The following is a 109,354-nucleotide window of genomic DNA, read 5'->3' as shown; positions in this document are numbered from 1 at the left end:
GATACCCTTCAAGGGCCGCACACTGTGCGGCCCTTGTCGTTTCTGCGGTGCCATTTCTATTTCGCCTGCGCGCGGCCTGCATGACATTCCCGCACCGGTACCTGCCCCCTCGCTTCCCCAGTCTCCCGTCGCAGTGTCTGTCGTCCTATTCCTACAGCCGATTCAGTTTCAGCCGATAGTGCACGCGCGATGCGACAACTAAGCTGTACCCATACCGCCGCGCGCTACATGGCTACGCGTGAAATACGTGAAACGCGGCTGACACTCGCTACAGGAGACACATCATGAAGACGGCGAAGTCGATTCTGGTTCTGGCCACCGCGCTCATCATGGGCGCGTCCATCGTCGGTTGCACACTCGGCGGCGCCGCAGCCGGTGGCGTCATCGGCCACGAAGCTACTGGCGGCAGCACCGCAGGCACGATTGGCGGCGCCGTGGTCGGCGGCGTGATCGGTCACGAGTTGGGCAAGTAACCGGTTGGCGGCCGTCAATGCGCCTCGATTACGCACGCCAATCGGGAGACATTAGCGGCGCGCCCTTCCATCTGGGTTCCCCGCCCACGATGTACAGCGGGCCGTTGGACGCGTACGCGTACATCACCATCGCATCGCCCGTCAGTGCCTCCACCGCTGCGCGGGCCGCATCGACGCTATCGAAGCGCTTGGCCTGCGACGTGCATACGGCGTAGTGCCGGCCGCCGCCGGGCAGGTGCCCGTCCTGCCGCCCGACAAAGGCCGCCTGCCGGCCAAGCCACACGAAGTGGCCCTCGCATTTCGCCAGTGCCGGCGGTCGCTTGACCGTCGAATCCTCCGTCTGCGACGGCTCGCCCGCCCGGTGCAAACGCAATTGCCGCCGGATCGCCGCGTCCGACCAACGTCCCATTCCAATATCTCGTGCTTTGCTCTTCGCCATCGCTCATTCCCCCGGTGTTGGCCTGCGGCACTGCGCTCGCGGGCACTCCGATAATGGTGAACAATAAAGCGGTGAATGGGGTTGGGGAGTGTCCGATATACGATGCCGCGCCCCGGGATCACGCTTCACACGCCCCGAAACTCACGGGTCGTTAACCAAAGGGTGCATCGCGTCGATCGCGATTCTCGACACCTCGATTCAGCTCGCAGCGTTTGCAGTCAGCCCGGAGCGGGCGTTATTCCCCGCCCGCTACAACGCAGCCATCACGCAACAGCGCTGCAACGCGCACTACGGGGCCACGCACCGTTGTCTACACTGAGACATGGCAACCGTCACGTTTGCACCCGCAATTCAACGTCACGTCTCCGTCGATGAACAGCAGGTCGACGGTGCCACCGTGCAATCCGCGCTCGCCACATGCACGACGCGGGCGCCCGGCTTGCGCGGTTATCTCTTCAACGATCAGGGCCGTTTGCGCGCGCATGTCGCGGTCTTTGTCGACGGCCATCTGATCAAGGATCGCAGTCATCTGAGCGATGCCCTCGACGCAGAGAGCCGCGTGTACGTTGCACAAGCGCTGTCTGGCGGGTGAGTGGACGAATCTCTCAGCTGAAAAAAGGTTGATGCGGCGATATGCGCGAGTCGGTCTGCGCGGCCAACCGAACGGGTGAGCAAACCGCAGACTGCCGAGGAGGAGGATCGTGGAAAGCGACACCAGACCCGCACTGCGGGTCGCCACCCGCAAGGGCTTGTTCACCTGGCATCGCGACGCGTCAGGCTGGCAGTTGGTCTCCAGTACCCCTGAGTTTCCTGGTGAGCCCGTGAGCGCGGTGCTGCACGACGCGCGTGATGGCAGCGACTATGCAGCCCTCAATCTCGGGCACTTCGGCGTGAAGCTCTGGCGCAAAGCGGCCGGCGCCCGTGAATGGACCGAACTGGCGCCACCCGCCTACCCGCAAGCCGACGGCGCAGGCACAGGCGCCGGGACCGGCAACGCAAGCAGCGCCAACGACGTGGGACTTGCGACTTCCTCAGTGCCCCCAACATCCTCCGAGCCGCAAGCCCCGAGCGTCGAACTTCTCTGGACACTAGAAGCCGCCGGTCCCGACGCGCCCGGCGTGCTGTGGGCCGGCACGATCCCGGGCGGCTTGTTCCGCTCGCCCGATCACGGTGAGCACTGGCATCTCGTGCAAAGCCTGTGGGACCGCCCGGAGCGAGCCGAATGGATGGGTGGCGGCTACGACCACCCCGGGCTGCACTCCATCTGCATCGACCCGCACGACAGCCGTCATGTCATCGTGGCAATCTCGACCGGCGGCGTCTGGCGCACGCGCGACGACGGCCAGACGTGGGCGCTCGCCGCCACCGGCATGGAGGCGGATTACATGCCGCCGGAACGTCGTCTCGATCCGAACGCGCAGGACGTCCACCGTCTGGTGCAATGCCGTACCGCGCCCAACGCGTTATGGGCTCAGCACCATAACGGCATTTTCCGCAGCCTCGATTTCGGCACCCAATGGCGCCGCATTCATGCCCTGCCGTCGAGCTTCGGCTTTGCCGCAGCGGTCGATCCGCATGACCCCGATACCGCCTGGTTCGTGCCTGCACAACGCGACGCCTGCCGGATTCCCGTCGACGCCCGCCTCGTCGTCACCCGCACCCGCGACGGCGGCGAGACCTTCACCACCCTCGCCCACGGGCTGCCCGAAACACCGTCGTACGACCTGATCTACCGGCACGGCCTCGATGTCGACGCCAGCGGGCGCACGCTCGCCATGGGTTCGACCACCGGCGCCCTGTGGATCAGCGAGGACGCGGGCGAGCGCTGGCAGTGCATGAGCACACATCTGCCGCCCATTTACGCCGTCAGGTTTGTATAGGATTCATGTCGGCGTTTACCCCGTTCGTCTGTAAGACACCTTCAGAGAGTCGTATTTCAAGTCGTATACGAAGGTAGACGGACTGGCTTCCCTCGAATCCCCCCGTCACGCGTCGCCGGACATGTCACACGTGTCGAACCCGGCGCGTGAGCCAACGTCGCGTCGTACCGTATCCCTTGTATTGACGCGTGCCGCGGCAGCCCGGCGACCACTCCTCGCAACGTCGCAAACGTCACGTCACCCGTGACGCTGCGACATCACATCCCTAAAACGGAGTCATTCCCTATGCGAATCGCCGACCTTAAAATCCGGACCCGGCTGGCCATCGGCTTCGGCACCCTCCTGGTGCTGTTGCTCGCCATGCTCACCATCGCGCTGGTACGTTTCGTGGCGATCGAACGCGCCAACGAGATGCTGCTGACCAGCGCCTGGTCCAAGGCCGATGCGGCCCACACCATCGACGCCATGGTGCGCGGCAACGGACGCCGTCTGCTCGAAGTCTTCACCACGAACGACCCCGCGCTACGCAAGACGTACAACGAGCGCATCGACGTGAACCTCGCGCGTATCGCCCAAGCCCAGCAGGTGCTGGACAAATACGTCACGTCCGACGACGGCCGCGCGCTGCTGGCCAGCATTCGTCAGCATAACGAGACATTCCAGAAGGCCCGCACCGCCGTGAACACCCAACTCGCCGCCGACCAGCGCGACGCGGCCCTCGGCGTGGTGGAACGCGAGGCCTTGCCCGCGCTCGATGCCATGCAGGCCGAGGCCGTGGATCTCGTCAAACTCCAGCAGAAGATCGTCGACGAGACCGGTGCGGCCACCAGCGCCGACATTGTCTTCGCCAAGTGGTTGCTTGCTGCCATCGGGGCGGCCGCAGCCATCGTGGGGATTGGGGCGGCATGGTCGGTCACGCGCAGCGTCACGCGCCCGATCGCGCGCGCCGTGCAGATTGCCGAGCGCGTGGCGCAAGGCGATCTGACAAGCCGCATCGAGGTCACGAGCCGCGACGAGACTGGCCAGTTGATGGCGGCTCTCAAACACATGAATGAAAGCCTTGATCAGATTGTGCGGCGCGTGCGCACCGGCACGGCGGCGATTGCCTCGGCATCCGGTGAATTGCTCGCCGGCAATACCGATCTTTCGGCACGTACCGAAGAGCAGGCGGCATCGCTCGAAGAGACCGCATCGTCGATGGAACAGTTGACGGCCACCGTCAAACAGAACGCCGACAATGCGCGTCAGGCCAGCCAGTTGGCCGCGAATGCGTCGGAGATTGCGGGCGAAGGCGGTCGCGTGGTGGAGCGTGCCGTCTCGTCGATGCAGGAAATCGCAGCCAGCTCGACGAAAATCAACGACATCATCGGCGTGATCGACGGCATCGCCTTCCAGACGAATATTCTGGCGCTCAACGCCGCCGTCGAAGCGGCGCGCGCAGGCGAACAGGGCCGTGGCTTCGCTGTCGTGGCCGGTGAGGTGCGTACGCTGGCGCAACGCAGCGCCGCTGCCGCCAAGGAAATCAAGGGGCTCATCGAGACGTCGGTCGGCAAGGTCGAAGACGGCTCGTCGCAAGTGCGCGAGGCCGGCCGCACCATGACCGATATCGTGCAGGCCGTGCAGCGCGTGACCGACATCATGGGTGAGATTTCCGCAGCATCGGCGGAGCAGTCTGGCGGTATCGAGCAGGTCAACACCGCCGTGATGCAGATGGATCAGGTCACACAGCAGAATGCCGCCCTCGTCGAAGAAGCCACGGCCGCCGCCGGCTCGCTCGAAGATCAGGCGCGCAACCTGCGCGAAGCCGTCGCCGTGTTCCAGTTGCCCGGCGGGCAGGCCCTGAACCCGATGCATGACGGTGACGACCTGGCACCCGCGGCCAACACCCCGCGCGGTGCCGTACTCGCCTTCTCCCGCGAGCGCCACATCGCCTGATGCAGCAGGCCGGCGCAGGCGGCTTGCCCGCCTGCGCCAGTCGGTCGCAAAGCCCCGTGGCTGCTGGTCTTCGGGGCGAATTGCCTGCCAGCGCGGTAACGCGACATTGGAGTATGATGGCTGCTCCTATGCTTTTCCCACGCCTGGCAAAAGAGGTGCATCGTGCCCCGAGAAACTCCCATCGAGCGCTATCGCAACATTGGCATTAGCGCTCACATCGACGCTGGCAAGACAACGACGACCGAGCGGATCCTGTTCTACACGGGCGTCAATCACAAGCTCGGCGAAGTTCACGAAGGCGCAGCCACGATGGACTGGATGGAGCAGGAACAGGAGCGTGGCATCACGATTACGTCGGCTGCCACCACCTGCTTCTGGGCCGGTATGGCCGGCAACTATCCGCGCCACCGCATCAACATCATCGACACCCCCGGACACGTCGACTTCACGATTGAAGTCGAGCGCTCCATGCGCGTGCTCGATGGCGCCTGCATGGTCTACGACTCGGTCGGCGGCGTGCAGCCGCAGTCGGAAACGGTCTGGCGTCAGGCCAACAAGTACAAGGTGCCGCGCATCGCGTTCGTCAACAAAATGGACCGCGTCGGTGCCGATTTTTTCCGCGTGTACAAACAGATTCACGAGCGTCTGCGCGGCAACGCCGTGCCGATTCAGATTCCGATCGGCGCCGAAGACAACTTCCAGGGCGTGGTCGACCTGGTGAAGATGAAGGGCATCGTCTGGGACGAAGCGTCGAAAGGCGTGAAGTTCGACTACATCGACATTCCCGACAATCTGAAAGCAAGCGCGCAGGAATGGCACGACAAGCTGATCGAAGCGGCGGCCGAGGCTGACGAGGCGCTGCTCGAGAAATACCTCGGCGGCGAAGCCCTCACGGAAGACGAGATCAAGGCCGGCTTGCGCAAACGCACGGTCGCCGGCGAGATCGTGCCGATGCTGTGCGGTACGGCCTTCAAGAACAAGGGCGTGCAGGCCATGCTCGATGCGGTGATCGACTACCTGCCCTCACCGGTCGACGTGCCTGCCATTGCCGGTCACGACGAAGACGACAAGGTGATCGAGCGTCACCCGGCCGATGACGAGAAGTTCTCGGCCCTCGCGTTCAAGATCATGACTGACCCGTTCGTCGGCCAATTGATCTTCTTCCGCGTGTACTCGGGCGTGATCGAATCGGGCGCGACGGTCTATAACCCGACCAAGAGCAAGAAAGAGCGCATGGGGCGCATTCTTCAGATGCACGCCAACCAGCGCATCGAGTTGAAGGAAGTGCGCGCGGGCGATATCGCGGCTGCCGTCGGCCTGAAGGAAGCGACCACGGGCGACACGCTGTGCGACCCGGACGCGATCATCATCCTCGAGAAGATGGAATTCCCGGAGCCGGTGATTTCGCAGGCAGTCGAGCCGAAGACGAAGGTCGATCAGGAGAAGATGGGCCTGGCGCTCAATCGTCTCGCGCAGGAAGACCCGTCGTTCCGTGTGCAGACCGACGAAGAGTCTGGCCAGACCATCATCTCGGGCATGGGCGAGCTACACCTTGAAATTCTGGTCGATCGCATGCGCCGAGAGTTTGGCGTGGAGGCGACCGTCGGCAAGCCGCAGGTGGCCTATCGCGAGACCGTCCGCAAGAAAATCGAGGACGTGCAGGGCAAGTTCGTCAAGCAGTCGGGCGGACGCGGTCAGTACGGCGACGTGGTGATCACGCTCGAACCGGACAAGGAAAAGCTGTACGAATTCGTCGACGCCATCAAGGGCGGCGTGGTGCCGCGCGAGTACATCCCGGCGGTGGACAAGGGCATTCGCGAGACGCTGCCGAACGGTGTGGTCGCCGGGTACCCGGTGGTCAACGTGAAGGTCACGCTCACGTTCGGCTCGTACCACGACGTGGACTCGAACGAAAACGCGTTCCGCATGGCCGGTTCGATGGCGTTCAAGGAAGCGATGCGCCGCGCCGAACCGGTGCTGCTCGAACCGATGATGGCGGTGGAAGTCGAGACGCCCGAAGAGTTCATGGGCAACGTAATGGGCGATCTGTCGAGCCGTCGCGGCATGTTGCAGGGCATGGACGACATCGCGGGCGGCGGCGGCAAGCTGGTGCGCGCCGAAGTGCCGCTGTCTGAAATGTTCGGCTACTCGACATCGCTGCGCTCGCTCACGCAAGGCCGCGCAACGTACACGATGGAGTTCAAGCAATACGCGGAAGCCCCGAAGAACGTGGCCGAAGCGATCATTTCGTCGAAGAAGTAAGCTCGCCCCTTACGGGAGCCAGCCACGCCCGCTGCCGGGCCGTCATGAAAGATGACGGCGATCCGGCAGCGGGCGTTTTCATTTACCCCGAGCGCGCCAGCACGCCCAGCGCGAGATCCATGGCGATGTCTCGCCGGTCATCGGCAGAATCTACGGCGGCCATCTGCTTGTCGAACGCGAAGTAGTAGTCCATCAACGCCGCGTATTCCGGACGGGCATTCCCGCCTATCTCGATGCCATCCTCGTTGGCCTTCATCATGTCGACCATCGTGCGGATGCCCGGCACCCAGTCATACAGCACATGGGTCACGAGGTGCGGGCCGCATAGATCACTCAACGTACGTGTGAGCCACGCATCCGGTGCTTGCGTCGGCGCGCACAACCACTCGCGATAGCACGGCGGCGCGCCGTCGCCAGTCATCTCCTGCCACTTGCGCCACATGTTGTCGTTGATGGCTTCGATGGCCGGATTGCCCGGCAACGACGCCATGATTCCCACATGCAACGGACTGTATTGGCAAGCATGAGGCGGCACGATGAACCCGCTCACCGCCACGTCGGCCAGCGCCAACGCCTCAGGCAGCGTCAGCGGGCCAAATCGGAACTTGTCGCGCGGATCGAACAAGATGCCACCGAGTGCGTGCAACACCCGGTAGCGCACGGCGTCGTGTGGCGCGCTCCAGTATTTCGCTGCCGTCAGCTCACGGAACATGGCAAACGACGGCGAAGCCGCGAAGTCGCGAAAAAACGGCTCGTCGGTGAGGACTTTGACTGTGACGTTCGGCAAACCATCGAGTTGCTGGTGCAACGCAGGTGCCTGCGCACGCGACTTCATGACGTGAAGTTGCACGGCAAATGACGGCGACGCCTTCTCGAAACTACGGCCCAGACGCGCGATGTTGGCAAATATCCATGTCGACATCCTGCCACCGAGCCATACCGTATGCGCCACACGCGGCAGCGGTTTGCGCACAGCCTCCGGCGGCAAAGATACGGCGTGCGCGGCAAAGCGATACCCCATGCGCTTGAGCCGGTATCGCTGCTGTACGGCACTCGTCACAGCGTCAGTGTCCGGCGTCGGCGCAGCGCGCTTGAACCACTTGTCGACCACCCCCTCGTTGCCGAAGTACTGTCGCGTGCCATCGAGACGTCTGGCGTACCAGAGGTCATAGGCCAGATCTCTGTGCACCGGCACTTCGCCGCCTTCGAAGCGAATGGCGAAGGCGAGCGTCTCGGGCTTCAGCACGGCCTCGGTGCAATCGAGTTCGTCGGCAAATCGCCGGGCGATGACGCTGCGCCTGGGCGTTGTGATGGCGTCTGGCGTCGCGGCAGACGTGGCGGCAACAGAAGCGTGTGGCCGTGTGGATGAGGTGGACGAAAGCATGAGCCGGAATGGGGATGTGTGAACGGAATGAACACCGTATCCGGCTGCGCCGCGCCTGCTTTTGCAGTCCGCCCGCCGCCCTTGGCATTGCATCCCGGTAATGCGCGGTGCTACGCTGACCGTCTGTCGCTTTTGGCATGACGCGTTTTGCGTTACCTATGGCTCTGCCTTCCCGCCTCGTCACCATGAAAAACATTCTCAGCATCCAGTCGCATGTGGTCTTCGGACATGCCGGCAACAGCGCCGCCGAGTTTCCGATGCGCCGTCTTGGCGTGAACGTCTGGCCGATCAACACGGTGCAATTCTCGAATCACACGCAATACGGCAAATGGACCGGACAGGCGCTGCCGAGCGAAGAAATTCTGCGGCTGGTCGATGGCATCGCCGATATCGGCGAACTGGCCAATTGCGATGCGGTGCTCTCCGGTTATCTCGGCGCGCCCGAGCAGGCCGGCTTCGTGGTCGAGGCCGTGCGACGCGTGAAGCAGGCGAATCCGGCGGCGATCTATCTGTGCGACCCGGTGATGGGGCATCCGGAGAAAGGGTGTCAGGTCAAACCGGGCATCGAGCAGTATCTGGTCGAGCACATGCCGGACGTGGCCGACATCATGACGCCCAATCATCTCGAACTGGAAAAGCTGTCACAGCATCCGATCGATACGTTCGACGATGCGCTCGCCGCCTGTCGTGCGCTGCTCGCACGAGGGCCGAAGATGGTGCTGGTCAAGCATCTGGAATACACGGGCAAACCCGCCGGCCGCTTCGACATGCTCGTGGTCACGGCCGACGAAGCCTGGCATGGCTCGCGCCCGCTCTACCCGTTCTCGCGCCACCCGGTGGGCGTGGGCGACCTGACCTCGGGCATCTTTCTCGCACGTCTGCTGAAGGGCGATACGGTGCGGGCCGCGTTCGAACACACGCTGGCCGCCGTCGATGCCGTGCTGTCGGTCACGCATCTCGCCGGGCGCTACGAGTTGGAAATCGTTCGCGCACAGGACGAGATTGTGAACCCGCCGCGCCGTTACGAAGCGCGGGCGGTGTAAGGCGACTGCGCGGCGCTATCGCGGATAACGGCAGGCGGCATCCGCCGGGGCCAACGCCTCGACAGATGCACTCCGCCGTTCACTGACCGGCCGGCTCAATACGCGCGCAAGTGCTCGGCGTGGTGCGTCAGGTGGTCGGCCATGAAGGTCTGGATGAAGTAGTAACCGTGGTCGTAACCGTTGTGCCGGCGCAAGTTCAGCGGCTGGCCGGCGTCGCGACAGGCACGCTCGAAGATGTCCGGATGCAGTTGCGCTTCGAGAAACTGGTCGTTCAACCCCTGATCGATCAGAATGCCGCCCGGGAATACCGCTTTCCCCGCCTTCGCCACCAGCTCGCTCGCGTCGTACTGACGCCACGTCTCGCGATCGCTGCCCAGATACCCCGTGAAGGCCTTCTCGCCCCACGGGCAGTGCATCGGTGCGGCGATAGGCGCGAACGCGGACACCGAGTGGAATTTATCCGGGTTACGCAATGCGATCGTCAGGGCCCCGTGACCGCCCATCGAGTGGCCGAAGATACCGACACGGCTCGCGTCGATCGGCAGCGTCTGCGTCACCAGCCCATACAACTCATCGACGACATAGCTGTACATGCGGTAATTCGTCGACCACGGTGCCTGCGTCGCATCCAGATAGAAACCTGCACCGGCGCCAAAGTCCCACGCATCCGTCTCGCCGGGCACACCCGCGCCGCGCGGGCTCGTATCCGGCGTGATCAGCGCGACGCCGTGCTCAGCGGCCAGCCACTGCGCGCCGCCCTTGATCATGAACGTCTCTTCGGTACACGTCAGACCGGCCAGATAAAACAACGCCGGCACGGCGCGGCCATCGCGTGCTTGCGGCGGAATGAACACCGAAAAGCGCATCGGCAGACCGATGGCCGTCGAGGCATGGCGGTAAAAGCGCTGCGCGCCGCCGAAACAACGGTGTTCGGCAATGAGTTCGAGCATGACGAGATCCGGGAGTCTTCAAATAGTCTGAAAAACCTGCAACGTCTTGGATGCAGCGTCGCCGCATAGGGCGAGACGAGTATCTTACCGCGCGGCGCCTGCGCGTGACGGTGTGCAGACCCTGTGAAAACGATGTGAAAGATCACCAAGGCACGCAGGGCACGTGGCCCGCGCACCTATGCCGCGCTTGCGGCCTTGTGACAGGCGATGACGCGTCGCTACGGTGAGCCTCCCTTTCTCGTCACAAGGAGCGCTCCATGCCGATGTCATCGTTCGACCTCGACGACGTCACCAATCTCGTGCAGCGTCAGGGCATCGCCGCCCGGCTCTCCGAACAGGAAAAGCGTCTGCTGGTGCTGCTGGCCACCCACGCCGGTACCTCGCTCGACAAGCGCGTGCTCATGGAAGCGCTGTGGGGACGCCGCGCGCAGTGGATGGAGGAGGCCGCGATCGTGCAACTGGTCTCGCGCCTGCGCCGCTCACTGGCTCCGCTCGGTCTGCAACGCGCCATCGTGACGGTGGCACGCGTCGGCTATCGGTTCGACCCGCCAGCGGGGGCAATACACACCGCGCAAACCGGGCAGACCACGAGCGCTTCGCCTGCGCTCGACGCGCTGCCACGGCACTGCGTCGCCCGTGAAGGACACGGCGAGGTGTCGCGCAACGGCATCGTCGTCCGGATTCCGCAGATCGAGTACCGCCTGTTGCGCGCCCTGCTCTCGCCACCACACGTCGTGCATGACAAACGTACGCTGATCGCGCGTCTTTGGCCTGACCGTCCGGATCAGGACGACACCAACCTCATGCAAGTGGTTTCCCGCCTGCGCCGCAAGCTCATTCCCCTCGATCTGCATCGCCAGATCGTGACCGTGCCACGCATGGGCTATCGCTTCGCGCCAAGCGCACCTACGCCGGCAACAGCGATCGATCAGCGCGGCGGCGCGCGTGCTTGCGATGGCGGGCATTGGCATACCCTGCGCCAGCGTCTGCGCCCGTGCCTTCATCAATGTCTCAGCCGCGTAAAGCGCTCGCTCACGTGGCTGACACGGCATTTGCGCTGGTACGGGCGGTGAGCGTGCCCGAGTCTGAATACGCCACAGCCGGCGCGGCAAGCGCCGCCCGGCGAAGGCCACTGTCCTTTCATTCTCAGGAGCCACACCATGTCTGACACCACTCGCAAGCCCCTTGCCCCGATGGCCACCGCTGCACCGGCGGCCCCGCTGACCGATACCGCTGCCGTCACCACCTCTCCCCTCGTCTATCCGGCTGACCCGTCGGGCGGCGCCACCGAAACCACCTACGCGCAAAACGGTTTCGACCCCGGCACCAGCACAACCCAACTGTCGTACACGTCGGCACGCGTCGCGCGCCCCGTCTACAACCGTTACGCCAAGAGCACGTTGCAGGTGTCGGGCTACTACACCGACTGGTCGCAATACGATGGCCGCCTTGACGGCGACTTCAGCAACGACGCGGCAGGACGCGGTGTCGACCTGATGCAGCTCGACCCGTTCGCCTACGACCGGTTGATCATCGGCTTCGCCGGCATCGTCGGCGATCAGGGAGAAAAGGCGCAGACGATCACCCGCGCCGCGACGGACTTTCAGCGCAACGCCGATCAGGCGACCTTCGTCGACAGTTGGGGCGACGTGCTCTCGTACCGCAATTGCGGCTTCGACGGCTGGGTGAGCAACGACGTGATGCCGATGTTCCTGCAAGCGCGTGCGCAAGGCGTGCTAGGTGGTCTGCGCCTGCTGCATGCCAAAAACCCGGCGCTCAAGCTGGCCATCGCCATCGGCGGATGGACGATGAGTCAGGCGTTCCACGGCATGGCCACCAGTGCGCCGCGACGCAAGACGTTTTGTGCGAGCGTGGTCGATCTGCTCAAGCGGTTTCCGATGTTCAGCGAGATCAACCTCGACTGGGAATATCCGGGCTCACCGGCCGATGACGGCAATACCTACGACGACACCGACGGGCCGAACTATGCCGCCCTCGTCGGCGATCTCAAGAAGGCGTTGGTGGCAGCGGGACGCAAGGACGTGGAGATTTCGATCGCGGCCTCGGCCAACGTCGCCGACATGGCGAAAGCCAATCTGCCCGGGCTCGTTGCGGCCGGCGTCACGCGCATCAATCTGATGACCTATGACTTCTTCGGCACCCCGTGGGCACCGGCGCTTGCGCATCACACCAACCTGCACGACACGGACCCAAGCGCCAGCGGTGCGTTCTCCATCGACCGCGCGGTGAACTGGCTGCGTCAGGCCAAGGTGCCGCTGGCGATGGTGCATATCGGCTACGCGGGGTACAGCCGCAACGCCTGTCAGGCACAGATCGGCAGCGTGGCACCGCTCTCGGGCACTTACACGCCGGGCAGCGACATCACCACCGGGACGTTCGAATCGGGCACGACCGAGTACTTCGACATGCTGTTCAACTATCTCGATCTCGAAAACGGCGGCGCGCGCAACGGCTTCTCGCTGTACACCGATACGGTGGCGGACGCCGACTTCCTGTTCAACCCGTCGAGCGGCTTGTTCCTGTCGCTCGACACCCCGCGCACGGTGAAGGCCAAGGGCGACTATGTCCGTCGTAATGGGCTGGGCGGCCTGTTCACCTGGACCATCGACCAGGACAACGGCGTGCTGGCCAACGCGGCGCACGAGGGGCTGGGCCAGAAGGTGGTGCTCTCGACGCTCGATATGCAGCCGTTCTATTTCAGCGGCAAAACGGTGCTCGACGAGACGGGAGGCTGACCATGGGTTTTCTCATTGCACGGCTGCTCGAACCGTCGACGTGGGCGGGCCTGACCGGACTGGCCGTCTCGCTCGGCACGTCGCCCGACGTGATGCACGAGATCGCGCAGGCGGGCGCGGCATTGGCGTCGCTCGCCGCTGTGGCGTTGCCGGAGCGCGCCCGGCGCGGCGTCCCGCAGAGGGCGCAGATGTCGCAGGATGAGGCGTCGCGGCAGCCCTAAGTCTCTGCGTGCACCGCGCTTTCGGGCGGGTTCGCGCGGATTCGGGCCGGCGATACCCCCTTTTTGGGGGCCGCCGGCCCGTGACGCTAAAAAGTTGTCACCATTTCTAAACTTTTGGCGGCAGGCGTCGCTATACGCTAAAGGGCTCCGTGTTCGTTGTTATGCCGCAGCAACGAACGATAAAAGCGATAAGTGCTTTCTTATCCGGCAGGAATGTTGTCATAATCGGCCGCTAAGATGCGCCTCGCATCGCGAATTGCAGGACATGCACCGAGCCCCCCGGCCAGAAAAGCAGTCAGGACCGTCAGTGGCAACAGAAGCCGTCTCGCCGTAAGCCGTGCCAGATCCAGAGATTGCAAGAAGATCGCAAGTGCGTTGCCGGCATATGCCGCGCGCCATAGACGATCCGAGCGATCGATAACACCGACCAGATGCAATTCATGTTTCACCCGGGGGCCTTATGAAGCTAATCCTGCTGGCGCTTGCCGCCTCGCTATTTACGCTCGTGATGATGGTTCAGGCGCGCAGCGAACCCGGCGACGCACCGATATCCGCCGTGCGTTCGCGCCCGGTCGGCATCAACGTCAACGAACGTGCCCCCACCCGCAAGGACATGGCGCTCTGGAGCGCCCGCCGCAAGATGCACGCGGTGCGTCAGGACGACTGAGCGCCACCTTCGCGCAAGCCAGTCTCGTCGCAGCAACATGCTGCGACGCACCAAATTTGGGCATCCTCGCCAGCCGTCCTATAGTGGAATGGCTTTCAGGCGAGGAGACAAGAACGATGCCCGTATTCCACTTCAATCTTTACGACCTGACGCTGTTCCTGCCCATGGCGGTTGCCGGTGCCCTGCTTGTCGGCGGCATCCCGGTCACCACCCGAGCGACGCGCTACAGTCTGCGCGCCGTGGGTGCCGTGGTCGGCGCCCTCGTCGGGCTGCTTGTCGTGCAGGCGCTGCCGGTACTCGTGTAGCCACACACGGCTTGGCGATCTTGGCCGACTTGGCCGACTTGGCGATAGCGGCCGGTAACGCCTGACGTTACCGGGTGTGGTGCCGTCGCCTTCGAATCTGGATAGTCATCCGGTCGTGATGACCGCAGCGGTCATCGCTTTGTCATTCCCGGCAACTACGCTGTGTCTGGCAACTCCGGTTGCGCTGTCACCCCTCTCTGTTGCGCCGCCGACCCGCTCGGCGGCATTTTTTTGCCGGCTTTTTGCCGCGCATTCTTGACGCTTGTCCAGCGGTGCAAATACCGGCGGCTCGCCCGGCGCTTTGCCCCGACAGGGACACACACATCGCCTACAATCACCGGAAGCACAACGTTGTGTGCGTGCTTTTGCGTGGACGACCGGCAACGCTTGCCGAATGTCGCGCACGGGCTCCGAAGGAGGCTCTCGCATGTCTGACGCGTTCTCCCACGCCTTTGCTGTCGTCATCAATCAGTACCGTTCACCGCGTCAGTACACCGTCTCGGTGGAACGGGCGAGCGAGATGATCGCGAAGAATATCGGCCTGTTTTCCGATGGCTTCGCCGGCGAAGCCCATCTGATCGTCGGCCTGTTCGAGCGCGAGGCCGACGCCTGGGCGCTCGCCCGCCGCCTGCAACGCACCCGTACGACCGTGCAGGCATTGCTGCAAACGCCATCGCACGCGGCCTCCATCGCCCCGCCCGAGCTCGATCCGAGCAAGTAATCCGCGCCTTCACGCACCGCCGTCATCTGCACGGTTTCAGGGTCAACCTTCCAAATTTTCATCTGCGTAGCGATTCACGTGACTCAAGATCCGCTCATCGGCGTAGAATTCGGAATTCCAGATATCACGAAAACGCCGACACCTTGTCGGCACTGGATTTCCTCATGTCGAACGCCCCGTCACCTGCCGACCCGCAAACTGCCCTCGCCCCGCTGGCGAGCAGCCCGGTCCTGATCGATCAGGTGTATTCGCGCCTGCGCGATGCCATCGCCGATCTCACGCTGCCGCCCGGTGAGCGTATCCGTCAGGCGGAACTGGCCGATTCGCTCGGGGTGTCGCGTCAGCCCGTGAGCCATGCATTGCAATTGCTCAAGCGCGACGGACTGGTCTGTGACAGCGGGCGTCAGGGGCTGGAAGTTGCCCCCATCGACGCCGCCCATCTGCGCCAGCTTTATCAGGTGCGTACGGCACTGGACGGTCTGGCGGCACGGCTGGCGGCCGGGCGCATGGCGGAAGGCACCTTAGGTGAGGACGAATTGCGCCGGTTGCACGATGCCGTGGCAGCCGGCATGGCCCTGACACATGGCACACCGGTCGCCCGGCAGGTACGCGTGGAAGTGGCATTCCATACCGCGCTGCATGACGCCTCGGGTAATCCGCTGATCGCGCAGACGGTTGCGCCGCAATGGCCGCACATCATGCGCGCGATGGCGGCGACGCTCGGCACGCTGCCTAAGCAGGAAGTCGTCTGGCACGAGCACGGTGAAATCGTCGCGCGCATCGCCGCAGGCGACCCGGCCGGTGCCGAGGCAGCCGCCCGCGAGCACACCGAAGCCGATGGCGGCAACGCCCGGCGCGAGTGGCTGATTCGACTCGCGGCGGAGCACTGATCATGCAAGCCGTCATCTCCGCGGCACTGCCCGTCTTCGGGTTGATTTTCGTGGGCTTTCTGTGTGCCCGCCGCGCGTGGCTCGGGCCATCGGCGCTCGACGCGCTGAATCGCTTCGTCGTCTACCTTGCGTTGCCTGCCGTGCTGTTCCAGTCGATGGCGCAGATCACGTGGGGCGAGCTGATCAATCCGGGGTTTCTGGGCGCATTTGGCGGAGGCATGGCAGCAACGTTCGCGTTGTCGTTTCTGCTCGATCGCACGGTCCGTGGACGGCTGACCGACGCCAGCATCGAAGGCATGGGTGCCGCCTATCCGAACGCCGGGTTCATGGGTCTGCCGTTGTGTCTGGTCGCGTTCGGCCCGGCCAGCGTACCGGCGGTGGTGGTCGCCATGTTGCTGACCGCGACCGTGCTGTTTGCGATCTCGATTGCGATTATCGAAACCGATCTGCAAACCACGCCTTCGTGGCGCCGCACGAGCGCTTTCGTCGCCCGCGCGTTGATTCGTAATCCGCTGGTGGTGTCGCCGTTTGTCGGCATGGCGTTTGCCGCGGCAGGTATCGCCCTGCCCGCGCCAGTGCTTCACTTCACGACGCTGCTCGGCGGCGCGGCGAGCCCTTGTGCGTTGGTGGCCATCGGCATGTTCCTCGCCCAGAATTCGGGCGGCGCCCGCGAGCCGCGCACGGCGCGCGCCGTTGGACGTCTGGTCGGGCTCAAGCTGATCTTTCAACCGGCCATTACGGCATTTCTCGCATTCCGGGTGTTCGATCTGCCGGCCATCTGGGCGCACAGTGCCCTGCTGCTCTCAGCCCTGCCGATCGGCACCGGGCCGTTCATGCTGGCGCAACTCTACGGACGCGAAGCCGCCGTGGCATCGCGCGCCATTCTGATCTCTACGGTGCTGTCGGTCGTGACGGTGTCGTTGCTGATCGGCTGGTTCAGCGTGCGCTGAGCGTCGTTCGCCCGGCACTCAGCGCAGCGTTGCCGGCGCCGCGACCATGACGCGGTCACGCCCCGCGCGCTTGGCAGCATAAAGTGCCGCATCGGCAGCACCGAGCAGGCGCATCGGCAAGGCCTCCGGATCGGCGCTGTCGCGCGGATCGATACTCGCCAGCCCGATCGAAATGGTGAGCGGCACCAGCGTACCGTCGTCGTCGGGCACTTCGAGACGCGCCACCGCGCGGCGAACGCGCTCTGCCACCGTACCCGCCCAGTTCTGCTCGGTCTGCACCAGCAGCGCGGCAAACTCTTCGCCACCGTAGCGCGCCAACGTATCCGTCACGCGCAGTTGTGCACGCATGCACGCGCTGGCGGCGCGCAACGCGCGGTCACCGGTCGCATGGCCGTGGCTGTCGTTCACGCGCTTGAAGTGATCGATGTCGATCAGCAGACACGCCAGCGGTGCGCCGTAACGCACGCCGCGAATCACCTCTTCGCGCAGGCGCTGATCGAAGTAGCGGCGATTCGACAAGCCGGTCAACGGATCGGTGAGCCCGATGCGCTTGAGCCGCTCGCGATTCCACATGTTCTCGAGACAGACCGCCACGACCGCGCCGAAACGCTCAAGGAAATCGGTGGCCATGTCGGGGGCGAAGCGCTTTGCATCGCGGCTGCCCAGCGCGATCACGCCGATGTAGCGGCCGTTGCGCGACAACGGGATGACCACCGCGCTGGCGGGTGCACGCGCCCCGAAGAGTGGCACGTGGCGCTCGCGCGGTGCGCCGATCCAGAGGCGTCCATCGCCGCAAATCGCCGCAAACGTGCCGGCATCCTGCGCGATACACAACCCGGAATCGAGGGCACGGACACCTTCGGCGGTGTCGATGAGATCGCGCAAGGTGTCGTCGATCTCGGCGAGCATCACGTGGACCCCCGAGAGATCGAAGTCGTGACGCAACCGGTTGAGCACCACCTCCAGAAACTGCCCGAAGTCGGGGGCGCCCATCAGGGCCAGTTCGATGTCCTGAAAACGTTTTAGCGAACGCTCATTGCGCTGCACAGTCGCCAGCAGCGCTTGCAAAGCATCGGGCGTTGGTGCCTGGTTGGTTGCCACTTGTGGTCTCGAAAGACGCGCGGCACTTCGCGGCCGCGTAGCGTGATTGCCCGGATTTGATATCGGCATTGTGCCGGGCATTGAGCCCTATAACGGCACTCACCTGTGAAATTTGAGGGTGTCAGGTATGAATTTTGACGCCCGCAAATTAAGTCGTGGCGCGGTTTTCCACACCCCTAGGGAAAATACCTACCCCGCGAGTCCCTCATGTGGCACCGCACAAAATTCTTGCGAGAGACGCGACACGGTGCCTTCGCGTCACGACGGACGGCCGACCGGCCATCTCGACAACGCTTTTTAGCGGCACTACAATCGCGCCCGCTCGTGTGCGGCGACGGTCACAAACACCGCCGGAATCCGGTCCTCGGCCGGCGCACAACAGACCGGCGTCACTTCACGTCACCGTGAACCACAGCCGGCAGAGCGGTCACGTCTTAACTTTCGATATCCCCACGGAGACACAGTTGTTTACGTCCTACCTGCGCGCTTCGCGCAAGGCGCTCGCCGCCATCACGTTCGCCGTCTTTGCGGCGTTCATCGCCACCACCCCGGCACACGCTGCCGACGCCGCCATCCGGCATCACACGCACAAGGCGAGCCAGCCGGCCAAGCACGCCAAATCGGCAAAATCAGCGAAACCGGCAAAAGCGAAGAAAACTGCCAAAGCCGCCAAAGCCAAGTCGGTGAAAACGGCGCGCGCGAAACCTTCCAAGATGAAGGCAATGCATGCGACAACCACGCAGGCGAAGTCGCATCGCAAAAACCAAGGCAAGGCGGCCGCCAGACAAGCCTCAGCCAAATCGCACACCGCCGCCGGCAAACGTGCCAGCGCCAAGTCCCGCACGCCGATGAAGACGGCCAGCCTGCGCAAACACAAAGTCGCCGCGTTATAGTCATCAGGCGGTGACGCCACGGACCCCGGACGCCACCCTCTCATTTTCGTGAGGTTGCATAGGGTGGTGACATGTCCATGACATTTCGGCGTACGCCGGCGCGCGTTGCGCCGGCGCGACAACCGATTTATTTCACTTCGTTTTTTTGGTGCGAAGCTAATTCTTGTTTTGCCCGATCCGACTCTCGGCATACGGGAAACATGGCATGACGGCGCCACGTATTTTGTGCGCCACGCCATCGGATGTGGAAGCGATTGCGGCACTTCACGCGCATAGCTGGCAGGCCACTTATGCACACGCCCTCCCCGCGGGTCCGCTACTCGCCCATCTGGCGCGCGAACATGCGTCGCTCTGGCGCGAGCGGCTGACGCGCGTCGACGACCCCGCGCTGCGCATCTGGAAAGCCTGCCCCGATCTGGACGACGGCCCGCTCGCGGGCTTCATCTGCGCCTTGTCGGGTGCCGACGGCATTCTGGTCGACAATCTCCACGTGGCCGCGCCGTGGCAGGGGCAAGGCATCGGGCAAGCGCTTTTCAGGCGCGTCAGAGCCTGGTCGAACGCGCTCGATCCCAGTGCGCCGCTTTATCTCTGGGTGTTGGCGCAGAACACGCGGGCGCGCCGGTTTTACGAACAACTTGGCGGTGCCGCCGGCCCGGTTCACCCCATCGCTGTCTCACCCGGCATTGAAGTTCCTGCATTGCGCTATATGTGGAAGTCGGGATAACGGGCGCAAACCATCCCGAAATGGAATACCTGGACGGACCGGTCGTCCGGTTGCTCCACGCACATGTCGCACTGCAACGAAAAATGGCTCGAGACTGGCGTAGATCAACAATCTAAAAGTTTCCCCGCTTGACACCTTCCCACCTTTCCCGTAAAAAAACGGGTGCATGAACGTTGTATGGCGAGTCTTGTGTTCATCTAATGTCGCCCTATGCGTCAACTCGGTTGTACCTGATCAGCTTTAATGTCATGCGCTCACTGAGCTTCTCGCTCGCTCATTTGAAAATTTTAAGGATTTAAGAAATGGCAACTGGTACCGTCAAGTGGTTTAACGACGCCAAGGGTTTCGGATTCATTACGCCGGACGAAGGTGGTGAAGATCTCTTCGCGCACTTCTCGGAAATCCAAGCAAAGGGCTTCAAGTCCCTGCAAGAAAACCAAAAGGTCACCTTCGAAGTGAAGATGGGACCGAAGGGCCGTCAAGCCAGCAACATCAATCCGGTCTAAGTGATTGATGTTCGGCTAAGCGATCGCTAACCCGATCGACGCGCCTCGGGCAGAACTTAACCGTCTGCCCGAACTGAAAACCCCGCTCTGGCGGGGTTTTTTCGTTGCGTGGCGGGTCACGCGGCTATGCTGACAACTCTCCCCACGCTGGAGGTATGAAATGGGCCTGCTGGTAGACGGCAAGTGGCACACCGACTGGTATGACACGCGCGCCACGGGCGGGCGCTTCGAGCGCCGCCCCACAACCTTTCGCCACTGGATCACCACCGATGGCGCACCGGCGCCGGATAGCGAAGGTACGTCCGGCTTTGCGGCCGCGCCGCAGCGCTATGTGCTGTATGTGAGCTATGCGTGCCCGTGGGCGCATCGCACGCTCATCATGCGCGCGCTGAAGGGGCTGGAAGCCATGATTCCCGTCGCCGTGGTGAACTGGCTGATGCTGGACGACGGCTGGACCTTCGCGCCGGGCCCCGGGGTCACAAGCGATCCGGTCAACCACGCCGCATTCCTGCGCGACGTGTATCTCGCGGCAGACGATCGCTTCTCCGGGCGCGTGACCGTCCCCTTGTTGTGGGACACCCTCACCCGCACCATCGTGAACAATGAGTCGTCGGAAATCCTGCGCATGTTCAACGGCGCTTTCGACGGGCTGGGCGCCATAGCAGGTGACTACTATCCGGAAGCGTTACGCAAGGAAATCGACACGCTCAATGCGCGTATCTACGACACGGTGAACAACGGCGTCTACAAGGCGGGGTTTGCGACGACGCAGGCGGCCTACGAGGAGGCTGTCACGCCGCTGTTCGAGACACTCGACATGCTGGAGCAGCGCCTCGCCAGCCGCCGCTTTCTGACGGGTGCGCGCATGACCGAAGCCGACATCAGGTTATTCACCACGCTCATCCGCTTTGATGCCGTCTACGTGGGGCACTTCAAGTGCAACGTGCGCCGCATCGCGGACTACCCGAATCTGTCGGCCTATACGCGCGACATCTACCAACAGCCCGGCGTTGCGGCGACCGTCAACTTCGATCACATCAAGCGTCACTACTACGAGAGCCATCGGACGATCAATCCGACGGGCATCGTACCGGTCGGACCGTTGCAGGATTTCGATGCGCCTCACGGCCGGGCGCAGATGGCCTGGATGGCCTGACAGGTGAGATGGCAGTGAGATCGTTGTCAGCCGCCCTCTGCGGCGGCCGACAACGGGATACAACTCGGGCCGGAGGCCCTCAGACGGCGCGCGGCTTCACGCGGCTGGCCGCTTCCAGCGCGTTGCGACGTGCGACGTCGAGGTCGTCGTCGTAAGCCAGCGCGACGCCCATACGGCGCTTCACGAAGCTCTCGGGTTTGCCGAACAGACGAATGTCGGTCTGCGGCACTTGCAGTGCCTGATCCACACCGTCGAACACGACACCCGTCGCGTCCACGCCGCCGTAGATCACTGCGCTCGCTCCCGGTGTCTTCAGCGTGGTGTTGACCGGCAGGCCGAGAATCGCGCGCGCATGCAGTTCGAATTCGTTCTGCCATTGCGTGATCATCGTCACCATGCCCGTGTCGTGCGGACGCGGGCTCACTTCGCTGAACCACACCTCGTCGCCCTTCACGAACAGCTCGACCCCGAAGAGTCCCTGCCCGCCCAGATTCTGGGTCACTTCGCGCGCGATCAGGCGAGCACGCTCCAGCGCGTTCACCGGCATCGGGTGCGGCTGCCAGCTCTCGACGTAATCGCCGCTCACCTGCTTGTGGCCGATCGGCGCACAGAAGTGGGTTTCGACCTGTCCGTCGGCGCCACGTGCACGCACGGTGAGCAACGTGATCTCGTAATCGAAGTCGATGAAACCTTCGACGATGATGCGGCCGTGGCTCACGCGGCCACCGGCCATGGCGTAGTCCCACGCGGCTTTCACATCATCGGGACCGTCGATCTTGCTTTGCCCCTTGCCCGAGCTGCTCATCACCGGCTTGACCACGCACGGATAGCCGATGCCGCCGTCGATCGCGGCCTGCAACTGTTCGAGCGAATCGCAGAACTGATAGGGGCTGGTCGGCAGGCCGAGCGTCTCGGCGGCCAGACGGCGAATGCCTTCGCGGTCCATCGTCAAACGGGCAGCGCGCGCCGTGGGCACGACATGGACGATGCCGTCGGCTTCGAGCGCTTCGAGCATCGGCGTGGCGATGGCTTCGATTTCCGGCACGACGAGGTCGGGCTTTTCGGCGAGGATGAGCGCCTTGAGCTGTTCCGGGTCGGTCATCGCAATCGTGCGCGCATGATGCGCGACCTGCTGCCCCGGCGCGTTTTCATAACGGTCGACGGCAATCGTCTCGACGCCGAGACGCTGCAACGCGATCAGGACTTCGCGGCCGAGTTCGCCAGCGCCCAACAACATGACCTTCGTCGCGCTCGGCGACAGCGGGGTTCCGATAGTGGTCATTTGCGACCCTTGATGAGTGAGGAAAAGGGATGCGTTGTCGCGCGCGAGCGCGCCAAACGCGAAAGACGTATTGTAGCGAGCGCCGCCATACCGAAGCTAGAAGCAGCGAGTAGGCGGCGGGAGGTCCGACGCGACGGGCGGGAAGCCGGACGTCCGTCGCCATCGCAGACCTGACACCTAGGCCAGCGCTCCGCGCAACACGCGGCGGCAACACGCGACCATGCGGGCCTCCGTGTCTTGATATCCGGTCAGCACCCATGCCGTCCCGGCGTTGGTCATGGCGCCAACGAGTGCCAGCCCGACAATGCGGGCGTCGGCCGCCGCGTCTTCACTGACCGGCGGCGGTGCGTCGGCCATGCCGATGATCAAGCGGGCAAATTCGAAGAGATAGCGCTGGTAAGTCGCGTCGGTTTCGGGGCTCACGCCCATCACCTCCAGCAGCAGCACGCGCGCGGCGTGAGCATCGCGCAAGAACGTGAAAAACGCGTGCAAGCCGGCGTCGAGTCGCGCGTCGAGTGTCGGCGCGCTGGTGGCTACGGCCGCCTGCAACTGACCGAGGAGTGACTGCGCGTGATGGGCATACGTCGCGCGCAGCAGATGCTCCATGCTCTCGAAGGCGGCATAGAAGTAACGGTCGTTGAGCTTCGCCAGACCGCACACCGAGCGCACCGTCGCACGCCGGAACCCCACCGTACCGAAAACCGCCGTGCCGGCGCCGATGAGCGCCATGCGCCGTGCCGCTTCCCGCTGGGCCTGCCCCACCCCGCCATAACGGCGGCCGGACGGCGCACGCGACGGTGCGGCGTCCTTGTTGTCCGATTCGAGTCCTTGTTCCATTTCGCTATTTGACATCACGAACGCTGAAAACTAAAGTGGTGACACGCATCACCAAATTATACGCAACGCGATGCGAGTGACAAATGACGAAATTTGGCGTCGTTTTGAAGTCACCGGACACGATCCGAATCCATAGATAGGAGACATTGGCATGAAGACGTTCACCGACAAGGTGGCGGCCATCACCGGTGCAGGCTCCGGCATGGGTCGCTCGCTCGCCCTGGAACTGGCGCGCCGAGGGGCGCATCTCGCGCTATCCGACATCGATGACGCCAGCGTCGCCTACACCGCTGCGGCCTGCCGCGATTTTGGCGTGCACGTGACCGCCCGGCGACTGGATGTGTCCGATCGCGAAGCCGTGTTCGCGTGGGCCAGCGACACGGCCGAGATGCACGGCAAGGTCAATTTCATTTTCAACAACGCCGGCGTCTCGCTGTCGGTGCCCGTCGCGACGGCGCGCCTCGAAGACGTCGAGTGGCTGATGAACATCAACTTCTGGGGTGTCGTGCACGGCACGCAGGCGTTCCTGCCTTACCTCGCCGCCTCGGGCGAAGGTCACGTCGTAAACACGTCGAGCCTGTTCGGCATCGTCGCCATGCCGACGCAGTCGGCCTATAACGCCAGCAAGTTTGCCGTGCGTGGCTTCACCGAAGCGTTGCGCATGGAGCTCGATCTCGCCGGGTCTCCCGTAAGCGCGACATGCGTTCACCCGGGGGGGGTGGCAACGAATATCGTGCACACCTCGCGCATCGACGACAGCATCACGACGCTGACCGGCATGGACGCCCAGACGCACCGCCGTCGCGCCAACAAGCTGATTGACGTGACGAGTGCCGATGCGGCTGCCCGGCAGATTCTCGCAGGGGTCTCTCACAACGCCAGACGCGTACTCGTGGGTGCCGATGCCCGCCGCGTCGACAAGCTGGCACGTCTGCTGGGCGGGAGCTATCAGGCGCTGGTCGTGTGGTTTTACCGACGCACGGCCGTCGCGCGCAAGCCCGCGGCTTCAACGGCTTCTGCATCGACCCCTACATCTTCGACGGCCTCGAACGCCGACGCGGCGCGCGGCACTTCGGCAGGCGCCTCCGACTAAGGCCACGGGCAGCAGACGCCGCCCGATACGAATGATCGAAGCTACAGAACAGCACCCGACGGACTCCGCCATGACCGCTACCCGCACCGCTTCCGCATCGAACACATCGAACACGCCGACCGATATCGCCAGCGTGGCCACCGATCTCGACGTCGTCGTCATCGGTGCAGGCATCTCGGGTATCTCTGCGGCGCACTACCTCCGCGAGCGCTGCCCCGGCACGCGCTTCGCGATGCTTGAAGCCCGGCAGTCGCTGGGCGGCACGTGGGACCTGTTCCGCTATCCCGGCGTGCGCTCCGACTCCGACATGTTCACGCTCGGCTTCAGCTTCCGGCCGTGGAACAGCAATCAGGCCATCGCCGACGGCGGCAAGATTCTCGACTATCTCAAAGACACCGCGCACGCCGAAGGACTCGACGGCCTGATTCGCTACGGTCACAAGTTGCGTGAGGCGCGATGGGATTCGGGCATCGCGCGCTGGACGCTCGACATCGAGCGCACCTACCCCGACGGCCGCCAAGAGACGCAGCCACTGACCTGCCGCTTTCTCTTCATGTGCAGCGGGTACTACGCGTACGACGCCGGTCACTCGCCCACATGGCCCGGCATGGATGACTTCACCGGCAAACTGGTTCACCCACAACACTGGCCGGCGAATCTCGATTACCGCGACAAGCGCGTGGTCATCATCGGCAGCGGTGCCACTGCCGTGACGCTGCTGCCGAACATGGCAACGAGTGCCGCCCACGTCACGATGCTGCAACGCTCACCCAGCTACATCCTGTCGATGCCGTCACGCGACGGCGTGGCCGAACGGTTGCGTGCGCTGCTGCCTGCGGGACTGGCCCATCGCATCGTTCGCATGAAAAACGTGCTGGTGACGCTCGGCTTCTACAACGCCGCGCGCCGATGGCCGAACGCGATACGGCGCGTATTGATCAAGCGCGCGGCGCGTCAGGCGCTGGGGCACGTGGATGTCGCGCGCGATCTCTCGCCGCGTTACAACCCGTGGGATCAACGGCTCTGTCTCGCGCCCGGCGGCGACATTTTCAAAGCGCTGCGCAGCGGCCGTGCCGCCATCGTGACCGATGAAATCGCATCGTTCACGCCGACAGGGCTTGCCCTCAAGAGCGGCCAAACGCTCGATGCGGACATTGTGGTGACGGCGACCGGACTGCGCGTGCAACTGATGGGCGGTGCGAAATTGTTCGTCGACGGCGAGCCGATCGCGCTGGCCGACACCGTCTCGTACAAGGGCATGATGTACAGCGGCGTGCCCAATCTGGCATCGATTTTCGGTTACACGAATGCGTCGTGGACGTTGAAAGCGGAGTTGATCGCGCAGTACGTCTGCCGTCTCGTCAATCACATGAACAAGCATGGCTACGACACGTGCGTGCCCCGGCTACGCCCGCACGAGCATGCCGAATTGCCGGCGATCGGGCTCACTTCCGGCTACATTCAGCGAGCCGCCGGTGAATTGCCGAAGCAAGGGGGCCGCAAGCCGTGGGTGTTCTATCAGAGCTACTTCCGTGACGTGCGCCTGATGCGCTGGGGCCGCGTCGACGACGGGGCCATGCGCTTCGAGCGACGCGCCACACGTGAGGTCGATACCCCGCAAGTTGCTGACTTGCCGAGTGGCATGAAAGCGGCGTCGCGTTAGACGCACGGCATCGTTGACATCCATCGACGGCATGTTCGACATCGACACCATCGACATGCGTGAACTTCCCCTCCACGGCACGGCCTCATGACCGCATTCAACTCACTGCCCGACATCATGCTCATTGCCTACTTGCTCGGTTGTCTCGTGATCGCCTTCGCCGTGATCGTGCTGGTGCTCGTGCGCTTCACCCAGCGCGTGGCCAAACGCGCCGAGGCCGCTGTGCCGCCGGACGGTCAGTTTCTGGACATGGATGGCGAACGTCTGCACTACGTCGATTTCGGCAGCGGGCCGGCGGTCGTGTTCGTGCATGGCCTGTGTGGTCAGCTACGTAACTTCGCGTACCTGCCCCTCGCCGAGATGTCACGGACGCATCGGGTGATCCTGATCGACCGGCCGGGCTCTGGTTACTCGACACGGTCACCGGACAGCGACGGCAACATCGCGGCGCAGGCGGCGGTCGTCGCGAGACTCATCACGACACTGGGGCTTGAGCGCCCGCTCGTCGTCGGTCACTCGCTCGGCGGTGCCGTCGCACTGACGCTGGCCCTCAACCACGGCGAGCAAGTCGGTGCGCTGGCGTTGATCGCACCGCTCACGCAACCGGTGTCCCAGCCGCCCAAGGCGTTTCGTGCGCTGGCGGTACGCAGCGCATGGTGGCGCCGCTGGATCGGCCGTACGCTGGCCGTGCCGGTCGGCATGATGACCGGCCGCACGACACTCACTTACGTGTTCGGTCCTGAAGATGCGCCGAAAGACTTCCTGATCCGTGGCGGCGGCGCACTGGGTTTCCGCCCGGGCAATTTCTACGCGGCCTCGGTCGACATGCTCGCTGCCGAGCGCGATATGCCCGGTATCAGCGCACGCTACGGCTCGCTGAGCGTGCCCGTCGACGTGCTGTACGGCCGCAGTGACCGGATTCTCGACTACCGCGTGCACGGCGAAGGCTTGCCGCGCGGCTACGCGGCGGCGCGACTGACGTTGATCGATGGCGGGCACATGCTCCCCGTCACACAACCCGAGACCACGATGCAGTGGCTGCAAGCAGTCGCGGCGCGTGCACACGGCGCAGCGAGCGCGGCGTCATCCGCACCGGCAACGGTGTCCACGCACGCTGCGAACGACGCGGCGTGACGTTGCGCAGCGGCTGTCGAATGGTTGTCGAATAGTCACGGATTGCCCACGAAGTCAGACAAACGAGACGCACCGGGTCAGGTGCGTCGACGCTTCCGATGGCACACTAGGGGCTTCGCGACTCCGCTTGGCCTATGCGCCGGCAGCGCCATGTCCGTCATCACCGATTCGCGCCCGTCTGCCCCGTCCCTGCGTCAAGCAGCGAGTCTCGTCGTGCTGCGCGCGCGACCGAGTGGCATGGAAGTCCTGCTGCTGCGCCGTGCCGTGCGCGCCAACGATTTCAGTTCCGACGCCTATGTTTTCCCCGGCGGGGTCGTGGATGCTGCCGACCGGCACGCGCATGCCGCGTGCTACGGGCTCGACGATGCGGCGGCGAGTGATCGCCTGCATCTGCCCGAAGGTGGACTCGACTACTACATCGCCGCGATTCGCGAATGCTTTGAAGAGACCGGTGTTTTGTTTGCGGATGTTGTGAGCGGTGATGTCGGAAGCCTCGCGGACGACGCGGTCGCTGACGACAGTGCGAATAACCGTGCCGGCGCACCGATCGACAGCGCCCGCTTGACGGCCATTCGCGCGCATCGCGAAGCGCTTCATGACGCGGCAATCGATCTGACGTCCCTCTGCCGAACGTTCGACATACGACTGGCACCGGCCCGGTTGCATTATCTGAGCCACTGGGTGACGCCGCTTGCGTTACCGAAGCGTTTCGACACCCGCTTCTTTCTCGCGGTGTTGCCGGACGGGCAACAGGCCGAAGTCGATCAAGTGGAGACGGCAGCGCACCGCTGGATGCGCCCCGCCTATGCGTTTGCCCACGCCGAGCAACTGCGCTTGTTGCCGCCGACGCGCAAGCTTCTGCAATGGCTCGACGGCATGGGCGATGTCGACACCGCCGTCGCCGCGGCGCAGGCGCTGACCGAGGTGCCGCGCATTCAGCCGCGGCTGGCCGAAGGCAAGCGGGGCCGCTGGCCCGTGACACCCGACGAACCCGCGTGGGCCGAGTTGTCGCTGACCGATCCGCAGGAACAAGGCACGGGCAGCTACGACATCGTGCCGGGACGCGTGATCGGGCTCATGCCCGGCGTCCTGCGGGTGAGCGCCCCGAATCCGGGGATGATGACGGGCCCCGGCACGAACACGTACCTCATCGGAGGCGGCGCAGCCAACACGTGGGCCGTCATCGATCCGGGTCCTGACGATCCGTCGCATATCGACGCGATTTTGCGGGCGGCGCCGGGTGACATCCGGCAGATTTTCGTCACGCATACCCATCGCGATCATTCGCCGGCTGCCCGTACGCTCGCGGCGCGCACGGGGGCAACGACATACGGGATGCCTGCGCAGCATGAGGAAGGTCAGGATCTGACGTTTGTGCCGGACGTCATGCTGGCGGACGGCGATGCGGTGGTGTTACCCGATGGGCGCACGCTGCGTGCCATTCATACCCCGGGACACGCGGCCAACCATCTCTGCTATGCGCTCGACGAGGCAAAGCTCGTTTTCACCGGCGATCACGTCATGCAGGGCTCGACGGTTGTCATCAATCCGCCTGACGGGCATATGGCGACGTATCTGCGGTCGCTGGAAAAGCTGGCGGCGCTCGCGCCCGCGTGGCTGGCACCGGGGCATGGCTTCGTCATGGATCAACCGGCACGGCGCATTGCGCGGCTGGTCGCCCATCGGCTTCAGCGCGAAGCACGCGTGCTCGACGCGCTTCGCAAGCACGGACCGGCGACGATCGAGGCGCTGACCCCGATCGTGTACGACGATGTGCCGGCCGTGCGCCATGCCGTGGCGCGGCGTTCGCTGCGCGCGCATCTGGAGAAACTCGCGGAAGACTGCCTCGCGGTGCGTCAAGACGAGGGGCTTTGGGCGGCTACCGACGCCTGAAAACGCCCGGCAATTTCGGCTCAGTCGTCACCGTCGCCGAGCAACTCGTCGACGATGCGCTCCCCGGCTTTGCGACCGGCCATTTCAGCGTCGACACGATTGTCCCGATGGCCATCGGGCGAGCGCACTTCCGGCCCCTCCGGCTTCCCGTGCCGTGAGACTTGCACCAGATAGTCCCAAGGACCGGCGTACTCGTTCTGAAACGCCTTGACGCGAATGGCATAGCCGGCGCGATATTCGTACATCTGCTCGTGGGAGGCATAGCTCATGACGGACTCCGGTGCTTGACGTCGAATGACGTCGTGTGACGTCGTGGCGGGATGCGTGCCGATCAGCCAGTGGCGCGCAGGATGACGGGTTCGGATTGAGCGCCGCCGGAAATTTCGGCAACGGCCAGCGCGACGATGGCATCTTCGTGCTCGACGAATTGATCGAAGAGCGCCTCCCCGGCCGCGTCACTACCCGCGAGCTGATTCAGTGCGGCGCGCTCGATCAGGCAGGTCCAGACCCTGCCGTCCACATTGAGGTAAAAGCGCACCGACCGGTCATCATCGACAAGTCCAATGCCGCCGTGCAACGTCGCGCCCATCGCACTTCTCCCATTCGCGGATACTGCTCAATCGTCAAATTCTGACAAAAAATGCTATCACTTTCGGATTGCGTTCGTATTTTTTCCCTATCAAAACTGGCAGCATAAAAAAACCCGCCTGAGAGAGGCGGGCTGAGAAAACCGGAACGCACGGGGCACCATGACTATCCCGGGAAGACAGGGTCATGAAAACATGACGAATTCATTATGCGTCGCGTCGCGGTCGTCGAGAGCGGTGTGCGAGCAGGGAATTAGATCTGGATCAAGTACGACGTCGAGTTCTGCGAAGTATTTCGCGCTTCGAAACAAATATTCGAATGCGACGACAACGACAAAACTATCGGATGGATTCCCCGGATGGGGGTAATAGCAGGGATCTAAAACGATGAACTACAAGGGGATTTTGGGGTGACCGATGGGACTCGAACCCACGACGACTGGAATCACAATCCAATCACCAAACCCTAATTTTTCCTTTATTTTCATATAGTTGAGCATCCCGATTTGTCAATTCCAGCAACCACGACGGCAACGGTGCGACAAGGCTTTCCGGGCGGTCGTTGACAAAAATCGGGCTCCATTTTCGGTGTTCCCCACCTCCCCTCATGCGGTGATCTTCGGGCGAGGTTCCGCAGATTTTGAGCACACTCTCGTTGCGGGGCCCCGGCGACAGAATCTCGGCGGATCTGACCCGATTGCTAGATCTTCGAGACATTCGTTTCGCCGGCACAACAGCATTTGATATTGAAGCGCTAACCGCTTAAGGTCTATCCACGGGATTTCTTCTATATCCGGGAACACCGTCTTGGGAGCGCTCCAATGAATGCCGCAACGCATGTGAGCCGGACTTGCCCTGTTCCCCTAAAGCCAATCTTTGTCGCCCTCTCCCTGTGTGCCGTTAGCCACGCGCAAGCTGCTTGTGACAACCTGAATCCGGCAAGCAACACCACCGTCACCTGCACAGGATCTGGCGGCGCGGTCCTTGCGCAAAGCGGCGGCACCAACGTTACTGTCAACGTCACCCCCGGGAGCACAGTCTCTCTCGTTCGCGGCACACCCGGCTTAGCGATCATCTCCGTCGACACCTCCAGCACGATTTCCAATTCGGGTACGGTCAGCCTCTCCGGTTCGTCATCAACCGGCCGCGGCGCGGCGCTCCTTGGCCAGAACGACCGCAACGCACTGATCAATACCTCTTCGGGGACCATCACCACAAGCGGTGCAAACAACGACGGCATGGCCTTGAATGGAAACAACGGTTCGATCACGAATAACGGGACGATTTCGCTATCGGGCCCCAACTCGTATGGCATGACCGCTTCGTGGGGCCTAGCGACGGCTCTCGGACAGTTCACGACGTTTGTAAACACCGGAACGATTACGGCCACTGGGTCTAGCAGCCGCGCGATTAGCGCCACTGGGGGACAGAGCACCATCACCAATACCGGGACGCTGCTTACGACCGGAGGCACCGCATCGGGCCGATCGTTTACGGTGTACATGCAGGGCAACAACATCACCTTCACAAACAGCGGTTACGTCGAAGCCCGAGGCATTAACAGCGATGCCGTAGTGTCAAATACAGGGGGGGGATTCACCGGAACGATCGTTAACCAAGCTGGCGGACAGATCATCAGCCAACAGGGATTTGGCGTGCGCACCGTCAACGGAACGATCTCTATCACCAATGCCGGGCTGATTCAAAGCAACGCCGGAACGGCAATTGCGATGAACCCGGCGGCTCGGTCCAACACCCTCACCTTACAGACGGGCTCTCAGATCATTGGCACTGCGGACGGTGGGTCGAGCGCAGTCAGTACATTGATTCTTCAGGGCACCGGCACCGCTAGCAACGCGTTCGTGAACTTCGGCACCCTGCTCGCTCAAGGCGACAACTGGACATGGAGTGGCAGCGGCAACTTCAACAACGCCCAGTTGCAGACCGGCACGTTCAACCTCACCGGCACGCTCGGCGGCGCGACGACGACGGTGGCCTCTGGCGCAACCCTTATTGGCACTGGGACGCTCACGGGCAACGTCACAAACCAGGGCACCGTTCACCCAGGGGACGGCAGTGGCAATGGCACGGTGACTATTGTCGGCAACTACACCGGGCAGAACGGCACCCTGAAAGTTGACTCTGTACTTGGCAACGACAGTTCGCGTGTCGCCCCTCTCACTGTGAGCGGCGGCACGATCAACGGCAACACATCGGTTGCCGTCAATAATCTTAGCGGGCTCGGCAACCTGACCACGGGCAACGGAATTCCGGTGGTGCAGGCCGTCAGCGGCGCGACATCGACTGCGTCAGCCTTCGCGCTCGGCTCCTCGGTGAGTGCCGGCGCCTACACCTATTACTTGTATAAGGGTGGCACGACGGCCGACAGCACGAACAGTTGGTATCTCCGCTCGACGGTTGCTGCCCCCGTTGAGGTGACCGTCACAGATCCGGTCACCGGAGAGCCGGAAGTCGAAATCCTGACGCCCACGCCAGGTATCGGAACACCGCCAACCGCGACGCTCCAGCCCGGCGACGACCCGCTCCCCATCTATCGGATCGAGGTGCCCGTCTACTCGATGATGCCGGAGCTAGGCAGAACCGCAGGCTTCGCCCAATTGGCCACATTCCACGAACGGCAGGGCCAGCAGGGATTGCTTGATGAGCGTGGCTGGCTGACCGATGGCTGGGCTCGCGTGTGGGGGCAGACTGAGCAATTGCGTACGAAAGGCGATGTCACCCCTCAGTTTGACGGCAACATTGGCGGCATTCAGATCGGGCACGACGTCTTTGCGAGTCGCAGCGATTCGGGCCACGGCGACCATGTGGGGATTCTCGGCGGGTGGACACGTGCTTCGGGTGATGTTCAGGGTCTCGCACTCGGTATGCCTGATACGCACGCCGGATCTCTCGGGCTGGACATGTACAGCGCTGGTCTCTACTGGACTCACGTCATGCCCGGTGGTGCTTACACGGACGCTATCTTCTTGGCATCGTCGATGCAATATCAGGCAAAGCCATTGAGCGGCCTCAACCGGAACGTCAACGGCAAGGGCTTGGCCGCGTCGCTGGAGACGGGGTGGCCGATTCACCTATCGGAGACGTTAGCGCTCGAGCCACAGGCGCAGATCATCTGGCAAAGACAGAGCATTGACGATTTCAACGATGGAATTTCCACCGTAGCGTTCAACAACGTCAACAGCCTGATGGCGCGTATTGGCGCGAGACTGGAAGCTAACTACGACGGCGCGCGCGGGCTGCTCCGCCCTTACCTGCTCTTCAATCTCATCCACAGCTTCGGTAACGATGGTCGCGTTCTGTTTGGAGGCAACACACCGGTGGTGAGCAACTCCAACAGCACAGCCGCCCAGTTCGGCATCGGCGTCGCCGGCCGCTTCAACAAAGCAGCGAGCGTGTATGCCACGCTCGCCTACTTGACCCAGCTTGACGCAACGCGACAGCAGTCGGTGTCTGCCACGCTTGGTCTGCGATGGACGTGGTGATCTGACGTACGATATCCCACAGTCAAAGAGGTAGGCATTGCTTCTACCAGCACCGAAATTGGATACGCACGTACACGGACTCGACGCCAGAAATGTCGAAAGAAGCCTAGGAAATTAGGAAAGCGCCAACAGTCCGCTCAAGCGAGCTATCTCCTTTGGTCGGGAAGACGAGACTCGCCCCTGTCAATGCTTATACGTCGCGGTTTCGGCTGATACATTGGCACAATCCGGGAATTCAGGCGAGTTGTGGCAAGGGAACGGCCAATGACGACTCTTGACCAGAATGTGACTTGAGCCCGACGGTGGCGTATAGCTGAAACTAGACACATCCCGGGCATGTCCCCGCTCGATGACACGTAGCCCTCTCTATGGCAAAGCAGCTAGAATGCGTCTGCAAAACACACGGAGATATAAAAAATGCTTGAGTTTTTAGTGAGACTTTTTAGCATGGTGAAGCGGCTTTGGAATAATCTTCCAGAGTCTGCCCAAGAAGCAATTATCAAGGCAGTGGTAGATAGCTTCGAGGCAACGTTCCGCGCTTTCTTCCAGGCAAATAAGGTAGAAAAATCCAATGCTTAACGCCAAATCAAATCAACCTACCATTGAAAACTCTACCGCCGAAGACAGCAAGAATAAGAGTTTCAAGGAGTTCTTGAACTCTCAACAAGGAACGGCTGCCTTTCAGGGTACGGCACTCGCACTAAAAAGCAACATGACCACCGCCGTCGCGAGAATCAACGATGCCACTTCAATTTTCATTGGGAATGAAGCGGAGCAAAACTTTGCTCAGGCCGTAAACGAGATCGTGCAAAGTGATGCATTCACAGACGAACTAAGCCAATCGATTGGCATCCCGTTGCCCGAGGAAACAGAAGACCAATTCGTTGCTCGAGCCAAGGCGAAGATGACCGACTTTCTGAGAAAAAAGCTTTCGAAGTAGCGAAGAAAGCACCACCCAACGGACGGCCATCCCCCCTACCTTAGTCGATCAAACAGATCGTGACTAGTCAAGAGCAACTTCTCTCGTAACGAACAAACCTCTTGGCTATGACGGCTATCTCCACACAGACACGCCTCTCCGTCTTTCGACAAAACTTCCCTTAGTACGAGACTAATAGCATGGAAATTAGTATAGGAGATGCCGCAACGTGGGCTGCGACTCTCATTGCGGCTCTTTCCGCATACTCAGCAAGAGTCGCCGCAAAAGCCGCGGATAAATACCAGGCTGAGGCGGCTCATTACGCCAAAAAGAGCGCAGAGCTTCATGAAAAGAACTTTCAGTTAAGCCAGCGATCTTGGACCGATCAGCATTTCAATGCGGTGCGAGAATGGGCTGATCAAGTTTGTTCCACAATTGCTGATGCAACTCACCTTTTAGAACAGCCCCAAACATTCGATGATAAGAAAAACGCTGTCCTCGTGCGTCTTAGTGCATTGATAGATACTGGGCGCTGGTTTTTTCCAAACCAGTGGAGTGATGACTACGGGACGCACAAAGAATCCGCGTATCGAGGTATTCGGCAACCAGTTCTTGATTGCGCCGTAGATGCGTATGAAGTTTTGCGGGATGCGGAAGTTGGAAGCGACGCCAAGGCTCGAATTGTTACCGCTCAGCGCGAGTTTGTTAGCCATATCCAAACCGTGTTAAATCCGCGTGCGCGAGAGCGGGAAATCAAGAAACTTCTCCAGGAATTTGATGTTTCAGAGCGCCTCCGAAACGCCCCCGGCTCAGTTCTTGACAAATGATCGTCTCGCCGGGCACGCTGGGGGCCGCAGCGAGGCCAGTCTTATCGGAGGGCCAGTCCTTTTCGGGTTGAAAGTAATCGATGGACCGAGCAGAGATCCGGCGCGCCAGCCTCCGAAGTACTGTACCTATATGGGGTGCAGGTGGTCGGAGGTTCAGATCCTCTCGCCCCGACCAGAATTGAACCCGCACAGTCATTGGCTGTGCGTTTTTTCGTTTGCGTCAATCTGTTGATTCGTAGAGCGTAATATTAGGTGATTGCCTAACATTCGATGACGTCACGCGGGTCAGGAAGCTGACTTCGGTTGCGGCTCCGCGCGCATGGAAGCGGCGTCGGGCAACGTTACGAACGACCTCGCCTCGTCCATCGATCAAGCACCCAGCCAGTCGTCGTAATCGTCCGGCTTAATGATCACCACCGAACGCTTCTCACTCCCAGGCTTGTGGAAGCGCTTCATCAGCGGGTGATTATCCGCGTTGGACGTCAGCATCGTGAACGACAGCCGTGTATAGTTCTTTCCGGCCCCCGGCCCCCTTACATTGGTCGCGTGAGGTCAGCCAAATGCTATGGTTATCGATGCGCCGGCAGTTCCGGACCCGGCCAATGCTCCGCATTGACGTCGCTATCTGAGTGATACGACACTTGCTTAAGCAATTCACCAATGCGCCGATCAACTACTTCAACGATTTCAGGCGGCAGAGGCTCACCTGGTGAATACACGAACTGTCCCTTAGTCAACACCACGACATCGGCATGGCCATAGAACTGCTCGCGCGAGTCGTCCACGGCGCACTGCGAGTTGCGAATATCCCCGGCGAAAACATGCGCAAGACCAACATATTGCTTGTTATCGCTGCTCAGTTTTTTGGCTCTACCCTTGCATTCGCTTTCGGTCAATATCGCACGCCGGTAAACAGAAACGCCCTCCGTCGGATTTTTCTGCCTGAAAGCGCCCTTCTTGAGTTTTTTCCCGTGCCTATCTAAATGGTACGGAGTGCAAATCCCTCGGATCACTGACTCGTTATCCGGAATGTTCTCATCGACATTCTCGACCATGCGATTAATTATTAGAGTTCGATCGTAGTAATAGCTTTTGCTCCGCTGGGCTCATAAAGCGCACGAAGTAGGCCATAAACACCCGCAGCGCCTTCCGACGCACCGTTATGGTACACGGTGGGAAGCCCTCGTCGTCTCATGTAGAAGCTGTACTTGCTACGCCCAATTTCAAGTTGTGCCTCACCTTCACTAGACTGCCATTCCATTGAAATGGTGCCTGACGGATTGGGGCAAAGATCGGGAGACTCAAAGCTATGCGGGAGGGACGTCAAAAATGTTCTCGCTGCTTCGCACGCCCTTGAGCTAATCGGGTCAGCATCGTAGCCATCCCAATCTTGTTTTAGCCCACGATATGCTTCCAGCAGTTGAAGATCCCGATTCGCCTGCGCATGGTAAATGATGGCGGGCGAAGGAGAATTCGCATTTGCTGGTAGCGGCGAATACCAAGATGCCCCCTCTGCGCCTGACCTCCCTCCAGGATCCGATGTCGAGAGTATAGAATTTACAGCACTCGCAAAGATATCGTTACTCATCGACCAAGGATATCTAGTCATGAACAACCTCCATCTCGTCGTGTAGCGGTTTGGTCATCGACATGAAGAGATCGTTTGTGACCTTGTGGGATTCGCCGAAACATTTCACAACCGCTTCATGTGTTAACGGAATCTCACCATTTCGCGTGACGGTGCTATCAAAAATATGCCCACGTCGGCCACCCACGACCCCGTCACCAAATGTGAGCAGAATGTGCCCATCTTCGGTGGGAATCTGAAAATTGAGGTGAGGCTTCACCGCCCCATGCCCCACCAATTTGTCAACAACTTCGGGAAGTTGTATGCGCAATCCCATGACATTGCCCAAGAAATCGAGCGGCGCCATGTCCTTCACGCGCTCACTATTAAAAAGGTCAATGTACCGAAGGTGAGTTTGTGAAAAGCACTTCGGTGCCTCTCCGGGGAAACTCTCGAAGGATGCGATCAGTCCTTTAACCCCTTCTTCGACCGTCGGCAGGAAGGTGTCCCAAGATTCATAGGTAGGGGGTGCGCCATTTACGGTAAAGACCCCCATACCAAGCTGAAGATACAAGTTCTCGATCTCGGGTTTTTTCCAACGCCAGACAGTCTGGTAGGGCACAACGACCGCGTTCGGTGGAAGGACACGCTCTTGAATGGTGAATCCAAGCCGATGGGCCTCTACTGCGAAGCGCATGAAAAACGATTCGTACGACGCGACAAAAGCGAATTGCATTGGCTGTCCGTCAGCCCCCTGCACGATCGCCTGTCCGCCGCCGGATCCCAGCCCCATCAGCGGAGGCCCGAACCGCACCTCGGCAATCAGTTCTACCAACGGCGGGTGCTTAAAAACAGTGGTCACGGAGGTCTACTCGCGGAAATTTGTCAATTCTGTAAATGAAAACCCATCTATCAACTGAAGGTTACTTAAATATGCAACTGTGGGCAACCATCAACCCACATAAGCGCAAGAAGCAAAAGCATGGACACACTCAAATACTGTGTTTTTGTACAGTACCCGTGACAGCTTACCATCCCCGAAGCCACTCGAGGTAGGCCACGATGCGAACCCCATACACAATCAGATTCATTGTCGTTCCGTTCCGTAAGGGTGCTGGCGGCGATCCGCTGCCCATCGAGGTGCGACCTGCAAGCACGAGCTTCGGGGCCGTGCGCGTGGCCCACTCGATGCGCGAGCGTCACGCCGGCGTTGCCGCGTACGAAGTGCAGATGGATCCTGAGACCGGCACAATGGATTCGCCCAAGGTGCTGTTTCAGCACGGCCGAATTCCGGCGATCGACGAGCATGCGGCAGCGTAGCTGAGCCCGTTATACCTCTCAATCCCCGTCCGTCAGAGCTGACCATCGATCAGCTGCGCAGCTTGTGGCTCACCAACAAGGATCCAGACGTCCGACGGGCGCTCGAAGAGGTCGCGTTCCGCCGGCGCGAAGCTCAGCGAAAAGACAAGGTACTGCGGGAAGTGGAGACGCTTTACGTGGTGATCCACCAAGCGTGGCGGGAGGAAGTTGGGAGCACCCTGATCGCACTCGAATGCCTCAAGGCGTTACTCGGGCAGCACCGCGATGCCAAAGGTGAGTCACCACGAATTCCCGGCGTTCCTCCTCGCTAGACACCCGCATTGCTGGCGAGAAGACGTGATATGCTTGCTGCCGTTCGATTTCATCGGACAACCCTATTTGATAGCCGCTCCCTGAGCGGCTTTTTTTCGCCTGTGTTCGTCATCCTTTCGACTGGCGAGGCAGGGATATGGGTACCGATATCTCCCCTCAACGTCGGAAGTGCGCGCCCGGCTACTAAAGTGCCAGCGACCACAACATGATCAGTCCAAGCGAAAAAATCAACAACGTGCTGTAAGTCATGACATCCTCCCTGAGGGACGCCTGCAACCGCTGTTGTTCTTTGTCAAAGTACGTCGCCGCGTTGCTTGAGATGCTTGTGGCCGCGCGGCGTGGGCTCTTTTCCTCCTTGGCCACGCTCCTCAGTATTTCCAGATTCGCTCACGTCCTTTTCGTCAGCGTCATCCGTTGTTCGCTTTTCGGGCCGTTTCGTTCGATGTATTTGTGGGCGCGCGTCAATCTCATCAGCCTTATCAGGCCACTTACTCGACTTGTTCATGCCACTCTCCAAGAGTCAGCGCCAACGAAGTGCAGGTGCCGATGACGCAAGGTTGACGCCAAGGAAGGGGGCTGTCGGTACGGCAGCGCGCCAAAGTCGATAATCCCCGAAAGGCTGCACGATGACGGAATCACAGACAACGGGGGCCGCCGGCGATTGGTGGGAAAGCCGAAGGGCAAGCGATAAGCGCTCGTGTGTGAGCACTCAAGCCACTTTACGCATACCGAGTGAGCGGTAGCGCAGAGCGCGCCGCCGCAAGAATGATAGCTAATAGCCGCATTCGTGACGCGAGAATTTATTGAGAAGACTTACGCGTGCGTCGCGCGCCTCAATGTCGCTTTCCAGCCAGAAAGCAATCAGTCTCAAATCCATGCCAATTGCTAACAATCTTCACGCGCCTACGGTCAGGTTTCTACCGAAATCACTCTCCGTCCCAGTAGCCCGTGTTTGTCGAGTTCAAGCCAAGTGCACGAAATCCGTCAGGACCATCAGCCATTGCCGAGTATTTGCCTGAATCCGGATATTCGCAAATCTCCGGCGATTGTTGCGTGCTGACCGCAAGGTATCGCAGCTCCTCGTTGCTTGAATTTACAACTTGGTGCGCGGTCGAGGAATTCCCGGCCGGGCACGCAATCACATCTCCTGTACGGATCGGATGACATGCATCACCGATTCGCACTTCTCCCCGCCCACTCAATACCAAGAACATTTCTTCATTCACTCGATGACTGTGAAAAGGGAATGCCCGCATACCTGGTGCCAATGCGATGACGTTGTACCCGAGCTTGAGTGCACCCAACTGCCGCCCCACCATGCCGATGCGTGGCGCGAAACGGGTCGCAGCGTCGCCGGTCGGGGCGTGTTCGGACGGAAGCGGATGCAACTCTACTGCGTCAAGATTGACAATGCGATGACTCATACGGGACCTCGGACGGGTAATGGGTTGATGTGATAGCAACTGCTGACCCGTCGAATTATAGGGGTACCGTATAAAAGCGAAATCGCCCCTCAAAGAGATACACTGTCAAATCTTATTTGACAGTGACAAAGCGCATTTCATGGTCAATTTCAATCGTTTTGCGAGTTTTGTCGCACTCATCGATGCCGGATCTTTCACTCGCGCGGCCCAGATTCTTGGTGTAACGAAAGCGATGGTCAGCGCGGACCTGAAGCGTCTCGAAGCCGAACTCGGGGTTTCATTAGTTACCAGAACAACACGTCGCCTCGCCTTGACCGAAGTGGGTGAGCGGTTTCATCGTGACTGCGTTCGTCTGATCGGCGAAGCCGAACTGGCGGTTCAGCAAGCCCGAGACGGGCAGGAAACTCTGAAGGGAACCCTACGGGTTACTTCGACGGCAGAGTACGGCTTGAATTATGTGCTTGTCGCAATTGCCGAGTTCAGCGCGATACATCCCGAGCTGAGAATCGAATATTCAACGCTACAGCATCAAGCAGATCTCATCGCTCAGAGATTCGATGTTGCTGTCCGTCTGGGCACGCTGCGAGATTCAACCTTGCGTGCCACGCCCCTACAGAAGTTCTCTACGGTACCAGTGGCCACGCGCGCGTACCTTGTCGGCAAGCCCGAGATCACAACGCCAGACGATCTGGCACGACTTGAGTGGATCGAGCATGCGCGATTCACGTCGGCGCTCACGTGGACCGAGCTTCGAACTGGCAAGACGATGCAAACGCCTCATTTCAAAGGTGCCCTAGAAGTGGATACGGCGAATGCCGCGCTAACACTGGTGCTCGCAGGATGCGGTGCCGCAATCCTTCCCGACTGGCTTCTGGAAAACGATTTGCGTGATGAACTCCTGATTCGACTTGTGCCGAATTATTCACTCCCGTACCAAGGGGCGTACGCTGTCTTTCCGAACACGGCACATGTCCCCGCGAAAGTCCGCAAGTTCATTGACTTCATGCGCGACTTCCTCCGTCGGACTATGTGACAACCTCGCTGCGCTGGGCAAGCAAGCGCAGAATGTTCGCCGACGGTGCATCGCGATGCTCAATGGACCAACCAGTGGTTGGGAGGATTGGCACTCGCTCGAATGACCGGTCTTCGAACGCTGAATCATCTCGGCAATTGATTGGATTGCCGGGTAAGCGTGTGCATGGGTACGACTCTGAAAAGTGGTGGGAAGAGCATTCCACTCCGAAGGCCGATGACGATCGGTCAACGCCAAAGCCGCTCGCGCCCAACTCGCGAATTAACTTCCTTCATTTGATGGATATCCGGCTCGCCGGGGTCCCTCTATGCTGATGGCAACGCCCCTCATCGAAAGCAGAAACAACATGAACTCACCGTCGACAAAAGCGCTGTGCGCGGCTCTGCTCCTCTTCGCTGCATTTTCAGTGCATGCGCAAGGAAAAGCCTGCATACCAACCGATGAACGGGGTGTCGCGTGTATCTCGCTCGTCGAGAACACCTCCAAGCCAGTTAGCTATGGTGTTAGATACGTGCTCACGTTTAGAAACTCCTGTAATCGGGCGATCACCGTTCACGCTCAGCGAACAATGCATTTGAGTCGTGGAGACGACGGCGTCTCAGGCACCAACGTACAGCCGGGGGGGACATCCGATATCTCCTGTAGCGATAACAACGGCGGTGACAAATGCGCCGGCTTCAGCAATTGGTGGGCTAAGTGCTCCCGATAACATCGCTCAGGAACCCGGCATACAAGTTTGCGCTAGCTAAGCCAGTGGCAAGAGAGCGGAAGATTTCCGGCGTTGTGACAAGCCGATCCGAACTTAGTCGCCCCAAGAACACGGGACAGATATGAACTCGATACTAACGAAAAACCAATCACATCGGATCGCAGTCGCTATCGTATTCGCATCGAGCGTCCTGTACCCAATGCTTAGCGTCGCGCAGTCATGCAAGTTCGAAGATATCGTTACGGGGCCCCTCTCCATCGGTCAAATTGTGAAAGCCGGGGACCTTCGAATCAAGTTCCTCCAGCTAGATGATAGGCAGATTGATCGGCGAAATAATGTCTGGTACGCGACAGTTGATATGAAGGCTCCCAAGCTTGAGCTTCATGGAGTCCTATTAGATTCCGAAAAGCCTAAGACCTTCAATATTTGTGGGCAGGAAGTTACCGTCACATTCCGCTCGGAACCCTACGGAATGGGAGCCTTCATAGTTTCGACATTTTGAGACGCCATTGCGTTGGAAGCGCCGTTGTTTCGATCCGGCCTTAACGCATCGTAGCTGCGCTCGCAGGCAAGGCCTGCGATGTGGGCAGCGTCAGCGAATTGCGCCAGTTTCCCCGCTCGTTCATCAGCGCGGCTGAGCACGTCGGCAAGCACTCCGATGGGGTCGCCGGCTGGCGCGCTTGCGCAGACAGCGGTGGAATGTCGGACGCTGGCGGTGTAGTTCGCAAGTTGCCTTCGCAGCCCAGCAGCGTCAGAAGCATTGGCAGCAGCATCAGCCGTTGCCCTGTCAGCAGCTTTTTTCGCATCGTCAATTACTCCAGATTGGGTTTCCACCCGCTGACGGTATTCGTCTCGTTCGTCGGTCAGGTCTTTGATCTGCTTGGCTTGACTGGCGACGGTGGCCGACTGGTGGGCGTCATGGTGGCCTTTCCAGTAACCCCCGGCCACGCCTACGACGATGGCCAGAAGAAGCGCGCCCCATAGGCGTGGGTCGATCCAACTCACAGGGCACCTCCTGCCTTCACGTATTGCTGAATCAGTGGCTCAATCGCGTGCTCAACTTGCCCGTATCCGGCCCCGGGTAGGCTGGCCCAGATGTTGCGGCACTTTGAGATCGCCGATTCGATTTGCCCAGCCTTGATGTCAGGCAATGCACCCCGCTCGCGAATCTGCTGGATAGCGATTTTGTCCTGGCTGACCGGAGAGAAGTCGGGCAAGCTCAGTTGCTTCTTGTACACGTCGAAGTACCGCGATAGCAGTTGGTACCGGCCCGCGGCCGTCGACCAGACATTGAAACGCTTGATCCACACTGATTTGCGCGGATGGTCGGCGTAGCTTGGGAATATGCCGCCGCCAACCAAAACGTTGTACCCGTCATCCGAGCCTGCAATGCGTGACGTGAATTCCGACCACGCGAGCATGTCGAGGAAAGCGCAGACGTTTTGGCCGCCTGCCGTTGTTGGGTCAATGCGTGCCATCCTGCCCTCCTTTGCTCTGCCAGTAGGCTTTGCGAACCATCATCCAGATCCCTACAACAGCCATTCCGACCAACATCAGGATCTCGGGCCCGTCGATGGCCTCCCGCGCCCATATCGGCTTGAACAAGTTGATGGCCGCCGACAGACCGATCAGCGCAAAGCCTGTTGTGCCCCAAAGACCGGTCGACATTTCATCGCTCAACGCCACCCAGATGCAGGCAGCGAGCACGACGACGTTTGCCGCGATGAAAAGCCACACCAAGAACAAAATCATTTTTCCAGCCCTCCGGAAAGACGCCGCTTGAGAGCCCCGATCAGGTCGGCATTGTTGATTTCCTTGAACACCTCTTTCGCCAGCGCCAGGCCGAACAATCCCATCAAAAATCCAAGCGCCTGCTGTGCGCCGGCATCAGTGATCGCGAAATACACCACAACCAGTGGGCTGAGGTAGTAGGACATCGCCGCGCCGGCCGCGAACGACATCGCCTTCTGCTTTCGTGTCAGCCCTTCACCGATGAAACGCAGCGCGATCAGCGATCCCACCGCCCCCGGTAACACCTTCACCACCACGGCCAGCACGGCCGCTACGGCACCTGATGTTGGTTCTGCCATTCGTTCGTCCCTTTGAGCGCCCCCGCGCCCTTCTGGAAATGAAAAAAGCCACGCTAGGTGGCTTGGATGCACTTTTGCTTTCGCTTTTAGTCAATCACTCTGAGGCTTCAGCGTAGGGAAATGGTGTGCCCCCCAGATCTGCCGAACTCACTTTACTAAAGGAACTTCTTCACGCCCCAGGTGCGGGCAGTTGGCTCTGCCGCGTCGCGTCGAGGTACCCGTACCACGCGGCATATGCCTCGTTCTTGGTGTCTGTCTCAATGAACCCGGGCCAAATGCTTTCGTCTTGCGGGCACGGCGAATAGTCGGTCAACTCGCCCGCGCCGTTGACGCGAATGAAAATCGTCGTTGCGGTCATAGCTTCCTCAGAATGTGTAGCCCGTCGATGTCACCTGAAACGTCGGCACGCCGGCGCTCGAACTCGTCTTGACGTAGAGCGAGCCCGCCGTAACGATGTCGAGACCCATCATGATGGTGAGTGTGTTGTTCGCCTGAACGAGAAACGAACCGTTCCCTTGCTCGCCAGTGCCGTTGGCATCAGCCGCCACTTGTAGCGAAATGGTCACGTTCGCCGTGTTGTTGGCGATGATCAGGCCGCCGTAAAGCGTCTTCGCGTTGAGCGGGATATTGCCGGCCGTCGAGAACGACGTGTAAGACCCGTTGCTCGTCGAAGTACTGAAAATGACCTTGGTGGGAAAACTAACGCGCCGGTCTCGCATCGATCCGACGACGAATCGCCCTAGCGAGTCCGTACCCCACACGCCTACGAGCGAAGAAACCGTGTAGCCAGCCGGCGGTGCTGCCCCGGCGTAGATTTCGGGCGCGACGCCAGATGTTGTGTTGACAATCCGCCGGATGACGGCGCCGGTCGTTGGATTGGCCAACTTGTACAGCGCTACGGCGCCGGACACCGGCGCACTACCGGTATCCATATCAGTCGCGAGGTTGAACGCATCGGACGCGTTCGCCACGCAATAACGCAGGCCACCAAGCACAGATTCGAGAATCACCTCATCCGCCGTGAACGTAGCCGTGGTCGATGGCGCCGAGACCGTCATCTTTGCGTTTCGGGCTTGGCCAACGACGCCGGACACCTGCTTCTGTGCGATGAATTTCACCGCCTGCGCAAGTTGACCGTTGTTTGTTCGATCCAACGTCAATCCACCGGCGAGAATGGTCGTGGCCAACTCTTCCTGAATAGCATTGAATGCATATGAAGGGAAACGCGTCGCCGGAGTGTTGGTTGCCGGATTGCCGTCCGTTGCTTGCCCTGGGGTACCGGTCGCAGGCGCAAGATCGCCGCTACCGACCGGAACGGTATTTGCCGCAATAAGTCGATCCATGTGATTTGCTTCAGGAGTAATTGAACAGAGGAATCGTATGAGCAGGCGCGAACGCCTGAATCTCACACTGAAGTACGTTGTTTCCCCACGAGGAAAACGGTTCACCAAAACCGCTTATCCCGAACGAGAAATATCGAATCGAATACGTCGGCGCATTGACGCGCCATGCAAAAAACCAATCATCGGAGCCAAGCTGCGATCCGAAAGGTGATTGTCCGAAGCGAAATGGAGCGAACTGATCGACGCTGATCGCATAGCCTAGATTGGCCGCCAGTTGGGTAAAGTACGCGACCGACTGTCCACCCACAGCCGCGAGACGTGCAACGACTTGAGCTCGTCGGGCTTCCACGGTCGGCGATGATCCTGCGCAGGGGTCTGGCAGGCCAAGCGTTGCCTCCCACTCGGGGAGAAGCTCAAACGTGGTGCCTGGAAACGCATCGACCAACAAGTTGTTTGCGCGCGCAGTATTCTGCGCGTACACCGTATTGAGCCCTCGAAATACCTTCGTTTGAACGGCGTCAGGGTCTCTCGGCCAAACTGCTCCCCTTGGCAGCAGGCCTTGGAATGCTTGGAGAAAATCGTCTGGGGTGAGTGAGGGCACCAGCATGAAGGACCTTACGGATAAGTGACCAGGCCGAGTGTCGGCAGTTGGCCGGTCGAGTTGGTAATGTTCCCCACTGGGCTGGTGATAACGAAGCCACTCGTACCGGGAATCGCTCCGATCGCGGAATTGATATCCGACAGATCGATCGTCTGACCCGGCGCTCCGTTGGCCCTAAACACTCCTATGATCGCCGCTGAAATTGCCGCTTTCGTTGTCGAATCAGCCGCGGAGAGTCCCGTAATCGTGAATGGGATAGCATTCGCAATTGGCGAGCACACGTACACCAAAGCCGTGACGGGTTGCAGTGGATAAATTGCACTGGCAACGGTCAGTTGGTCCCCCACTGCGACCACTCCTCGCGATGAGTCGCCGGCGGCAACGCCATTCGCCCCTTGCGGGAATCCTCCGTGCCCAGCTTGCGCGTCGTCGAGCATCACGTACACGACCACCGTTCCAGCGCCGAATCCGTTTCGCGTTACCCATGCACGGGTTACCCCGGGAACGCCCAAAGCCCACGTGACGTAGTCCCCGGCTGCTCCACCCTGTGGTGTGGCCTGGTACGCGCTCATCACGCGTTCGCTATAGTCGTCTTCGATCTCCGCATCAGCGCCCCCAGTGAAGGCTGCCGCCGCAACACCCCCCGCTTGGACGCCTGGTATTGCGGTGCCGAGGGTAATCACGGTTCCCGCATCACAATTACCGAGCGCGCCGGCTTCATTCGCGAGCAACGAAGCGGTGGCGACACCGTTGGCCTGAGCTGCCGTGTCTCCCTGCGTTGTATAGAGAAAGCCGTCGCCGCGCGCGCAAGCACTTCCCGAAAGGATTACAGCCCCTGGGGTTGCCTGAAAAGACACCGTACCTGTCGCATTCGTCGGTGCCTTCTGATAGGTGTTCCGTAACGCGCCCCAAGCGGCCAAATACTCGCCCGTGGAAGTGAACGGCACCGCTTGCTTCGCGATGTAATCGATATATCCGTAGTGCAGATGCGCCAAGCCGGCCTGTGCGCGCCCCGTGATCTTGAGGTTCGCGAAGCGGAGCAGCGGGTCAGCCCCGGGCAAGTTAGATGCAACATCAGCAGCAACCTGCTGCTCAAGATCCGTGAGTGTTGGTCGTTGATAGGGCATCAGTCGTTTCCTTGCCAAGCCCAGGTGAACGTGTTCGGCACGATTGCGCCATCCTGCTTGTAGGCAGTGACCTGAGCACCGAGTTGGCCTCGTTTGATCCACGAGACGTTAATATCGAACCGAGCAACGACCTTGTCATCGACCATCCATTGAATGGCTTCGACGATGTAGTCATAGGCGCGCTGCAATGTCTCCTTGGTTTGCTTCTCTCTGAAGATGAGCCACATCCGAGATCCGATAGGGCCGACAGTCACGTCATCTCCCCACCAACCGCGAGGATCCGTTGTGCCGTCGGGAATGACGTCGTCCAAATCGGCCATTCGATCGGTGAAAAGACTGATCAGGAGGGCCGTGGCTACATCGTTTTCCGTGTCAAGCGCAGCGCCATCGAGAACCCAGTCACCTCGATTCGTAGTCGAATCCCAAACTGTTGATGTATCCATTCGAGCCAAAACGAAAAAGCCTCCGGAAGGGAGGCTTGTTGATCGAGCAGAGCAATGCCTACTGATGCTGATTTGGCGGGTCACTTGTGACAGTCGACCCACCACCCTGTACACCCTTGATCGGGTGGGTATGGGAATTGGATATTTCGCGCATATCCGCCATCGTGTGCGGATTGCTCGCAAAGTTGTCTTGCATGTCGCCGGTCGCCTTCACCATCGGCGCGTCGAATTCGACGCCTCCAGGCGCAACCACTTTGAACTTGCCAGTGCAGTTCCAAGTCACGTCAGATGCATCGTTGACCACAACTGACTGCCCCTTCGCCTCGACAACGATGCCGCCGGCCGCCGTCAGATAGACGGACTTTCCATCTTGGCTGTGCAAGATCGTTTCGCCAGGACTGAGCCCCGTCGGTCGGGACGGTTGATGGCACGTCCCGATGACAACACCCTTAGTACGATCCCCTCCGAGAAACGCAACCACGCCATCGCTACCGACCGGTGGATTCGAGGAGAAGCCGAATTCGGCAATTCGCGGCGATCCGTCGCGCACCTCAGTTGAACTGAGCATGATCTGGACAGTCTGGACTCCGCCGGAGTCATTCACGGCAGAAATCAACGCACGTGCGAATGCGGTCAATGCGCGGCGCACCACCCGCTGTACCGGCCCAACATCAAGTTCACGTGTCATCGTAGGGGCACCGTTCCGACAAGATCACCATATTGCGGGTAGAGCAAGATCGGCTTGGGCTCAAATGCCTCGGGAGGCATCAAAGTCAACTGCGCATGGGTACCGGATTCGTCAAGACTATAGGTCACCTCGGCAATCATCATGCGTTGCGGCACGGTTCCAGCTTGGTCACCCGACACCTTCAAGCTCGGAATCAACACATCGATAAGCTTATTCGGCTCCCACAGGTTTCCCGCCACATCACGCCAATTATCGACTGTGACATGGATGACCTCAGCGCGACCTCGACGCCAAGCCACCTCCCACAGCGCCCGCTGCTTACCAACCTCCCATCCAAGCTCTCCAGCTTCAGCAAAGATGACTCGCTCACGCCGGCGAGGAACGTTAGGATCGGTAGCCGTGAAATGAGGGGCAGTGATCGACGTCAGATCCTGCATGTTGTTCGTGCCGGTTAGCAATGCCGTCACGTGCGAGAAGCGCTGATCCATCGATCGCTCGGCAGTTGCGGCCTCGATGTTGATGCCCTCTTGCACTCCGCTCGCCATCACCTCGGTGCTGGCACGCGCCAGCACCATGTTGCCGTTTCGGTCTTCGTAGACCAGCAGGGCACTGTAGCGCGACGTACGCTCAACGACCTCGTACGTGGACTCGCCAGGGATAATGTTGATCTGCGGGATCATCAACAGACCTTCCACGTCACAGATCACGTCGATGTCGTAGACGGCGGCAAGTTGCTTGGCCATCGAATACGCATTGACATTGCTCATCTGCCCGTTCGGCCAAACCGCGGCGCAATCTAGAAGGTCCTGACACTTCCCGCGGCCGGTTACGCGGATGTCGTGCGATTCCGCCGAGATACTCGGTACCACACGATCCACATAGCCAGTGATTACGTGGTCACCACCAAACGCCAGCACGCAGCGATCGCCGGGAGTCGCGATCACGTCCTGCGCTTGCCCCGGGTACAACTCGGTCATCTCAAGCTCAAAATCCCCGGAAAAGCGCTCAATTCCACGCGTTACACGCAGTCGCGTCCACCCGGAAAGCAAGGAGTCGTTAAGCTTGAGCGTAATATTGTCGTCAGTCATTTTTCGGAGAAGGTGAATGTTTAGATCATCAGTCGCCGCTTTGCTTTCCCTTGCGATCCCCTTCGGCGCACACGCGATGCCAGTGTTCAAGGTCATCGCGGACGAAGCGGTCGTTTGCGCAACAGCGGCGGATTTGCACGCCGCGACCCAATCGCTAGAGAAGGCGCTGCCGACAGCTTGCCGGAAAGTTAAATCGGGCTTTGCGTTCGAGGCACTGAATCGAACGGCCGCGTATGACTGGCCGAACGACATAACAAAAACCGACCTGCTGATCTATGGTCGAGAACTGGCCGGAGAGAACGAAGCCGGCGCCCCTAGGTATTTGAATGTGTTGCGACGCGATGCCGCGCCTGTCCTCGACGACAAAGGCGCCCTTGTGGAAGCTAAATGCGATTACCCACACACCTTCGTGACGAGCAAGCTCCTTGCCGCTCCAGATGGAAAGCTCTATCTGAAGCAAGGCAAGGTCACTATCAAATGCGTGAACGGGGAAATGCGGCAGATCTACCAGCCGCTCAACTGAAAGCTGGCGGTTGATATCTGAGAAACCGCATCAGGCAGCAGCCCGACTCTCGATTCGGAACGGGCTAAGATGAGTCAGCCGCTCGGCAGCCACCGCAATGATGCTCGGAAGCAGGCGTTCGGAAATTATTCCAGGCTCCCCGATGAGCCCCACAATCTGTTTTTCCGTGAGGATGTACGCGTCTCGGCTGATGAGCTTAAGCCGCCAACGATCATCATCGAAACTAAGCAACCAACGATCACCAGACAGGATTCGTCGAAGTGCATCAAGCGCATCCATCTGCTCAATCACCGCGATCAGATCCGTTTCTTGCTTCGGCTCAGCTTCAAGGACCTCCCACTCGGCAGCCGTCCGAGTAACGATGCTCACAGCCTCCGTGAATTCCGATTGTGGGATCTGGCGGTACGCCACCTTGAAGTGGGCTTTCAGCTTCGACCAGACCTTCGTGGCGGCAGCGCCTTGCTTGAGTTTCGGCAAACGCTCGACGTGGGTTTTGACCATAAGGCGCAACACCTCTTGTTGCTCGCCAGTCAGCACATCATCCGAATTGACCGCAAACGCCATGCGCTCGTTGATGGCTACGCCTTCGGTCCAGTACTTCCAAAGCACATCGTCGCACTCGTTCTGGTATTGGATGACGCGTTCACGTACGCCAAGATTCTTGATCTTGTTCGGCTCCATCGTCATCAACCACCCGAACAACTTGCGGACAGGAATGCAGATGGCCGACTGCTTGCCGCCCGCGGAAGGCATCAAGATTTCCTTGATACCCCACCGTTCGCGATTTGCTGACATTTTCTCGTGCTGCCCCTGCCAACTCACCCCAATTGCCGCAACAAGCGGTTTCATTGGGGTGTAAGGCTGCCCATCGTGTTCGAGGAGCAACAGGTTCGCGCCGTAAAACGGCACCGAAATTTGTCGTTTCACTGCCTCAGTGCTATTCTTGAGCATGATCTGTGTTCCTTTGAAAGGGGTTCACTGCGTCACCAAGCCCTGACTGAATCCGCCAAGATCAACAGTCGGGGCTTTTTCTTTTTCGAGACTCTCGGCAAGACGCCGAACAATCTCCGAATTCATGCTGCAGTAACGTCGCGATGCGGCGTCCCGGATACTTTCCTTGAGTGCCTTAGGCATTTTTACCAAGACACTAGGCATTTCCCTTGCACCTTTCATTTGTCCTCCTTAGGGCATAAAGCCCTATACCGTGCTAACATTTTGCTAGCACGGATTGATGGTAGTACCGTGGTAGCACAATTGCAAGCATATTTTCTGGAACGTTATGGCGCGAACTGATCCTCAAGTGAACATTCGCATGCCCGCCGAGTTGAAAGAGCGGTTGGAGCAGGCGAGAAAACTTTCAAACAGATCGCTCAACGGAGAGATCGTTAACCGCCTGGCCCTATCCCTGGACGCTGACGATGTCGCCGACGAAGCCCCACTACCCAAACGAGAGCTTCCTCCGGGTGCTGAAATCGACCATGGGGTACAGGTTTGGGCCGAGCGGTTGCTTAAGCCCAGCAATCGAGGCGAACTCGAAACGCTTCTTGCAACGATTCGAGCAATGCTCAAATCCGCCTCCTAACCCCAAGAACCCACCGCGGCGGCTCTCCCACCGTGAAAGAGCCTCGCGTAACGCTGCCTTCCATACACCAAGTCTGACACGGCTCCCCAGGCACTCGAGACCCGAATGCCCTACCTCCAAACCTGTTTTCGTGTGACCAAACGGCGTTCGGTTTAAGGTAAAGCGCCGCCGCCCTCCTGTCGTCCAACAATAGTTGGAATCCGCAAAATTCTCAGCTGACCATTGTCGGAATTTCATGAGCGCCGCATGAATTCAGTTTCGAGGAGCGCTTCTGCAATCACAAGCACGGCGTATGCACGGACAAGGTGGCACGTCATGCACACTCCGTGCTTGTGATTGCATTCGAAATCTGGTAACACCTCTGCAATTCGCCCATCCTGCGCAACCGTCACCGGGTTGGTGGAGGTTGATTCAAACCGACTCGTGAGGATCGCGCGCGCGCTTGCCGCTTAGCGGCGCCTATTCAGCTAGAGCCTTGAAATTCGGCTGCATGAACGCCGGGTGCACCGGATTCGCCTGCCTCACCAGCTCATCTTCCCGGCCAATGTCCCTGTATATGCGATTGGCAAGCGCCAATGCGGGAATCGATCCATTGAACTGGAATGTCGTTACTGCGGCCAGTCCCTGTCCGCGACCGTCGAAGTCAGTCACTACGGCTTGCCTCAATGTGCGCAGCGCCACATAAACGTCGTCTTCGCCTTGGTCCGCCGCGACCTGAATCTCGGCGTCGATAAACCCGACGATGGTATCCCGGACACCAACGGCATCGTCGGCTGAGGCCGGCTGAAATGCCGTCGAGCTCATCGCAAGCTGTGCAATCGCAGATCGGCGAAGCAAATCCCCCGTCGCACCGCTCATAACTGCTTGGGCTGCCGCGACGGGCGAGCTCGGCGACACCGACGGCGGCGCGTACTGCGCCAACGGCGTCAACAACCTGATTGCGTCGGCGGGCGATGCGGCAGTGTTTGCGGTCGCGGTCATAAGTAACTGCGACGCCCCGCTAAATGCCGCCGGATTCGTGCCAGCGCTCACGGCCGCGGCGGAAAGCGCCGCCCCGGCGGCAACAACATTGGCAACATTCTGCGTGTCCTGAGCAAGGAGGCTCGCTACCGTAGCAGTAGCAGGTGCTTTCCCGTTCGCGCCGGCATAACCAGAATTGCTACCACCGAAGATTCGTCCGAAGTTTCCTGACAGCGTGGAAATCGAATTAAAGAATCGGCGGACGCTATGCACCAGGCCGTTCACAGACTGATAGAACCCGACGGCAACACCGACGGCAGTACGAATGACAGCGACGCCCGCCTTGATTGCGTCGAGAGTGCGGCTGACGAAGCTGAGCAACGATGATGCCGTCAAACCAGAAGCCGCAGTGCTTACCGCGTCCTTAGTCGCAGACTGGGCACTCGGATATAACCTATCGCCACCGAGAATGAACGTCAGGCGCAACTCGACGACGCGACCACGAACCCACGACGTCCCGAACTCAGCTTCAGTGCAATTTGCCTTGATCTCGCCCCATGTGGGGTGAACAAGCTTCCCGATACCAGGCGGTTTCGTATTGTTGACGGAACCGCCGCGAATCACGTTCAGCAGATTGATCTTCTGCGTCGTGACGTCCCCGCCACCGTAGATCAGGCTGTTCTCAACGAGAAAGCCGGTGATCTGCAGGACGTTCGTCTTCAGGCCGTTGTCCTCGATCCAGGGACGCGTCTCTTTCTTCGGGTAGGAGTGCACGACCACGTTCCGCCCGAACACGCCACTTTCCGATACGACGGCGAACGGGACGTCGTTATAGCTAGCCTTGCGCAACTTGCTCGCATAGTCGCCGCTGCCGAATAGACTCATCAAGCTCTGCGCTGACGAGGCAATTCCCTTGGCGGCAGACGCCACGCCGCCGATGCTACCCGCAACATTCACTACGTCAGCCACACTCACGCCATCTCTCCGATTGCTCGATTGCCCACACTTGCGGTCCCCGTCACGTTCCCCTGCGAACGGACCTTCGCGGTAGGCGCCCGCCCGTCCTGATGAATCACCACATCTACGTGGACGCGCCCGCCATCTCCAGAAACAGGCGACGGCGACTGTCCCGGGAGGTTTGCGGCAGCGATGCGCGGCGAGTTGCTATACAGTCCCATGCCACTCATTCGGGCCTGCACCTGGTCAACATAGTTGCGAGTCTCTTTCGGGGCATTCTCCATGCCCTTGCGTTGTACGTTGCCCTGCCCCCAGTTATACCCAGCCAAAGCCTTACTGAGGTCGCCACCGTTCTGCTTGAGCAAATCTCGGTACATCTGCGCGGCCGCCGTTGCGGACTTCGACAGGTCATTTGGATCGTCGAGCCCGTATTGCTTTGCCGTCGCATCCATGAACTGGAAATGCCCCTTGGCGCCGGCGGACGACAGCATGTTCGTGCCGCGCCCCGATTCCTGAGCCCATACGCTGTCGAGCAGCCCCTTCGGCAAGCCGTACTGTGTTTCAAGCTTCGAGAATAGTGCGTCCGATTCGGCGCTCGATTTGCCTGCACCTGACTGAAGGCGAAGACCTGACGCGATATCTGCGTTAGATTTCCCTGTCAGACGGTCCCAACCGGCACCCAGGAAGCTCATGGCCGGCAGGCTGGCCGATGCGGCCCACCAGTTTCCGGCGGCCACGTCGCTCGCTCCCTTTGCGGAATTCGTGTCGGGCAATCCCGCCGCCTTTGCGACCTTCAGTGCGCCCCACGCCGCCAGACCGGCCGCTCCAAGCGTGCCCAATGCGGCAACCGCCCCGGGGATGGCCACAGCGGTGAGTGAAGTCAGATTGGCGACGATCGAGACGATGCCAGCGATCGGTGCGGCAAAGGTGATAGCCGCCAGTGCCACCGCAACTCCCTTTACCCCGCCAATCGCATCGATAAAGTTCGTTACCTTCGCCGCAATCGCATCCCAATCTACTTGCTCAAGCCACTTCGCGAACCGCTCGACGTATTCGGCCACGTTCGTCGCCACGATCTCGCCGTATTGGTCGACGAGCCGTTGCACCACCGTAATGACTCGCTCAAGCGCTGGCGCCATTGCCTCACCGAACGAATACTTCAGCCGCGTACCGGAGGCCTCCAGCTTGATCATCTGCTCGTTGTAAGCGGCTGCTCGCTTCAACTGCTCGTCACTGAGCACGAGCCCCATGCTTTTCGCCTTTTGCACGAACGCATCAATTCCAGATTCACCTTTTTGCAGCATAGGTAGCAGCGAACCAACGCCGAATACATCAGCAATTAGCGATTGCGTCTGGACGTTCCCCTTCTGCTTCACGATTGCATTCGCGACGTCTTTCAGCGCGCGAGTGGCATCTACGGCGCCATCCTTCGTACGATGCAAGCTAATGCCGAACTTCTGCATCATCACGAACGCATCCTGATTTCGACCGTAGGTCGCATCTTCGATGGTCTTGCCGAGCGTCTTGAGCGAGCCGGTCATTTCGTCGGCGGAGAGGCCAGCAAGTTTGGCCGCGCCTCGGTACCCCTGTAGATCCGACGTGGACACTCCAATTGCGGCAGACGTACGCAGAACCTCCGCGCCCATCTTGCCCCACTCGTTCGTCATCAGGGCAATACCTGCGATTGAGCCGAGCCCCGCGATGCCCGCAAGCGGAGCCACTATTCCCAAGAGGCTCCTGCCAGCGTCAGCGGCGGCATAACCGATGCGACGGATACCGCGCGCAACCTTCGTCACCCCTGTTTCATCGCCCAACGCTTTGAGGGATCGCCCCACGTCAGCGAACGGCTTGCGAAGCGTTGCGGCAGCGTCGTTCATCTTCTTCGAGGACGCTGTCACGCGATCGATAGGTCGCGTAATACGCTGCATCGACGCTTCAATCTTCTTCGCCACCGCCGACGCCCTGTCAGCGGCCGTGATGGTGATCTGATACGCATTACCTGCCATCAGACCTCCTCCATTGATTGTCGAATGCGTTTGGCCTGGTCTCTCCACCAAGCCAGTTTTGAAAGCGAGAGGCGCTCTGCCTCAAGAGGGCCCCAACTGAAGAAGTGTGTGACGTCAGCGATTACGTCACCGACTCCGTCGGGCCATCGTCGGTAAAACCCGCGAGATACTCGTTCGCCTCCGTGAAATCACGCTGACTGAGCTTTTCGACGGCCGACTTGGGCAGGCCAGAAACAAGGTGGATCAGCATGATCCCGATGCCGATGTTCGAACCTCCGGTTGTCGTGGCTTTATCGAGTTCGCCAGCGGTCGGCTCGCGCAGGTCGAGTTTGTCGTAAAGGACTTCGCTCTCACCGCTGCCGAGCTTCACAGGCTTGCGAAGCTTGAGGGTCTTTTCGTCAGGTTGGCTCATGATTAACTCGTGGTTTCGGAGACTTGTGGGCCTTCCCACTTCACTTCGAGAGTGGCGTCGGTGGACTTGACGGTCTGATCCTCGACCGTCCACATATTTCGGCCGATGATGGTCTTGCCGTTGGCGAGCTGCACGACAACCGTCTCGTTATCCATCGAGTTGAGGTCGGCAACGGTAAGGCTCCCCGCGTCGCGCAGGGTGCCGGAAATCGACCCAGGACGCGGCTTCTCACTGAAACCATGTACGCCATCCATTCCAGAAAGCGTTTCTCGCGTCACTTTGGACGGGTTGTATTCGAAATCCCCCACAAGCAGGTAATTCGTCCCACTGACGGTGATGCTGGCGGTTCCGGCCAGGCGATTCGGATTACCTGCCATGAGGAATCTCCAAAAATAAGAAATGCGCCGCGTAAGCGCTGGGCTTCACTAGGGTTAGCTCAAGCGGAACTGCATGAGCAGTGCGAAAACGCGCAGTTGCGCGATCAATACGGCCGGGTAAATCACATCGACCCGGTTCGGATTGGTACTGTTCTGCTGCACGATGAGCCCTTGGGCGAATACATCGCTTTGCTGTACGTAGCCGTCGTATTCGAGTTGCTGGTATTGCGCGATCAGGCCAGCCTTGATGATCGCGGGAGTCACAATGGACGAGCCCGGGGCGAACCGAGTACCGTCTGCGGCCAGCTTCATGCGCGAATACGTGCTGGTAACGACAGACCGAAGTGACCGCAGGACATATGCCAGCGTGAACAGTGTTTCCACTTCAAGATAGCTGTCGTCCGGTTGACCGAAGCTATTCAGTTGGTAGGTCGTGATCAGGTTTTCGATGGCGACAGTACCGTCGCTGGCGACTGTGAACGTAGAGATCCCGTCCCACAGCAACGTGTTCCGATCGCTCAGAGCAAAGCGCGAAGCCAAGGGCGGCGCCAGGAAGCTCGACAGCGCCAACGTCTGCACAGGTCGAGCAGCGTCAGCACGAACGGAGGTCGCAACCGTGCCCGCGAGATCAGCCGCCAGAATCCATGCCGGAGTCGGTGAATCGTTGAACCCCATGATGGACACGTGCTCATCGTTTCGGCTGTTGCCGAACGTCGTAAGTGCGCCAAGAGTTCCGCGGTAGCCGGCGAAAGCGTGCCCGTAGATCTGCTTGCTCCAACTCCAGCGACCGGTGGTCGAACTCAGGAATGCCTTCATGGCGTCCAGCGAGTTCGCATCCGTGTACGGGAACGCGATGAAATCGAACTCCTGATCGAGCAGATTCGCGAACGCAGTGGTGAGAGCAGGATTGACTGCGCCCCCAGTCATGGGAGTAATCGTGATCGCCAAACTCGGCGGCAAAGACTCACCGCTCGCGGCACCACGGTAATTGAGGCGAATATCAATATCGTTGCCTGCCAGCCCCTTGTTCTTGGCTGTCACGGTCACCGTCGAGGTCGAAACACTCGCAGCCACCGGCAGATCCGTCTGGGCATTGATCGCGGCCGCAATGGCGGTGGCGACCTGGGCACTGGTCTGCATCGCCGTAACCGTCGCGGTCACCGGCGGCACACCATTGATGCCGGCGATATAGAGGTACACGACGCCGGTTGCCGTCGGAGGTGAGGTCACCGCAATGGTGCCAGTGGCCGCTACGCCGGTCGCGTCATCGGCCAGAGGTAAATACCAAACCTCGCCGAAAGGGTCCGCCTGACGATATGCCGCCGTCATGAGCGCGAGCATCGAACCCGCGCCACCAACCGACTTGGCCTCGGTAGCACCTTGGGAAATCTGCGGAACGCCCGGCGTCCCTGTCCCGGCAGATGTAATCTGCCCGATGATCAACGCACGTTGCGTCGACGCACCGCTGTTTGCTTTGCTGTTATCGAGCTCGGCATGAAACAGAGGAACCCGCAGATTCTGCGGAATGGTTTTAAAGGGAACTGTCACTTGGCGCTCTCCAAAACAAAAACCCCGCCGAAGCGGGGTAGTTGTTCAAATCGTTGATGTGGTCAGGCGCTTTTCACGGCCTTGGCCGGTGGCGTCTCGGGCTGAGGGCCGGAAACCTTGATAGCGTCGCCATCATTGATGCGGCGTATCCAGTAGAGGTCGAAATCTCCAACCTCCTGCCCGGTTTCGGGGACGAACTGTCGTGTTTCAGGATCGCGAAGCATGATGCCGGGTGCGGGCTTGATGAACATTTCCGCTCCTTACTGTTGCGGGTTGATGATGATTCCTGGCTGAGGCGTGCCATCAGCGACGGCCACGGCGATCTGCACTTCGTTGATCGGCACAGTCGGGATCGGGAAAAAGTCTTCCGGGCCCTGATAAAACTTGACCTCGATATGCATAACCAACTCGGCCGTCGGCATCTCGCCCTCGGACGACGACGATATCTCCGAATCGATCGAAACAAATTGCTCAATGAGTGCGCCACCGTCTGCACTATTCCAGATGAGCGGATTGTTGATCAGCGCCACCTCAATCTGAGCTTTCAGCCGCTCAGCGGCGGCCAAAGCGACTACCGATCCCTCATCACCAATCAACGCTGGCGACACGGTCCGAGCAATTACCTGCAAGGTCGCATAAACGTCGTATCCAGGCTGAAACGGCCCATGGGATTCCTTCCGCTCTTTCGGGGCGCGCACTAAGACGCAGGGATATGCCCCCCCCATCGTCGGCCAATCGAAAGGGGAAAATACAAGGTCGCCGGCGTCTGTCGAGCCTTTTAGGGCCTCGACGAACTTGGCGCGAATGTCCGCCGAGGTAGTCATGACGCTCCCATCCTGCTCAGAATCAGTTTCGCGCCACCGCGACTGTCGACTCGGACATCTTTCACGACGTAAACGCCGCCCGTGCGAACGACCGTCAGCTGATCGTTCTGGGCGGGAGGCACACCAAACTGCGACAACTGGACACCGAGAACAGCCTGCACTGTCGTGATCTCGCTTGATGCGTCGCTGAAGAGCATTTCCTTCTGGTACGCGTCATCAAACACCCCGTTGATCGTCAGCGGATTTCCGACGCGCGGCCGGTACTGCACGGGCTCGCCGAACACGCCTAACAATGGGCCGAGAACCTCGGCGTCCCAATTGATGGGCACTTAAGCCTCCGAACGTCCGCTGAACAACACCTCCGGGCGCGTGCAGATGTGAAGCGGGTAGCTCGACACCTCCATCTTCCACCACTCGTTGCGGTCACGATCCATGATCGGCACCACATACACCGGCTTGCCGGGTGTGTTGACCCATTGGAACGACTCGCCAGGAGCCAAGGCGCGGCGAAAGATGCCGGGGGCGCCGACCGGGAAGAACTTGACCTTGTCGTCGGGAATCTTGATGCTCGTGTTGTCGTCCGAGCCGCGATAGTTCAGCCAAGTGATGCCGCCAAACTCGAACGCTTTAAAAGCGCCGCCGGCACTCCCGCTGCGGATCTCGGTCGCGTCGCTCCAGTTCACGAACGTCCGGATGACATCCGGATGATTCACGAACGCGTCGTAGAACGCGTCGCCGCACAACGCGAAGATTCTCGTCGAGGGCGTGAACGCGCCCTGCGCTTTACGCGCCATCGAGCGGGTAATCTGGTTACAGATCGGACGCAGCGAGTTCGGCGCTCCGGCCGAGAGATTGAAACCCACTTCGGTCGCCTGCGTGATGCCGAACTCCTGGAACCAGTTGTAGCGCACCGTGCCGTCGTAGTCCGTAAAGAGACCTTGCACGGCTGCAAGTCGCTGGAACTCCCAGGTGTACTCGATGTTTTTCAGGAGACCCGTCGGGCCCGCGAGACGACGCGCCACTTCATCCTGCACCTGCATCAGTTCTGACTCGGTGCCGAAAGCCCGAATGTTTTGCAGCTCGTTCGCGTAAATTGTGTCCGAGTGACGCAGACGCGGCACGTCGAAGTAGCGCGCCTGACGCTGTTCGGTCGTGCGTTGCTTGCCTTCCTCGCCACGCTCACTCAGCGGCACAACGATCAACTGGCCTTGGCGCTGTTCGACCACGAGCGCCGTCGTACGAATGGGGTCGTCGTCGAAGATGTTCAGTTCGCCCAGCGTCTGCGGCTGATGCGGAAACTTGTCGACCGCGGCGGTCAGCGTGACCGTAGAAAACGGGTCCTGGTTGAAAATATCAAGAGATGCCATCTGAACGGCTCCTTCGGAAATGAAAAAGCCGCCCGGAGGCGGCCTGTCTGTTCGTGTCGAGGTTTGGGGTTAGCGCGGGATGATCTTCAGCGTGAGAAGCTGCGCGAGCGCCACCGCTTGAGCGGGCGCGTCCATCGAAGCATCCCAGACCAACTCTGAGCTGTTCACTTCGCAGTCGCGCACCACCAAAGCCCCCGGCGTGTCGTTGAGCGTCGCATCGACCAAGCCGAACGAAATGCCTGCCGCGACCTGTGAACCGTCCGTCGCTGTCTTCGTGCACGGAACCCACTTGCCTGCGCCCGCGGCCACGGTAACAGTGAAGCTGTCACCCGGCGCGAACGCCGTGCCGCCGGCCGTGATGGTAAAACCGAGCCCACCAGCGTTGAAAGCTGCACCTGCCGTACCGTGCCCGACCTCTTTGCCTGTCGGATCGGAGACAACAAAGTGGGTGGCATCGTCGAATTCGACCGTATAGGCACCGGCGGTGGCCGCACCTACGGTGATCGTTCCGAAAGTACCGTTGCCTGCATTAGTTCCGAGGGGTGCTGCGGCGGCCACGGTGCCGACGGTCTGTTTGCCCATGACAGTGCCCGGAAGCACCTTGACAGCACCGGAGAAGGTACCGCGATCGATATGACGGTGACCACGAGGTTGCGACACAAGGAAACCACCGGGATGCCATGCCTCGACAAGAGGCGAGCGAGAAACGTAACTCATGATCAGAGATCCTTTGAGAAGATGAACTGGTTATGCGCGCTTGCCCGTGACCTTCGAAAACGCTCGATCCCACCCCGAACTGGCGGCATGTGCGGAACTGCGCTGCATTTCGCCTCCGGCCCCGAGATTCGGATTCCGCGCGGCGCGCGATTGATTCACCGAACTTGCGGCTGGCGAACTGCGCAACACTGCCAACGCTTCTTGACGTGTCATGCGCGTTTTGAAAGCGAGATTCGCCGCCAATTCGACATTACGGCCCGCTGCTTTCGACCCCATGATGGCGGCACACCGCGCCTGTTCGCGGCGGCGCGCTCGGGCAACGGCGCTCTTTCCGCGCATTTCGCCGTCGTCATCTTCGGCGTCGGGGTCCGTGTCATCTTCGTCTTCGGCGTCCGGCTCACGCTCGTCGTCATCTTCGGCGCGCTTCCCCTTCTTGCCCTTGCTGGAATCGTCCATCTCGTCGTCTTCCGCATCCGGATCGTCCTCGCGGTCTTCAGCCCGTTTGCCCTTCTTTCCTTTCGTGCCATCACCGTTTTCACGGTCCTGCTCGTCAGGACTTTCGTCATCCGCGCGACGTCCATTCTTCGTTTCGTCGTCTTCATGTTTGTCGTCTTCCGCACGTGCGGAACGCGATGCAAGGCCGGCGAGATGGGCAAACGAAAGCCCGCGCGCCGCGAGGGAGCGAATAGTCATACTTGAAACCTCATGGGGTTTGGGAATGTCAGCCCAGCTCAGCGAGCAGGGATCGGAACGCCTCATCCGGTGCCATCACGGCGTCGGCGAAGCCGACCTCAACGCCAGCGGCGCCGAGGAACGTTGTTGCCTGTGTCTTCCGGACTTCGTCCACAGACAACTTACGATTACGGGCGACCGTGGAGACGAACAGCTCTCCCATCTCGTCGACATCCGCCTGGAAGCGCTCCAGCGCCTCCTTCGTCAGGGGGTTGAATTGGTTGCCATCCGCCTTACGGTCGCCATACTTGATGATGGTCACCGCCAGACCCGCTCGATCAATCGCTTTCGACTGGTCGATGTGCATGCAAATCACGCCAACTGAACCTGTGCCACCAGTGCGGGGGACTGTGATTTGCTCACACGCGCTTGCGAGAGCATATGCAGCACTGAACGCCGATTCACTGAGTATGGCGAGGGTTGGCTTGACGCTACGCGACTCGTAAATCAGATCCGCCAGGTCAAAGCAACCAGCAACTTCGCCACCCGGTGAATCGATCGACAACACAATTGCCCGAACATCCTTGTCGTTCAGGGCCTCGATGAAATTGTGGCGAATAGCGTTGTATCCGAGCATTCCGGAATATGGCCGCAAGTTGCTGCTCTTCTGCACAAGCGTGCCAGACACATCGATGATCGCCACACCTTGAGCGAGGTCGTACGGCGCATCCGAACCGGATGCACTTGGGCCATCGTCCCACTCGTCGTAGGCCATCGGCGTGACAACAGCCGGAGTGCCTCCGGCGAATTCGACATCCGAGATACCGAACCGGCTCGCAAGCGCCTTGGCGATCACTTGCCCCTTCGCTGGATGAATAGCGAGTGGAACATCAAAAATCCGTGCCGCTGCAAATGGGTAGCTTTTCATTGTGGTTCGGGTACCTCTTCAGGTGTTGCCGCTTGCTCCGCAGGTGAGGCTCCAGTCCACTTAGGAAGTGGAATCCCGAGTCGCTCCATCGCCGAGATTTCCAGCGCCCGTTGTGCCAGCACCTCCTCCCAGTCCAAGCCCTGCTCCGCACACTCTCGCTTAAGAGTCGATAGACCGGCGTCCATCCCGAGAACTGCGCCCTGCTTCTCCTTGACCGGGTCAACCCAACCGCGTGCCACACCAAGCCAATCGCATCGCGCATATGCCGTGGCCGCCTCGATAAAGTCCGGTGCATTTCGCGGCAGAACGTCATCGAGATCGCCGCGCTCCATCGGCTCGCGAAGCCATGCAGCAAACAATGGTGTAGCCGTCCCGATCTTGAACTCCGCACTACGCCGACTCAGCGTCTTCCAACTCTCAAGTAGCGCCGCGCGAGCGCTCGAATAGTTGGTCTTGCTCCAGTCCTGAGTGATTTGCTCAGCCGAGACCCCAAGTGCGGCCGCTACGGACCGCAGCATCTCGTGCGCGAAATCCTCGAACCCGTCATGAGGATGCGCGGCTGCGACCTGCTTGATTTCTTCGCCAGGCGCGAGTGTCGGCACTCGTACGCCATTGAGCATTGCGGGGCGTTCCTTAGCCCAGTCGGCGCGGAGGTCCTGATAGAAGCCCATCTCATGATCGCCGCGATCGGAATCCATCGCCGCCTCGATCATTGCCGGGTCATACGGACTGGTCACGTACGTTCCGAAAATCGTCGCGACCGTTGCTGCCTGAAGCTCGACGCCGTAATACCGCGCCAACATCTTCATGTGGGCCAAGACCGGCGTGAACACACCGATGCCTCGGTTCTGTCCGGCACGATCACGTTCGAAGTCGTGAATTACACGGCGCCAGCCATCTTCGTCTTCGCGCTCGACCCGCTCCCAAACCATCGACTCCGCTGCGTTGTACCAATCGTTCTGATGGGCCTTTCGGATGTGGTAGGCAACCGGGACTCCGTCGTCGTCAATCTCCACACCGCCGCGCATGTACTTCGTGTCGACCATTTGATTCGGGTTCGAAAGGCGATCCGGATCGACAACCAGAAACGTCGTTGCGTACTGAGCGCCGCCACGGCCAACGCGCTCGGGCTTCCAATAGGCGACGAAGAGATCCTCGCCATCGACCAGCTTATGCCGCAATCCGAGCCGCATCTGTTGCGAGACGGTAAGCTGTCGCGTCAGGTCGTTGTAGTGGCCCAAATCCTCCGAGTATCCGCGCCACAAAGCCTCAACCGCCTTTCCGAATTCGTCGGCCCACTGCGCATCGAAGCTCTTGTTGAAGCGTCGAAGAAGCCGCCAATCGGGGCCGGACGACAGGCGGAGGTGCGCGCCGACCGTGTTGTCGAGGATGCGACTGATGCCGCCGTGGGCCCAACCATCGTTCCGAGCCAGATCCCGAGAACGCGAGACCATTCGATCTCGATGCTGGTTGATCTCCGAATCCGGGGAGCGGATCTGCGGAAACCATTGCCCCATTTCCTGCGTTTGGACATTCGACGCGTCGTAGGGAAACAGACTTGAGTACGGCGGTTGTGTAATTCCAGGTCCACCCCACCCTCCCTCGGCCCGCGCGCGCCCGCCGCTTGGCAAATCCCCGAAGGGCCTGCCCGATGTGTCGACGATAAGTGATGACATTAGAAGTAAGGTCTTCGTGCGCGCGGATAGTGGGTGATGATCCCGAGTGCCTTCTGGAGCATCAGGATGCTTCGGTACATTGCCGTCAAATCGGCCTGTTGATACGTGACCGATTTTGTTCCGTCGCCCTGGTTGTAGGTGGCCGTCACAATCTTTGAGCCTGACGACAGATCGAAGTAGGCTGCCTGCAAGGCCGCCAGCCTCGACTGCATGTCAGTCGCGCTCATTCCATCGGTGATAGCCATTTCATTCCTACGCTAGTCGCCCCGTAAGCCTCCTACGAGGAAGTTCAGTTTCAACAGGAACAACCGTCGTCTGAGTCGGTCGTTCGATGGTCGGAAGCGAAACCTGCGGCAACGCCACATGATCAAGCGGCTGCGCCACCAAGTCTGCTCGGCGGTTCAGTTTCAAGCCGAGGTGCGTCAAGCCACAGAGGGCGCCATAGGCATACACTCGGCAATCGAGAGCTTCATTCGCGCGCCCCGACGGCAGCTCCCACACGCGATACTTCTGCCCACCTGAGACCTTAACAACGGACCGTTCCGACGTGAGTTGCTCGAAGTAGCCAATATCTCGGTCCTTCGGGAAGTGCATGAACCCTGGCCCAGGCTCTTCAACGTGAAGCCGATTTCGGACCGTGTCTTTAGCCGTGTTCACGCCAAGAATCACCGGCCGGAACGATGCCTTCGTTCGCCGAGAGGGCTTCTTGACTGGCCAAACGGGATTTCGCTTGCCGCTTACAGCAGATTCACCCTTGATGGCCCAGATCCGGCGACCGAGCCGCGCTTTGGAAAATTCGTAGACCTTCTGGGTGTGGTGGCCGCCCGAGTCGATGCAAACCGCCATTGCTTCGAAGGGTCGCCCGTCAGCTCGATGCCATATCCGGTCGAGATATTCATCGAGTTGTTCCCATGGACCCGGGGTTTCGAGGTCACCCTCGATGACTTCGTAATCGATCGACCAGCTTTCCTCGTTTCTACCCCAGCCAACGACTTCAATCTCAAATCGATAGTCCTGAACGTCAACTCCCACGGTGACGACCGCAACTCCGTCCGGCACTTGCGCTGCCCAACGTTCGCCGCGGGCGACGAGCGCCTCAAGGCGCAACACCTTGCCCGAGTTCGGGCGATACGGCATGCCTGCCTGCGTGTTCCACCAGGTCTGCTTTTTTTCTTCGTCGCCGTCAGCCTTCAGCCACTTCGCCGCGATATCGGCCGGCTTATCTTTCTGCCACGGGCTATAAAGCTTGCTTGCCTGAAATCCGGCATGCTCGTTGTCGACCTTCCACCCTCCACACTCTGGGCACTTGGCGCGATACACCGCGTGGCGGTCGCTTTCCCACCAATCCCAGACTTGAGAAATGGCAACATCGGCAGAAGACTCACGTGAGTCTTCTGGACCACGCCAAGCGCGCTCATAATCTGCAAGTGGCACGTGATGTGCACCGCAACACTCGAACGCCTTCGTCTGGTGCCAGCGCACGGTCTGCAATGCTCGAAGCCGGTCCCCTTCTGACCATACCTGTCCACACGACTCGCAAGATATCCGCGCCGTCTTCGGGAGGTGTTCGATAACGTTACCGCTCTCGTCCCGACGCTTGTCCCAATCAACGTGTTTGAAGAAATCGGGAAACATGCGATGCCCGCAGTGAGGACACGCGATCGATGCACGGCGCTGGTCCGACTCCTTATAGCTAGCCTCGATTCGGCTCTCGTCTTCGACAGTCGGAGAGCATGCACGGATCGACAACCAGTTGACACCGAACGTAGCCGTGCGCTCTTCTGCAAGCGCAATAGGCTCACCCTCCCGGGTCACCGGATACTTGTCCACCTCGTCTGCGAGGATGACTCGAACGGGACGCCGGGCTAGGTTGTCGGGGCTACCAGCCCCTGCCAGCGCGAGAAAACCGCCCGGAAACGCTTTGAATAGCAACGTTTCGTCAGCATTTCTCGTCTTGCTCGTACCGACCAACTCACGAAGGGCGGGCGTCACCCGAATCAACGGACTGATACGCTCCTTACTGAACTGCTCTGCCGCATCCTCTTTGGGCTGAAGAAGCAATATGGGGCAAGGATCGAGATGCGCGAAATACCCGAAGACGTTTTCAAGCAACGCCGTCTTCAGCAACTGCGTACTCACCATCGTCGTTACGACGTGAACGCCGGGTTCGGTCACCGCAAGCATGGGACCACGCGCGACTTCGACGGTCGAAGTCTCCCAATTCCCCGACGTGCTTCCGGCTTCCTTTGCGAGCTTTCTATACTTGTCCGCCCATGCCGGAACGCTAATGCGTGGTGGGGGCGTCCACGCGCGACGGACGGATGCACGAAGCCTGTCAGCCTTCCCGCTCTGAGAAATTGGCTTCAGGCTCGCCGAGCTGGGCGATTTGCTTGTGGACATGCGCAGTTAGGACCTCAACAACTCGGTCGGCCTCGACGCCCAGATCGGCCGCCAATATCGGCCCCACCCTGGTCGGCCAGTTAAGCCACGCATCGCGCTGTGCCCGGAACTCCTCAAAGAGGATTGCAGTTGCGGTATCCAGTTCCACGAGTGAACCGGATTTCCTTTCGTATTCGAGCTTGGCCATCAGGCCGAGATAGTTCTCTTTGAAGCAGCGCGCTTCATCGAAGTCGAGCAACTCCACGTTGCCATTCAAGATTCGATTCGCCGCCTCGCCCGCGTTCTCTCCAGCTTCGAGTGTTACCTCTGCCGCCGCCTGGGTAACAGGCTTGCGTTTGTTACCCTTGGGTGCTTGGGTAACACTTTGGGTAACAACCGAAATCCCGTCGCGGCGGTATCTTTTTAGAAGTGCATTCGACTGATCGACATTGATGTCATCGCCCGCAAACACAAGCCAGCCGCGCTCCTTCCACTTCGTCACCGTCTTCCGGCTGACGTTATGGAGTGCGGCGAACTCGCTCTGATTCATGTATGGATCTGTTACCTGTTACCCAAATTTCAAAACTCAGCGCTGGGCGAATTCCGCGAGTCTTCGCTCCCGCCCGTTCGCTTTATCCAAAGGAGGACCCGCGCCATTTTGGTGCGCCGCCATGGTCGGTTGGTCTACCCTGGGAGAGTCCACATCAATCCTTCCCCTGTGCGGTCGCACATATCCAGCGGCCGAGCGAAACCGGCATCGACAAGTGTCGTTACAGAACTCGCGGGCGCAGCGGCGTGCTGTGAGATGTGCATCGCAATGTTTGCATCTCGTAAAAAAAACAGCGCAGCGTTTGGCGGGGGTGCCTGCCTCAGCTTTGCACACCACGCACATCATCCGATTACCTGAAGCACACGCGCTAATGGTCCGTTTAATCTCAACACCGCAATGCACACACGTACCGATTTGCTCGACGCGGCGCGCATTCAAAGCGTTCTCGCTGCGAGTGGCCGGTATCAAATTTTCGCGACGATTGTCCAGCGAGTTGTGATTGTCATGATCAATTTCAAGCGGATCGTTCCTCCCCATTCCGGCGATCACTCGATGCATTCGGACAGTCACGCATCTACCGTCGACACGCGCATTGCGCACCGCATAGACGTTATTCCCACCACCGTTCGGCTTTGCCTTCCATCGCCATTGCGATAGAAAGTCGAGCATGTCGTCGTCAACAATCGCGTGTGAATGCGGCCCCGTCGCGTACTTTCCAGTCAGTTTGATCAGCGCCATACTCAAAAAGAAAAAGCGCCCGATTGGGCGCCTCATCATGGGAGTTATAGAGTCACCGTCGGCGGCTAGCTACAAAGGCCAACTCGTGCCGCAGGATCTGAGGGAATTTCTGCCGTATCTTTGCCATCACCGCTTTCTCGACGGCATCGTTCGCGAGCGACTGCGGTATCGAAGGACCGAATAACTCCTTGATCGGCAAACCAGATCGCATCACCCTTCCGTTGCGTACAACCTTCTTGTGCGCTCGACCAGTTCGCTCAAACACACCTCGGTGACCATTGGGCATGTTCGCGATGAACGCGTGCTTTAGCACCTTTCTGCCTGACTTCACCTGAACGCTTACGCCGCCCTTGCCTTGCCGCGCGCCGTAGTTGATCAAGCCAATCGGTCGGCCAGTCGCCTTCAACGTCACAACAAGATTTGCGGCCGTTGCTCGCTTGATCGAGAACGACTTCTTGATTGCGCTGGCCTTGATGTTGTAGCCAACAGCACGGACTTCCTTTGACGCCTCGGTGCGGGCTTGGACAGCAGTCTTGTTCAACGCCCTAACAACTGCTTTTTTCTCGGCCCCAAGATATCTCGATAAATCCGCGGAGATGTCTCGAACGTCGGATCGCACATTTAAGCTGAGCATTGCTAGGTTCGCGCCCGCTTAAGCCATGCGGCCGGAAGCACACCCTCGACAGGTGGACGCGGATAAAGCGGAATGTCCACGAGCATTCGCGAGGAGGCACCGGCAGGAAACGCGGTTAGGGAAACAAGAGCTAGCGCCCCGACGGGCAGAAGCGCCGCGTCCGTGGTTGCCGCTGTCACCAAGGCGGCGACGCTGCGATTCCCGTTGTGCCAGATGGCGGATCGAATGAACGCAATCTCCCCCAACAAGGCGTCAGCATCGATGCTCTTTGAAGGACGCGCCATGTGAACTCTGAAAAGGAAATTCCCGCGTCCGCGGAAGCGGGGCGGGCAAACGACTTACGTCGAGGAGGAGACAACCAAAACCCGGCAAAGTAATCAAAAACATTTACCAAAAGACATTGCATTGGTAAACATTTTTGATTACTATAGACACATCAACACAAACAACGGAGGTGCGGTGAAGCGAAATGAGTTGGTCCGGTGGCTCGCCGAACAAGGCGCGACTTTCAAGGAGGGCAGCAGCCACACGAAAGTCTACCTACACGGCAAGCAAACGGTGATCCCGAGGCATACCGAAATAAAGAAAGGTACAGTCGAAGGGATCAAAAAGCAGCTCAACCTTAAATGAGGGCAGCCCCGAAAGGGGCTTGTCCGCATGCTTCACCGCACCCACAACCGAGGGCCTGCAATGAAATATCCTGCAACGTTTGAGCCTGACCACGAGGCCGGTGGCTTCGTGGTTACCTTCCGCGACATCCCAGAAGCCATCACGCAAGGCGATACAGAGGAAGAAGCCATGCAAATGGCGGCTGACGCATTGCTCACGTCAATGGACTTCTACTTTGACGATAAACGCCCCGTGCCTAGTCCGTCGAAGGCACTCAAGAGCGAGCGACTCATCTCGCTTCCCGCGAGCGTGTCAGCAAAAATCCTGCTCCTGAACGAGATGCTCGCGCAGAAAATTCAGCCCATCGAGCTGGCACGCCGCCTTAACACGACGAAACAGGAAGTGAATCGCCTTATTGATCTGAGCCATACAACGAAGATTGATCGCATCGAGGAAGCCTTGGCTTCGCTCGGTCGAGATCTCGAACTTGCAGTCACTTGACAGAAAAGCCCGCGAGGTTCTCACCGTCGCGGGCTTTGGAGGCACTGATTCAGCCTTTCCGAAATGATACGTTTTTTGCCGAATTTGTATAGCTCGAAGATGTATAGCGTGGCGCTATACACTTTCGACCATTCGGCAATATGCTCGATACGCTTGCGAACGACCACTCTCCACACGCTTGTAAAACGCATCGCGCGAGATCCCCAGCGCCGAGGCCACCCGCTTGATGTGAGAAACGCGGTGGATGTAGAACAGGTACAGCGCTTCCTTCTCCGGACTCTCGGGCAGCGACAGGACTGCGAGGTTGAAGAAGCTCAGCATCGACGAGCAGATCGCATCCGGCTCAGGGCCGACCTTGCGGGGCTGCATCCCGGCGAGCAGGCCGCTCGGCATGGGCGGGGCGAAGATTCGGCGCGTGCGGTGCCAGGCCGCCCAGTCCTCGCAAAGTGCGCCGAGGTCGCGTTTCGTGGTCATCGCTGTTCCTCGTACAGCTTGCATCGGCGCATGTTCTTGGCGCCCGGCTTGGTCTGCTCCTTGGCGCAATACTCCAATCCCCATAGCGTCAGCTTGTGTAAGCAGCCCTTGCATGTTTTGCTCTCCTCAATTTCAATAACTTTCGCCGGATCCCGATACAAATACGAAGGTAGCGCCGCCATCAGGCCACCTCCGGCGCTACACTTGCGAATATTCGGTGCGCAGTTTCGAACCTTGTTTGCGCAAGCAATGCAGCCTCTGTGCCGTATCGCCGCTGGAACTCGGCAGGGCCAGCATGAAACGCAATGCCGTATCCACCCTCACGATGGTGCATGGGGCACAATGGAATCGTGTCGGTATGGGCCGATCTCTGCCCACCTCCGGCCAGATATCGCACATGGTGAACTTCAGCCGGACTCTCTCCATACCCAAGGTTCCGGCAAACGATGCAACACAGGCCCGCGATGACGCCCATGTGCTCGCGCTCGGCTTTCTTTGCTCGCTTGCGAGGTTTCGACTTGAAAGGCGAGCGCTTAAGCGGGGTCGCCGAGCGCAGCGGTTTCTTTCTCAGCAGACTCATCGCGCCACCTCGCACAGAGCCTTGTGAGAATCGAAATATGCCGCATACGATTTGAGTGGCGTCCACTTCGGCGCGTAGCGCGGGCCAGCTACGGTAGGCGTGCACTCATAGGTGGGTGCCTTGGCCACCATGCGACGCATAGCCAAACGCACTCGCTTTTTGTGGTTGTGAAAGTCACATTCGAGAACCCCATCGGCAACCAGTTCACGACATGCCTTCGCTACCGCCCAGCGCGAAAAGCCACTCATGCCAGCAAGCGTTTCGTAGGCGTACCAAATGCCCTTATCCATGCTTTCGAGAATGGTGCGTTTCATTTGATCTCCACGATGCTCAGGCCCTTCACCGCCATCAGATGGCGTTTGATTCGATACTCGGGAGTGATCATCCCCTTGACGTCTTCGACGATGGTTTTGTCGCCACGCTCATAAACGAAGTCGGCGATATAGCGCAGTGGAGGGGCCAATCGACCATTGATCCGGACTGCCGGCGCCAGCACGTAAACGACTTGCCGCTCCAGGTCAGTGATCTCTCCTGCATCCCGCATGAGCACCAGTTGTTGCCATCGCCGCGCCTCCTTTCGACTGTCGAACTTGATGCCGTCCACGACGCATTTCTCGTTCCGATACTTAGACGGCTTCTTGGCCGCCATAGCAACAAGCGGCGCTGTCAACGGGGCAGGGCCGGTCGATTCCAAAGCAACCGCGGTCGCCCCGATTTGCGCTCGGATACGCGCCGTGCCCACACAGCCCTTGCTTATTGCGCTTTCCGGAAACGTCAGGCCCTTTCTCTTCACTTCCGCACTCCGCGTAGGTGGGCGATATACGCCCTCAGTTCCTTTTCCTGCCGAACCGCCACTGCGTCACCGCAGCGCCGCCGCACTGCCGCGAGATAGCCCCTCGCCACGTTGCCCTGTCCTGCCAGCGCCGCCCTCGCCGCTTCCTCGAAGCGCCGCCAGCACTCGGTCGGCGTCACGCTGAGACCTTGCCCCGCTCGCTTTCCCAATCGAACACAATGGCGCGCCCGCCATCCTCACGCAGACGGTCGTAGACGCGCTCACCGAGGTATTGCTCTACTTCCTTCGGGGGCAGGTTCGAAAGAAGGATCGTCGGGCGACGCTTCTCATAGCGCTCGTTCATGATGTCGAAGAGGATGGTCTTTTCGACCTCGGACCCAAATTGCACGCCTACCTCGTCGAGGATGAGCAGGTCCGGGAACACCAAGGCCGCGATCGCCTGGGACTCACTCACGGTGCTTCCACGCGTCCACGTATCCTTGACGCCGCGAATGGCGCGAAGAACGGTTGTGAAATACACCGACCGGTTGTCGCGCTCCATGATGTGCAGGCCGATGCCGGCCGCCAGATGCGTTTTGCCCGTGCCGCGCTTGCCGATGAAAATCGCGCAGCGACCAGTACGCAGCACCTCGCCGAAGTTCGCTGCGTAATCCTCGGCGAACTCAAGCGCCGTCCGTTGCCCGGCGACATCGACGCGATACGTACTCAAGCGGCGGTCGTGGAACCGCTCCGGAATGCCCGAGTCGCCAATCTTTCTCTGCCAAGCATGCAGCCGATCGGCGCGAGCCTTCGCTTCGGCTTCGGCACTCTCGCGCTCCTCACGCTCCGTAGAGCATGCCGGGCAGCCAAGCCAGACCTTGCCAATGAAACAGCGGGCGACATACTCGCCATGCACGTCGCAAAGTGCTGCACGCTCAAGCGGTGGGTTGTGGAGCCCGACTCCCTCGCCGATACGGATCACAGCCGCCCCCCGGTTCCGTAGTCGCGGTTCTCGAACCCGCTGTGCGCGGACTGGCCGCCCTGAGTGGCTCGCAAGTCGGCGCCGGCGTTTTGCATCCAACTGCCTTTGAACCCGGCCCACCCCGCCTTGGCGGCGCACTCCACTGCCTGCGCCGGCGTCATTCCGGCCTTGTCGGCCTCCAGCTTGATGTCATCCCAAGCCGTCTGCGTGAGCGGCAGGCGTTTCACCTTGCGGATCGTCAGCCAGTCCTTGGCGTGCTGCTTGTCGACGCCTTCGGCGATCAGATCCTTCTCACTCAGCGGCTTAGCCACCTCATCCCCACCCGACACACCAGCACCGCGCTTGCGCGAGTGCGTTTTGTCTTTCTTCTTCTCTTCTTCTGTATCTGTATCTGTATCTGTATCTGTATCTAGGCCGTTACCGGAACGTTTCTGTAACGTTTCATCACCGTTACCATCCTGTTTCGTCTTGTTGCGGTGTGCGCGCACGCGCTCAGTGCTCGAATCTGAGCGCATCTGACGCTTGTCCCAAGCCGCGGGCTGCCAGTTCGCATCGATCAGGCCGACGGTCATCAAGCGCTTCTTGATCTCGCCGACGATGGCAAAGTCGACCCACAGACGTTGCGCAACGATGCGATTGAGTAGATCAGGCGCGCATTTATTGTCCAGAGTGCCGTCACCCTTCAGGGCGAGGAGACCGATGAAATGGCGCTGATCCTCAAAGGCCAGCGTTATCATCTTCGGATCATTGAGGAAGTCCGTGTACATACGGAACCATGGCATTTGTTTCGTGCTCATGCGACTGCGGCCTCCTTGCCGTACTTGCGTTGCAGGAAGACCTGCCCTTTGCCCGTGACGAGGGTTTTGAACGTCGGGTGTGCCTCACCAGCAGAATCGCGCCAGATGTTCTCGACCACACGGAAGTAGCCACGGTCGATGTAGATCTGATACGGGCGATTGCCCTCCATCAGCAGGTTGTCGGCGCGTAGCATGCGAAAGAATGTGTTCTGGCCATGCCCCAGAACCCGCGCGAAGTCCCCAATGCTCACGGCGTCGGAGGTATTGCGAACTGCCTGGGCAAACTCAACCGCTGGACGCTGCTGCTCAAGTAGTTCCGCCTGATTGGCAGCGAGGCGCAGCGCTTCTACAAACGTGCGTGGAACCTGCGGAGCGACTGCCCGCGCTTCCAGTTCTTGCCACCGATCGACCAAGCGGGCGCAGAACTCCGGCGACAACTGAGCGACGATCACGTAGCTGTCGCGCTTGTTGACGTGGTACTCGACTCCTGGGCGACCGCCGGAGGACTTTTCCGCCACTGGCGTAAAAGCAATCACGCCCTTATCTGCCAAGCGTTCGATCGAGAGTTTTACGGTGTCATGGCGAGACTCAACCAGTTCCGCAATTTCACGGCTCGACATGGTCAGCTCGACATCACGGCGGACGAGATCGTTCATGTGGCTCCTCAGTGTTCGCACGGCATGTCGCCGTTGGGCAAGCGTCGAGCTCCGCAGCAAATGCATACGCTCGCAGCCGGCGCCTCTGTGAGTAGCGGTGCGATCAGATGTGAACTCTTGATAAGCGCACCGGTGACCGTCTCAGACACACCCATAACGTAGGGGCCGGGGATGCGCATGTATCGAACAACGTCTCGCATCGTCACCTCACGCTGCACGCGGCAGAACCTTCACCCGGCGCTCGAAACCGCACTCACCACCACCCTCTCGCGCACAACGGCACCCAACACCGGTCTCCGCCATCGACGCGAGACCTTCGAGATAACGCGGCGTCACCATCACAAAACCCGTCAGGTAGATCACCTGGTCGAGCTTGTCGATGGGGATCCCGTTCTGCCCGGAAAGAAAGCGCGAAACCTGCGATGCATCCCAGTTCAGAACTTCCATCGCAGCTTTCCGCTCGTCGCCAGAAAGGAGAAGACGCAAGGCCTTCTCAATATTCGGCCGATCAGCCATGTTCAACCTCCCTCAATCTAAGTTGCGTGCTGTTGCACGCTGATTTGCCTACGATGCAAGGCATGAAATTCACACCCTGCGAGATAAAGATGAGCACTCACCGTCATGCGAGAATGGTGTTTCCACACAACCAGTTCACTCAATCTAGGAGTGCTCATGACCTTCAGCCTGGACTCCCAAACCGTCGAGATTCCCTGTGGGAAATGCGGCCAGAAGTCCAAGGAGACGATCCGACGGCTCAAGACGAATCCAGATCTCACCTGCCGTTCCTGCGGCGCCATCACTGCTGTGAAAGCAGACGAGATCCGAGCTGCCGAGCAGGCCATCAAAAAAGCTCTGGACAACATTCGGAAGGCGTTCCGCTAGACCTGCAAGATCACGCAGCGCCAGCTCCAATTTTTCGGATCTCACGCAAAGCCGAATCGAATGCGCTTCGTTCATTCGCCCTCTCCAGAAGCGCCGCCCCCAACACATTCAAGTTTTGCGCCCGCGCTGTCTCTTGCAGCGTCGGCGCTCGATCGGTGGCGGGATTTATCTCGCGCATCGACTCCGCACCTCTCACGGTGCAATTCCGCGACACGAATCGCGATCGAATACGACACCCTCTCGCCACGCTTTCCTGACAAAAGCGCAGAAATGAGCGATTGCGAGCACGGAATCAGCCCAGCGAGCTGCGCTTGGGTAAGCCCAGTTCTCAAAAGGTCAGAAATTGTTTTTTGGATGTCCATACAAGCAAGTATCACATTTGTGTTTATTCAAGTCAACACAAATGAAATGGCCTACTCTATTACGATTGTGTTATGTACTCACTCGCCGAACGCCTCAGATGGGCACGAACAAACGCCGGCCTCTCCCAAGATCAACTCGGGGCGAAGGCGGGCGTTTCTCAATCAACGATTGGAAATCTAGAGTCCGGCACCAGAAATACGGCGCGGCGGCTCCCTCAGATTGCAGAGGTGCTCGGGGTAAATGCTCTCTGGCTTGCTGAGGGGACCGGGTCGCCCGGCGTGAGCACGGGATCAAAGAAGAGCTACGAAGCCGCGATCGCGGCCGCGAGCGACGCGGCGAGAGAATTAATTGACGCCATATTGCAGGCAGATCAGGCCGGCGAAGCAGCCCAAACGTTTAATTTGATGCTCAGATTACTTCCGCAGGACGGTGAACCAATTGGTCGCCTGAATCCGTAACGTCCCCAGCAGATTCGGGGCGAGTGCCATGGAGCGGCTCTAAAGCCCAATCGTCGGCGATCATGGCGCGTGCCACAACCAAGTGGCACCTGTCCTCACTCACAGCAAAGGCCGGGCCATCAAGCAAGTAGACTAACCATTCTGTTGACGAATATGCTCGACGGATGAACACCAGCCGACCTTCTAGCAGCTCGTTCCATGCCTTCTTGATTCGCGCTAAGTCCCCTGGCTTACAGCGGATTTGGGACGCACCACTATTCGTCACAGCTAGGCCCTCTTCGAGTTTTCGTTAAGACTACTGTATATATGAACAGTAGTTTATCCGTATTTCTTGGATTTATTCAAGATCAATGCGATTCGTCGCTAGGCACAGCAAACTTCAAGCTCAGGAGCAATTGAGTCCCATCGAAGCCATCACCTGCGATCTGTAGCGCGAAACGCGCGTGATCAGCACTGGACGACACTCCCTTTAACAATCGATCCGCGAATGCCGTGCTCTCAAGAACCTGTCCGCACGTCATTTCTCTCGCGTGGGTCACGCCCGAAAAAGTGTTGAGCGCCTTGTAGACGGCGCTGTATGACAGCCGGTGACGAGCCACCAGCGCCGCAGCGGCGATGAGCAGGGCCTCGCGATCATTGGTAGTGCTTTGCTCACAGCAAGCCTTATCCCAGATCGTTACGCCGCCGCGGAGGATCTGTTCGATCTGGATGTCGCACCAGACGGCAAAACGCACGTCGCACCAACGCGCAAACACGACACCTAGCTTCGGGTGCATCCATGTACCGCCATTGCGCCCACGCTGAGTACGCACAAAATCCCTCAGATGTGAGGGATTTATCATTTCGGTCAGCGCCGCGATATATGTCTTCGTTTCGTCGAGGCGAAGCCAATTGTCAACACGCTTTTCGAAGCGTTTGGCAGCAACAGTCGCATTGAACCAGCCGTCCCCCAGAAAGGGGACCGCAAGTCCTTGGTATTCTGCAAGGAAGATGGGATTAGAAACCGCCATGTTCACTCTCGGTGATCGCTCTCGGCCGATCCGAGAGCTCATGGCTGCATGGTGGTTACATCACCGAAAGGAAGATAGTTCGTGCTGGAGTAGGCATAGCACGTTAGCCACCTGACGTACCCTGTTTGCCTGTAGATGGGGTATAGCCTAGGTCCTTAAGCCAACCGTCTATCGTTTTTTCGGCCTGCTGCTCGCTCATGGAAACGCCATCGAGCGTTTTGGCAAACGCTAGCACTCCACTTTTGATGGCTAATACCGCCTGTCTGCGGCTGGGAAAACTACCTCGATTCGCCAAATCCAAGGCGTACTGACGGACCGGCGCAAACTTCTCACGTTTTGCCTCCCCACCGCGTTGCGCCTCCCGTCGTTTTATCTCATCCGATATGCGAAATGTAAGTGCTGCAATGCGTCTAGCAACGTCATCGCCGCTAACTTCTAAGCTCTGAAGTTCCTGTAAGGAAAGTTGGTCCAAACGCTCGATAGCTGACTCAAGAAGACGGAGCTTCCTCAGGTGTTCCGAAGCCGCGCGCATAAAAGTACGCATGGACAAGTCTGCCATCCGCAAACCATAGCGCTTGTTCAACTTGGTCTGTGGACGAAGCGCCAATGGGGTACTCCCGCAATTGGAGGAAATGGACGCAAAAGCGTGAAAGGCCGCCTTCACTTCCTGATCATCACGAATCAATTTCCCAACAGACAACGGCACTTGGTCCCAGCGCTCGTTTGCCCACACGTTGATCAGTAGGCTCTCATCCACCCCGTCGGCGCGAACTCCCTTGCTCTCGACAATAGTCACAAACGCTAGGAATGCCTGCGAGCGCCGGAGCGCCCTCGACGCATCGAGCTTTTTGATCGAATTCGTCTTTTTTACAGCCTTTTTCTTCGCCTTCGCGGCAGTGATTGGGGAACGGGAGCGCTGTTCTTCTCTCAGCGCGTCGAGATAGAGTCGAACGTCCCCGGTCTCTTGCCAAATCCGTTCCGAAAGCGAATTGATCTCGTCGTCGTCCATTGCCGTTCACTGCGGATTCATGGAAACGCCAATTGTAGAGGCAGGGCCGCTCGGGCGATCACCTTGAATGCTGCCGAATCTCAAGGGAGTTACAAATTTCCTCGACAAAAATCACAAATGTGTTGACTCACCAAATCACATATGTGATTATTCAATCACCGCAGCACACATCGCTGCCCGCCCGACCTCTCGGGTGCTCTCTAAAAATTCGACGGATAAAAGGTGTCACGCGGCCATAGCGCCGCCATGCGCACACATCTCCCACACGCGTGGATGAGTAGGTTGGAAACGCGGAAATGGTTGGCCAACTGGTTTGGCTGGCTTCCGCAATACATCGCGGCGCCCACTCATCGTGTCGATGGCGAGGTAATCGACACAAAACGCAGGAGACCCCGGAGCCGGTTAGCCGGGTGTAGCCGGGGCACTGCGTGTGATGTATCTGAGGCGGCTTTCTTCTCGAGAGTCGCGCCATATACACGAGGAGAGAACCCATGAAATCGAAAGAAGTCGCGGTTGGGATGAAGGTCGCGGTGAACAGCTTGGACGAGGGCTCCGTCTACACGGTCGAGGGTGTTGACGGGTTCAATGCCACTCTTTCGCTTACCGAGGCCGGGACCAAACGCAGCGTTGGTTCGATTGATATCGGGAGCCTGAAGCGTCCCACTGAAACTCAGCTTCGCAACGCTGCGTAACCGAACACCTCCCCGGCGAGGGAACGCCCCCGATGACGTAGGCGTGACGGCCGCCAGAGTGCGGCACCCCTTTACGGACTAGGAGCGACAGATGGGCGTTGAAGAAATGAAGAACAAAGAGAACCACGACAAGCACTTGGCGTCGCTGCCCGACATCACGGACGAGGACTGGAAGGCACGTTGCGTGAAGCGCTTTCAGGATCGCGGCGGTGTCACCAAAGAGGTAGCGATCGACATGGCCGAAGCCTGCTTCGAACAGCGCGTCGACTGGGATCGCGAAGGCGACCCGGAAGGTACTGCCGACGTCGAAATGAGCTACTGGAGCGAATGAGCAGCGCCGCCCGCTTCGGCGGGCAACCTTCAAGTGAGCAGACCCGGCGTCGGCGCAGCGACGTTAAATAGCCCGTATCCCACTTCCCCGATCTGCTCAGGATCTCGGGTCTGCTCTCTTGAGGGTGAACTCCACTTCTGCCCCCTTAGCTCAATGGATAGAGCATCGGTGTTCTAGGCCGTCAGGTTGTGGGTTCGAATCCTACAGGGGGCGCCATCTTCGCGGGCTTGGCCGAGTGGTCAGGCACCAGCCTTCCAAGCTGAGTACACCGGTTCGATCCCGGTAGCCCGCTCCATTCTCATTCCACATGCCGATCATCTTGATCCTGCTGCCGCTCCTCTGGGCGCGAGCGGTGGCGTACCCGCGCCTTGGCCGGCAGGTCCGGTGGCGCATTCGACCAACACCTAATCCGGCCGTGCCTATCGACTATGGCTAGTGGATCTGGCGCCCATCGGCTAAGAGAGATTGCCCATTGAGAACGCGGTAGAGCGAGCCTGAACGCTCACAGGCCCATGGCGGACATGGTCAAAGCCGCAGGCCCCGGTGTTCTGCCGGGGCCTTCCAACCTCTCTGGAGGATTCCCATGTTTGCAGCAGAAATTCGCCAATATCAGGTCGGCTGGAACGACGCCAAGTGCGGCCGCCCCTGCCTCTCCACTGATCTCGCCTACCGAATGGGGTATGGCGACGCCTCCCACTGAGGAACGCCATGTTTGATCGCATCCTCATCTGGACTGTCAACGGCGCCGACAAGTGGATTCGCGCTCACCAGCCGGCCGCATGGACGATCTGGGGCGTTCTTCTCGTCGCCTGCCTCTATGTGAGGTGGAAGCACGGCGTATGAGGTCAGCCGCAAAACGAGCGGCAGCCGAACGCGCGTGGAAAGAACTGCGGCCGCTCATGAATCACCAGCCGTCTCGACTTCCGCCTCGCCCTGGATCACCCCGCATCCGCGAGGAATTTGAAGCCAAGCAGGCACGCCGCGACGCCCTCGAACGGCACGAGTCCATCCTGATCGCCGCCCTCGCCTTCTTCATCAAGGCCGACTCACCCCGCGACAAGTGAGCGCCGCCGACCCACCACCAACGCAAGGAAACAGCCCATGTGGTTCCGTAACCTCCAGATTTTCCGCATCTCCGACTGGACCCTCAGCACTGAACGCCTGAACGAACTGCTTCAGAAGCAAGCGTTCCGTGAGCCCTCGGCGATGGAACTGCACACCACGGGCTGGTCATCGCCGCGTGAGGGCGGCGAACTCGCGCATGTCGTGAATCGTCAGATCCTCCTTGCGCTGCGCACCGAGAAGAAGCTGTTGCCTGCATCGGTCATCAACCAGGTGACTCGAGCGAAAGCGGCGGACCTCGAAGAGCAGCAAGGCTTCAAGCCGGGTCGCAAGCAGATGAAGGAACTCAAGGAGCAGGTCACCGACGAGCTGCTGCCGCGCGCCTTCGGCATTCGTCGCGACACGCGCGTGTGGATCGATCCGGTGAATCGCTGGCTGGTGATCGACGCCGCGTCGCCGACGAAGGCCGACGAAGTGCGCAGCCTGCTGCTCAAGACGCTCGACATCACGCTCGAGAACATTGAGCTCAACGAGGCACCGGTCGCTGTCATGACGTCATGGCTGGCCGGTAACGAAGCGCCGGGCGGCTTCACGGTCGATCAGGACGTGGAACTGCGCTCGAATACCGACGAGAAGGCAGCCGTGCGTTACGTGCGTCACCCTCTCGACGGCGTGGACGTCCGCCAACATATCCAGAGCGGAAAGCGCACCACGCGCCTAGCGATGACGTGGAACGACCGCATTTCGTTCGTGCTCACCGATGCGTTCGCGATCAAGCGCGTGACGCCGCTCGACATCATCAAGGACGCCGCCGATCCGACGGCCGAAGGGGAAGCCGAGAAGTTCGACGCCGATGTGGCGCTGATGACCGGTGAGCTTGCCAAACTGCTCGACGATCTGATCGAAGCCGTGGGCGGCGAACGCGAGGAGGCGTAAGCATGGGCTACCAAGACCCCCGCCCTGAAGGGCTGAATACCGATCCGGCTCCGCCTTCAGTGGTGGAGACGATGTCCAGTACACCTGCGCTTATTGAGGCATATCAGACCAGCTTTCAAGCAGATTGGAACGATCCGGCCATGCGTACGGAGCGCGATCTGTTTGCCAAAGGTTGGCAAGCCCGCGCAGGGCTGTCGGCGGATGGCGGGGACAAGATGACGGACAGAGAATTGTTTCAGCTATTCGAGCGCGTAGCCGAAGATCGCGACGAAGATTCCAGGAAATTCGGAAGTCATTTTCGTCTGGCCGTTGCGTTTGCCCGCGCCGCCATTGCCGCCAATCAGGCGAAAAGAGAGTAATGCCAACGGGTCTATAGGCATCCTCGCAGGGTAGAAAAATGCTCTCGAATTACCCCGACTTGCGTCATCACGTTCGTCTTTAACGTCTCCGCGAGATAAGCAAACTGCTTTTGATATTCGTCGTTTTCATAACGATCTCTGAGCGCTCGAAGGCCGTCGGAAAATTTTGGATGGCTGTCCGGGCCGTCAGTGCATTCTTTCACCGCCTTTTGTAGAAGCACCAAGTGTTCGCGTATCGCCAGAAACGCAATGACGCCGTCGCCAGACTGGATATCATGGACTGGCGCGGCGTCAAAAGCCGAAATTACGCGGTCTAGTCTCCACGTCGGAAAACGGGCAAAAAGGGCAGCTCTCGGGTTTTTCTCCGAGACCAACTTTTCAACCTCATCCACCCGCGTCATGGCCGCCTCGCCGATAGCCACGATAGCCGCTCGGCGGCTCTTGGCGACGTGGACCATCTGCATCCGCGTCACGTACACGGCCCCCAATATCGCAGCAATCGACCCCACGGCCTGGACCCAACCGGAAAGGGACTTGCCCGCATCCCCCATATCCGCCTCCAGTTTCATGCCTAGGTGGACCGCAAGTATCAGGGTCGCAGCCAATAACAAGACAGCACCCAAAGCCTTCGAAAAATCTTTAAACGCGTCCATTAAATCCCCGAGATTGTCTTTCAGGAATCCTAGCATGAGCGATTCGAAAACACGCGCTACGCGTGAGCGCCCTATCTTCTTCAGCGCGGCGATGGTGCGCGCAATCCTCGACGGCACCAAGACGCAGACGAGGCGGGTCGTGAAGCCCCGCAAGGATCTTCATTTCGGCGTGCTGCTTGCCGCTCACGAACTGGCCGGCGAGGTGAACGGCGGCGACTTCACGAATAGCCCACACGGCCAGCCCGGCGACCGCCTGTGGGTGCGCGAGACAACGTACGACGTCGAGCAGCACGGATGGGTTGGCCCAGTATTCGTCGAATCCGATGAAGGACGCAGTGCGGCCGAATGGGGATATGGGCAGTCGGACGACCCCGATCACATCGAGCCGTACGAAATGCGTAAGCGTCCTGCGATCCACATGCCGCGTTCGATGTGCCGTCTGGTGCTTGAAATCACCGGCGTGCGCGTCGAGCGGCTGAATAGCATCAGCGAAGCGGATGCACGCGCTGAAGGCAGCGAAGCAATCGGGATCACCTTCCGCGACGATGCCGACGGAAAGCCGCGCAAAATCGAATCACTGGGCGGCGTATACCGCGATGGCTTCCGCATCTTGTGGGAATCGATCAGCGGCCCCGGCTCGTGGGATGCAAACCCGTGGGTGTGGGTGATCGAGTTCAAGCGCGTCGATGGCGCTAAGGGGGCGTGATGCTACAGACCTTTGGCATTCAGGCTCGCATGTGTTCCGTCGATGATGGACCGCCCCTCATTAAATGCCGCTTCTTCGGCTGCCGTAGCCGATGCGAAATCATGCACGGGATGAGCAAAACGCACCACCTTGTCGGCATAGCGGGTATCTGCACCAGGGCGACACACATGTGCAACGTAACCAAATTTAACGCCCGGACCGTGCGGAGAATACTCCGGCATCGCCAAAGCACGAATCGTAAATCCTTCGTGCGAGCTGAACACTTCTGCGCCTTCGGCCATCGCGACCTCCATCTGTATCCGAGAGCCCATCCTAGCATCGGCGACGCGCGAATGCAGTCAATCGCCGACCAAGCACCATTTCTCGTAGCAAATTGAACCATGAGACAGAACGAGATCATTCTGGGCGACTGCCGGCCGCTGCGTTATCTGTCCGTCTGCTCGGGCATCGAGGCCGCTACGTGCGCATGGCATCCGCTCGGCTGGCAGCCGCAGGCATTCTCGGAGATCGAGCGCTTCCCCGCAGCCGTGCTCGCCCACCACTACCCAAACGTGCCCAACCTGGGCGACATGACCAAGTTCAAGGACTGGCCCGATGCAACTATCGATCTTCTCGTCGGCGGAACCCCTTGTCAGTCCTTCAGCGTCGCGGGACTCCGAAAGGGACTGGCAGATCCGCGTGGCAACCTCATGCTCACCTATCTTGCCATTGCTCGCCGATACGCTCCCCGCTGGCTGGTCTGGGAAAACGTCCCCGGCGTACTGTCATCGAACAAGGGCCGGGATTTTGGTACCTTCCTCGGGGGCTTGGCAGAACTCGGGTATGGGTTCGCCTACCGCGTTCTTGACGCTCAGTACGTCCGAGTGGAATCACACTCTCGCGCAGTCCCTCAGCGACGCCGGCGTGTGTTCGTTGTCGGATATCTTGGAGACTGGCGACGTCCCGCAGCGGTACTTTTTGAGCGCGAAAGCCTGCTCGGGCATCCTGCGCCGCGCCGCGAAACGGGCGAAAGAGTTGCCGGAACCCTTACGCGCAGCGCTCTCAACGGTAGCGGAGCGTGCGGAGGCGACGGCCGAGACGGGCTGATGATCCCGACGATTGCTCGCGCACTCACGACGAGCAATCAGCGAATCGATGCGGAGACGGAGACGTTGCTCGTTGCTCATTCGCTGCGCGCCGAAGGATTCGACGCAAGCGAAGACGGCACCGGCCGCGGCACGCCGCTGATTCCAGTAGTAGCCGGCGCAATCTGCCGCGATAGCTTCGCCGGAGGTGCGGGCGGCAGGCCGGAGGGCGCCGTAGCGGGTCATTTCCTGCCGGCTATTGGCTTCGACTGCAAGACCAGCGGGCGCAACGGGTTCGCCATCGGCGACGTTGCGGCAACGCAGCGGTCAATGGGCCACGCCAACAGCCATACGAATGGAGGGGGGCATCAGGCTGTCATGGTCTATACCACCAAGCTCCATAACACCAAGAGCAACAACGCTGGCAAGTTGTTCGAAGAGCGATCACCGTGCCTCGATGCAAACAGTCCGGCTCCCGCGCTTCTGACAGCAACTCAAGTCCGTCGGCTCACACCTCGCGAATGCGAACGACTGCAAGGGTTTGCGGACGACTACACGCTGCTTCCCGGCAAGAAGGCTCCAGACGGACCCCGCTACAAAGCCCTTGGCAACAGCATGGCTGTCAACGTGATGCGGTGGATTGGCAATCGAATCCAGAGCGTCGAGAACTTGGAAATCGAGAAGGCAGCATGACTACCCACCCGACCGCGACAAAAAGAAGCCCGCCAGGACGTGGGGGCTTGAGTCCGTATGGCTTGGGGCAAAAGTGGCTAACGGTCAGGACAGGCTACGCGACGCTGGGATGCTTGTTTCTAAGGAAATCCCGCGCACGCCCACTTCAAACGGCTGAATCAGCAGCCGACCAGCCGCTGATCAATCGCCAGACATACCTCGTCCACGAGGGTGTTCGTGATGTCGTCGAGCGCTTCGGTCTTTGGCAGCTTGAGTTTTCTGGGGCCGAAGGGCTCGATGAGCTCCACGCCATCAAAAGGCGTGACTTCGATGGTGATGTCCCACAGCGTCGCACGCTCGCCGATCTGAATGTCGACGGTGCACCCGCGATGCACGAAGTTGATGGACGGCATGGTTTGAGCGGCTTCCGAGAGTGGCCGAGAAGCCATGATAGTACGAACGAAATTCCGCGGGTGACCGCGAGAGATTGGGGAATTGCGAGATGAGCGACTACCTCTCCATGCACGAGCTCGCCGAGCTGATTGGGTGCAAGGCAAACCAACGGGCCGCCATGATGAAGTGGCTTACCACCCACCGCTGGCGCTATGTCGTTGACGCACACGGTCAACCGAAGGTTGCACGCGCGTACCGCGACAAAAAAATGGGTATCGCCCACGAGATCGAGAACACGAAGCATGACGAAACGCCGAACCTCAAAGCCTTCATCCACGCATAGAGAGCGCACCACCGTACCGCGCCTGTATAAGCGCACGGGCGTAACGAAGGTTTCGTTCATCTACCTCTATCCGGACGGTCGCGGCGAGACCCTTGCTACTGCGCCGGTTGGTGATCGGGCAAGTATCAGTGTCGCGGAATCAACGGCGAAGCGACGAGCTCTGGATATCCAGGCCGGACAGGTCGTGGCCGGCTCAGTCGGGGACATGATCGATCGCTTCAAGAAGGACCACGACCCGAAGCACTATCGAGACCAAAGCAAAGACGGGATCGCTGTTCGCAACTCGCGATATGCGAACCTCACGAAGTTCTTCGGCCGAATGTCCCCGACGTCGCTCAAGATGGTCCACGGCTATCAGTACCTCGACGCTCGGGCTGCGGCCGGCGCCCCGGCAAGTGCAAACAAAGACATGGCCGCCATGCAGACGATCTGCAATTACGCCGTGCGTTGGGGCTTGATAGACGTCAACCCGTTTATCGGGCTCATGCTCAACGAGACGGAAGTAATCCGGCGTGACGTGACGAGCCGCCAAGTGACGCGCTTCTACCTGTGGGCAATCAAACAGGACCTGCCCTTCAAGACGATGGGATGCGCTGCGATGTTCGCGTATCTCACTGGGTTCCGTGCGGCCGAGGTACGCCCGTTCCACCGCTCGGGCATACGGGACGATGGGGTTCTAGTCGAAAGTGCCAAGCGCAAGCGAGGGGACGAGAAGGTAATGAAGCTGCGCGCTTGGTCGCCGCGATTGAACGTTGTCGTGAAACGCGCTCAGCAAGGGCGCCGGATTCCTGGCATGGCCCTCTTCGGCAATCGCAAAGGTCAGCCATATTCAAGAAGCGGATGGGGAAGTGTTTGGCAGGATGCTCAGTTTGCATGGATCGCGACATTCGACACTTCTGTGCGAGCCGAATGGCAGGACGCAGAGCGCCGCGCTGCCCATCTCATCACGACTCACCCTGCGTACTTCACGCTGAATGACGGAAGGCCCGTTGCGATCACGGAAAAACTTGAGCGCCGAGAGGCTGACGTGTTCGACTTTGCCGCGCACGCGGACCCGGGAACGACGATGCGTCACTACGATCGCAGACGCGTGAAAAAGGCGTCACCGACAAAGTGAGCAAATTGACAAATCGGGGAATTCGTTGATAAGCGAAGTGGTTACTACCGGGAACAACAAGGAATTTTGGGGTGACCGATGGGACTCGAACCCACGACGACTGGAATCACAATCCAGGACTCTACCAACTGAGCTACGGCCACCGCCGTGATCAACAACATGACTTGCTTGCTGAACAGAAACAAGATTATAGCGACGTTATTATCGCGTTGCCAAGCACTTTCTTCACTTCTTTTAAATATTTCTTGGCTCACACGCGTGATCGATGCGCGGCATGGTGTTCTCGCGCGGCAATGACCCGCCGTGCATCGCCCTCTCGGGCCTTCTTACGCCGACATCAATGACGACACGTCCGGCAGATTGCCGGCATCGCGTGCCTCACGCGCGTCACGGCTATCGCGCTCGGCCAACGCGCCCGCACGCAGTTGCGCGCGCGCCTCTTCGAACGCACCGATGCCCGCCTTCAGACGCTTCGGGTCGGAGAGCACCCGACGCCACCCGCGCGCGCCCGGCACGCCACGATACAAGCCCAATGCGTGACGCGTGATCGCGCCCAGATAGTGCCCCTTCGCCACTTGTGCCGCCGCGTATTCAATCAACGCATCCTCAACAGCCTCGCGTGACTTCACCGGCGCAGCATCGCCGTAGAAACGCGCGTCGACTTCCGAGAGCACATACGGGTTGTGATACGCCTCGCGGCCCAACATCACACCATCCACATGTTGCAGATGCAGCGCCACCTCATCGAGTGTCTTCACGCCACCGTTGATCAGGATCTCGAGTTGCGGAAACGCCTGCTTGAGACGATAGGCATAGTCATACTTGAGCGGCGGAATCTCGCGGTTCTCTTTCGGGCTCAGCCCCTTGAGAATCGCGTTGCGCGCGTGAACGATGAACGTGCTGCATCCCGCCTCCGCGATCTTGCCGACAAAATCCTCGACGAACGAAAACGATTCGACGTCATCAATGCCGATACGATGCTTGACCGTCACCGGCACCTGCACCACGTCGCGCATCGCCTTCACGCAATCGGCCACCAATTCGGGCTCCGCCATCAGGCACGCACCAAACGCTCCGCGCTGCACGCGCTCCGACGGACAACCGCAGTTCAAATTGATTTCGTCATAACCCCACTGCTCACCCAGCTTCGCAGCACGTGCGAGATCCTGCGGCTCGCTGCCGCCGAGTTGCAACGCCACCGGATGCTCGATCGCATCGAAGTCCAGATGGCGCGCGACATCTCCGTGCAACAGCGCACCAGTCGTCACCATCTCGGTATACAGCCACGTGTGACGCGAAAGCTGACGATGGAAAACGCGACAATTCGAGTCGGTCCAATCCATCATCGGCGCCACGCTGACGCGGCGGGCAGGCAAGTTCATGCAAATTCCTCGGTATTTCTTGATACGTCCTGATCTATCCCGGGTGAGCGCCAATGTCGCAGCACCCCATCAAACGACGTCTTTTACGATACAAAACACGAAGTATACGTCATGCGTACCGGCCTCGCAGGCGGCGCAACCCGCCTCCGAACCTCGCACTGAGCCCCCAAACAACGGGCGCCCCTCAATTCGGTTCCTGACGACAACGTCGACGCTCGGGGAGTACACTTTCGCCTTCCCGATGTCACAAGAACAAACACAAGGAGACGCCGCCATGGCCCCGAAGGATCTGTTGCAGGCATTGATCGTGGTCCTTGCCTGGGGCGTGAACTTTGTGGTCATTAAAGTCGGGTTGCACGGCGTGCCGCCCATGCTGCTCGGCGCGCTGCGCTTTTTGCTTGCCGCGTTTCCGGCCATCTTCTTCGTCAAGCGCCCGGCCGTGCCGTGGCGCTGGCTGATCGCCTACGGCGTCACCATCTCGTTCGGCCAGTTCGCGCTGCTTTTTACCGCGATGTACGTCGGCATGCCGGCCGGCCTCGCATCGCTCGTGCTTCAGGCGCAGGCCTTCTTCACGCTGGGACTTGCCGTTGTCTGCCTCGGCGAACGGTTTCGCGCACAAAACGTCGTCGGCCTGCTGATCGCCGCCGCCGGGCTGGCCATCATCGGCGCACAAGGCGGCGGGGCCATGACGCTGCTCGGTTTTGTGCTCACGCTGTGCGCATCGCTCAGTTGGGCCACCGGCAACATCGTGACGAAGAAGATCGGTCAGGTCGATCTCGTCGGACTCGTGGTCTGGGCGAGTCTGATTCCCCCCATTCCTTTTGCGCTGCTGTCTTATTGGTTCGAAGGGCCCGAGCAGATCACCGCATCGCTCTCGCACATCTCGGGTGCCTCGATCTTCGCGATCGCCTATCTGGCGTTTGTCGCGACGCTCGTCGGCTACAGCCTCTGGGGCCGCCTGATGACGCGCTACCCGGCGAGCCAGGTCGCGCCGTTCTCACTGCTCGTGCCAATCATCGGTCTCGCCTCGGCAGCGCTACTGCTGGACGAACAACTCACGGCACCGCAAATCGCTGGCGCCGCGCTTGTCATGGCAGGCCTTGCCGTAAACGTGTTCGGCGCGAAGATCAAACAGCGCCTGATGCCGTCTTCGCGATAGCCAGTTGCATGTGCAATAGCGGGAACGCACGGCCCTGCCCGTCCAACTCGGATCGGCCAATCACCTCAAACCCCTCGCGCTGATAGAACGCCAGCGCCTGCGGGTTCTGTTCGTTGACGTCGACCTTCGTGCAATCGAACTCGCGCACGGCATAGGCCAGCAGCGCCGCACCGATGCCCTGCCTGCGCGCCTCGGGCGCGACAAACAACATTTCCACGTTGCCCTCGGCGGCACCGAGAAAACCACGGATGACTCCCGCATCGTCTCGGAACACGCGCAGGGTCACCGCGCCCAGATAGTCCTCGCGAATGCGCGGGCGCAGCCACGCAATGTCCGCGTCGCTCAGGAAATGGTGCGTGGCACGCACGGATGCTTCCCACAACTCGGTGATCGCGTCGAATTCGGTTTCGCTAGTGGTGAAAATGCCTGACATCGAGAGTCCCGGATGAGAGATCGATTGCGTTGAATGCGTATGGCCAAGGCAAAACGCAAAAAGCCTGATTTCTTTTGGAAATCAGGCTTTTCAATTTGGTTGCGGGGACAGGATTTGAACCTGTGACCTTCGGGTTATGAGCCCGACGAGCTGCCAGACTGCTCCACCCCGCGTCTGAAGAAATAGATTATATGGCAATCATCATCGCAGTGCAACAATAACGTCAGATTATTTTTCCTGGGGCCAGCTGTGACATCGTTGCCGCACTGCGCCATGACGGCACTTCCTATATAGAACGGGTTATCCCGTAACGCCGCGTGCGTCGCCGCACAGCGCGCGCCGCCGATGATACACTCGCAGCAACCATGAACCGACGCCCTCCCATCCAATTCTGTTCTGCCTGCGGCCATCCGGTCGAGTTGCGCATCCCGCCCGGTGACAACCGTGAACGGCACGTCTGCGTGAACTGCGGGACGATTCACTATCAGAACCCCCGCAACGTGCTCGGCACCGTCCCGGTATGGGGCGATCAGGTCTTGCTCTGCAAGCGCGCCATTGAACCGCGTTTGGGTTATTGGACCCTGCCGGCCGGCTTCATGGAAATGGGTGAGACAACGTCGCAGGCCGCTGCTCGCGAAACGCTCGAAGAAGCTGGCGCCCTCGTGGACGTCGGCGCCCTCTTCTCGCTGCTCAACGTCCCGCACGTCAATCAGGTCCACATCTTCTATCTGGCACAGATGCGCGAGCCGCAATTTGCCGCTGGTGAAGAGAGCCTCGAAGTCGCCCTGTTCTCCGAAGACGAGATTCCGTGGGACGACATCGCGTTCCCCACGGTCGCCAAGACGCTGCGCTTCTTCTTTGAAGATCGGCGCGCCGGGGCTTTCGGCATCCACATGGAAGCGAACACGGATGCAGGCGTGCCCGGCGTGCCGGTGCCCAGTCTGCCCGTCAACACGGCGCACACTGAGGATATCCTCACGCCGATGTTGCGCGGCTGAGCGCTCGCCGCGCTCACCGCACCGCGCCGCCGCCCCGACATGGTTGTCTGGCTCGAAGCTAACGATCCCTTTCCTCCGGCCGATAACGCGCTCTCCGCTGCCAGCGAAGCGCCCGGCCTGCTTGCCGCCGGGCTCGACCTCTCGCCACAACGGCTGCTCGCCGCCTATCACCAAGGTATCTTCCCGTGGTATTCGCAGGGCCAGCCCGTGTTGTGGTGGAGCCCCGACCCACGCATGGTGCTGCGCCCCGAGAACTTCGTCGTCAGCCATAACTTCCGCAAGCTCCTGCGCCGCGTACTGCGTGACGACGCCTGGGAAATCCGTCTCGATGCAGATTTTCCCGCCGTCATGCGCGCCTGCGCCGAAGCCCCGCGCCGCGGTCAGGACGGTACCTGGATCACATCGGCCATCGTTGCCGCTTATCGGGCCTTGCATGACGCCGGCCTCGCCCACAGTGTCGAGACGTGGTATCAGGGCGAGCGCGTCGGGGGCCTTTATGGCGTCGCGCTCGGGCGCATGTTCTACGGCGAATCGATGTTCGCAAAACGCACCGACGCCTCCAAAATTGCGCTGGCCGCGCTCGTCGCCTTTGCACGCACACACGCAATAGAGGTGATAGACTGCCAGCAAAGTACGGCCCACTTGGCGTCACTCGGCGGCGGCGAGATCTCCCGCCACACGTTTCTGACCCACGTGCAAAAGGCGGTCGCGGCCCCCGCGCCGGTCTGGCATCTCGACAAACAGATCCTCACCGGCCTGGCCTACGGTAACGCAGCAGATAAGGCTCACGAGGTTTTGCAGTGACCCATCCGAACGAACTGCCGCTCTCCCCGCTGTCTGCCCTCCAGTTCTACGCAACAGCCCCCTATCCCTGTAGCTATCTCGATCATCACACGGCGCGCTCGCAAGTTGCCACGCCGAGTCACCTGATCAATTCCGACGTCTACAGCGAACTTGTTCGCTCCGGTTTTCGCCGCAGTGGCGTGTTCACCTACCGCCCCTATTGCGACGGCTGCCGCGCGTGCGTTCCGGTGCGCGTCCCCATCGACCGCTTCGGGCCGAACCGTACGCAACGCCGCATCTGGCGGCGGCATGCGAGCCTCGCGGTCAATGTCTCGGGCCTGCATTACACCGAAGAACACTACCAGCTCTACATGCGCTACCAGTCGCGGCGTCACGCCGGCGGCGGGATGGATCATGACAGCCGCGAGCAGTACGAGCAGTTTCTGCTGCAAAGCCGCGTGAATTCGCGCCTGGTCGAATTCCGCGAGCCGCCGGGCCGTCAAGGCGCCGGCACCCTGCGCATGATCAGCATGGTCGACATCCTGAGCGATGGGCTGTCGTCGGTGTACACGTTCTTCGATCCCGACGTGGAAGGTGCCTCGTACGGCACCTACAACATCCTCTGGCAGATCGAGCAGGCACGCGCACTCGGGCTGCCGCATGTCTACCTCGGTTACTGGATTCAGGCGAGCCGCAAGATGGTCTACAAGGCCAACTTCCGCCCGCTGCAAGGGCTGATCGACGGGCAGTGGCAAGACATGCCGGACGCCATCCTCGACGCTGCCGGTGAACCGCTAGCGCCACAAGCCGAACAGGCCAAATAAGCCGAATCAGGCGGAATCAAGCAGCATCAAGGAGTCCCCAGCGGAGACCGCTGGACGAACCGGCTGGACCGGTGGATCGATCTTCACGTGCCGGACGCCTTCGATGACATCGCAGTGCGCACCGCGCTCATGCACAGCGCAAACCTTCCCCGCCCCGACATACGCAGAGCGTAGAAAAAGACGCGATCTGCACCGGGATACCGGTAAAATGGCGGCTTTCCGATTCTGCCGAACCCGACATCGTGCTTGCGCCCCTCTATCCCCTGGCCCGCCGCGCCCTGTTCTGCCTCGACGCTGAACAAGCCCACCACCTGACGCTGGCAACCCTTCGCGGGGCCGCATCACTCGGCTTGGCCGGGCTTGTCGGCCAGACGCTGCCGGAAGATCCGCGCACGGTGATGGGTATCCGGTTCCCGAACCCTGTGGGACTGGCCGCCGGCCTCGACAAGGACGGCAGCTGCATCGACGGTCTTGCCGCGCTCGGCTTCGGTTTTGTGGAAGTGGGCACTGTCACGCCGCGCCCGCAGGCCGGCAACCCGAAGCCCCGCATCTTCCGCCTGCCGCAAGCCGAAGCAATCATCAATCGCATGGGCTTCAACAACGGCGGTGTCGAACAGTTCCTGCAAAACGTGCAGTCGGCCCGCTACAAGGGGCCGCTCGGGCTGAACATCGGCAAGAATGCCGATACGCCGATCGAGCGCGCCGTCGACGACTATCTGATCTGCCTCGAAAAGGTCTACCCGTACGCCACCTACGTCACGGTCAATATCTCGTCACCCAACACGAAGAACCTGCGCCAACTGCAAGGCGGCGACGAACTCGACGCCCTGCTCGGCAAGCTCAAGGAAAAGCAGAGCGCGCTCTCCGACCGGCACGGCAAATACGTGCCGATCGCCCTGAAGATCGCGCCCGATCTCGACGACGAACAAATCAAGGTGATCGCCGGCACGCTCACGCGCCACGGCTTCGACGGTGTGATTGCCACGAATACGACGCTCTCGCGCGAAGCCGTCGCCGGACAGCCGAACGCCAACGAAACCGGCGGCCTGTCGGGGCGTCCGGTGTTCGACGCGTCGAACCGCGTAATTCGTGCACTGGCCTCCGAACTGGGCGGCGCGCTGCCGATCATCGGTGTCGGCGGCATTCTGTCGGGTGCGGACGCCCGCGCCAAACTCGATGCTGGCGCGAGCCTGGTTCAGGTCTATAGCGGATTGATTTACCGCGGACCCGAGCTGGTGCGAGAATGCGTGCAAGCGCTGCGCCCGGCCTGATCTGTCCGAGCACTTCGATTCAACCGGCAAGCGGCGCGCCTTTCATCCGACGGAGAACCCATCACTATGAAAACCTGGCTCAAGACGTTGTGCCTCGTGCCGCTGGCCGCTGCCGCCCTCATGGGCACGTCCGCCGCACGCGCCGCCGACCTGCTCGACACCGTGAAGTCGGCCGGCGTGCTGAAGATTGGCCTTGAGGGCACGTATCCGCCGTTCAACTATCGCGGCGCGAATGGTGACCTGGATGGTTTCGACGTCGACGTCGCCAAGGCCGTCGCCGCCAAACTCGGCGTAAAGCCGGTGTTCGTGACGACCGAATGGAGCGGCATCATCGGCGGACTCGTCGCCGGCAAGTTCGACGTGATCGTCAATCAGGTCGCGATTACCGACGACCGCAAGAAGTCGGTCGACTTCAGCCAGCCGTATGTGTATTCCGCCGCGCAGCTCATTCAGCGCAAAGACGATACGCGCGAATTCAAGTCGCTTGACGACCTCAAGGGCAAGAAGCTCGGTGTGAGCCTGGGCAGCAACTACAACACGCTGGCAAAGTCCGTGCCGGGCATCGATGTGCGCACATATCCGGGCGCGCCTGAATATCTTCGCGATCTGGCCGCACAACGTATCGACGCCGCGCTCAACGACCGCCTGATGCTCGCGTATCTGATCAAGACGTCGAACCTGCCGCTGCGCACGGGCGCTGTGCTGCAAGGGGCCAACGAGTCGGTGGGCATTCCGTTCCGCAAGGGCAATCCGCAGTTTGCGAAGGCCATCGACGACGCGCTCACGCAGATGAAGCAGGATGGCTCGCTCGCCAAGCTCTCGCAAAAATGGTTCGGCGAAGACACGTCCAAGCCAGCCAAGTAAACCGCCAGCGCCCGTCATCATCATAAAAACGCGCTTGTCGATCACCTCGCAAAGCGCATGAACGCGGCCGACGCCACGCAACCCTGCTGGCGTCGGCCTTTGCCGTTTTAGACGATCTATCCCCCCGCCATGGATCCATTCGAACTTGCCGCTCAATCCCTGCCCGTGCTATTGCAGGGCACCGTCCTCACGATCAAGTTTGCCGTGATGTCGATGGTGTTCGGTCTGGCGCTGGGCATCGTCGTCGCGATCATGGGGATCGGCAAGATCCGCGTGTTCCGCGCCCTCGCCCGCGGGTACGTGAGCATCATGCGCGGCACGCCGCTGCTCGTGCAGATCTTCGTGATCTACTACGGTTTGCCCAGCGTCGGCATCTCGCTTGAGCCGACGCCCGCAGGTGTACTCACGTTGAGCCTGAACGTCGGCGCGTATCTGTCGGAGAGCATGCGCGGCGCGCTCGAAGGCATGCCGCGTGGTCAGTGGCTGGCGTCGTACAGCCTCGGGTTGTCTTACTGGCAGACGCTTCGTTACGTGATCGGGCCGCAGGCCCTGCGCATGGCCGTGCCGAGTCTTGGCAACAGCCTGATCAGCCTGATCAAGGACACGTCGCTCGTCTCGGTGATTACCGTGACCGAGCTGTTGCGCTCCGCACAGGAAGTGATCGCATCGACGTACCAACCGCTGCCGCTTTATCTCGCGTGTGCGGCGATCTACTGGGTGCTGTCGACGGGTCTCTCGGCGCTGCAACGGCGCATCGAAAAACGGTTGGCGTTGCCGTCGCGAAATTGACGCCAACGCCATTACCTCAACGCGGTGCGCGGCGCTCCCGATACATCGCGCGGAACGTTTTGCCGCTCGGCGCCGGCATCTCGCGCGTGTTGGTCCAGCCACCGGCGAATGGCAGCTTGGAAATGCTGCCGCGATCGCGCCCCATTCGGTTCAACACCCACGTCCCGAGTCCGGTGATGGCGGAATAAAGCCGCGGACGCCGGGCAGCAAACCCCCACGCCGCCAGCGCCGCCCGCTCCTGCCACGGCCGCAAACCACGATCGACCTGACGCTCGCGCAGCTTGCGCAGCAGGTCCGAAATCGGAATACCCACCGGGCACACGCGATTGCATTCGCCGCACAACGTTGCCGCCTGCGGCAGGTCGAGCGTTTTCTCCAGCCCGACATAGCTCGGCGTGAGCACCGAGCCCATCGGCCCCGGATACACCCAGCCGTAAGCGTGGCCACCAATCTTCTGATACACCGGGCAGTGGTTCATGCAGGCGCCACAACGAATGCAGCGCAGCATTTCCTGGAACGCACCGCCGATCAACCCGGTGCGCCCGCCGTCCACCAGCACGAAGTACATGTGATCGGGACCATCGACCTCACCTTCGGCGCGCGTCCCGGTGAGCAGCGAGAAGTAATTCGACGTGCCCTGCCCGGTTGCCGAACGCGGCAGCAGGCGCATGGCCGTTGCCAAATCTTCGAGCGTCGGCAGCACCTTCTCGATACCGGTCACCGCCACGTGCACGCGCGGCATGATCGTGCACATGCCCTCGTTGCCTTCGTTGGTCACCACCGCAACCGAGCCGGTTTCCGCGATCAGGAAGTTGCCGCCCGTCACGCCCATGTCGGCCGACAGAAACTGCGGCCGCAGCATCTCGCGCGCCTCGCGCGTCATCGCCGGAATTTCGGTGAGACGCGGCTTCTGGTGCACGCGCGCAAACAGGTCGGCGACTTCGTCCTTATCCTTGTGCACCACCGGCGCGATGATGTGCGAAGGCGGCTCGTTGTCGTTGATCTGAAGGATGTACTCGCCCAGATCGGTCTCGACCGATTGCACGCCCATGTCGGCGAGCACCTTGTTGAGCTGAAGCTCTTCGGTGACCATCGACTTCGACTTGATCACCTTTTTCACCTCGTGCTTGCGCGCAATCTCGGCAATCAGGCGCGCCGCATCCTGCGTCGATTCGGCGAACAGCACGGTGGCACCCCGGCGCGTGGCTTCGCGCTCGAACATCGCCAGCCAGACATCGAGACTCTCGAGCCCGCGATTACGCCGCTCTTTGAGCGCTTCGCGCGTCGCGTCGAAATCGATCTCTTCGATCGCGGCGGCACGTGCCGTCACGAACTTGGTCGAGAGCTTCTTGAGATTGGCCTGAAGGCGCTGGTCGGCGAGCTTCTGCCCCGCACGCGCCTTGAATTGCATCGATTGAACTTGCATCGCGGCTCACGAGAAGTGATGGCCGCACCCGCGCACAACATCGGCGCAGATGGGCTGGAAAGTCGGAAAGAAGACCATGCGCTCAGGCATCGCCGGCGAGGACCTGCGCGATATGCAGCACGCGCGTCTTCGTGTCGCCGGTGCGACGCAGGCGCCCTTCGATATTGAGCATGCAGCCCAGATCGCCCAGCACCACGGCCGGCGCGCCGGACGCCGCGATATTGGCGCACTTCTCGTCGACGATGGCCGTCGAGATGTCGCCGTACTTGAGCGCGAAGGTGCCGCCGAAGCCGCAGCATGCCTGACAGTCCTTCATCTCGGTCACCGTGACGCCCGGCATCTTGGCCAGCAGCGCACGCGGCTGCGCTTTCACGCCGAGTTCGCGCAGTCCCGAGCACGAGTCGTGATAGGTCACTTCGCCGTTGAAGTCGCCCGGTACCGTCTCGATGTGCAGCACGTTGACGAGAAAATCGGTGAGTTCGAACACGCGCGGGCGCAGACGCTCGTAGCGGCCCATGAGTTCGGGATCGTCGGCAAAGAGGTCGCCATAGTGCGCTTTGACCATACCGCCACACGAGCCCGAGGGCACGACGACATAGTCGAAGCTTTCGAATTCATCGAGGAATTTCTGGGCGAGATCGCGCGCGATGGCACGTTCGCCGGAGTTGTAGCCCGGCTGGCCGCAGCAGGTCTGAGAATCGGGGATGACGACCTCGCAGCCGGCGGTCTCGAGCAGCTTGAGCGTCGAGAAACCGATCTCCGGACGCATCAGGTCGATCAGACACGTGACAAAGAGTCCGACGCGCATGGGGAATCCTCTTCTGGGAATAATGCGCCATTATAGGCCGCTGGGCCGAGGTGGCCCAGCGTGGATTCCCGCATGCGAAAGCAGGATGCTGCGTCAGGCGAGACGGCTGGCGTCGAAAGTCAGCTGACTACAAGAAAGCGCTCGCACCAGCGGCGCCGGGCGGTCCCGTGGCGGCGTACCCACGGGGGTCGAAAAGGTACTCGACAATGGCGTCGAAGGCAGACTTGGAAACGGACTCGACACCGGATTCAATGCCCCGCTTCTGAACGGTGACGGATGGACGCCCGTCGCTCGCGCGAGACTTCGCATGTCTTCGCGCAAGCCATCCATCTTGCTGTTCATGTCGCTGGCAAACACATCGTGCTTCGTCGCAAGATTTTCCAGCGTCCGCTGCGTCTGCTGAAGATCGCCACTCATACGCTGTTGCCCATCCCAAATCATGTTGAGTTGACGGGACATGACATCGGAGTGGGCCAGCCAGATCTCGGTTTTCATTGCGTCTCCTTCACAGTTGATGAATTCCTTGGTCGCCTCGAGCAGGCTCTCGGCCGACTTCCAGCTTCGCTCGCGGTCGTAGCCTCGGATGCTGCCGAGACTCACCACCCGAAGCACCAGCGTGACGGCAAATGCGACGATGGCCACGCCCAAACTCGCAACGGCAAGACCGATGACGCCAACCGCGGCGGCAACGCCATAAAGACCGCCGGAAATGGCAAGCCGTCTGCCGTAGTGCTTCTTGTCGGGCCACACCTGCTCGCTGGCCCGCGCAAGGGCTTTGCGCGCATTGTCTCGATGCTCGGCAATCTCGATGACCCGTTTCCGGCTGAGGATCGCCGTGCGCTCACGCCCCGCCCATTCGGCCTCGCCGCCCTGCGCTTCGAGTGCTTTGTCTTCCGCCTTCAGCAACCCGAGTTCACTGCACTTGGCCAATGCCTCCTGCTCCTGCAAGAGCGCCTCGCTCATGTGATCCAGAATCAACGTGAAACGCTTGGCCGAGGGGGTCAGTTGGTCAATGTCGGTCACGTCGAGTTGATGGGCGACGAGATAGTGCGGCCACCACTTTCCTTTCATCTCCGCGTATCGCCAGCACCCGTCCCACATTCCCCCCTTCAGATATCCCGACGTCGCTTTTGCATAGGCTCGCTCGAACTTCTTTTGCAGCGCTTCGACATCGGCCGCGTCTTTGAGCATGCCCTGCTTCGTATTCGCCAACGCAACGAATTGCGCGGCAATGACATCGCGCTTCCCGGCAATCGAACAACCCACTGCCCCCGCCGTAGCCTTCGTGTTGTCCAACGTCAGATCGCCGGGTCGCGGCGGACGGGTGTTGACAGCGCTCGCCTTCACCTTCAGTAAGCGCAGCGCCCCCATTCCCGTCGTCGCTAAACCAGGGTGACTTGCCAAGTACGTCATGACGCATCTCTCCTTGGTAACCTTGGTAATGCAGCGGCACTGTTACCCGCCATCCCGCTCTGCCGGCGATCAATCAACAGATCAGCGCCCTGCGCAATATCGACACACTCTCGCGATTTCCATTCGTTGTGCCGGGCATCATCGCGAATGCGGTCCATCGCGCTCGCGCTTTGCTCGCATAGCGACGCCAATTGCATATGCACGTTCGCGATACCGCTGAACGATGCCAGCAACCGTTCACGCTTATCGCGCTGGCCCGCGGCAAACGCGATCAGCAATGCCTGACGCGCCATGTTGACGCCGTCGGTGGCGGCATGTTGCGCAATCCACTCGGTGCTGCGTGCAGGCGTGAGGTAGTCGTTGGGTGCATGGCGCCAGTCGAGACCTCGACATTGCAACGCGTAGCGCAGCCCGTGCGTGGTCATCTGCATGCAGACCAGTTCGTCGAACAGGGCTTTGGCAGTGCGCGTGAGATGGCGAGTCCGGTCCAGTTGACCCCGAACGCTGACCATGTTGGTCATGCTGCCCATGCCGCCCTTGCGCAGCATGTCTCGCCACGAGGCGCAGTCCTTGGTTTCGCCGAGACGAAACACCTCCGCATCAATGGTATTGAGCGCCGCGACCACTGCCCCGAGTTGCGGTGCATGATGTCCCTGCCACCGATCGGGCTGCGCCAGTTGTTCCATGACGGCGCGCAGATCGTCTTCCAAAAAGCGTCCGGCGTCCCGAATGGTTTGTGGCACCCGCACCGGGAACGACACCGGCACCTCGTGCCGGCATCGTTGAAGGCATTTGCGAACGTCTCTCGCGAAGGCAGCCCCACACGTCCCTTGCGCGGCAACCGTCATCCCGATGTGTGCCCGCCATGCGCCCGTACGTGGGCGCAGCCGGCTCGCCTGAAGGGCGTTCATTGCTTCCATCCCATCGCCTCCTTCTGCTTTTCGCAAGGTTCCTCTACGGGAAGTCCTGCGAATTTTTCACCATATGATATAGAATCGACGCTATACGAAACTCGGCCCTACCCCATGAAAGACGACAGCAGTCAAGGCGCGGAGTCGCGCACGTCCATTCAGGTGATCGAGCGCATGATGCGTTTGCTCGATGCGCTCGCCGGACATGCCGATCCCGTCAGCCTCAAGGAGTTGGCACAGTCCACCGAACTCCATCCCTCCACCGCACACCGCATCCTCAACGACATGGTGGCCTGCCGCTTTGTCGACCGTTGCGACCCGGGTACCTACCGGCTCGGCATGCGTCTGCTCGAACTCGGCAATCTCGTTAAAGCGCGCCTGTCGGTACGCGACGCAGCGCTGTCGCCGATGCGCGGCCTGCACCGCATCACCGGGCAGACGGTCAATTTGTCGGTCCGTCAGGGCGATGAAATCGTCTACATCGAACGGGCCTACAGCGAGCGATCGGGCATGCAGGTCGTGCGCGCCATCGGCGGCCATGCTCCCTTGCATCTGACGTCCGTCGGCAAGCTGTTTCTGGCGGCCGATGAAGCCACACGTGTACGCGCTTACGCCACACGCACCGGTCTGTCGGGACATACGCGCAACAGCATTACCGATTTGCAGAAGCTCGAACGCGAACTGGGCCACGTGCGCAAATCGGGCTACGCACGCGATAACGAAGAACTTGAACTCGGTGTGCGCTGCATCGCGGCCGGCATTTACGACGACAGCGGCAAGCTTGTCGCGGGGTTGTCGCTCTCGGCACCAGCCGACCGGCTTCAAGACGCGTGGCTCGTCAATTTGAACGAGACCGCGCTCCAGATCTCGGCGTCGTTGGGCTTTCACGCCCCTAGCCGTGACGCCGGCCACATGGCATCGCACGGGGTCGCAGCCGAGTAATCGCACGGACGGCGTCATCGCGTCATCACAACCGGGTGTCGGGTGCCGGGGCCGTCGGTAGCGGCGGTGGTGACGGTGGCGCATAGGGTGGAGGCGCCTCACCCGGTGGCAGCAGGGACGCTATCTGTGAGGCCATATTCGATGCCATGCCGGCCATGTCCGATATTTCGGATTGCATCTGCGCAATGCCGTCATACGTGCTGACGACGCCTCCGGAGACGGCAACCAGATCCTGCACCAGCGCCGCATAGGCTTGCTCGAAGATTGCGTTATCTCGCGCGAGCAAGTGAGCGGCCATCGACGCAGCGACCCGCTCCTGATACACCGTCGCCCGCAACAGGATCGCCTCGCTGCGCCTATCGACATCGAGCAGAAACGCGTGCAGTCGCCGCGCGGATGACGTCAGGCACGACGCGTTCGCCACATCCCACTGCCCACGCACCGAGCGGTTGAACCCGTCACCGCGCATACCGCGCAACATGCTGAAATCGCTGCGCTTGGCCGACTGCCGAATGCGCGCCTGAATACGCGCATCGAAGGCGTCGATCTCGCTCACCATGCCTGACGAAGCACGATCGCCATCCGCGTCGATCGCACGCTGTTTCGCGTACTTGAGATTCGTGGCGATATGCTCGTAAATCTGCCCCATGCTTCGCTGGGTCCGTACGGGCGGACCAGCGTGCTGATCCGTCATGATGCGCGCCTCCACGTCCGCCAACGCATTGATCCATCCAAGACTCATACCGCCTCCGCACGCTCATGTCATCAATGTTGCCCGTGACGTTGTCGACGCGGTTTCGTCGTCACCGCCACTGCCAGCCGGAAGGTTAGATGACCACCGGCCCCAGGCTTTGACAATCGGGCGTCGACTTATGTGAGATGTGGCGACGATGCGTTACTACGGCTTCCGAAGTGCTATTTCGCGCGCACAAAACAAAAGGCGCTCCCGAGGGAGCGCCTTTTTTGGCACCTACGCGCACAGCGCGTCAGTGAAGCATGGCTTACAGCGCGTGGGCGCCGTTGGTCGCCACTTGCGCGGTCGGGTTGTTACCCGCCGTGCGTTGCGGCGCCGTACCGCCACCTTCAAGCAACCACTTGCGAACGCGCGTGGCGTCGGCAAAACGCGAGTACTTGCCGGTGGAGTCGAGCAAAATCATGATGACCGGACGGCCGTCGACGTTGGCTTGCATCACGAGGCACTGACCCGCTTCGTTGATGTAACCCGTCTTTTGCAGGCCGATTTCCCAGCCCGGATGACCGATCAGATGGTTCGTGCTCGCGTAATGCAACTCGCGACGGCCGGTGTTGACGTCGTAGTTGGTATCGGTCGAAAAGCGACGAATCATCGGGTACTGATACGCAGCTTTGACCATCTTCACGAGGTCACGCGCGCTCGACACGTTCTGACTCGACAAACCGGTCGGGTCATTGAAGTGCGTGTCGTTCATGCCGAGTTCCTTGGCCTTGCGATTCATCGCTGCCAGGAAGGCCGGGCGTCCACCCGGGTAGTAGCGCGAGAGCGCCGCTGCCGCGCGGTTTTCCGACGACATCAGCGCAATGTGCAGCATGTCTTCACGCGACAGGCGCGAGCCGACGGACAAACGCGACCCCGTGCCCTTCTCGTAATCGCGATCTTCGTCGGTCACTTCCATGGCGTCCGTCATCGGGATGCCGGAATCGAGCGACACCATCGCCGTCATCAACTTCGAAATCGAAGCGATGGGCAGCACAGCTTGCGAATTCTTGTCGAACAGCGATTCGCCGGTACGCTCGTCAATCACGTAGGCCACCGACGAACGCAGTGCGAGGGCATCCGGCGCTTCATGCAGACCGAATGCACGACCGGTCGACAGACGCTCGGGGGCTTGCGGTGCGAAGTTGACGGTGCGATACGACGTCACGACATGGCGCTTGCCATTCTTGAAGACGACGCGTTTGACGGCAACGCGTTTGGCCGCAGGTCCGTCGTCGTCGACGGCTGCAAGCTTGCGTGCCTTGCCACCGGCCTTGGTCGCGCTTTTGGTATCGCGCGAGGCAGTGGTGGCAACCGCCCGTTTGGCGGTGGCTTTGCTGGTTTTTGCGACGGGCTTGGCGTTCGCACAGGCGCGTTTTTGAGCCGCAGTCTTGGCAGTCTTCGGCGAGCACTCGCTCGTCTTACCGGCTGCGTAGACGACGGCCGGCGCACCGGCAGCGAGCGAGATCGCCACGACGGCAGCACCCCAGAGGCGGGCGCGGCACAAACGTGCAAGGGTGGTGATCGCGTACATAGATTGGGAGTAGCGTAAGGTTGGCAGGCAACGAGTTTGGGAGAAGTTTAGTAACTTCCCAAAAAATAAGCAATATGAATGACTTAGCTGAAATACTTAATCCGGCATCTGGCAGTTTTGTGCAGCGCAACCCGATAAATCTAACGATCGCCACAAAATGCCAAGAAACGCAAAAGTCCTGTGTTTCATCAGTTCAAAAAGTGCGCCCAGTCGTCGAGCGGCGCACGCTCGGTGACAAGTTGGTTCTCGGCGGCATCCGGGTCGGCATACCCCAGCGCCATGCCACAGACCACCATGCGCGACTCCGGCAAGCGCAATACCTCGGCAATCACCCGCGGATACATGGCAAAGGCCGCTTGCGGACACGTATCGAGACCTCGCGCGCGGGCCGCCACCATGAAGCTTTGCAGGAACATGCCGTAGTCCAGCCAGCTCCCCTGCTCCAGATGCCGGTCGATCGTGAAAATCAACCCGACCGGGCATCGAAGAAATTGAAGTTGCGCCCATGCTGACCATGCATGCGCGCCTTGTCCTCACGCCCGATGCCAAGCAAACCATACAAGTCCCACCCCACCTTGCGACGCCGGCCCTGATACGGCTCGGTCCATTCGCGCGGGTAGTACGCATACTCTTCGTCGTGCATCAGGCGCTGCGCCGGATCGTTGAACGTGTCGAGCAAGCGCGTCGTGAGTGCGGTCAACGATTTCCCGGTAAGCACGTAGGTTTGCCACGGCTGGATGTTGCTGCCCGACGGCGCCCGCGATGCCACCGAAAGCATGTCGGCCACGGTCTGCTGCGGCACCGGCGTGGGCAGGAACGCGCGAATCGACCGGCGGCTGCGAATGGCCTCGTCGACATGTTCCACGCGCAAGGCCGTCAAGTCGTTGACAAGCGCCGGGGGCGTACTTTCCCCAACTCCGGCGGCAACGCCCGCCCCATCAGGGGTGGCGTCACTTGCGTGTGACACAACGGGCTCGCGCACGTGCGCGGTTTGCGGGGCCTCCCCGCCCTGATGATCGTGTTTCATGAGGTCTCTGGTTGTCTGGTTTTGGACGGATTACGTCGCGATGTCTTTGTGTCTTTACGTCTTCACGTCTTCACGTCTGTCGAGGCCGATACCGAACGCCGTTCGATAACGAGGGCCACGCCGAGCGCTGCCACCACCATGCCCGCTGCACTCAACGGCGAGAGCGTCTCGCCGAACAGCAGCCAGGCCATCACGGCCGTCGTGGGCGGCGTCAGGTACATGAGGCTCGACACTTTGGTCGCCGCGCCATGCCGGATCAACAGGAACAACAAGGAAATAGCGCCGATCGAGAGTGCCAATATCGACCAGGCCAGTGCGCCGAACATTTCCGCGTTCCAGCGCACCTGCATGGTCTCGAGCAGCCATGCAGCGGGCAACGTCACGAGAAAGGCAGCGCCAAACTGGACAATCGTGCCGACGCGCAAATCGAACTGGGCACAGAAGCGCTTCTGATAGAGCGTGCCCGCCGTGATGGCGACCAGACTCAATACACACAGCGCAATCGCCGCCGGGCCGACACCGCGCACGCCGACTTTGTTGGCGACCACGAGGCCCACACCCGCAAAGCCGCACAACAAACCGAGCCATTGCCGCCGCGATACCGGCTCGCCGACGACCTTCGCGAACAACGCCGTCAGCAGCGGTTGGATGCCGACGATCAGCGCGGCCAATCCCGCCGGCACGCCGTGCTTGATTGCAGCCCAGACGCCGCCGAGATAAACCGCCTGAATGAGAATGCCCGAGACGGCGAGGTGACCGTACAGCGCCCAGTTCACCCCATCCCTGCCCTCAACCTTGCGGCGCGGCCAGGGCGTGCCGGTCAACAACGCAATGGGGAGCATCACGGCCAGCGTGCCGGCGTAGCGCCACGTGAGAAACGTCAGCGGTTCGGCATTCGGCATGCCGTACTTGGCCACGATGAAGCCCGTGCTCCAGATCAGAACGAACCACCAAGGCATGGTGGCTGCCCAGATCGCCGCGCGCCCGGTCGGTGATGCGGAAGGAGTCACGCCCGGCGTCGCACCCGCGCGCGGCGCCGCACGGGGTGCGGCGCCCTGGCCTGCCTGTCGCTCGGTCATACGAGAATGTCGTGCACGGACACGTCCTGAAGACGGCGGCCGGTGCGCTGGAATTGGCTGGCCAGCCGGAGGGTAGCGAAATGGGCGGCGACCGTCTGCTCGATGTCGCGCCCGTAACCGCCGGCCATCGCAATGGCGACCGGCAAGCTGCGCTCGACGCAAGCTGTCAGCACTTTGCGGTCTCGGGCGAGCAGACCGTCATGCGAAAGCGCCAGGCGCCCCAGTCGATCGTTTTCCAGGGGATCGGCCCCAGCGAGATAGATCACGAGCGACGGGGTGAATTGTGCGAAGAGGTCCGTCAACGCGTGGCCGAGCGCAATCAGATACTCGTCGTCGCCGCAGCGGTCGGGCAGCGCCACGTCGAGATCGCCACGGGCCTTGTGAAACGGGTAATTGTGTTCGCCATGCATCGACAGCGTGAACACGCTGGCGTCGTGCTCGAATATCGCCGCCGTACCGTTGCCCTGATGGACGTCGAGATCAATGATCGCCACGCGGGTGCCGGGGCCGAGTTCGGCTTGCATGGCGCGGGCGGCAACGGCGGCGTCGTTGAACACGCAGAATCCTTCGCCACGGTCGGCGTAGGCGTGATGGGTGCCACCGGCCAGATTCGCGGCGACGCCGTCGGTCAGCGCCGCCCGGCAAGCGGCGACCGTCGCCCCGGCGGAACGGCGCGAACGCTCGACCATCTGCGTCGACCACGGGAAGCCGATATCGCGTTGTTCTTTGGCATCGAGTGCCCCTGTGCTGACGCGGACCACGTAGTCGGCCGAGTGCACTCTGCGCAACATCGTGTCGTCGGCGGGCAGCGCTTCCGTCAGCGTCACCTGTGGCAACTCAGACGCAACGCGCTCGCGCAGGCGCACGTACTTCTGCATGGGAAAGCGGTGCCCGGAGGGCAGCGGCAGGACGAAATGGTCGCTGTAAAACGCTTGCATCGACACGATTGGCCGACAGACGCGGCACGCAAAAGGCGTTGAACGACATCGGCACCGGCGCGCGCCACCCCCGCCGCCGATTAGAAAAACCCTTCGGATTTTTGCCGCGAGTGACCGCTCCGCCAGTGCCGGAACCCGACGATAGTACCATCGCCGCGCCGGGTTCGCCGCGCCCCCAATCGGTGCAAAGCCGCACCAATTAAGGCTCTCCAAGGAGGCACCAGATTTCGCCGCAGCGCGGTGTCATGCAACTGTCACGCGCGTCTCAAGCGTTTGATTTAGTAAGCTTTTGTTGAATTGTTGCGCCGCACAAAAAAGACTTGACAGCGACAAAAATATCTCTAAACTTGCAATTGTGCGATGCAACAAAGAACATTGCACCACTTGAGAAGGCCCCAACCGTGTTTTCACCGAAATAAGGTGAGAACCAACAAAGCGAACACGGAGTGGGTCGATATGTTGTGTATGACACCATAGGAGAACGCCATGTCGTTTCTGACCCCCGAGCAACTCGCTGCCGCCCACAAGGCCAACCTCGAAACCCTGTTTGGCCTGACCAACAAAGCCTTTGAAGGCGTTGAAAAGCTCGTCGAACTGAACCTGCAAGCCGTGAAGGCATCGCTGGCAGAATCCGCTTCGACCGCGCAAAAGGCTTTCGCTGTGAAGGACGCGCAAGAATTGCTCGCTCTGCAAGCCAACCTCGTCCAGCCGGCTGCCGAAAAGGCACTCGCATATGGCCGTCACCTGTATGAAATCGCTTCGTCGACGCAAGCCGAAGTGACCAAGGTGGCTGAAGCCCAACTGGCCGAAAGCTCGCAGAATGTGCAAGTGCTGTTCGACAACCTGGCCAAGAACGCACCGGCCGGTTCGGAGTCGGCAGTTGCACTCGCCAAGTCGGCCCTGTCCGCTGCCAACAGCGCATTCGACAGCGTGCAGAAGGCAACCAAGCAAGCCGTTGAAATCGCTGAAACGAACTTTGCTGCCGCGACCAACGTTGCAACGAAGGCTGCTGCACAAGCCTCGCGCGCCGCGACCGCTGCCAAGAAGTAATCGTCTGCGTCCTGTCTGTAGCACGAGGGACGTTTGAGAATTGATCGCGGTAGTCCCACCGGACGCCGCGACACCCGTTGTCTCCTCGGTACCGCAGGTACCTTTCGAACCCGGCCCCGCGCCGGGTTTTCTTTTTGCGGTGCCCGGAAAGAAAAAACCGCCACCCTCGAAAGAGGCGTGGCGGTTTTTTTCGGCCCGGCATTCAAGCCAGTGGCCGACTACCTTACTTCTTGCGCGGCGGCGGCACGTCGGTGCAAACACCTTCGTAGATCTCTGCTGCCATGCCGACCGACTCCGACAGCGTCGGGTGCGGGTGAATCGTCTTGCCGATATCCACCGCGTCGGCGCCCATCTCGACGGCCAGACAGAGTTCGCCGATCAGGTCGCCTGCGTGCGTCCCGACAATCGCGCCACCGACGATGCGATGCGTTTCTTCATCGAACAGCACCTTGGTGAAGCCTTCGTCGCGACCGTTGGCGATCGCACGACCTGAAGCGGCCCACGGAAACACGGCCTTGCCGTACTTCACGCCTTCCGCTTTCAGTTGGTCTTCGGTCTTGCCGGCCCATGCCACTTCCGGATCGGTGTAAGCCACCGACGGAATCTGAATCGCATCGAAGTAAGCCTTCTCGCCCGCCGCCGCTTCAGCAGCAACGTGCGCTTCGTGCACAGCCTTGTGCGCCAGCATCGGTTGACCGACGATGTCGCCGATCGCGAAGATGTTCGGCACATTCGTGCGCATCTGCTTGTCGACCGAAATGAAACCGCGATCGCCCACCGAGACGCCTGCCTTTTCGGCACCGATCTTCTTGCCGTTCGGGCTGCGGCCGACGGCCACCAGCACGAGGTCATAACGCTGCGGTTCCGCCGGTGCGGCCTCGCCTTCGAACTTGACGTAAATCCCGTCTGCCTTGGCTTCCGCGCCCACCGTCTTGGTCTTGAGCATGACGCGGCCGAAGCGCTTCGCGTTCATCTTTTCCCAGACCTTGACCAGATCGCGGTCAGCGCCTTGCATCAGGCCGTCGAGCATTTCGACGACATCGATTTCGGTGCCGAGTGCGCTGTACACCGTCGCCATTTCCAGCCCGATGATGCCGCCGCCGATGACCAGCATCTTCTTCGGCAACTGGCGCAGTTCGAGCGCACCGGTCGAGTCGACAATGCGCGGATCTTCCGGCAGGAACGGCAGCTTCACGGCTTGCGAACCGGCAGCGATGATCGCCTGAGCGAACTTCACCACCCGCTTGCTGCCGTCAGCGGCGACGACTTCGACATGGTTCGGGTCAAGGAACGTGCCCACACCGTGCAGCACTTCGACCTTGCGCATCTTGGCCATGCCGGCCAGACCGCCGGTGAGCTTGCCCACCACGCTGTCCTTGTACGCACGCAGCTTGTCGAGATCGACTTCCGGCTTGGCGAACGAAATGCCGTGGTGCCCCAGCGACTGCGCCTCTTCGAGAACCGCCGCCGTATGCAGCAGCGCCTTCGAGGGAATGCAGCCCACGTTCAGGCACACGCCGCCGAGCGTTGCGTAACGCTCGATCAGCACGGTCTTGCGACCCAGATCGGCCGAACGGAATGCTGCGGAATAGCCACCGGGGCCAGCGCCCAGCACAACCACTTCGCACTCGGTGTCAGCACCACCGCTATGCGAGGCGGCTGCCGGGGCCGGTGCAGCGGGCGCTGCCGGAGCTGCTGCCGGTGCTGCTGCGGCAGCGGCCTTGGCGGGAGCGGCTGCCGGTGCAGCGGCTTTCGCAGCGCCTGCATCTTCAGCTTCGATGATGGCGATCAGCGTGCCCTGGCTCGCCTTGTCGCCCACCTTGATCTTCACTTCCTTGACCGTGCCCGACACTTCCGAGGGCACTTCCATGGAGGCCTTGTCGGACTCCAGCGTGATGAGTGACGCATCCTTGGCGACCTTGTCGCCGGGCTTGATCATCACTTCGATGACATCCACGCCCTCTGCGCCGATATCCGGCACCTTGACTTCAATGAGACTCATGCGGGGTCTCCCTGTCGCATTTATGACTTGATGGTGGTATCGATCGGAAACGTGTGCACCTGAAACGGGCCGGCAGAACTCTTGTCGAATTCCGCACCCGCCTTGACGCCGGCCTCGGCGATGGCGCTTGCGCTCAGATCCTGATCGTAGAGGGCATACATGGCGCCGAGCGCATAGTTGCGTCCCGAGCCGATGCCCCAGAAGCGATCGAAAACAAACACTTCCCGGTAGGAATAAACGCCGTAAATGCCGGTCGGATTCGCAATCACGCAAGTGATCTGCGACGACTCGTACGGATCGTCTTCTTCCTCCTTCGTATTGAGGAAATACTCTTCCTTGAGCTTCTGATGGACGCGGCAGAACGTGCGGAACACCTCATCGCGCGAGTGCAGACGGCACTCGTCGCTCATGCCCGAGAGAATGGCACGCATGACCGGGAAATGCGCCGTCGTACCGGCCAGCCCGATATACGAGTCGCCCACGAGAAACACCTTGCGGTTTTCCTCGTACGACTGCGACAGTCGCGTGTCGCCGAACGTCACGAGTGAATCGGCGGCAATCGCGATTTCACCCGCTTTCCTGACGACTACCACGGTGGTCATGGTGCCCCTCCTCGTCCAGATTCCGAAGCTTGCGCTTGCCATGGCTGGCTTCCGGCTACCGGCCTGCGCTTACGCGTGGGCCGGCAGCACCGCCATTACAGCATTGCGCGACGGAAGTCCGCCAACAGTTGGCCCAGGTAAGCGTTGAAGCGAGCCGCCTCTGCGCCATCGATCACGCGGTGATCGTAGGACAGCGACAACGGCAGCGTCAGTTGCGGCAGGAACTGTTGCTTGCGCTCATCCCACACCGGCTTCTGATACGAACGCGACAGACCCAGAATGGCCACTTCCGGCGCATTGATGATCGGCGTGAACGTGGTGCCGCCAATCCCGCCGAGCGACGAGATCGAGAAGCAACCGCCTTGCATCTGATCCGGCTTGAGCTTGCCTTCGCGGGCGAGCTTGGCCAGGTCCGACGTCTCGCGGGCGATTTCGAACACGCCCTTCTTGTCGGCGTCGCGCACGACCGGCACGACCAGACCGTTCGGCGTGTCGGCCGCGAAGCCCACATGGAAGTACTGCTTGAAGACGAGGTTGTCCCCGTCGAGGCTTGCGTTGAACGTCGGGAATTTCTTCAAGGCCATCACGACGGCCTTGATAACGAACGCCAGCATCGTGACCTTGACGCCAGCCTTCTCGTTTTCCTTGTTCAATTGCACGCGGAAAGCTTCGAGTTCGGTGATGTCCGCTTCGTCATTATTAGTAACGTGCGGGATCATGACCCAGTTGCGATGCAGGTTCGCACCCGAAATCTTCTTGATGCGCGAGAGCGCTTTCGGCTCGACCGGACCGAACTTCGAGAAGTCGATCTTCGGCCACGGCAGCAGGTTCAGCTCACCACCGCCTGCGGGCGCACCGCCAGCGGCCGCCGGACGATTACCGCCGGCCAGCGCACTCTTGATGAAGTTGCGCACGTCGTCGACGGTCACACGGCCCTTCGGACCGGTGCCCTTGACCTGCGTGACTTCCACGCCCAGTTCGCGCGCAAATTTACGCACTGACGGGCTGGCATGGCTGATCGGTTGGCTACCCGGTTGGGGCGCCGGTGCTGCGGCAGCCGCCGGGGCGGGTGCCGGTGCGGCCGGTGCAGGCGCCGGTGCCGGAGCGGCTTGCGGTGCGGGTGCCGGGGCAGCAGCGGCCTTGGCCGGTGCCGCGGCGGCACCTTCGAGCACGACGATCAACGAACCTTCGGAGACCTTGTCGCCGACATTGACCTTGATTTCCTTGACCACGCCAGCGGCCGGGCTCGGCACGTCCATCGACGCCTTGTCCGATTCCAGCGTGACCAGCGATTGCTCGGCCGTCACGGTGTCGCCCACCTTGACCAGCACTTCGATCACGGGCACGTCGTCGTAGCCGCCGATATCCGGCACCTT

Annotated in this window: 120 protein-coding genes, 4 tRNA genes and 1 pseudogene; 53 read left to right on the top strand and 72 right to left on the bottom strand. The window is 60.4% G+C overall.

The window, feature by feature from the left end; translation table 11 throughout:
- The first annotated feature begins 284 nt into the window (after positions 1-284).
- The gene (locus tag CDV46_RS15495; RefSeq protein WP_058379190.1) at positions 285-473 is read left to right on the top strand and encodes a glycine zipper 2TM domain-containing protein; all 189 of its coding nucleotides are present in this window, start codon (positions 285-287) and stop codon (positions 471-473) included.
- 28 nt (positions 474-501) lie between these two features.
- On the opposite strand, the gene CDV46_RS15490 is transcribed toward CDV46_RS15495, so the two are convergent.
- Positions 502-882 (bottom strand): hypothetical protein, encoded by a 381-nt coding sequence (locus tag CDV46_RS15490; protein WP_087723464.1) that lies wholly within the window; start codon positions 880-882, stop codon positions 502-504.
- Between the two features lie 352 nt (positions 883-1,234).
- On the opposite strand from CDV46_RS15490, the gene CDV46_RS15485 reads away from it, so the two are divergent.
- The 4 genes from CDV46_RS15485 to fusA all read left to right on the top strand — a co-directional run bounded on the left by CDV46_RS15485 (position 1,235) and on the right by fusA (position 6,989).
- Positions 1,235-1,504, top strand: a complete 270-nt coding sequence (locus CDV46_RS15485; RefSeq protein ID WP_087723462.1) for a MoaD/ThiS family protein — start codon at positions 1,235-1,237, stop codon at positions 1,502-1,504.
- A gap of 109 nt (positions 1,505-1,613) precedes the next feature.
- Complete coding sequence (locus CDV46_RS15480) at positions 1,614-2,792, top strand: WD40/YVTN/BNR-like repeat-containing protein (RefSeq protein ID WP_371328782.1); 1,179 nt, start codon at positions 1,614-1,616, stop codon at positions 2,790-2,792.
- 285 nt (positions 2,793-3,077) lie between these two features.
- Positions 3,078-4,727: a methyl-accepting chemotaxis protein gene (locus CDV46_RS15475; RefSeq protein WP_087689158.1), complete on the top strand. Its 1,650-nt coding sequence runs from the start codon at positions 3,078-3,080 to the stop codon at positions 4,725-4,727.
- Between the two features lie 162 nt (positions 4,728-4,889).
- On the top strand, positions 4,890-6,989 hold the full coding sequence (gene fusA / locus CDV46_RS15470) for an elongation factor G (protein WP_087689157.1): 2,100 nt from the start codon (positions 4,890-4,892) through the stop codon (positions 6,987-6,989).
- Positions 6,990-7,071: 82 nt separating this feature from the next.
- Here the strand turns inward: fusA and CDV46_RS15465 are convergent, their stop codons facing one another.
- Positions 7,072-8,373 (bottom strand): hypothetical protein, encoded by a 1,302-nt coding sequence (locus tag CDV46_RS15465; protein ID WP_140413386.1) that lies wholly within the window; start codon positions 8,371-8,373, stop codon positions 7,072-7,074.
- 185 nt (positions 8,374-8,558) lie between these two features.
- On the opposite strand from CDV46_RS15465, the gene pdxY reads away from it, so the two are divergent.
- Positions 8,559-9,416 carry a pyridoxal kinase PdxY gene (gene pdxY / locus CDV46_RS15460; protein ID WP_087723477.1) on the top strand — a complete coding sequence of 286 codons (858 nt, stop codon included), beginning with the start codon at positions 8,559-8,561 and terminating at the stop codon, positions 9,414-9,416.
- A 95-nt stretch (positions 9,417-9,511) separates the two neighbouring features.
- On the opposite strand, the gene fghA is transcribed toward pdxY, so the two are convergent.
- A complete protein-coding gene (fghA, locus tag CDV46_RS15455) occupies positions 9,512-10,366 on the bottom strand; it encodes an S-formylglutathione hydrolase (protein ID WP_087723459.1) in 855 nt (284 codons plus the stop codon).
- A gap of 257 nt (positions 10,367-10,623) precedes the next feature.
- Here fghA and CDV46_RS15450 point away from each other — a divergent pair, with 257 nt between their 5' ends.
- The 8 genes from CDV46_RS15450 (at position 10,624) to CDV46_RS15415 (ending at position 16,876) form a co-directional block, all read left to right on the top strand.
- Positions 10,624-11,439: a helix-turn-helix domain-containing protein gene (locus CDV46_RS15450; RefSeq protein ID WP_087723457.1), complete on the top strand. Its 816-nt coding sequence runs from the start codon at positions 10,624-10,626 to the stop codon at positions 11,437-11,439.
- Between the two features lie 87 nt (positions 11,440-11,526).
- The gene (locus tag CDV46_RS15445) at positions 11,527-13,122 is read left to right on the top strand and encodes a glycoside hydrolase family 18 protein (RefSeq protein ID WP_254916072.1); all 1,596 of its coding nucleotides are present in this window, start codon (positions 11,527-11,529) and stop codon (positions 13,120-13,122) included.
- Positions 13,123-13,124: 2 nt separating this feature from the next.
- On the top strand, positions 13,125-13,343 hold the full coding sequence (locus CDV46_RS15440; protein WP_087689151.1) for a hypothetical protein: 219 nt from the start codon (positions 13,125-13,127) through the stop codon (positions 13,341-13,343).
- Between the two features lie 460 nt (positions 13,344-13,803).
- Positions 13,804-14,010 carry a hypothetical protein gene (locus CDV46_RS15435; protein ID WP_058379201.1) on the top strand — a complete coding sequence of 69 codons (207 nt, stop codon included), beginning with the start codon at positions 13,804-13,806 and terminating at the stop codon, positions 14,008-14,010.
- A 116-nt stretch (positions 14,011-14,126) separates the two neighbouring features.
- The gene (locus CDV46_RS15430) at positions 14,127-14,315 is read left to right on the top strand and encodes a hypothetical protein (RefSeq protein ID WP_058379202.1); all 189 of its coding nucleotides are present in this window, start codon (positions 14,127-14,129) and stop codon (positions 14,313-14,315) included.
- 427 nt (positions 14,316-14,742) lie between these two features.
- Complete coding sequence (locus CDV46_RS15425) at positions 14,743-15,036, top strand: hypothetical protein (protein ID WP_087689150.1); 294 nt, start codon at positions 14,743-14,745, stop codon at positions 15,034-15,036.
- Between the two features lie 164 nt (positions 15,037-15,200).
- On the top strand, positions 15,201-15,926 hold the full coding sequence (locus CDV46_RS15420; RefSeq protein ID WP_087689149.1) for a GntR family transcriptional regulator: 726 nt from the start codon (positions 15,201-15,203) through the stop codon (positions 15,924-15,926).
- A 2-nt stretch (positions 15,927-15,928) separates the two neighbouring features.
- Positions 15,929-16,876 (top strand): AEC family transporter, encoded by a 948-nt coding sequence (locus CDV46_RS15415; RefSeq protein WP_087689148.1) that lies wholly within the window; start codon positions 15,929-15,931, stop codon positions 16,874-16,876.
- An 18-nt stretch (positions 16,877-16,894) separates the two neighbouring features.
- Here the strand turns inward: CDV46_RS15415 and CDV46_RS15410 are convergent, their stop codons facing one another.
- Positions 16,895-17,977, bottom strand: coding sequence for a GGDEF domain-containing protein (locus tag CDV46_RS15410; RefSeq protein WP_058379206.1), 1,083 nt, complete (start codon positions 17,975-17,977; stop codon positions 16,895-16,897).
- A 209-nt stretch (positions 17,978-18,186) separates the two neighbouring features.
- On the opposite strand from CDV46_RS15410, the gene CDV46_RS26865 reads away from it, so the two are divergent.
- From CDV46_RS26865 to CDV46_RS15390, 4 genes are all read left to right on the top strand, one after another.
- The gene (locus CDV46_RS26865) at positions 18,187-18,870 is read left to right on the top strand and encodes a hypothetical protein (RefSeq protein ID WP_140413385.1); all 684 of its coding nucleotides are present in this window, start codon (positions 18,187-18,189) and stop codon (positions 18,868-18,870) included.
- Between the two features lie 205 nt (positions 18,871-19,075).
- Entirely contained in the window at positions 19,076-19,594 is a 519-nt protein-coding gene (locus tag CDV46_RS15400; protein ID WP_087723451.1) for a GNAT family N-acetyltransferase, read from the top strand.
- A gap of 302 nt (positions 19,595-19,896) precedes the next feature.
- A complete protein-coding gene (locus tag CDV46_RS15395) occupies positions 19,897-20,100 on the top strand; it encodes a cold-shock protein (protein ID WP_058379209.1) in 204 nt (67 codons plus the stop codon).
- 160 nt (positions 20,101-20,260) lie between these two features.
- Positions 20,261-21,256 (top strand): glutathione S-transferase family protein, encoded by a 996-nt coding sequence (locus tag CDV46_RS15390; RefSeq protein WP_087723449.1) that lies wholly within the window; start codon positions 20,261-20,263, stop codon positions 21,254-21,256.
- 79 nt (positions 21,257-21,335) lie between these two features.
- On the opposite strand, the gene purT is transcribed toward CDV46_RS15390, so the two are convergent.
- Complete coding sequence (purT, locus tag CDV46_RS15385; protein WP_087689144.1) at positions 21,336-22,538, bottom strand: formate-dependent phosphoribosylglycinamide formyltransferase; 1,203 nt, start codon at positions 22,536-22,538, stop codon at positions 21,336-21,338.
- Positions 22,539-22,715: 177 nt separating this feature from the next.
- Complete coding sequence (locus tag CDV46_RS15380; protein ID WP_087723447.1) at positions 22,716-23,390, bottom strand: TetR/AcrR family transcriptional regulator; 675 nt, start codon at positions 23,388-23,390, stop codon at positions 22,716-22,718.
- Positions 23,391-23,526: 136 nt separating this feature from the next.
- On the opposite strand from CDV46_RS15380, the gene CDV46_RS15375 reads away from it, so the two are divergent.
- From CDV46_RS15375 to CDV46_RS15360, 4 genes are all read left to right on the top strand, one after another.
- Positions 23,527-24,468: an SDR family NAD(P)-dependent oxidoreductase gene (locus tag CDV46_RS15375; protein WP_087723444.1), complete on the top strand. Its 942-nt coding sequence runs from the start codon at positions 23,527-23,529 to the stop codon at positions 24,466-24,468.
- A gap of 70 nt (positions 24,469-24,538) precedes the next feature.
- Positions 24,539-26,131, top strand: a complete 1,593-nt coding sequence (locus CDV46_RS15370) for a flavin-containing monooxygenase (protein ID WP_087723476.1) — start codon at positions 24,539-24,541, stop codon at positions 26,129-26,131.
- 87 nt (positions 26,132-26,218) lie between these two features.
- Positions 26,219-27,265 carry an alpha/beta fold hydrolase gene (locus CDV46_RS15365; protein ID WP_254916070.1) on the top strand — a complete coding sequence of 349 codons (1,047 nt, stop codon included), beginning with the start codon at positions 26,219-26,221 and terminating at the stop codon, positions 27,263-27,265.
- A gap of 150 nt (positions 27,266-27,415) precedes the next feature.
- Positions 27,416-29,158, top strand: a complete 1,743-nt coding sequence (locus CDV46_RS15360) for an MBL fold metallo-hydrolase (RefSeq protein ID WP_087723442.1) — start codon at positions 27,416-27,418, stop codon at positions 29,156-29,158.
- Between the two features lie 20 nt (positions 29,159-29,178).
- Here the strand turns inward: CDV46_RS15360 and CDV46_RS15355 are convergent, their stop codons facing one another.
- Positions 29,179-29,427 (bottom strand): hypothetical protein, encoded by a 249-nt coding sequence (locus tag CDV46_RS15355; RefSeq protein WP_058379215.1) that lies wholly within the window; start codon positions 29,425-29,427, stop codon positions 29,179-29,181.
- A 62-nt stretch (positions 29,428-29,489) separates the two neighbouring features.
- A complete protein-coding gene (locus CDV46_RS15350) occupies positions 29,490-29,747 on the bottom strand; it encodes a DUF1488 family protein (RefSeq protein WP_087689139.1) in 258 nt (85 codons plus the stop codon).
- Between the two features lie 819 nt (positions 29,748-30,566).
- Between CDV46_RS15350 and CDV46_RS15345 the strand changes: the two genes are divergently transcribed.
- The 4 genes from CDV46_RS15345 (at position 30,567) to CDV46_RS26860 (ending at position 34,994) form a co-directional block, all read left to right on the top strand.
- Complete coding sequence (locus tag CDV46_RS15345) at positions 30,567-33,248, top strand: autotransporter family protein (protein ID WP_087723440.1); 2,682 nt, start codon at positions 30,567-30,569, stop codon at positions 33,246-33,248.
- Positions 33,249-33,665: 417 nt separating this feature from the next.
- Entirely contained in the window at positions 33,666-33,827 is a 162-nt protein-coding gene (locus tag CDV46_RS27160; RefSeq protein WP_176399092.1) for a hypothetical protein, read from the top strand.
- The gene (locus CDV46_RS15340; RefSeq protein ID WP_087723439.1) at positions 33,820-34,188 is read left to right on the top strand and encodes a hypothetical protein; all 369 of its coding nucleotides are present in this window, start codon (positions 33,820-33,822) and stop codon (positions 34,186-34,188) included. The genes CDV46_RS27160 and CDV46_RS15340 overlap by 8 nt, the downstream gene beginning before the upstream one ends.
- A gap of 179 nt (positions 34,189-34,367) precedes the next feature.
- Positions 34,368-34,994: a hypothetical protein gene (locus tag CDV46_RS26860; protein WP_140413384.1), complete on the top strand. Its 627-nt coding sequence runs from the start codon at positions 34,368-34,370 to the stop codon at positions 34,992-34,994.
- A 569-nt stretch (positions 34,995-35,563) separates the two neighbouring features.
- On the opposite strand, the gene CDV46_RS15330 is transcribed toward CDV46_RS26860, so the two are convergent.
- Together CDV46_RS15330 and CDV46_RS15325 are read right to left on the bottom strand one after the other, a co-directional pair.
- On the bottom strand, positions 35,564-36,049 hold the full coding sequence (locus tag CDV46_RS15330; RefSeq protein WP_087723435.1) for a hypothetical protein: 486 nt from the start codon (positions 36,047-36,049) through the stop codon (positions 35,564-35,566).
- Between the two features lie 546 nt (positions 36,050-36,595).
- Positions 36,596-37,423: a TIGR04255 family protein gene (locus CDV46_RS15325; protein WP_087723433.1), complete on the bottom strand. Its 828-nt coding sequence runs from the start codon at positions 37,421-37,423 to the stop codon at positions 36,596-36,598.
- Between the two features lie 200 nt (positions 37,424-37,623).
- Between CDV46_RS15325 and CDV46_RS15320 the strand changes: the two genes are divergently transcribed.
- Positions 37,624-37,881, top strand: coding sequence for a hypothetical protein (locus CDV46_RS15320; protein ID WP_087723431.1), 258 nt, complete (start codon positions 37,624-37,626; stop codon positions 37,879-37,881).
- Positions 37,882-38,485: 604 nt separating this feature from the next.
- Here CDV46_RS15320 and CDV46_RS26855 read toward each other — a convergent pair.
- Positions 38,486-38,698: a hypothetical protein gene (locus CDV46_RS26855; protein ID WP_140413383.1), complete on the bottom strand. Its 213-nt coding sequence runs from the start codon at positions 38,696-38,698 to the stop codon at positions 38,486-38,488.
- Between the two features lie 421 nt (positions 38,699-39,119).
- Positions 39,120-39,617, bottom strand: coding sequence for a cupin domain-containing protein (locus tag CDV46_RS15310; RefSeq protein WP_087686824.1), 498 nt, complete (start codon positions 39,615-39,617; stop codon positions 39,120-39,122).
- A gap of 139 nt (positions 39,618-39,756) precedes the next feature.
- Between CDV46_RS15310 and CDV46_RS15305 the strand changes: the two genes are divergently transcribed.
- The gene (locus tag CDV46_RS15305) at positions 39,757-40,650 is read left to right on the top strand and encodes a LysR family transcriptional regulator (RefSeq protein WP_087723430.1); all 894 of its coding nucleotides are present in this window, start codon (positions 39,757-39,759) and stop codon (positions 40,648-40,650) included.
- Between the two features lie 1,174 nt (positions 40,651-41,824).
- Here the strand turns inward: CDV46_RS15305 and CDV46_RS15300 are convergent.
- The 10 genes from CDV46_RS15300 to CDV46_RS15250 form a co-directional block, all read right to left on the bottom strand.
- Entirely contained in the window at positions 41,825-42,364 is a 540-nt protein-coding gene (locus CDV46_RS15300; protein WP_087686822.1) for a DUF2514 family protein, read from the bottom strand.
- Positions 42,361-42,837, bottom strand: a complete 477-nt coding sequence (locus CDV46_RS15295; protein WP_087686821.1) for a glycoside hydrolase family 24 protein — start codon at positions 42,835-42,837, stop codon at positions 42,361-42,363. The genes CDV46_RS15300 and CDV46_RS15295 overlap by 4 nt, the downstream gene beginning before the upstream one ends.
- The gene (locus CDV46_RS15290; protein WP_176399091.1) at positions 42,824-43,111 is read right to left on the bottom strand and encodes a holin; all 288 of its coding nucleotides are present in this window, start codon (positions 43,109-43,111) and stop codon (positions 42,824-42,826) included. The genes CDV46_RS15295 and CDV46_RS15290 overlap by 14 nt, the downstream gene beginning before the upstream one ends.
- Positions 43,108-43,449, bottom strand: a complete 342-nt coding sequence (locus tag CDV46_RS15285) for a holin (RefSeq protein ID WP_087686819.1) — start codon at positions 43,447-43,449, stop codon at positions 43,108-43,110. The genes CDV46_RS15290 and CDV46_RS15285 overlap by 4 nt, the downstream gene beginning before the upstream one ends.
- Before the next feature lie 365 nt (positions 43,450-43,814).
- Positions 43,815-44,897, bottom strand: a complete 1,083-nt coding sequence (locus tag CDV46_RS15275) for a hypothetical protein (protein WP_140413382.1) — start codon at positions 44,895-44,897, stop codon at positions 43,815-43,817.
- Positions 44,803-45,399: a YmfQ family protein gene (locus tag CDV46_RS15270; RefSeq protein WP_087688031.1), complete on the bottom strand. Its 597-nt coding sequence runs from the start codon at positions 45,397-45,399 to the stop codon at positions 44,803-44,805. Before CDV46_RS15270 ends, CDV46_RS15275 begins: the two co-directional genes overlap by 95 nt.
- Positions 45,400-45,407: 8 nt before the next feature.
- On the bottom strand, positions 45,408-46,520 hold the full coding sequence (locus tag CDV46_RS15265; RefSeq protein WP_087723426.1) for a baseplate J/gp47 family protein: 1,113 nt from the start codon (positions 46,518-46,520) through the stop codon (positions 45,408-45,410).
- The gene (locus CDV46_RS15260; RefSeq protein WP_087723424.1) at positions 46,520-46,963 is read right to left on the bottom strand and encodes a phage GP46 family protein; all 444 of its coding nucleotides are present in this window, start codon (positions 46,961-46,963) and stop codon (positions 46,520-46,522) included. The genes CDV46_RS15265 and CDV46_RS15260 overlap by 1 nt, the downstream gene beginning before the upstream one ends.
- 58 nt (positions 46,964-47,021) lie before the next feature.
- On the bottom strand, positions 47,022-47,651 hold the full coding sequence (locus CDV46_RS15255; protein WP_087723422.1) for a phage baseplate assembly protein V: 630 nt from the start codon (positions 47,649-47,651) through the stop codon (positions 47,022-47,024).
- Positions 47,648-48,829 carry a phage baseplate assembly protein gene (locus CDV46_RS15250; RefSeq protein ID WP_254916069.1) on the bottom strand — a complete coding sequence of 394 codons (1,182 nt, stop codon included), beginning with the start codon at positions 48,827-48,829 and terminating at the stop codon, positions 47,648-47,650. Before CDV46_RS15250 ends, CDV46_RS15255 begins: the two co-directional genes overlap by 4 nt.
- On the opposite strand from CDV46_RS15250, the gene CDV46_RS15245 reads away from it, so the two are divergent.
- On the top strand, positions 48,822-49,262 hold the full coding sequence (locus CDV46_RS15245; protein WP_140413381.1) for a hypothetical protein: 441 nt from the start codon (positions 48,822-48,824) through the stop codon (positions 49,260-49,262). The genes CDV46_RS15250 and CDV46_RS15245 overlap by 8 nt on opposite strands.
- A gap of 30 nt (positions 49,263-49,292) precedes the next feature.
- Here the strand turns inward: CDV46_RS15245 and CDV46_RS15240 are convergent, their stop codons facing one another.
- Together CDV46_RS15240 and CDV46_RS27635 are read right to left on the bottom strand one after the other, a co-directional pair.
- Positions 49,293-50,213, bottom strand: a complete 921-nt coding sequence (locus CDV46_RS15240; RefSeq protein WP_087723415.1) for a phage antirepressor N-terminal domain-containing protein — start codon at positions 50,211-50,213, stop codon at positions 49,293-49,295.
- Between the two features lie 24 nt (positions 50,214-50,237).
- Entirely contained in the window at positions 50,238-50,417 is a 180-nt protein-coding gene (locus tag CDV46_RS27635; protein ID WP_369597112.1) for an Arc family DNA-binding protein, read from the bottom strand.
- Positions 50,418-50,541: 124 nt separating this feature from the next.
- On the opposite strand from CDV46_RS27635, the gene CDV46_RS15230 reads away from it, so the two are divergent.
- A complete protein-coding gene (locus CDV46_RS15230) occupies positions 50,542-50,844 on the top strand; it encodes an Arc family DNA-binding protein (RefSeq protein WP_087723410.1) in 303 nt (100 codons plus the stop codon).
- A 459-nt stretch (positions 50,845-51,303) separates the two neighbouring features.
- Here CDV46_RS15230 and CDV46_RS15225 read toward each other — a convergent pair whose 3' ends face one another.
- The 18 genes from CDV46_RS15225 to CDV46_RS15145 all read right to left on the bottom strand — a co-directional run bounded on the left by CDV46_RS15225 (position 51,304) and on the right by CDV46_RS15145 (position 67,589).
- Positions 51,304-52,779 carry a DNA circularization protein gene (locus CDV46_RS15225; RefSeq protein ID WP_254916068.1) on the bottom strand — a complete coding sequence of 492 codons (1,476 nt, stop codon included), beginning with the start codon at positions 52,777-52,779 and terminating at the stop codon, positions 51,304-51,306.
- The gene (locus CDV46_RS26850) at positions 52,776-54,767 is read right to left on the bottom strand and encodes a transglycosylase SLT domain-containing protein (protein WP_140413380.1); all 1,992 of its coding nucleotides are present in this window, start codon (positions 54,765-54,767) and stop codon (positions 52,776-52,778) included. The genes CDV46_RS15225 and CDV46_RS26850 overlap by 4 nt, the downstream gene beginning before the upstream one ends.
- 121 nt (positions 54,768-54,888) lie before the next feature.
- Positions 54,889-55,179: a phage tail assembly protein gene (locus CDV46_RS15215; protein ID WP_087723408.1), complete on the bottom strand. Its 291-nt coding sequence runs from the start codon at positions 55,177-55,179 to the stop codon at positions 54,889-54,891.
- Between the two features lie 2 nt (positions 55,180-55,181).
- The gene (locus CDV46_RS15210) at positions 55,182-55,556 is read right to left on the bottom strand and encodes a phage tail tube protein (RefSeq protein WP_087723406.1); all 375 of its coding nucleotides are present in this window, start codon (positions 55,554-55,556) and stop codon (positions 55,182-55,184) included.
- A gap of 54 nt (positions 55,557-55,610) precedes the next feature.
- Entirely contained in the window at positions 55,611-57,104 is a 1,494-nt protein-coding gene (locus tag CDV46_RS15205) for a phage tail sheath subtilisin-like domain-containing protein (RefSeq protein WP_087723404.1), read from the bottom strand.
- A 62-nt stretch (positions 57,105-57,166) separates the two neighbouring features.
- Positions 57,167-57,355, bottom strand: coding sequence for a DUF2635 domain-containing protein (locus CDV46_RS15200; RefSeq protein ID WP_087723401.1), 189 nt, complete (start codon positions 57,353-57,355; stop codon positions 57,167-57,169).
- 9 nt (positions 57,356-57,364) lie between these two features.
- Complete coding sequence (locus tag CDV46_RS15195; protein WP_087723399.1) at positions 57,365-57,928, bottom strand: ABC transporter permease; 564 nt, start codon at positions 57,926-57,928, stop codon at positions 57,365-57,367.
- The gene (locus CDV46_RS15190) at positions 57,925-58,257 is read right to left on the bottom strand and encodes a head-tail joining protein (RefSeq protein ID WP_087723397.1); all 333 of its coding nucleotides are present in this window, start codon (positions 58,255-58,257) and stop codon (positions 57,925-57,927) included. Before CDV46_RS15190 ends, CDV46_RS15195 begins: the two co-directional genes overlap by 4 nt.
- Positions 58,258-59,295 (bottom strand): major capsid protein, encoded by a 1,038-nt coding sequence (locus CDV46_RS15185; RefSeq protein ID WP_087723395.1) that lies wholly within the window; start codon positions 59,293-59,295, stop codon positions 58,258-58,260.
- A 69-nt stretch (positions 59,296-59,364) separates the two neighbouring features.
- Positions 59,365-60,012 carry a head decoration protein gene (locus tag CDV46_RS15180; RefSeq protein WP_087723393.1) on the bottom strand — a complete coding sequence of 216 codons (648 nt, stop codon included), beginning with the start codon at positions 60,010-60,012 and terminating at the stop codon, positions 59,365-59,367.
- 30 nt (positions 60,013-60,042) lie between these two features.
- Entirely contained in the window at positions 60,043-60,771 is a 729-nt protein-coding gene (locus CDV46_RS15175) for a hypothetical protein (RefSeq protein WP_140413379.1), read from the bottom strand.
- Positions 60,734-61,612, bottom strand: a complete 879-nt coding sequence (locus tag CDV46_RS15170; protein ID WP_087723388.1) for a S49 family peptidase — start codon at positions 61,610-61,612, stop codon at positions 60,734-60,736. Before CDV46_RS15170 ends, CDV46_RS15175 begins: the two co-directional genes overlap by 38 nt.
- Entirely contained in the window at positions 61,609-63,288 is a 1,680-nt protein-coding gene (locus CDV46_RS15165) for a phage portal protein (protein WP_087723386.1), read from the bottom strand. Before CDV46_RS15165 ends, CDV46_RS15170 begins: the two co-directional genes overlap by 4 nt.
- Positions 63,288-63,533 (bottom strand): gpW family head-tail joining protein, encoded by a 246-nt coding sequence (gene gpW / locus CDV46_RS15160; protein WP_087723384.1) that lies wholly within the window; start codon positions 63,531-63,533, stop codon positions 63,288-63,290. The genes CDV46_RS15165 and gpW overlap by 1 nt, the downstream gene beginning before the upstream one ends.
- A gap of 7 nt (positions 63,534-63,540) precedes the next feature.
- A complete protein-coding gene (locus CDV46_RS15155) occupies positions 63,541-65,688 on the bottom strand; it encodes a phage terminase large subunit family protein (RefSeq protein WP_087723382.1) in 2,148 nt (715 codons plus the stop codon).
- Positions 65,624-66,217: a hypothetical protein gene (locus CDV46_RS15150; RefSeq protein ID WP_087723380.1), complete on the bottom strand. Its 594-nt coding sequence runs from the start codon at positions 66,215-66,217 to the stop codon at positions 65,624-65,626. The genes CDV46_RS15155 and CDV46_RS15150 overlap by 65 nt, the downstream gene beginning before the upstream one ends.
- Positions 66,218-66,253: 36 nt before the next feature.
- Positions 66,254-66,955 (bottom strand): HNH endonuclease, encoded by a 702-nt coding sequence (locus CDV46_RS26840; RefSeq protein WP_140413378.1) that lies wholly within the window; start codon positions 66,953-66,955, stop codon positions 66,254-66,256.
- Positions 66,956-67,007: 52 nt separating this feature from the next.
- Positions 67,008-67,589: a phage tail protein gene (locus CDV46_RS15145; RefSeq protein WP_087723378.1), complete on the bottom strand. Its 582-nt coding sequence runs from the start codon at positions 67,587-67,589 to the stop codon at positions 67,008-67,010.
- 459 nt (positions 67,590-68,048) lie between these two features.
- Between CDV46_RS15145 and CDV46_RS15135 the strand changes: the two genes are divergently transcribed.
- Both CDV46_RS15135 and CDV46_RS15130 read left to right on the top strand, forming a co-directional pair.
- Positions 68,049-68,219, top strand: coding sequence for a type II toxin-antitoxin system HicA family toxin (locus tag CDV46_RS15135; RefSeq protein ID WP_087723376.1), 171 nt, complete (start codon positions 68,049-68,051; stop codon positions 68,217-68,219).
- A gap of 60 nt (positions 68,220-68,279) precedes the next feature.
- Positions 68,280-68,699, top strand: a complete 420-nt coding sequence (locus tag CDV46_RS15130) for a type II toxin-antitoxin system HicB family antitoxin (RefSeq protein ID WP_087688056.1) — start codon at positions 68,280-68,282, stop codon at positions 68,697-68,699.
- Between the two features lie 114 nt (positions 68,700-68,813).
- On the opposite strand, the gene CDV46_RS15125 is transcribed toward CDV46_RS15130, so the two are convergent.
- The 9 genes from CDV46_RS15125 to CDV46_RS26835 form a co-directional block, all read right to left on the bottom strand.
- Complete coding sequence (locus tag CDV46_RS15125; RefSeq protein WP_087688057.1) at positions 68,814-69,173, bottom strand: sigma-70 family RNA polymerase sigma factor; 360 nt, start codon at positions 69,171-69,173, stop codon at positions 68,814-68,816.
- A gap of 181 nt (positions 69,174-69,354) precedes the next feature.
- A complete protein-coding gene (locus tag CDV46_RS27630) occupies positions 69,355-69,648 on the bottom strand; it encodes a Ref family recombination enhancement nuclease (protein ID WP_369597111.1) in 294 nt (97 codons plus the stop codon).
- Between the two features lie 101 nt (positions 69,649-69,749).
- The gene (locus tag CDV46_RS15110; protein ID WP_087688060.1) at positions 69,750-70,067 is read right to left on the bottom strand and encodes a hypothetical protein; all 318 of its coding nucleotides are present in this window, start codon (positions 70,065-70,067) and stop codon (positions 69,750-69,752) included.
- Positions 70,064-70,546 carry a DUF1064 domain-containing protein gene (locus CDV46_RS15105; protein ID WP_254916067.1) on the bottom strand — a complete coding sequence of 161 codons (483 nt, stop codon included), beginning with the start codon at positions 70,544-70,546 and terminating at the stop codon, positions 70,064-70,066. The genes CDV46_RS15110 and CDV46_RS15105 overlap by 4 nt, the downstream gene beginning before the upstream one ends.
- Positions 70,547-70,721: 175 nt before the next feature.
- On the bottom strand, positions 70,722-71,507 hold the full coding sequence (locus CDV46_RS15095; RefSeq protein WP_176399090.1) for an ATP-binding protein: 786 nt from the start codon (positions 71,505-71,507) through the stop codon (positions 70,722-70,724).
- On the bottom strand, positions 71,504-72,304 hold the full coding sequence (locus tag CDV46_RS27155; RefSeq protein WP_176399089.1) for a hypothetical protein: 801 nt from the start codon (positions 72,302-72,304) through the stop codon (positions 71,504-71,506). The genes CDV46_RS15095 and CDV46_RS27155 overlap by 4 nt, the downstream gene beginning before the upstream one ends.
- Positions 72,301-72,960: a phage antirepressor KilAC domain-containing protein gene (locus CDV46_RS15090; RefSeq protein ID WP_087723373.1), complete on the bottom strand. Its 660-nt coding sequence runs from the start codon at positions 72,958-72,960 to the stop codon at positions 72,301-72,303. Before CDV46_RS15090 ends, CDV46_RS27155 begins: the two co-directional genes overlap by 4 nt.
- A 207-nt stretch (positions 72,961-73,167) precedes the next feature.
- Positions 73,168-73,476 carry a DNA-binding protein gene (locus tag CDV46_RS15085; protein ID WP_087688064.1) on the bottom strand — a complete coding sequence of 103 codons (309 nt, stop codon included), beginning with the start codon at positions 73,474-73,476 and terminating at the stop codon, positions 73,168-73,170.
- A gap of 144 nt (positions 73,477-73,620) precedes the next feature.
- Positions 73,621-73,917, bottom strand: a complete 297-nt coding sequence (locus CDV46_RS26835) for a hypothetical protein (protein ID WP_140413377.1) — start codon at positions 73,915-73,917, stop codon at positions 73,621-73,623.
- A 359-nt stretch (positions 73,918-74,276) separates the two neighbouring features.
- Between CDV46_RS26835 and CDV46_RS15070 the strand changes: the two genes are divergently transcribed.
- Positions 74,277-74,663, top strand: a complete 387-nt coding sequence (locus tag CDV46_RS15070) for a helix-turn-helix domain-containing protein (protein WP_087723369.1) — start codon at positions 74,277-74,279, stop codon at positions 74,661-74,663.
- A gap of 347 nt (positions 74,664-75,010) precedes the next feature.
- On the opposite strand, the gene CDV46_RS15065 is transcribed toward CDV46_RS15070, so the two are convergent.
- Positions 75,011-75,673, bottom strand: a complete 663-nt coding sequence (locus CDV46_RS15065) for a KilA-N domain-containing protein (RefSeq protein ID WP_176399088.1) — start codon at positions 75,671-75,673, stop codon at positions 75,011-75,013.
- Positions 75,674-75,776: 103 nt separating this feature from the next.
- Positions 75,777-76,682 carry a hypothetical protein gene (locus CDV46_RS15060; protein WP_087723365.1) on the bottom strand — a complete coding sequence of 302 codons (906 nt, stop codon included), beginning with the start codon at positions 76,680-76,682 and terminating at the stop codon, positions 75,777-75,779.
- 491 nt (positions 76,683-77,173) lie between these two features.
- Between CDV46_RS15060 and CDV46_RS15055 the strand changes: the two genes are divergently transcribed.
- The 7 genes from CDV46_RS15055 to CDV46_RS15025 all read left to right on the top strand — a co-directional run bounded on the left by CDV46_RS15055 (position 77,174) and on the right by CDV46_RS15025 (position 80,062).
- A complete protein-coding gene (locus CDV46_RS15055) occupies positions 77,174-77,374 on the top strand; it encodes a hypothetical protein (RefSeq protein ID WP_087723362.1) in 201 nt (66 codons plus the stop codon).
- A gap of 91 nt (positions 77,375-77,465) precedes the next feature.
- Positions 77,466-77,705 (top strand): hypothetical protein, encoded by a 240-nt coding sequence (locus CDV46_RS15050; protein WP_254916066.1) that lies wholly within the window; start codon positions 77,466-77,468, stop codon positions 77,703-77,705.
- Positions 77,706-77,844: 139 nt separating this feature from the next.
- Positions 77,845-77,921, top strand: a tRNA-Arg gene (locus tag CDV46_RS15045).
- 5 nt (positions 77,922-77,926) lie between these two features.
- Positions 77,927-78,000: transfer RNA gene (locus CDV46_RS15040), tRNA-Gly, on the top strand.
- Positions 78,001-78,484: 484 nt separating this feature from the next.
- Positions 78,485-78,769, top strand: coding sequence for a hypothetical protein (locus CDV46_RS15035; protein ID WP_140413376.1), 285 nt, complete (start codon positions 78,485-78,487; stop codon positions 78,767-78,769).
- 37 nt (positions 78,770-78,806) lie between these two features.
- Positions 78,807-79,703 carry a recombination-associated protein RdgC gene (locus tag CDV46_RS15030; protein ID WP_087723358.1) on the top strand — a complete coding sequence of 299 codons (897 nt, stop codon included), beginning with the start codon at positions 78,807-78,809 and terminating at the stop codon, positions 79,701-79,703.
- A gap of 2 nt (positions 79,704-79,705) precedes the next feature.
- On the top strand, positions 79,706-80,062 hold the full coding sequence (locus CDV46_RS15025; protein ID WP_087723356.1) for a hypothetical protein: 357 nt from the start codon (positions 79,706-79,708) through the stop codon (positions 80,060-80,062).
- 11 nt (positions 80,063-80,073) lie between these two features.
- Here the strand turns inward: CDV46_RS15025 and CDV46_RS15020 are convergent, their stop codons facing one another.
- Complete coding sequence (locus CDV46_RS15020) at positions 80,074-80,751, bottom strand: hypothetical protein (RefSeq protein ID WP_087723354.1); 678 nt, start codon at positions 80,749-80,751, stop codon at positions 80,074-80,076.
- Positions 80,752-80,806: 55 nt separating this feature from the next.
- Here CDV46_RS15020 and CDV46_RS15015 point away from each other — a divergent pair, with 55 nt between their 5' ends.
- The gene (locus tag CDV46_RS15015; protein ID WP_254916065.1) at positions 80,807-81,421 is read left to right on the top strand and encodes a hypothetical protein; all 615 of its coding nucleotides are present in this window, start codon (positions 80,807-80,809) and stop codon (positions 81,419-81,421) included.
- A 2-nt stretch (positions 81,422-81,423) separates the two neighbouring features.
- On the opposite strand, the gene CDV46_RS15010 is transcribed toward CDV46_RS15015, so the two are convergent.
- Positions 81,424-81,702 carry a hypothetical protein gene (locus CDV46_RS15010; RefSeq protein ID WP_140413375.1) on the bottom strand — a complete coding sequence of 93 codons (279 nt, stop codon included), beginning with the start codon at positions 81,700-81,702 and terminating at the stop codon, positions 81,424-81,426.
- A gap of 99 nt (positions 81,703-81,801) precedes the next feature.
- On the opposite strand from CDV46_RS15010, the gene CDV46_RS15005 reads away from it, so the two are divergent.
- Positions 81,802-83,178, top strand: a complete 1,377-nt coding sequence (locus tag CDV46_RS15005; RefSeq protein ID WP_087723348.1) for a DNA cytosine methyltransferase — start codon at positions 81,802-81,804, stop codon at positions 83,176-83,178.
- A gap of 158 nt (positions 83,179-83,336) precedes the next feature.
- Here the strand turns inward: CDV46_RS15005 and CDV46_RS15000 are convergent, their stop codons facing one another.
- Positions 83,337-83,606 (bottom strand): hypothetical protein, encoded by a 270-nt coding sequence (locus CDV46_RS15000; protein WP_140413374.1) that lies wholly within the window; start codon positions 83,604-83,606, stop codon positions 83,337-83,339.
- Positions 83,607-83,659: 53 nt separating this feature from the next.
- On the opposite strand from CDV46_RS15000, the gene CDV46_RS14995 reads away from it, so the two are divergent.
- Both CDV46_RS14995 and CDV46_RS14990 read left to right on the top strand, forming a co-directional pair.
- A complete protein-coding gene (locus CDV46_RS14995; RefSeq protein ID WP_087688077.1) occupies positions 83,660-83,893 on the top strand; it encodes a DUF4224 domain-containing protein in 234 nt (77 codons plus the stop codon).
- Positions 83,853-85,010, top strand: a complete 1,158-nt coding sequence (locus CDV46_RS14990; RefSeq protein WP_140413373.1) for a hypothetical protein — start codon at positions 83,853-83,855, stop codon at positions 85,008-85,010. The genes CDV46_RS14995 and CDV46_RS14990 overlap by 41 nt, the downstream gene beginning before the upstream one ends.
- Positions 85,011-85,077: 67 nt before the next feature.
- On the opposite strand, the gene CDV46_RS14985 is transcribed toward CDV46_RS14990, so the two are convergent.
- Positions 85,078-85,153: transfer RNA gene (locus tag CDV46_RS14985), tRNA-His, on the bottom strand.
- Between the two features lie 183 nt (positions 85,154-85,336).
- Positions 85,337-86,392 (bottom strand): tRNA dihydrouridine(20/20a) synthase DusA, encoded by a 1,056-nt coding sequence (dusA, locus tag CDV46_RS14980; protein ID WP_254916064.1) that lies wholly within the window; start codon positions 86,390-86,392, stop codon positions 85,337-85,339.
- Between the two features lie 274 nt (positions 86,393-86,666).
- Between dusA and CDV46_RS14975 the strand changes: the two genes are divergently transcribed.
- Positions 86,667-87,551: an EamA family transporter gene (locus CDV46_RS14975; RefSeq protein WP_087723344.1), complete on the top strand. Its 885-nt coding sequence runs from the start codon at positions 86,667-86,669 to the stop codon at positions 87,549-87,551.
- On the opposite strand, the gene CDV46_RS14970 is transcribed toward CDV46_RS14975, so the two are convergent.
- Both CDV46_RS14970 and CDV46_RS14965 read right to left on the bottom strand, forming a co-directional pair.
- Positions 87,520-87,984: a GNAT family N-acetyltransferase gene (locus tag CDV46_RS14970; protein WP_087723342.1), complete on the bottom strand. Its 465-nt coding sequence runs from the start codon at positions 87,982-87,984 to the stop codon at positions 87,520-87,522. The genes CDV46_RS14975 and CDV46_RS14970 overlap by 32 nt on opposite strands.
- A gap of 96 nt (positions 87,985-88,080) precedes the next feature.
- Positions 88,081-88,157 (bottom strand) — tRNA-Met (locus tag CDV46_RS14965).
- Between the two features lie 210 nt (positions 88,158-88,367).
- Here CDV46_RS14965 and CDV46_RS14960 point away from each other — a divergent pair.
- The 6 genes from CDV46_RS14960 to CDV46_RS14935 all read left to right on the top strand — a co-directional run bounded on the left by CDV46_RS14960 (position 88,368) and on the right by CDV46_RS14935 (position 93,513).
- Complete coding sequence (locus CDV46_RS14960; protein ID WP_254916074.1) at positions 88,368-88,982, top strand: NUDIX hydrolase; 615 nt, start codon at positions 88,368-88,370, stop codon at positions 88,980-88,982.
- A 39-nt stretch (positions 88,983-89,021) separates the two neighbouring features.
- Complete coding sequence (aat, locus tag CDV46_RS14955) at positions 89,022-89,786, top strand: leucyl/phenylalanyl-tRNA--protein transferase (RefSeq protein WP_087723338.1); 765 nt, start codon at positions 89,022-89,024, stop codon at positions 89,784-89,786.
- Positions 89,783-90,589, top strand: coding sequence for an arginyltransferase (locus CDV46_RS14950; RefSeq protein ID WP_087688082.1), 807 nt, complete (start codon positions 89,783-89,785; stop codon positions 90,587-90,589). The genes aat and CDV46_RS14950 overlap by 4 nt, the downstream gene beginning before the upstream one ends.
- Positions 90,590-90,831: 242 nt before the next feature.
- Positions 90,832-91,860, top strand: coding sequence for a quinone-dependent dihydroorotate dehydrogenase (locus tag CDV46_RS14945; RefSeq protein WP_087723336.1), 1,029 nt, complete (start codon positions 90,832-90,834; stop codon positions 91,858-91,860).
- Positions 91,861-91,926: 66 nt separating this feature from the next.
- Positions 91,927-92,724: a cystine ABC transporter substrate-binding protein gene (locus CDV46_RS14940; protein ID WP_087688083.1), complete on the top strand. Its 798-nt coding sequence runs from the start codon at positions 91,927-91,929 to the stop codon at positions 92,722-92,724.
- A 129-nt stretch (positions 92,725-92,853) separates the two neighbouring features.
- Positions 92,854-93,513, top strand: coding sequence for an amino acid ABC transporter permease (locus tag CDV46_RS14935; protein WP_058379226.1), 660 nt, complete (start codon positions 92,854-92,856; stop codon positions 93,511-93,513).
- Between the two features lie 16 nt (positions 93,514-93,529).
- On the opposite strand, the gene CDV46_RS14930 is transcribed toward CDV46_RS14935, so the two are convergent.
- The 4 genes from CDV46_RS14930 to CDV46_RS14915 form a co-directional block, all read right to left on the bottom strand.
- Positions 93,530-94,939, bottom strand: a complete 1,410-nt coding sequence (locus CDV46_RS14930; RefSeq protein WP_087688084.1) for a lactate utilization protein B — start codon at positions 94,937-94,939, stop codon at positions 93,530-93,532.
- An 82-nt stretch (positions 94,940-95,021) separates the two neighbouring features.
- On the bottom strand, positions 95,022-95,747 hold the full coding sequence (locus CDV46_RS14925; RefSeq protein WP_087688085.1) for a (Fe-S)-binding protein: 726 nt from the start codon (positions 95,745-95,747) through the stop codon (positions 95,022-95,024).
- A gap of 93 nt (positions 95,748-95,840) precedes the next feature.
- On the bottom strand, positions 95,841-96,938 hold the full coding sequence (locus tag CDV46_RS14920) for a glycerol-3-phosphate acyltransferase (protein ID WP_140413372.1): 1,098 nt from the start codon (positions 96,936-96,938) through the stop codon (positions 95,841-95,843).
- Positions 96,939-97,156: 218 nt separating this feature from the next.
- Positions 97,157-98,080 carry a hypothetical protein gene (locus tag CDV46_RS14915; protein ID WP_140413371.1) on the bottom strand — a complete coding sequence of 308 codons (924 nt, stop codon included), beginning with the start codon at positions 98,078-98,080 and terminating at the stop codon, positions 97,157-97,159.
- 105 nt (positions 98,081-98,185) lie between these two features.
- Between CDV46_RS14915 and CDV46_RS14910 the strand changes: the two genes are divergently transcribed.
- On the top strand, positions 98,186-99,013 hold the full coding sequence (locus tag CDV46_RS14910; RefSeq protein ID WP_087688088.1) for an IclR family transcriptional regulator: 828 nt from the start codon (positions 98,186-98,188) through the stop codon (positions 99,011-99,013).
- Positions 99,014-99,038: 25 nt separating this feature from the next.
- On the opposite strand, the gene CDV46_RS14905 is transcribed toward CDV46_RS14910, so the two are convergent.
- The 5 genes and pseudogenes from CDV46_RS14905 to CDV46_RS14885 all read right to left on the bottom strand — a co-directional run bounded on the left by CDV46_RS14905 (position 99,039) and on the right by CDV46_RS14885 (position 104,324).
- A complete protein-coding gene (locus tag CDV46_RS14905) occupies positions 99,039-99,755 on the bottom strand; it encodes a hypothetical protein (protein ID WP_087723329.1) in 717 nt (238 codons plus the stop codon).
- Positions 99,756-100,014: 259 nt separating this feature from the next.
- Positions 100,015-101,280: a D-alanyl-D-alanine endopeptidase gene (gene pbpG, locus CDV46_RS14900; protein ID WP_087688090.1), complete on the bottom strand. Its 1,266-nt coding sequence runs from the start codon at positions 101,278-101,280 to the stop codon at positions 100,015-100,017.
- Between the two features lie 188 nt (positions 101,281-101,468).
- Positions 101,469-102,307, bottom strand: a pseudogene (locus tag CDV46_RS14895) (nitroreductase).
- 62 nt (positions 102,308-102,369) lie between these two features.
- The gene (locus tag CDV46_RS14890; RefSeq protein ID WP_249277559.1) at positions 102,370-103,266 is read right to left on the bottom strand and encodes a DMT family transporter; all 897 of its coding nucleotides are present in this window, start codon (positions 103,264-103,266) and stop codon (positions 102,370-102,372) included.
- A 116-nt stretch (positions 103,267-103,382) separates the two neighbouring features.
- Positions 103,383-104,324, bottom strand: a complete 942-nt coding sequence (locus tag CDV46_RS14885) for a histone deacetylase family protein (protein WP_087723325.1) — start codon at positions 104,322-104,324, stop codon at positions 103,383-103,385.
- A 486-nt stretch (positions 104,325-104,810) separates the two neighbouring features.
- On the opposite strand from CDV46_RS14885, the gene CDV46_RS14880 reads away from it, so the two are divergent.
- Positions 104,811-105,374, top strand: a complete 564-nt coding sequence (locus CDV46_RS14880; protein ID WP_087688094.1) for a phasin family protein — start codon at positions 104,811-104,813, stop codon at positions 105,372-105,374.
- Between the two features lie 223 nt (positions 105,375-105,597).
- Here CDV46_RS14880 and lpdA read toward each other — a convergent pair whose 3' ends face one another.
- The 3 genes from lpdA to aceF all read right to left on the bottom strand — a co-directional run.
- Positions 105,598-107,376 carry a dihydrolipoyl dehydrogenase gene (gene lpdA, locus CDV46_RS14875; RefSeq protein WP_087723323.1) on the bottom strand — a complete coding sequence of 593 codons (1,779 nt, stop codon included), beginning with the start codon at positions 107,374-107,376 and terminating at the stop codon, positions 105,598-105,600.
- Positions 107,377-107,396: 20 nt separating this feature from the next.
- A complete protein-coding gene (locus CDV46_RS14870) occupies positions 107,397-107,978 on the bottom strand; it encodes an MFS transporter (protein WP_058379238.1) in 582 nt (193 codons plus the stop codon).
- A gap of 95 nt (positions 107,979-108,073) precedes the next feature.
- A partial coding sequence (aceF, locus tag CDV46_RS14865; protein WP_140413370.1) for a dihydrolipoyllysine-residue acetyltransferase occupies positions 108,074-109,354 on the bottom strand: 1,281 nt, incomplete at its 5' end.

It is taken from the genome of Pandoraea sp. PE-S2T-3, from assembly GCF_002179965.1.
In the GTDB taxonomy this organism is placed as follows: Bacteria; Pseudomonadota; Gammaproteobacteria; order Burkholderiales; family Burkholderiaceae; genus Pandoraea.
This window is presented reverse-complemented; position numbering and strand designations above follow the sequence as displayed.

Excerpts from the sequence above, each read along its gene's own strand:
- CDV46_RS14880 (WP_087688094.1), top strand. The coding sequence starts at position 104,811 with ATGTCGTTTCTGACCCCCGAGCAACTCGCTGCCGCCCACAAGGCCAAC.
- CDV46_RS15345 (WP_087723440.1), top strand. The coding sequence starts at position 30,567 with ATGAATGCCGCAACGCATGTGAGCCGGACTTGCCCTGTTCCCCTAAAG.
- CDV46_RS15310 (WP_087686824.1), bottom strand. The coding sequence starts at position 39,617 with ATGAGTCATCGCATTGTCAATCTTGACGCAGTAGAGTTGCATCCGCTT.
- CDV46_RS15150 (WP_087723380.1), bottom strand. The coding sequence starts at position 66,217 with ATGAATCAGAGCGAGTTCGCCGCACTCCATAACGTCAGCCGGAAGACG.
- CDV46_RS15355 (WP_058379215.1), bottom strand. The coding sequence starts at position 29,427 with ATGAGCTATGCCTCCCACGAGCAGATGTACGAATATCGCGCCGGCTAT.
- CDV46_RS15440 (WP_087689151.1), top strand. The coding sequence starts at position 13,125 with ATGGGTTTTCTCATTGCACGGCTGCTCGAACCGTCGACGTGGGCGGGC.
- CDV46_RS15055 (WP_087723362.1), top strand. The coding sequence starts at position 77,174 with ATGAAATCGAAAGAAGTCGCGGTTGGGATGAAGGTCGCGGTGAACAGC.
- CDV46_RS15210 (WP_087723406.1), bottom strand. The coding sequence starts at position 55,556 with ATGGCAGGTAATCCGAATCGCCTGGCCGGAACCGCCAGCATCACCGTC.
- CDV46_RS15125 (WP_087688057.1), bottom strand. The coding sequence starts at position 69,173 with ATGACCACGAAACGCGACCTCGGCGCACTTTGCGAGGACTGGGCGGCC.
- CDV46_RS26840 (WP_140413378.1), bottom strand. The coding sequence starts at position 66,955 with ATGGCGCTGATCAAACTGACTGGAAAGTACGCGACGGGGCCGCATTCA.
- CDV46_RS26835 (WP_140413377.1), bottom strand. The coding sequence starts at position 73,917 with ATGAACGAAGCGCATTCGATTCGGCTTTGCGTGAGATCCGAAAAATTG.
- CDV46_RS14905 (WP_087723329.1), bottom strand. The coding sequence starts at position 99,755 with ATGAGTCTTGGATGGATCAATGCGTTGGCGGACGTGGAGGCGCGCATC.
- CDV46_RS14885 (WP_087723325.1), bottom strand. The coding sequence starts at position 104,324 with ATGCAAGCGTTTTACAGCGACCATTTCGTCCTGCCGCTGCCCTCCGGG.
- CDV46_RS15370 (WP_087723476.1), top strand. The coding sequence starts at position 24,539 with ATGACCGCTACCCGCACCGCTTCCGCATCGAACACATCGAACACGCCG.
- dusA (WP_254916064.1), bottom strand. The coding sequence starts at position 86,392 with ATGAACTTGCCTGCCCGCCGCGTCAGCGTGGCGCCGATGATGGATTGG.
- CDV46_RS15380 (WP_087723447.1), bottom strand. The coding sequence starts at position 23,390 with ATGTCAAATAGCGAAATGGAACAAGGACTCGAATCGGACAACAAGGAC.
- CDV46_RS14915 (WP_140413371.1), bottom strand. The coding sequence starts at position 98,080 with ATGGAAGCAATGAACGCCCTTCAGGCGAGCCGGCTGCGCCCACGTACG.
- CDV46_RS14920 (WP_140413372.1), bottom strand. The coding sequence starts at position 96,938 with ATGCTCAAAGACGCGGCCGATGTCGAAGCGCTGCAAAAGAAGTTCGAG.
- CDV46_RS14990 (WP_140413373.1), top strand. The coding sequence starts at position 83,853 with ATGACGAAACGCCGAACCTCAAAGCCTTCATCCACGCATAGAGAGCGC.
- purT (WP_087689144.1), bottom strand. The coding sequence starts at position 22,538 with ATGACCACTATCGGAACCCCGCTGTCGCCGAGCGCGACGAAGGTCATG.
- CDV46_RS15090 (WP_087723373.1), bottom strand. The coding sequence starts at position 72,960 with ATGAACGATCTCGTCCGCCGTGATGTCGAGCTGACCATGTCGAGCCGT.
- gpW (WP_087723384.1), bottom strand. The coding sequence starts at position 63,533 with ATGGCTATCACCGATGGAATGAGCGCGACTGACATGCAGTCGAGGCTG.
- CDV46_RS15005 (WP_087723348.1), top strand. The coding sequence starts at position 81,802 with ATGAGACAGAACGAGATCATTCTGGGCGACTGCCGGCCGCTGCGTTAT.
- CDV46_RS15400 (WP_087723451.1), top strand. The coding sequence starts at position 19,076 with ATGACGGCGCCACGTATTTTGTGCGCCACGCCATCGGATGTGGAAGCG.
- CDV46_RS15145 (WP_087723378.1), bottom strand. The coding sequence starts at position 67,589 with ATGCTCAGCTTAAATGTGCGATCCGACGTTCGAGACATCTCCGCGGAT.
- CDV46_RS15435 (WP_058379201.1), top strand. The coding sequence starts at position 13,804 with ATGAAGCTAATCCTGCTGGCGCTTGCCGCCTCGCTATTTACGCTCGTG.
- CDV46_RS15290 (WP_176399091.1), bottom strand. The coding sequence starts at position 43,111 with ATGATTTTGTTCTTGGTGTGGCTTTTCATCGCGGCAAACGTCGTCGTG.
- CDV46_RS14995 (WP_087688077.1), top strand. The coding sequence starts at position 83,660 with ATGAGCGACTACCTCTCCATGCACGAGCTCGCCGAGCTGATTGGGTGC.
- CDV46_RS14940 (WP_087688083.1), top strand. The coding sequence starts at position 91,927 with ATGAAAACCTGGCTCAAGACGTTGTGCCTCGTGCCGCTGGCCGCTGCC.
- CDV46_RS15495 (WP_058379190.1), top strand. The coding sequence starts at position 285 with ATGAAGACGGCGAAGTCGATTCTGGTTCTGGCCACCGCGCTCATCATG.
- pbpG (WP_087688090.1), bottom strand. The coding sequence starts at position 101,280 with ATGTACGCGATCACCACCCTTGCACGTTTGTGCCGCGCCCGCCTCTGG.
- CDV46_RS15415 (WP_087689148.1), top strand. The coding sequence starts at position 15,929 with ATGCAAGCCGTCATCTCCGCGGCACTGCCCGTCTTCGGGTTGATTTTC.
- CDV46_RS14925 (WP_087688085.1), bottom strand. The coding sequence starts at position 95,747 with ATGCGCGTCGGACTCTTTGTCACGTGTCTGATCGACCTGATGCGTCCG.
- CDV46_RS14970 (WP_087723342.1), bottom strand. The coding sequence starts at position 87,984 with ATGTCAGGCATTTTCACCACTAGCGAAACCGAATTCGACGCGATCACC.
- CDV46_RS27635 (WP_369597112.1), bottom strand. The coding sequence starts at position 50,417 with ATGCCTAGTGTCTTGGTAAAAATGCCTAAGGCACTCAAGGAAAGTATC.
- CDV46_RS15420 (WP_087689149.1), top strand. The coding sequence starts at position 15,201 with ATGTCGAACGCCCCGTCACCTGCCGACCCGCAAACTGCCCTCGCCCCG.
- CDV46_RS15485 (WP_087723462.1), top strand. The coding sequence starts at position 1,235 with ATGGCAACCGTCACGTTTGCACCCGCAATTCAACGTCACGTCTCCGTC.
- CDV46_RS15200 (WP_087723401.1), bottom strand. The coding sequence starts at position 57,355 with ATGTTCATCAAGCCCGCACCCGGCATCATGCTTCGCGATCCTGAAACA.
- CDV46_RS15425 (WP_087689150.1), top strand. The coding sequence starts at position 14,743 with ATGTCTGACGCGTTCTCCCACGCCTTTGCTGTCGTCATCAATCAGTAC.
- CDV46_RS15165 (WP_087723386.1), bottom strand. The coding sequence starts at position 63,288 with ATGTCATCACTTATCGTCGACACATCGGGCAGGCCCTTCGGGGATTTG.
- CDV46_RS15110 (WP_087688060.1), bottom strand. The coding sequence starts at position 70,067 with ATGAAACGCACCATTCTCGAAAGCATGGATAAGGGCATTTGGTACGCC.
- CDV46_RS15430 (WP_058379202.1), top strand. The coding sequence starts at position 14,127 with ATGCCCGTATTCCACTTCAATCTTTACGACCTGACGCTGTTCCTGCCC.
- CDV46_RS15320 (WP_087723431.1), top strand. The coding sequence starts at position 37,624 with ATGCGAACCCCATACACAATCAGATTCATTGTCGTTCCGTTCCGTAAG.
- CDV46_RS15195 (WP_087723399.1), bottom strand. The coding sequence starts at position 57,928 with ATGACTACCTCGGCGGACATTCGCGCCAAGTTCGTCGAGGCCCTAAAA.
- CDV46_RS14975 (WP_087723344.1), top strand. The coding sequence starts at position 86,667 with ATGGCCCCGAAGGATCTGTTGCAGGCATTGATCGTGGTCCTTGCCTGG.
- CDV46_RS14890 (WP_249277559.1), bottom strand. The coding sequence starts at position 103,266 with ATGCCTTGGTGGTTCGTTCTGATCTGGAGCACGGGCTTCATCGTGGCC.
- CDV46_RS15270 (WP_087688031.1), bottom strand. The coding sequence starts at position 45,399 with ATGCTGGTGCCCTCACTCACCCCAGACGATTTTCTCCAAGCATTCCAA.
- CDV46_RS15285 (WP_087686819.1), bottom strand. The coding sequence starts at position 43,449 with ATGGCAGAACCAACATCAGGTGCCGTAGCGGCCGTGCTGGCCGTGGTG.
- CDV46_RS15155 (WP_087723382.1), bottom strand. The coding sequence starts at position 65,688 with ATGTCCACAAGCAAATCGCCCAGCTCGGCGAGCCTGAAGCCAATTTCT.
- CDV46_RS27160 (WP_176399092.1), top strand. The coding sequence starts at position 33,666 with ATGCTTGAGTTTTTAGTGAGACTTTTTAGCATGGTGAAGCGGCTTTGG.
- CDV46_RS15360 (WP_087723442.1), top strand. The coding sequence starts at position 27,416 with ATGTCCGTCATCACCGATTCGCGCCCGTCTGCCCCGTCCCTGCGTCAA.
- CDV46_RS15260 (WP_087723424.1), bottom strand. The coding sequence starts at position 46,963 with ATGGATACATCAACAGTTTGGGATTCGACTACGAATCGAGGTGACTGG.
- CDV46_RS26855 (WP_140413383.1), bottom strand. The coding sequence starts at position 38,698 with ATGAACAAGTCGAGTAAGTGGCCTGATAAGGCTGATGAGATTGACGCG.
- CDV46_RS15265 (WP_087723426.1), bottom strand. The coding sequence starts at position 46,520 with ATGCCCTATCAACGACCAACACTCACGGATCTTGAGCAGCAGGTTGCT.
- CDV46_RS15065 (WP_176399088.1), bottom strand. The coding sequence starts at position 75,673 with ATGGCGGTTTCTAATCCCATCTTCCTTGCAGAATACCAAGGACTTGCG.
- CDV46_RS15085 (WP_087688064.1), bottom strand. The coding sequence starts at position 73,476 with ATGGCTGATCGGCCGAATATTGAGAAGGCCTTGCGTCTTCTCCTTTCT.
- CDV46_RS15025 (WP_087723356.1), top strand. The coding sequence starts at position 79,706 with ATGGGCTACCAAGACCCCCGCCCTGAAGGGCTGAATACCGATCCGGCT.
- CDV46_RS15020 (WP_087723354.1), bottom strand. The coding sequence starts at position 80,751 with ATGCTAGGATTCCTGAAAGACAATCTCGGGGATTTAATGGACGCGTTT.
- CDV46_RS27630 (WP_369597111.1), bottom strand. The coding sequence starts at position 69,648 with ATGGGCGTCATCGCGGGCCTGTGTTGCATCGTTTGCCGGAACCTTGGG.
- CDV46_RS15395 (WP_058379209.1), top strand. The coding sequence starts at position 19,897 with ATGGCAACTGGTACCGTCAAGTGGTTTAACGACGCCAAGGGTTTCGGA.
- CDV46_RS15015 (WP_254916065.1), top strand. The coding sequence starts at position 80,807 with ATGGTGCGCGCAATCCTCGACGGCACCAAGACGCAGACGAGGCGGGTC.
- CDV46_RS15340 (WP_087723439.1), top strand. The coding sequence starts at position 33,820 with ATGCTTAACGCCAAATCAAATCAACCTACCATTGAAAACTCTACCGCC.
- CDV46_RS15060 (WP_087723365.1), bottom strand. The coding sequence starts at position 76,682 with ATGGACGACGACGAGATCAATTCGCTTTCGGAACGGATTTGGCAAGAG.
- CDV46_RS26850 (WP_140413380.1), bottom strand. The coding sequence starts at position 54,767 with ATGGCAGGTAATGCGTATCAGATCACCATCACGGCCGCTGACAGGGCG.
- CDV46_RS15445 (WP_254916072.1), top strand. The coding sequence starts at position 11,527 with ATGTCTGACACCACTCGCAAGCCCCTTGCCCCGATGGCCACCGCTGCA.
- lpdA (WP_087723323.1), bottom strand. The coding sequence starts at position 107,376 with ATGAGTCTCATTGAAGTCAAGGTGCCGGATATCGGCGCAGAGGGCGTG.
- CDV46_RS15350 (WP_087689139.1), bottom strand. The coding sequence starts at position 29,747 with ATGGGCGCGACGTTGCACGGCGGCATTGGACTTGTCGATGATGACCGG.
- CDV46_RS15050 (WP_254916066.1), top strand. The coding sequence starts at position 77,466 with ATGGGCGTTGAAGAAATGAAGAACAAAGAGAACCACGACAAGCACTTG.
- CDV46_RS26860 (WP_140413384.1), top strand. The coding sequence starts at position 34,368 with ATGGAAATTAGTATAGGAGATGCCGCAACGTGGGCTGCGACTCTCATT.
- CDV46_RS15255 (WP_087723422.1), bottom strand. The coding sequence starts at position 47,651 with ATGACACGTGAACTTGATGTTGGGCCGGTACAGCGGGTGGTGCGCCGC.
- CDV46_RS15175 (WP_140413379.1), bottom strand. The coding sequence starts at position 60,771 with ATGAGGCGTTCCGATCCCTGCTCGCTGAGCTGGGCTGACATTCCCAAA.
- fghA (WP_087723459.1), bottom strand. The coding sequence starts at position 10,366 with ATGCTCGAACTCATTGCCGAACACCGTTGTTTCGGCGGCGCGCAGCGC.
- CDV46_RS15230 (WP_087723410.1), top strand. The coding sequence starts at position 50,542 with ATGGCGCGAACTGATCCTCAAGTGAACATTCGCATGCCCGCCGAGTTG.
- CDV46_RS15295 (WP_087686821.1), bottom strand. The coding sequence starts at position 42,837 with ATGGCACGCATTGACCCAACAACGGCAGGCGGCCAAAACGTCTGCGCT.
- CDV46_RS15305 (WP_087723430.1), top strand. The coding sequence starts at position 39,757 with ATGGTCAATTTCAATCGTTTTGCGAGTTTTGTCGCACTCATCGATGCC.
- CDV46_RS15185 (WP_087723395.1), bottom strand. The coding sequence starts at position 59,295 with ATGGCATCTCTTGATATTTTCAACCAGGACCCGTTTTCTACGGTCACG.
- CDV46_RS15330 (WP_087723435.1), bottom strand. The coding sequence starts at position 36,049 with ATGGTCGAGAATGTCGATGAGAACATTCCGGATAACGAGTCAGTGATC.
- CDV46_RS15170 (WP_087723388.1), bottom strand. The coding sequence starts at position 61,612 with ATGAAAAGCTACCCATTTGCAGCGGCACGGATTTTTGATGTTCCACTC.
- CDV46_RS15390 (WP_087723449.1), top strand. The coding sequence starts at position 20,261 with ATGGGCCTGCTGGTAGACGGCAAGTGGCACACCGACTGGTATGACACG.
- CDV46_RS27155 (WP_176399089.1), bottom strand. The coding sequence starts at position 72,304 with ATGAGCACGAAACAAATGCCATGGTTCCGTATGTACACGGACTTCCTC.
- CDV46_RS15240 (WP_087723415.1), bottom strand. The coding sequence starts at position 50,213 with ATGCTCAAGAATAGCACTGAGGCAGTGAAACGACAAATTTCGGTGCCG.
- CDV46_RS15000 (WP_140413374.1), bottom strand. The coding sequence starts at position 83,606 with ATGGCTTCTCGGCCACTCTCGGAAGCCGCTCAAACCATGCCGTCCATC.
- CDV46_RS15215 (WP_087723408.1), bottom strand. The coding sequence starts at position 55,179 with ATGAGCCAACCTGACGAAAAGACCCTCAAGCTTCGCAAGCCTGTGAAG.
- CDV46_RS15465 (WP_140413386.1), bottom strand. The coding sequence starts at position 8,373 with ATGCTTTCGTCCACCTCATCCACACGGCCACACGCTTCTGTTGCCGCC.
- CDV46_RS15070 (WP_087723369.1), top strand. The coding sequence starts at position 74,277 with ATGTACTCACTCGCCGAACGCCTCAGATGGGCACGAACAAACGCCGGC.
- CDV46_RS14935 (WP_058379226.1), top strand. The coding sequence starts at position 92,854 with ATGGATCCATTCGAACTTGCCGCTCAATCCCTGCCCGTGCTATTGCAG.
- CDV46_RS15180 (WP_087723393.1), bottom strand. The coding sequence starts at position 60,012 with ATGAGTTACGTTTCTCGCTCGCCTCTTGTCGAGGCATGGCATCCCGGT.
- CDV46_RS15365 (WP_254916070.1), top strand. The coding sequence starts at position 26,219 with ATGACCGCATTCAACTCACTGCCCGACATCATGCTCATTGCCTACTTG.
- CDV46_RS15490 (WP_087723464.1), bottom strand. The coding sequence starts at position 882 with ATGGGACGTTGGTCGGACGCGGCGATCCGGCGGCAATTGCGTTTGCAC.
- CDV46_RS15450 (WP_087723457.1), top strand. The coding sequence starts at position 10,624 with ATGCCGATGTCATCGTTCGACCTCGACGACGTCACCAATCTCGTGCAG.
- CDV46_RS15030 (WP_087723358.1), top strand. The coding sequence starts at position 78,807 with ATGTGGTTCCGTAACCTCCAGATTTTCCGCATCTCCGACTGGACCCTC.
- CDV46_RS14870 (WP_058379238.1), bottom strand. The coding sequence starts at position 107,978 with ATGACCACCGTGGTAGTCGTCAGGAAAGCGGGTGAAATCGCGATTGCC.
- CDV46_RS15130 (WP_087688056.1), top strand. The coding sequence starts at position 68,280 with ATGAAATATCCTGCAACGTTTGAGCCTGACCACGAGGCCGGTGGCTTC.
- CDV46_RS14930 (WP_087688084.1), bottom strand. The coding sequence starts at position 94,939 with ATGCAAGTTCAATCGATGCAATTCAAGGCGCGTGCGGGGCAGAAGCTC.
- CDV46_RS15475 (WP_087689158.1), top strand. The coding sequence starts at position 3,078 with ATGCGAATCGCCGACCTTAAAATCCGGACCCGGCTGGCCATCGGCTTC.
- CDV46_RS15010 (WP_140413375.1), bottom strand. The coding sequence starts at position 81,702 with ATGGCCGAAGGCGCAGAAGTGTTCAGCTCGCACGAAGGATTTACGATT.
- pdxY (WP_087723477.1), top strand. The coding sequence starts at position 8,559 with ATGAAAAACATTCTCAGCATCCAGTCGCATGTGGTCTTCGGACATGCC.
- CDV46_RS15375 (WP_087723444.1), top strand. The coding sequence starts at position 23,527 with ATGAAGACGTTCACCGACAAGGTGGCGGCCATCACCGGTGCAGGCTCC.
- CDV46_RS14910 (WP_087688088.1), top strand. The coding sequence starts at position 98,186 with ATGAAAGACGACAGCAGTCAAGGCGCGGAGTCGCGCACGTCCATTCAG.
- aat (WP_087723338.1), top strand. The coding sequence starts at position 89,022 with ATGGTTGTCTGGCTCGAAGCTAACGATCCCTTTCCTCCGGCCGATAAC.
- CDV46_RS15035 (WP_140413376.1), top strand. The coding sequence starts at position 78,485 with ATGGACGATCTGGGGCGTTCTTCTCGTCGCCTGCCTCTATGTGAGGTG.